Here is a 115343-nt window from a genome sequence, read left to right as displayed (position 1 = left end):
GTCGTTCACGCAGCGCGCCGGAGCGTGCGAAGGGGCGGGACAGAGCCACGAGTGCCGGGGCGTCCTCCGCTCGGGCGCAGCGCACCGAGGGAGCCTGTACGGAACCGGAAGGCGTCGGCGCGTACTCGAAGGGGGATGGCGCCGACGCTTCCGACGCGGCGGACGGTGTCCGCACGATGAGTGCGTGGGGCAGCTGGGCAGGGCGCGGCGTGGCCGTGATCAAGGCTGTACCTTTCTCGGTTCCGCGGTCGGAGGGTGGCTCGCCGCCGAGGCACAGCCCCGACGAACCGAACTCGATAAGGCTAGCCTTACCTAACTTACGAGTCCAACCGACACAGGACCACCAGGACACCCAAGGACCTCAGGAACACCAGGAAGCCACCGCCGAGAAGCCGGGGGAGACGAAGCTCGACCACCGGGCCGCGGGACCGCGAACACCAGCCGCACGCAACCAGCGCAAAACAAAAGGCAAGAGGGACTACCCACCTCTTGCCACTCTCAACTTATAGCGCACCGGGGGGCTTGCGGCAAGGCCCCCGTCCTGCCGCACAATCACTGGCCTCGGATCGGAGTGACGACGTGAATCCCCTGGCCACCAGTGCTTTCAACCTTCCCGACAACCTCTCGGCCAAGGCCGACCCGGCGTTGATCGCCTCGGACGACCGGCACTTCGCGGCCATCGCGGAGAGCCTCGACCAGACCGTCACCGAACTCTCCGGACGGCTCGACGACTTGCGCCGGGCGCCCGGCGGCATCGGCCGGGAGGCGCTGGAGCGGGACTCGGAGATCCACCGGCTCAGCAGCCGGCTGCGCGCCCTGCGCCGGTTCGGTCTCGACCTGTGCCTCGGGCACGTCGTCGGCGCCGACGACGCCGAGCCCCTCTACATCGGACGCCTCGGCCTCACCGACAGCGAGGGCCGCCGGCTGCTCGTGGACTGGCGCTCCCCCGCCGCCGAGCCGTTCTTCGCGGCGACCCACGCCCAGCCCATGGGGCTGGCGAGCCGCCGCAGGTACCGCTGGTCCGGCGGGCGGATCAGTGACTACTGGGACGAGGTGTTCACCGCCGACGGGCTCGAACGCCATGCCGCGCTCGACGACCAGTCGGCGTTCATCGCGAGCCTGGGCAGCAACCGTTCGGCCCGGATGCGCGACGTGCTCGGCACCATCCAGGCCGACCAGGACGCCATCATCCGCGCGGGCTCGCGCGGCGCCCTCGTGGTGGACGGCGGTCCGGGCACCGGCAAGACCGTGGTGGCCCTGCACCGTTCCGCCTACCTGCTCTACTCCGACCCCCACCTCGGGCACCGGCGCGGCGGGGTGCTCTTCGTCGGCCCGCACGAGCCCTACCTGGGATATGTGGCGGACGTCCTGCCCAGCCTCGGTGAGGAGGGCGTCCAGACCTGCACGCTGCGGGATCTCGTCGCCGAGGGTGCCTCCGCCGCGCCCGAGACGGACCCGGGGGTGGCCCGCCTCAAGTCGTCGGCGGACATGGTGCGGGCGATCGAGAAGGCCGTCGCCTTCTACGAGGAGCCGCCCTCCGAGAGGATGACGGTGACGACGCCGTGGTGCGAGGTCCGGGTGAGCGCCGACGACTGGGCCGAGGCGTTCCGGGCGCCGGGCCCGGGGGCCCCGCACAACGAGGCGCGTGAGCAGATCTGGGAGGAGCTCGCCACGATCCTGATGGACAAGCAGGGCATGGACGAGGACGAGGACGGCGTCGCACCGGAGCAGTTCCTGCGGGCGCTGCGTCAGGACAGGGAGCTCGTCACCACCCTCCACCGCGCGTGGCCGCTGCTGGAGGCGGCCGATCTCGTGTCCGACCTGTGGACGGTCCCCGCGTATCTGCGGCTGTGCGCGCCCTGTCTCGACCGCGACGAGGTGGCGAAGCTGCAGCGCAAGGACGCGCCGCAGGCCTGGACCGTCTCCGATCTGCCGCTTCTCGACGCGGCGCGGCAGCGGCTCGGCGACCCGGAGGCGGCGCGACTCAAGCGCCGCCAGGACGCCGCCGTCGCCGCCGAACGTGCGCGCATGGCCCTGGTCATCGACGACATCATCGCGGCAGCCGACTTCAACTCCGCGGGCGACGACAGCGAGGGCGCGGTGCGGATGCTGCGCGGCAAGGACCTCCAGGACAGCCTGGTCGACGAGAGCGCGCTGCCCACCGCCGCGCCGGACCGGCTCGCCGGGCCGTTCGCGCACGTCGTCGTGGACGAGGCGCAGGAACTGACCGACGCGGAGTGGCAGATGCTGCTGCTGCGGTGTCCGTCCCGGAGCTTCACCATCGTCGGGGACCGGGCGCAGGCCCGGCACGGCTTCGCCGAGTCGTGGGAGGAGCGGCTGAAGCGGGTCGGGCTCGACCGGATCGGCATGACCTCGCTCGGTGTCAACTACCGCACGCCGGCAGAGGTCATGGCGGAGGCCGAGCCGGTCATCCGGGCCGCGCTGCCCGACGCGAACGTGCCGACGTCGATCCGCAGCAGCGGTGTTCCCGTACTCCACGGGCCGGCGGAGGACCGGGACGCGATCCTCGCGGCGTGGCTCGACGAGCACACCGAAGGGGTCGCCTGCGTCATCGGCGACCCCACGTTCCGGGCCACGTCCCGGGTGCGGTCGCTGACTCCGGAGCTGTCGAAGGGGCTCGAGTTCGACCTGGTGGTCCTCGTCGACCCGGAGACGTTCGGTGACGGGATCGAGGGGGCCGTCGACCGCTATGTCGCGATGACGCGGGCGACCCAGCGGCTCGTCGTGCTCACGCGCTCCTGAGGTCGGCCTCCGCCGCGGAAGGCCGGGCCCTCCCCTGCGCCCCCTCTCCTCCCTCACCGCCGTTCAGGCCGCCGTCTTCGCCGTCTCGCGCCCGTCCACGTACGTCGTCACCACCTCGATGTCACCGATCCGCGACACGTCGACGCGGTACGGGTCGTCGGCGAGCACCGTCAGGTCGGCGAGCTTGCCCGGGGTGAGGGTGCCCAGGGTGTCCTCCCAGTGGCAGGCCCTTGCGGCGGCGACCGTGTAGGCGTGCAGGGCCTCGTCGACGGTGATGCCCTCGTCGGGGCCGACGGTCCGGCCGGACGCGGTGGCGCGCTCGACCATGAACTGGACGGCGCGCAGCGGGGATCCGTCCGCGACCGGGCGGTCGGAGCTGCCGACGAGAGGGATGCCGTGGTCCAGGAACGCCCGGCCGCGGTAGAGCCAGGGGGCGCGCTCCCCACCCATGATCGTGGCGTAGTCGTCGCCGAAGTACCGCAGGAAGTTGGGCTGGACGACCGCGGCGACGCCGAGCCGTGCCATGCGTGGCAGCTGGTCGGGGCGGATCAGGCCGGCGTGTTCGATGCGGTGCCGGGCGCCCGGCCGCGGGCGGCGGCGCCGGGCCTCTTCCAGGGCGTCCAGCGCCAGGTCGGCCGCGCGGTCGCCGATCGCGTGGACGGCGAGCTGCCAGCCCGCGAGGTGGCCCGCCACGATGGTGTCCTTGAGCGCCTGCGGATCGTCCTGCAACTGGCCCGCGTGGCCGAGGCCTTCGTACGGGCTGCTGAGCGCGGCGGTGCGGGCCATCATCCCGCCGTCCGTGTAGACCTTCAGCGCGCCCACCGAGAGCCGGTCGTCGCCGAACCCGGTGCGCAGGCCCAGGTCGAGGGCGCGGGGGATGCCGTCGGCCCGGTGCGCGGCGACCGGGCGCAGCCGGTCGGCGGAGACCATGAGCTGCACGCGCAGCGGCAACAGGCCCTCCGTGCAGGCGAGTTGGTAGGCGCCCAGTTCGACCGGACTGTGGCCGAAGAGGGTGCCGCCGATGCCCGCCTCGGCGCAGGCGGTGACGCCCTCGGCCAGACAGGTCCGGGCGGCCCGGCCGATGGCCTCGGCCAGTTCGCGCTGGGAGTACGGCAGGCGCAGCGCGCGGGCGGCGCCCATGGCAGCCTCGGCGAGGAAGCCGTTCTCGTGCGGGAGGTCGCCGGGCAGCAGCGCGAGGACGGCGGAGTTGACGACGCAGCCGTGCCCGGAGTCGTGCAGCAGGTACACCTTGCGCCCCTGGCCGACCCGGTCCAGGTCGGCGGCGGTCAGATGGCGGCCCAGGGCCCGCTGGTCGTATCCGGCGATGTTCACCCAGGCACCGGGCGGGCTCTCCGCGACGGCCTCGGCCACGACGGCGAGCACGTCGTCGATCCGGGTGCGGCCCGCGATGCTCGCGGTCCGCTGCTTGAACCCCGTCCAGGCCAGGTGCACATGGGCGTCGATGAACCCGGGCAGCACGGTGGCGCCCTGGAGGTCGACCACCTCGGCCGCGGGCAACGACGTCACGGCCTCGTCCAGGCCGACGATCCGGCCCCGCCAGATGCCCAGGTCGCGGGCGACGGGGTGGCCCGGATCCATGGTCAGGAAGCGCGCGTTGGTCAGTCTGGTGCAGAGCATCGACGGTGCCCCTCCACGTTTCTCCGCGTTTCTCCGCGTCTCTCCGCTTCTCTGCGTTTATCTCCGCGTTTCTCCGCGATGTCGGATTGGGCCCCGGGCTCGGGGCGCGGCAGCCTCGGGCGGGCCCGGCGCGGTGAGGTCAGCTGTCCATCGAGGCGATGAGGGACTTGGGGCGCAGGTCGGTCCAGTTGGTCTCGATGTACTCGATGCAGGCCTCCCGCGAGTTCTCCGGGAAGGCGGTCGTCCACCCGCCGGGCACCTCGGCGAAGGACGGCCAGAGCGAGTGCTGGCCCTCGTCGTTCACGAGGACGAGGAAGCGGCCGTCGGGGTCGTCGAAGGGGTTGGTGCTCATGGGTGAGTGCCTCCTTGGGCGCGGGGGCGCGCCGGGCAGGGAACGGGGGCGGTTCTACGCCCGTTCCACCGGTGGACCAGGGATGGAAGGGAAGGCCTTGATTAGGTTAGGCTCCCCTAAATTAGTGCGAGCTTAGCCTCTCCCCCTTCCCTCTCACAAGGAGACGTTCATGCGCCCGGTGGCCGACACGGAGAACGCTTCCCACGCCTTCACCGCGTACGGACTACCCGGTGAACCCGGCACCGACGCGTTCTGGGCCGCGGTCGGCGCGCCCGTCTCCGTCCCCGCCGACGGCGGCGGTTGGACGACGCTGTTCCTGTGGCGCGGGTCGCCGGCGACCCTCTCCTTCGAGAGCTGGTCGGGCCCCGTCCCGCTGCGGCGCTGGCGGGATTCGGACTGCTGGTACGCCGAGGTGCCGATGCCCGAGCGGTTGCGCGTGACCTATCAATTCCTCGCGGGTGCGGGTGCGGGTGCGGGTGCGGACGGGAGCGGGGACGGGGCCGTGGGGCTGGACATGGAGGGCGCCGCGTACGCCGATCCCTTCAACCCGGCCGGCGCGGGCGGCGACCGGTCCATCGCCGCCACGCCCGACGCCCCGGCCGATCCGTACTGGCCGCTCGTCGGCGCCGATGACGTCCTGCCCGTGCCGCGCGCCCGGATCCGCTGGGCCAGCGAGCGGCTCGGCGGGCGACGGACGGTACGGGTCCATCCGGTGGGCGGTGGCGGGCCGTTGGTCCTGCTGCTCGACGGTGACGACTGGTTGTATCTGCACCCGGCGATGACCGCGTTCGACGCGGCCGTGGCCGCGGGCCAGATGCCTCCCGTCACCCTCGTCTTCCTGCCGGCCAAGGACCGGGCCGCCGAGTTCGGCTGTGACCCCGCGCTGTGGGAGGCGGTCCGCGACGAACTGCTGCCGCTGGTCGCGGAGAGCGGCGTGCCGGGCGACCCGGGGCGGCTCGTGGTCGCGGGGCAGAGCCTGGGCGGGCTGAGCGCGATGTACGCGGCGCTGGAGTTCCCCGAGTTGGTCTCCCGGGTCGCCTGTCAGTCGCCGTCTTTCTGGTGGACGCCGGACGCGTTGGGGCGGACGGACCTGATGGCGGGTCCGCTCGGCGGCGCCGTCGCCCAGCGGTTGCGGGAGCGCCGCCCCGATCTGTCGGGGCTGCGGATCGCCTTCGACGTCGGCGAGCACGAGACGGGGATGCTGCCGCACTGTGAGGTGGTCGAGGGTCTGGTCCGGGAGGCCGGGGCGCGGGTGCGGGTCTCCCGGGCGGGCTCCGGGCACGATCGGGCCGGGTGGCGGGGTGCGGTGCTCCGGGATGTGGCCTGGGCGCTCGGGCCTCTCCCTCTCGGGTAGCGTCGTCCGTCCGCCTGCCCGGCCGGGACCTTTCTTACGTCGGCCGTCCGCCGCGACCCCGCAACGGGGTGAGTCTGTCGTCCGCCTGCCCGGCGGGGGCTGGGTGCGCAGTTCCCCGCGCCCCTGCCCGTGCCTTCGTCACGTCGTCCGTATGTGACCCCACGACGGGGGTGAGTCCGTCGTCCGTCCGGTGGGGGCTGGGCGCGCAGTTCCCCGCGCCCCTGACTCTGCCTTCGTCACGTCGGCCGTCCGCGACCCCGCGACGGGGTGAGTTCGTCGCCCCTCCGGCGGGGGCTTAGCGCGCAGTTCCCCGCGCCCCTGACCATGCCTTCGTCACCTCGGCCGTCCGCGACCCCGCGACGGGGTGCGCCGGGGCGGTGTCAGCGGGCCACTGCCGAGCAGTACTCCTCGTCCTGGGCGAGGAGGTTCCGGTGGCTGTCCTCCGCGGTGATGGCGCCGTCGGCCAGGACGAGGACGCGGTCCGCCGCGTCCAGCAGCGCCGGGCTGCTGGTGATCACGAGCGTGGTCCGGCCCCGCCGCAGCTTCGCCACGTTGCGGGCGATGAGCTGTTCGGTGACCGCGTCGACCGCCGTCGTCGGGTTGTGCAGCACGAGCACGTCCGTGTCGGCGGCCAGGGCGCGCGCCAGGGACAGCCGTTGGCGCTGGCCGCCGGAGAGGTTCGCGCCGCGGTCGCGGACCGCGTAGTCGAGTCCCTCGCGGTGCAGGGCGACCACGTCGGTCAGCATGGACGCCTCGACCGCCTCGGGGACCGAGCCGCTCGTGCCGGACGGATCGATGTTGCTGCGGAGCGTGCCCGCGAAGATCTCGCCGTCGTACGGGTTCACCAGCAGGTGCTCGCGGACCGACTCCACCGACAGGTCGGCGATCTCCTGCCCGCTGACCCGCACCACACCCTCGTACGCCTCGGGCGGCACGTTCACCGCCAGGATCGAGGCGAGGTCGGCGACCTCGCGCGGCCGGTAGCCGGCGACGGCCACGAACTCGCCCGGCGCCACCGAGAACTTCAGCTCCCGCAGCGACCCGTACCGGACGCAGTCGACCTCCAGGCCGCCGCCCGGGGCCGGGCGCCCCGTCCCCGGGTCCGTGACCGGCGGCGCGGCGAGGACCAGCGCCATCCGCTCCGCCGACGCCCGCGCGATCATCACGTACTTGGGCATCTCCGAGAACATCTTGAGCGGCTCCATGATGAACTGCGCGAGGCCCACGGCCATCACGAGCTCACCGATGGTGATCCGGCCCTCGAACGCCAGCCAGCCCGCCGTCAGGGTCACCGCGGCGGCCAGGACGGCGTTCAGGGCCTGCGCGGTGCCCGCGTACACGCCGTTCACCCGGGCCACGGTGACCGACTGGTGCATCGCCTCCGCGCTGACCTCGCGGTACGAGCGGAACGCCGCGTGGTTGCCGCCGAAGCCGTGCAGCGGGCGCAGACCGGTGATCAGGTCGGCGACCTTGGCGCCGGCCCGCGCCACCCGGGCCTGCTGCTCCCGGGTGCTGGAGCCGATCCGCTTGGACATCACACTGAGGACCGACAGGATCGCGACCGTTCCCACGATCACCAGCAGTCCGAGCCGCAGGTCGGCCAGGCCCAGGGCGACCGCCGCGACCACCACCGCGACCAGCGAGCTGACCAGCAGCGGCACCACCTCGATGATGTCCGCGGTCTGGTCGGCGTCCTCGGTGGCGATGGTCAGCACCTCGCCGGACTTGAGGTCGACGTCCCGGGCCACCGGCTGCAGCCCGCAGCCCGCGACCCGCACCCGCCAGCGGTGCGCCTCGGTCGTGTTGGCCTTCTGCAGGACGCGCATCCCGAACCGCCACGACAGCGAGACGGTCGTGATGATCACGGCGAGCGCGGCGATCGACAGGCCGAGGGCGCCGAGGGTCCGGTCGTCCTTCATCGTGTGCTCGACGATCATGCCGAGCGCGATGGGGAAGGCCGTCTCGCCCGCCTGGTACAGGCCCATGAGCAGGGTGCCCAGGGCCATGGCGCCGATGTTGCGGCGCAGGGCGGTCTTGAGGATGTCGGATCCCCGGCGGGGCCGCCGCGGGTCGGGGGTCGTGTCAGGAGTTGTCATCGAGATGGCGGGCAATCGCTTCCGGGGTTCGCAGGGTGAACAGGTCACGGATGGTGACCACGGGGCCGTACTCGCGGCGGAGCAGCCCGATGAGGCGCACCGCCAGCATGGAGTGTCCGCCGAGGGACACGAAATCGCTCACCGCGCTCACCTCGTCGTCGTCGAGGTCCAGGGCTTCGGCGAAGAACTCGCAGACCACGCTCTCCGTCCCGGTCTCCGGGCCGCGCTCCCCCGCCGTGGTCAGCGCGCCGAGGGGCTTGGCCTCCGGCAGCGCCTTGGTGTCAGCCTTCCCGTTCACGGTGAGCGGGATGCCGTCGACCTCGGCGTAGTGGGTCGGGCGCAGGAAGTCCGGGAGCGCGGCGCCCACCTCGGCGGCGACGGCGGCCAGGTCGGCGCCCGCCAGGACGAGGTACGCGGCGAGCCGGTACGCGCCGTCGACCTGCGGGTCGGGCTGGGCCACCGCCGCGGCGAACCGCACCGCCGGGTGGGCCGCGAACGCCGCCTCGACCTCGCCCAGTTCGACCCGGTGGCCGCGGATCTTGACCTGCTGGTCGGTGCGGCCCAGGTACGACAGGTTGCCGTCGGGCCTGCGGACCACCAGGTCGCCGGTGCGGTACATGCGCTCGCCGGGCGCGCCGAACGGGCACGCGACGAAGCGGTGCGCGCTCTGGCCGGGCTGTCCGAGGTAGCCGCGGGCGATGCCGACGCCCGCCACATACAGCTCGCCGGGCACGCCGTCCGGCAGGGGCCGCAGCCACGGGTCGAGGACGTACACGTCGGTGTTGTCGATGGCGACGCCCACCACCGGGTCCTGGCACTCGAAGGTGCCGACGCCCAGGGTGTTGATCGTGTACTCGGTCGGCCCGTAGAGGTTGTAGCCGACCGTGCCGTCGGTGTCCGCGAGGCGCTGCCACAGCGACGGGGTGACGGCCTCGCCGCCGAGCAGGACCAGCGCGGGGCGCCGCTCGGGGCGGTCGAGGAGGCCCTCGGCCACCAGCTGCTGGGCGTACGTCGGCGTCACGTTGATGACGTCGATGCCGTGTTCGGCGCAGTAGGCGACCAGGCCGGGCGCGTCACGCCGCAGCTCCTCGTCGCAGATGTGCACCTCGTGTCCGTCGGCGAGCCACAGGAGCTCCTCCCACGACATGTCGAACGCGAACGACACGGTGTGCGCGATCCTGAAGCGCCGGTGGCCGTGTTCCGCGAGGACCGGCTCGAAGATCCGCCGCTGGTGGTTGATCAGCATGTTGGTGAGACCGGCGTACTCGGTCACCACGCCCTTGGGCTTCCCGGTCGAGCCGGAGGTGTAGATCGTGTACGCGGGGTGGCGCAGCCGGTCCGGGTCGTCGGGCGCGAACGTCACGAAGGGTTCGGCCGCGGGCAACGGCCGGTCCAGCTCGATCAGTTCGCAGGCGCCGGCCAGCCGCGGGGACACCGGGCTCACCGTGAGGATCACGTCCGGCCGGGCGTCCGCGACGATCGCCGCGATCCGCTCGTCCGGATGGTCGAGCTCCAGCGGTACGTACGCCGCGCCGACGCGCAGCACCGCGAAGAGCGCCACGATCGAGTCGAGGGAGCGCGGGAGCGCGAGGCCCACATTGGTCTCGGGGCCGATGCCGCGTGCGGCGAGGACACCCGCCACCTCGCGGCTGCGGTCCCGCAGGCCGGCGAAGGTGAGGGTCGCGCCGTGCGCGACGAGGGCGACCCGGTCCGGGTCGCGGTCGGCGGCGCGGTCGAACCGGTCGACGACGGTGTCCGTGCCGACGTCCGTGCGCCCGGCGGGTTCGGGGCGCTCGCCGAGGCCCGGCAGCGCGCCGACCGGTCCGCTCGCGCGGGCCAGGTCCTCCAGAACGCGCACGTAGTCGTCGAGGAGGCGCCGGGCGTCCGCGGAGTCGCCGTGGCGGTGCTCCAGCTTGATCGTGAGCTGCTCGCCGGGCGTGACGACCCAGGTGAACGGATAGTGCGTGGAGTCGTCGGCCTTCACCGAGGTGATGCCGTGCCGGGAGTTCATCTCGGCGAACGCGTCCATGTCCAGAAAGTTCTGGAGCACGAACAGGTTGTCGAAGAGGGTGTCGTGCCCGCTGGCACGCTGGATCTCGCCGAGTCCGAGGTGCTCGTGGTCCATCGCGTCGACCCGGGAGGCCTGCACGGCCGACAGATAGGCGCCGACGGTGTCGTCGGGCCGGGCCCTCGTCCACATGGGCACGGTGTTGAGCAGTACGCCGACGATGTCGGACAGGCCCTCACCGTCGCGCCCGGAGACGGTCACGCCGAACACCGCGTCGCCGCGGCCGGTGTGCGCGCCGAGCAGCAGGCCGAAGGCGCCGGTCAGCACCGAGTTCAGCGTGACGCCGTGTTCCTTGGCCGCGTCCCGCAGGAGCGTCGACTGTTCGGCGGAGAGCGTGTGCACGAGCGCGGGCGGCAGCTCCTCGGAGAGGGCGGGCGCCGGTCCCGCGAGCAGGGTCGGGCCGGGCAGTTCCGCCAGGTGCTCCGCCCAGAAGCGGGTCGACACCTCGGGGTCCTTGGCGGCGAGCTCCCGCGCGTACTCCTCGAAGCCGGGCACGGCCGGGCTCGCGTCGAGCGGCTCGCCCGCGAGGACGGCCTCGTAGGCGTCGAAGAGGTCGCGCAGCACGATCTCGCGGGACCAGCCGTCCCACAGCAGCAGGTGGTAGCTGAGCAGCAGGCCGTCGCGGCCGTCCGGCAGGCGCACCACGGTCAGCCGGATCAGCGGCGGCTCGCCCGGGTCGAAGCCCGTGTCGCGGTCGCGGGTGCGCAGCGCGTCGACCTCGGCCTCGGTGGTGAGCTCGACCGTGCGGACGGCGACGCGGCGGCCCGCCTTGAGGACCTGGACGGGGTTGCCGTCGTCGTCGGTGGTGAAGCCGGCGCCGACGACCGGGTGGCGTGCGATGACGTGCGCCATCGCGTCGGCGAGCGCGTCGGTGTCGAGCCGCCGGTCGAAGGTGAACCAGCTCTGCGCGACGTAGTGGCCCGCGGCGCCCGCCAGCTGCGCCTGGAAGAACAGGCCGCGCTGCAGCGGGGTGACCGGCGCGGTGCGCTCGGCGGTCGCGGCGGCGTCCGCGAGGTGCTCCAGGGCGCCCGTCCAGTGCGCCGTGATCTCGTCGGGGACGCCGTCGGCGAGGGTGAAGGCGGCGTGCAGGCCGCCGGTCGCCTCGTCGGTCCAGGCGTTGACCTCGACGGCGTACGGGCTCGGCTGGTCGCCGCCGGTGACGTGCACCGCCTGCGATTCGCCGCCCCGGCCCAGGTAGTTGAACAGGACCTGCGGGCGGGCGGTCAGCAGGGGCGCCGTCTGCGGGTTGAGGTAGCGGAGCCTGCCGTACGCGGTGTGGCCCTCCTCGTCCGGCTGGCGCGCGGCGACCTCGTGGGCGGCGGCGACGGGGTCGGTGTGCGCCGTGAGGCGCACCGGCGCGATGGAGGTGAACCAGCCGACCGTACGGGTGTAGTCGTGGTGGGCGAGCGCCGGGACCCGGCCGTGCCGCTCCAGCTCGACGGCGAGGTCGGTGGGGTCCTCCTGGACGTGCGTCAGCGCGGTGCGCAGCGCGCCGCAGAGCAGCTCGGTGAGGCCGACGCCGAGGGCGGCGGGCGCGGTGCGGGTGACGCGGTCGCTCACCTCGGGCGACAGGACGACGGTCCTCTCGCGCAACGCGCCGACGGCGGCCAGCAGTTCGGGTGCCCGGAGCGTGTCGATCCAGTGGCCGAGGGAGTCGGCCGGCTCGGTGGCCCGCAGCGTCAGCGCCTCGGCGTACTCCGCGTAGGACGTGGTCGGCGGCGCGAGCTCGGCGCCGCGCAGGGCGGCGGTCAGGTCGTCGAGGAGGACCAGCCAGGAGACCGCGTCGACGGCGAGGTGGTGCACGGTGACGACCAGCGTGCGGCTCGACTCCAGCCAGTCGAACGCGACGACGTCACCGGACTCGGGGTCGAGCCGGCCGGCGGCCTCGTGCGCCGCCGCCGTCGCGTCGGCCGCGGTGCTGCGGACGACGGTGATCTCGCGGTCGGGTTCGGTGCGCAGCGCCCACACGCCGTGCTCGACGCGCAGCCGCAACCGCAGCGCCGGGTGCGCGGCGACGACGGCGCGCGCGGCCCGCTCGGCCTCGGCGAAGCCGGTGCCCTCCGGTGCCGTGACCGTCCTGGCCTGGACGAACCGGTCGAGGGAACCGCCCAGTTCGCGCTGGCGCAGGATGATCGGCGTCGGCGGCAGCGGCCCGTCGGCGCGCCGGTCGGGTGCGGGCGCGGGAGTCTGCGGCGTGCTCGTCCCCAGGTGCGCGGCGAGGGCTCGCGGCGTCCTGAGCAGGAACACGTCCCGGGGCGCGATCGGCAGGCCGAGGGCGCGGGCGCGGTTGATGACGGTGATGGCGACGATGCTGTCGCCGCCGGCCATGAAGAAGTCGGTGTCGGCGTCCACGTCGGCGCCGGACAGGGCGCCCTCGAAGATGCCCACCAGGGAGGCGAGTACGGAGTCGGTACCGGGCCCCGTCAGGGGCGCGGGGAACTGCGCGGCCGACCACGAACCACCCGCAGCCGTGACCGCGGCCGCGTCGGTACCAGCCGTGGACTGCCTCGCCCGCTCGGCCAGAGCCCCGCGGTCCAGCTTGCCGTTGACCGTCAGCGGCAGCGCGTCGACCGGCAGCATCCGGCCCGGCACCATGTGCACGGGCAGCTTCGCGGCGAGCCGTGCGGCGAAGTCGCCGGGGGCGCTGCCCACGACGTGTGCGACCAGGTGGTCGCCGCTCTCCGCGACGGTGACCGCCACGTCGACGACGCCGTCGAGCTCGCGGACCGCGGACTCCACCTCGCCGAGCTCGATGCGGAACCCCTTGAGCTGCACCTGGTCGTCGGCGCGCCCGGCGAACTCCAGCTCGCCGTCGAGGGTCCGGCGGGCGAGGTCGCCCGTGTGGTACATCCGGGAGCCGTCGCCGGCGAACGGGTTCGCCACGAAGCGGCCGGCGGTCAGCCCCGGCCGGCCCAGGTAGCCGAGGGCCACCTGGTCGCCCGCGACGTAGATGGCGCCCACCTTGCCCGGCGGCACCGGCCGCAGCCGGTCGTCGAGGAGGTGCACGACCAGGCCCGGGATGGGTCCGCCGATCGGGCTGACGTCGTCCGCGCCGACGAAGTCCGCGTCGGTCAGCACCCGGTGCGTGACGTGGACCGTGGTCTCGGTGATGCCGTACATGTTGACCAGCTCGGGCGAGCCGGTGCCGTGCCGGTCGACCCAGCCGCGCAGCCGCCCGAGGTCCAGCGCCTCGCCGCCGAAGATGATCCGGCGCAGCGCACCGGCCGGCTCGTCGGCGTGCCGGTCGGCCTCGATGAACTGGTAGAAGGCCGACGGCGTCTGGTTGAGCACGGTCACCCCGCGATCGCGGACGAGGCGGTGGAAGTCGACGGGTGAGCGGGTCAGGCCGTAGTCGGGCACCAGCAGCTCGCCGCCGTGCGCCAACGCGCCCCACAGCTCCCAGACCGCGAAGTCGAACGAGAAGGAGTGGAACTGCACCCATACATCGTCGGGCCCGAAGCCCATGTCGGGCCGGGTGCCGGCGAGCAGCGTCACGACGCTGGAGTGCGGGACGACGACGCCCTTGGGGCGGCCGGTCGAGCCCGAGGTGTAGATGACGTACGCGGGGTCGTGCCAGCCGGCCTCCGGGGCGGGCCCGTCCGTCGCGTCGTGCGGCGCCTCCTCGCCCTGGACGAGGACGCGGGCGCGCACCCCGGTCCGGTCGAGGAGCGCGGTGAAGCGCTCCCGCTGCTCGCGGTCGACGAGGACGACCTGCGGGGCGGCGTCGGTGAGGATGTACTCCAGGCGTTCGTCCGGGTAGGCGAGGTCCAGCGGTACGTACGCGCCACCCGCCGTGACGATCGCGACCAGCGCGGTGACCTGCTCGACGGAGCGCGGCACGGCGACGGCGACCCGTCGTCCGGGGCCGACCCCGGCGGCGCGCAGGGTGGCGGCCAACTCGTCCTTAGCGTGCGCCAGTTCGCCGTACGTGAGGGAGCGGGTTTGGCCGTCGAGGGCGCACTGGGTGACGGCGGTGGCCGCCGGGTCGCGGTGGGCGGCGGCGTCGAACAGGCCGCCCAGGGTGACCGGTTCGACGCGGGCGGGCAGCCGGGTGTCGCCGGGCACGAGGTCGTGGACCAGGGCGTCGGGGCGGGTGAGCAGGCTCGTCAGGGTCTCGCCGAACGTCCGCAGGATCTCCTGGGCGCTCTCCTCGCGCAGCAGTTCACCGTCGTAGATGAGGTTGAAGCGCGGCCGGCCGTCGAGGGCGCGCTCGACGACGAGCGTGAGGGGGTAGTGCGGGGCGCCCTCGTTCACCAGGTCGGTGATGACGAGTTCGGCGCCGGGGGCCCGCAGGCTGTCCAGGTCGGTCGCGACGTCGAAGACGACCAGCGTGTCGAAGAGCGATCCGGCGCCAGCCTGGCGGCCGATCCGCGCCAGCGAGACGTGCTGGTGCGGCAGGACGGCGCCTTGGTGCTCGCGCACGGAGGCGAGCAGGTCGCGTGCGGTGGTGGCCCCGGACCAGCGGGCGCGGACAGGGATCGTGTTGATGAACAGCCCCACCATGTCGCCGATGCCGGGCACGTCGGCGTCGCGTCCGGAGACCGTGGAGCCGAAGACCACGTCGTCGCCGCGCAGGATGCCGCCCAATGTCACCGCCCAGGCGCTGTGCACGGCGACGCTGAGCGGGACACCGGCGTCCCGGACCGCCGCGTCGACGTCGGCCTGCGCCTCGGCGGCGGTGTCGGCGAACCGGTCGGAGGGCGTGTGCCCCTCGGCGACCAGCGAGGCGCCGGGCAGCCCGGCGAGCTCCGCGCGCCACACCCGGTCGCTCTCGTCGTCGTCGCGTCCGGCGAGCCAGTGCACGTAGTCGGCGAAGCCGCCGACGGGGTACACGGTGCCCGGCGCGTGGTACTCGGCGAGCAGCGCGCGCAGCATCGGCGGCACCGACCAGCCGTCGGCGATGATGTGGTGGACGGTCTGCACCAGGACGGTGCGGCCTTCCCCCGCGCGGATGAGGGTGTACCGCATCAGCGGGCCGGTGGCGAGGTCGAAGCCGGCGCGGCGGTCGCGCTCGGCGAGCTCGCGTATCCCGGCGTCGGTGATGCCGGGGCGGTCCAGCGTGGTGAAGGGCGCCTCGACGCCGTGCTCCAGGACGGAGACGACGCGTCCGTCGGCGAGGGCCGTGAAGCGTGCCGCGAGGTTCGGGTGTAGGGCGAGGAGCCGGGTGGCGGCGGCCGCGAGCCGGTCGGCGTCCACCTCGCCGTCCGGCGTCTCGAGGGTGAGGAGCTGCTGTTCGACGTACGCGCCCGCGGAGTCGTCGTCGAACACCGAGTGGAAGTACAGGCCTTCCTGGAGCGGGGTCAGCGGCAGGATGTCGCGCAGCGGCGCGCCGTCCAGGGCGTCCACGTCGGCCTGGGTGAGCGGCACCAGCGGGAAGTCGCTGGGCGAGTGGCCGCCCTCGTCGAGCGCGGCGAGAGTGGCGAGGGCGGCCCGGAAGTAGCCGCCGAGGGTCTCGACGTCCTCGTCGGTGAACAGGCCGTCGGGCCAGGAGATGGTGGTGACGAGCTCGTAGTCGCCGCCGTCCGCGGCCGGTTCGGCGATCGCGTTGAACTCCAGGGCGCGCGGCAGCCGCATGGCGGGGTCGCGCTTCTCGCCGAGCTGGCCGGTGGCGCCCGCGAGGTTCCAGTCGCCGGAGGCGCCCGCGTCGAAGCGCCCCAGGTAGTTGAAGAGCACCTGCGGTGCGGGCGCGTCGAAGGCGGTGTCGGCGAGGTAGCGCAGCGCGCCGTACGAGATGCCGTTGCTCGGCACCCGCGCGAGGTCCTCCTTGACCGCCTTGAGGGCGGCGGCGAGGTACTCGGGCGAGGTGAGGTCGGGGGCGGTGCCGGGGTCGACGGTCACCGGGAAGAGGGTGGTGAACCAGCCGACGGTGCGCGAGAGTTCGGGCTCGAACCCGGCGGCGTCCGCCACGTGACGCCCCTCGCGGCCGTGGCCCTCCAGCTCGATGTGGGCGAACGTCTGGTCCTGGCCGAGGTCGCGGCGCCACCGGGCGAGGGTGACGGCGAGCGCGGTGAGCAGCACGTCGTTGACGCCCGCGTGGAACTTGGCGGGGATCTCGCCGAGCAGGGCGGCGGTGACCTCGGGGCCGACGGAGACGGTGCGCAGCCGCTCCCGGGCGACGGTGTCGGCCGCGGACAGCGCGCGCCGGCCCACCGGCCGGTCCTCGCCCGGCAGGGGGCGCCGGAAGTACGCCAGGTCGGCGTCGAAGCCGGGGCGGCCGAGCAGCTGGGTCCAGCGGCGGAACGAGGTGCCCTCCGGCGGCAGTTCGACCGGGGTGCCGGCGGCGCACTGGCGCCAGGCCGTGGCCAGGTCCTCCATCAGGACCCGCCAGGAGACGCCGTCGATGACCACGTGGTGGACGACGACGACCAGCTGGCGCTCCGCGCGGCGCCAGACGGCGCGCAGCATCGCGCCGCCGTCGGGGTCGAGCCCGTCGGTGGCGAGCGTGACGCACGCGTCCAGCGGCAGGTCGCTCTCCCGCCACACCGGGGCGGCCGGGGCGGCCTCCGGGATGTCGAAGCTCCAGCGCTCGCCGCGCACCAGGCGGGCGCGGAGCATGGGGTGCCGGTCGAGGAGCGCGGAGAGGATCTCGTCGAGCGCTTCGGGGGTCAGGCCGGCGGGGGTGTTGAGCACCACGGACTGCACGAAGCCGTCGACGGCGTCGGTGGTCTCGCCGAGCCACCGCACGATCGGTGAGCCCTCGACGGGCCCGGTCGCGACGTCGCCGTGGTCGACGGTGGAGACGTCCTCGCGGCTCGCCACCGCCGCCAGGGCGCCGAGGACGCCGTGGTCGAAGATCTGGCGCGCGGTGACGTAGAGGCCCGCCTCGCGCAGCGCGCTCAGCAGCGAGATGGTCAGGATGCTGTCGCCGCCGAGCTGGAAGAAGTCCTGGTCGACGCCGACTTCGTCGAGTTGGAGCACGGCCGCGACCGCCGCGCAGACCGCGCGTTCGTTCTCGGTGGCGGGCGGGACGACGGCGCCGGTGCCGGTGGTGGGCTCGGGCAGTGCCTTGCGGTCGAGCTTGCCGTTGGCGGTGAGCGGGAACTCCGTCATCACGACGATGTGGGCGGGCACCATGTACTCGACCATGTGCGCGGTGGCCCAGGCCTTGACGTCGTCGGCGCGCAGCGCGTCGTGGCCCGCGGCCGGGATGACGTAGCCGACGAGGTAGGTGCCGCCCGCCGTGTTCTTCTTGGCGACGACGCAGGTGTGCCGGACGCCGGGGTGCTCGGCGAGGCCGACCTCGACGTCCTCGATCTCCAGGCGCATGCCGCGGATCTTGATCTGGTTGTCGGCGCGGCCGAGGAAGTCCAGGGAGCCGTCCGGCTGGAACCGGGCGAGGTCACCGGTGCGGTAGAGCCGGGAGCCGTCCGTGGCGAAGGGGTTCGCGACGAAACGGGAGGCGGTCAGGCCGGGGGCGTTGACGTAGCCGCGGCCGAGCAGGAAGCCGCCCGCGTACAGCTCGCCGCCGACGCCGACCGGCACCGGGCGCAGCTCGTCGTCCAGGACGTACAGCTGGGTGTTGGGGTTGGCCTTGCCGATGGAGGTCGACAGGCGTTCCGCGGCGCCCCGGTAGATGACGTGCGAGACGCCGATGGTCGTCTCGGCCGGGCCGTAGCCGTGGTACATCGGGATGTCGAGCCGGGTGCGGAACCGCTCGTAGAGCTCGGGGGTGAGCACCTCGCCGCCGCACCAGACGTGCCGCAGGCTGTCCAGGCGCCCGGAATCGCCGGCTATCTCCAGGAGCACGTCCAGCATGGACGAGACCAAGTACGTGAAGGTGACGCGCTGTTCGGCGATCACGCCGAGCAAGTGGTGCGGGTCGCGTTCGCCGCCGGGGCGCAGGACGACCAGTCGGCCGCCGCTGACCAGCGGCAGGAAGATCTCGTTGATGGAGATGTCGAAGGACAGCGGCGCCTTGAAGAGCGAGGCGTCGTCGTGGCCGAAGTGCAGGATCTCGTCGACCTGCCAGAGCAGCCGCTCGGCGATGGCCTCGTGGCGGATCATCGCGCCCTTGGGCCGCCCGGTGGAGCCGGAGGTGAAGATGACGTACGCGAGGGCGTCACCCCGCACGGGGACGGCGGGCGCCTCGGTCGGTTCGGCGCCGAACCGCCAGTCGCCGAGGTCCACTTGGACGGCCTCGGGCTCGTCCGGGCCGCCGGCGCCGGAGGCGTCGAGCTGGAGCACGACGCGGGCGTCCTCGATGACGACGGCGCGGCGCGCGGCGGGCCACTGCCGGTCGAGCGGTACGAAGGCGCAGCCCGCCTGCAGCACACCGAGCAGACCGATCACCATGTCCGCGGAGCGGCCGAGCGAGATGCCGACGACCTGCTCGGCGGTGAGCCCGCGACCGCGCAGGTGGTGGGCCAGCTGGGCGGAGCGTTCGGCCGCCTCGCGGTAGGTGAGCGACCGGTGCTCGTCGACGATCGCGACGGCGTCGGGACGGCTGCGCGCCTGCTCGCGGAACATCTCGACGACGGTCGGGCGGACCCGGTCGGCGTCGGTGTCGTTCCACGCGAGGAGGGTCCGCAGCCGCTCCTCGGCGCCGGTCGCCCCGATGGTGCCCAGCGGCCGGTCCGGGAAGTCGGCCAGGTCGTCCAGGGCGAGCTGTGCGTCGGCCTGCGTGACGCCGTCCGGGACGGCGATGCTCCAGCCGTCCTCGCCGGCGTCCCGACTGCCGGGCCCGGTGCCGCCGTTGGCGGCCCAGCCGAGCACGTCGGCGAAGAGCGTGGCGTCGGTGAGCTCGATGCCTTCGGGACTCCGCCCGGTCGCCCAGTACGTCAGGGCGACGGCACACGCGTCGGCGAGGGTCCGGTCGCGGTGGTCACCGGCCCGCCGACGCAGATCGGCCAGGCGCGGGGGAGAAAGCAGTACGAGGCGAGCGCTCGGTTCCATCATCGAAGACAGCGTCCCTTCCAGGTCATCGCAGTTAGGCTAACCTAAATAAGGGTTGCCTAACTACCCTCTCGCCAGGCCCGCCACAGACGCGCGTACCGGCCGCCCAGGGCCACCAACTCGTCGTGGGTGCCCTGCTCCACCACCCGGCCCGCGTCAAGCACGGCGATCCGGTCCGCCGCCATCGCCTGCGTCAGCCGGTGCGCCACGAACAGCGTGGTCCGGCCCGCGCACGCGGCCAGCACGGCACGCTCCAGCTCCGCGGCGCCCTCACTGCCCGCCTCGGCGGTCGACTCGTCGAGCACGACCACCGGGGCGCGGCCCAGCACCAGCCGGGCCAGGGCGATGTGGGCGATCTTCGTGCCGTCGAGGCGCTCCCCGCCCTCCCCGACGAGGGTGTCGAGGCCCTCGGGCAGCGCGTCGACCCAGTCGGCGGCGCCGACCGTGCGCAACGCGTCCATCAGTTCGGCGTCGGTCGCCGCCGGCGCGGCGAGCCTCAGGTCCTCGGCGAGCGGGCCGGAGAACACGTGCGTCTCCTGCGTCAGAATGCTCACCAGGGCCCGGGCCCCCGCCTCGTCCAGCTCACCGAGGTCCTGCGAGCCGACCCGCACCGACCCGGTCTGCGGCGTCCCGATGCCTGCGATCAGCGCGGCCAGCGTGGACTTGCCCGCACCCGTCGCGCCCACCAGGGCCAGCGAACCGCCCGCCGGAATCGTCAGGTCGACGTCCCGCAGCACCGGTTCGTCGGTGCCGGGATAACTGAACGTCAGCCCCCGCACCGTGACCGGACGGGGTCCGGCGCCCGCCGCCTCGACCGAGGCGTCACCCACGAGCCGCTCCTGCGCGGACTCCCCCAGCACCCCGACGAGACGGGTCAGGCTCGCGCCCGACTTCTGCGCCTCGTCGAAGGTGAACATGATGGCGCCGAGCGGCGTGAACAGCCGGTGGAACATCAGCGGGGCCGCCGACACCTCGCCCAGGCTGGCGGCGTCCGCCTCCAGCAGGGCGTATCCCACGACGAGGATCAGGACGAGCCCGATGAACTCGGCGCGGTTCTCCCGGCCGACGAACCGGCCGAAGAACCGGAACACCTCGACCCCGAGGTCGCGCACCCGCCAGGACTCCTGGGTGACCTTCTCGCGGACACCGTCCTCCAGGCGGTACGCCCGGACGGTGTCGATCCCGTCCAGACCGCTGATCAGCGCCTGCGCGCGGTCGGCCTGGGCCACCCGCTGCTTGCGGTAGAGCGGGGCGGACCGCGGCAGGTACCAGCGCAGGGCCAGCGCGTACGCGGGCAGCGCGCCGGCGCCCGCGAGGCCGAGCCGCCAGTCGAGACCGAACATGCCGACGGTGGCGATGAGGACCAGCACCCCGGCGGAGAACACCGTGGGGATGGCCGTGCGGATGCCCTTGGACAGCACGGCCACGTCGTCACCGACCCGGGAGAGCACGTCTCCCCGGCCGACCTGCTCTATCCGCGCGCTCGGCATCCCGAGCACCGCGCGGACGGCGCCTTCGCGCAGCCGGGCGAGCAGATCCGCGCCAAGCCGGCCGATCAGATAGGTCGACAGGGCGGTGGCCACCGCGCCGAGCAGCGCGGCGGCCCCCATCAGCACCCCGACCGTGGTGAGGACCGAGCGCGACTCACCCCCGACCACGCCGTCGACCACCCGGCCGAGCAGAAGGACCGGGAGGACTTGGAGCGCGGCCCCCGCCACCGTGCTGAGCACGGTGGCGGCCGACAGCCAGGGCACCTCGCGGCAGTGGCTCGAGACCCACCGGGTGGCCTCGCGTCCGGTCGCCGTGCGCAGCGTCGCGGGGGCGGCGGGGGTCTCGGTGGTCGATGTCTCGATGATGCTCACACGCTGGCCAAGTCGGGGTGGGGACGGGACGGGTCGAACGGCATCTCTACGCGACCGACTTGACGAGCTCGTCGATCGCGTACGGCAGGGAGAGCGCGGTGCCCTGGGACATCGCGGCGCCGACGGCGGGGCCCTCGCTGTCCAGGAGGTAGGACACGTGGCCCTTCTTCACGGCCTTCAGGTTCTTGAAGAGCTCGAACTTCTTCAACGCGGCCGTGTCCGCCTTGTCGTTGATGACGACGACGCGGTCCACGTCGACCAGATCCGTGCGCTCGGGCGAGAGTTCGGTGGAGAACTTGCCGCCCGCGATCTTGTCGATCTCGGTCTGGTACGTGAAGCCCATGCCCGTCAGGAGCCGGCCGCGGACGTCCTTGGAGGTGAAGGGGTTGATGGAGTCCTTGTACCAGGACAGCGCGACCGCCTTCTGGTCCGCGAACTCGGGGTGCGCCTTCTTGGCCGCGGCGAGCTTGTCCTCGATGCCGCTGACGAGCTTCTTGCCCTCGTCCTCCTTGCCCAGCGCCTTGGCGATGTGCACCGTGTTGTCCTGCCACGGGGCGCTGAAGAGCTCCTTCTCGCCCTTGGTGCGGCCCACGGTCGGGGCGATCTTGGAGAGCTTGTCGTAGCCGGCCTTGTCGATCTCCGAGTACACGGCGATGATCAGGTCGGGGCGCAGGGCGGCGATCTTCTCGTAGTTGGGGCCGGAGTCGCCGTTCTTCATGACGACCTCGGGCTTGGTGTCGCCCCACTTGTCCTTCACCCAGGGCCACTGGGTGTTGATGTCGGGGGACTTGCCCGAGGGGTTCGGGTACTGGTCCACCATGCCCACCGGCTTGGTGCCGAGCGCCAGGGCGGCCTGGTCGTCGGTGTAGCCGACGGTGACGACCCGCTGGGGCGCCTTGGTGATCTTGGTGGATCCGAACGCGTGCTCCACGGTGACCGGGAACGTGCCGCCACCGGCGGCCGCCGGGGTGTCGCTCGCCTTGTCCTCCGAGTCGGAGCCGCATCCGGCGAGGAGGCCGACGCCGAGCGTCGCGGCGGTGAGCACCGCCGCGAGCCGCCGCCAGGGCTTCGTGAGCGTCGTTCGATGGAGGAGCATCCGGATTCCCTTGCTTTAGCGCGTTCCGCTGCGCCCCTGATTCAGGGCAGCCAAACCTTAACCTGTACAGGTGAGGTTAGCCTAGCCTTACCGGTGCATTCCTTCGCGGGGTCAGTCGAGTTGCACATGCGTACGGCCGATCGGCACGATCAGCGGCCGGTCGCTGGCCGGGTCGTCGACCACCCGGGCGCGCAGCCCGAAGGCCTCGTACAGCAGATCCGCGGTGATCACCTCGCGCGGGTGCCCCTGAGCGAGGATCGAACCCGCCTTCATCACCACGAGGTTGTCGCTGTAGCGGGTGGCGAGGTTGAGGTCGTGCAGGACCATCACCACGGTGTTGCCCGACTCGTGCAGGTCGTCCACCAGGTCGAGCACGTCGATGGCGTGCGCGAGGTCGAGGTACGTGGTGGGCTCGTCAAGGAGGAGCAGGTCGGTGCCCTGGGCCAGGGTCATGGAGATCCAGACCCGCTGACGCTGCCCGCCGGAGAGCGAGTCGACGGGGCGGTCGGCCAGGTCGGACACCCCGGTCATGGCCAGGGCCTGCGCCACGACGTCGGCGTCGTCGGACGACCACTGCCGCAGCCAGCTCTGGTGCGGGTGGCGGCCACGGGCGACCAGGTCGGCCACCGTGAGCCCCTCGGGGGCGACCGGCGCCTGCGGGAGCAGGCCCATCTTCTTCGCCACGTCACGGGTCTTGAGCTTGTCGATGTCCTCGCCGTCCAGGACGACCGAGCCCTTGGCGGGCTTGAGCAGCCGCGTCAGGGTGCGCAACAGGGTGGACTTCCCGCAGCCGTTGGGGCCGATGATCGTGGTGATCACCCCGGGTGGGATGGCCACGTCGAGGTCGTCGATGACCGTACGGCTGCCGTACCCGACGGAGATGCCGCGGGCCGCGAGCCGTGCGGCGTCCTCGACCTCGGACTCGATCTCGGTGATGAACTGCGTGGCCACAAGCCCCCCTAATATTAGGTTTGCCTCACCTTTGTACCAGCTATCGGTGCCGTACCGGCTATTTGAGGTTCGCCCGGACCAGCAGATAGACGAGGAAGGGACCGCCGATCGCGGCGGTGACCACGCCGACCGGGAGGCTGACCGGCAGGGCGGCGCGTGCGGTGAGGTCCGCGCCGATCAGCAGCAGCGCGCCCACCAGACCGGAGGCCACCATCGGCGGCGTCGGGCGGCGCGCGAGCCGCATCGCCACCTGCGGCGCCACCAGTGCGACGAACGGAACGGGCCCCGCCGCGCTCACCGCCACGGCCGCCAGCAGCACCGCGCACAGCAACAGGACCGCCCGTACCCGGGAGTGGCGCACGCCGAGCCCCGCAGCCACGTCGTCGCCCAGGTGCAGCGGCTTGAACTGGAAGGACGCGGCGGCCACCACGACCAGCAGGGCGAGCGAGCACCAGAGCGCCACCCGGACCTCGTCCCACGACCGGTTGTCCAGCGAACCGACCAGCCACGCCTGGGCCCTGGCCACGTCCCGGATGTCGGCGGAGACCAGCAGCCAGGTCGTGACCGCCTCCATCACGGCGCTCACCGAGATGCCGATGAGGATGAGGCGGAAGCCGTCGACGCCGCGCCGCCAGGCCAGGAAGTACACGAGCAGGCCGGTGGCGAGACCGCCGCCGAGCGCCGCCGCCGACAGGCCCACCGAGTCGACGGCCGCGGCGGCGGCGCCGCCCGACACCGTGACGGAGAACACCGCGACCGCGCCGGCGCCTCCGGTGATGCCCAGGATGTCGGGGCTGGCCAGCGGGTTGCGGGCGATCGACTGCGTGATGGCCCCGGACACGCCGAGGGCGACGCCGACGACGAGCCCGGCCAGGGCCCGCGGCATCCGCAGGTCCATGATGACGAACTCGTCGACCTGCTCGCCCCGTCCGACGATCGTCGCCATCACGCGCGACAGGCCGATGGGGAAGTCCCCGACGCTGATGGAGAGGCAGAACACCAGGAAGGTGGCGGTCGCGAGCAGCAGCGTGACGAGCACGAGCCACGGCCGCCACACGAACGACATCCGGCCGAGCCGTACGCCCGACGCCACCGAGGCCCGCACGTCCGTCCCGCTCATCCGCTCCCGCATCCCGCCTGTGCGCTCATCCGTCCCGCTCATGCGTTCTTGAACTTTCCTCGCCACACCAGGACCGCGAAGAAGGGGGCCCCGAGCAGGGCCACCACCACCCCGGCCTCCAACTCGCCCGGCCGCACCACCAGTCGGCCCACGATGTCGCAGACCAGCAGGACGACGGCGCCGAGCAGTCCCGCGTACGGGACGAGCCAGCGGTAGTCCGGGCCGGTCAGATGGCGGGCCACGTGGGCCACCATCAGCCCGAGGAACGCGATGGGGCCGCACGCCGCCGTGGCCGCGCCGGCGAGGAGGGTGATCGCGAGGATGCCGATGGTCCGGCTCAGCGCGATGTTCACGCCGAGCCCGCGCGCCACGTCCTCACCGAGGTTGAGCAGGTTGAGCGCGGGCAGCCGGGTCAGCGCGAGCAGGAGGCCGACGCCGACGAAGAGCGTCACCGGCCAGATGACGTCGAAGCCGACACCCGCGACGGAACCGGCGTTCCAGAACCGCAGGGCGTTCAGCGACTTCTGGTCGGAGAGCGCGACCGCCGTGGTCATCGCGGCGAGGAACACGGTGATCCCCTGCCCGGCGAGCGCGAGCGTCAGCGGATTGCCGGCCCCGCGGCCGATGCTGGCGAGGCCGAACACCACGACCCCGGCGACCGCCGCGCCGGCGAACGCGAACCAGACGTACTGGAACGGGTTGGAGAGCCCGAACACGGCGACGACCGTCACCACGGCGAACGAGGCGCCGGCGTTCACCCCCAGCAGACCGGTGTCCGCGATCGGGTTGCAGGTGTACCCCTGGATCAGGGCGCCCCCGACGCCCAGGGCGATGCCCGCCACGATCGCGAGCACCGTCCGGGGCAGCCGCACGGTCTGCACGATGAGCCGGATCTCGGTGAGCCGCTGGTCGGACTCCGGCGCCGCGAACAGCCCGTGCCAGACCTCGGTGGGGCTCAGCGAGCGGGCGCCGACGGCCAGCGAGAGCGCGGCCGCGACCACCAGGGCCGCGGCGAGCGCCGCGAGCCCCACAAGCCGCTTCCGGCGGGCCTCCGTTGCGCCTCTCGCCAGGGGGCGCTCCACTGCAGTCGTGCTCATTCGACGTACGTTATCCCTTTGATCGGACCGGGACGCACGGCCGGTGGGCCGCCCCGGGGCCGCGGGCGGCTACCGTGCGGCGCTGCCGGTCTCGTCGGCCACCGGGCGGGCGCCGTCGGGGGCGAACTCGGCGGTGCGGGCGCGCACCGAGTCGAGGATCTCGCCGACCCGTATCGCGATGTTGGACAGCAGCGACGACGTGATGCCGTGCGTGTGCTCCGTACCGCCCTGGAGGTAGATGCCGCAGCGCAGTTCGGGGTCGGTCGCGATGCGGTAGTCGCGCTCGACGCGGACGCGGCCCTCCTCGTCGCGCAGGCAGTGGTCGGCGACCTCACCGAGGATGCCGACCGGGTCGGCGGGACTGTAGCCGGTGGCGAAGACCACGACGTCGGCGTCGAGGGAGGTCTCCTCGCCCGTGACGAGGGAGGTGACGGTGGCGCGGGCACCCTCGTCCGTCTCCTTGACGCCGGTGAGCCGCGAGACGTTGATGAAGCGCAGCCGCTCGGTGCCGAGGACCTTCTCGCGGTACATCTCCCGGTACAGGTCGTCGATCAGGTCGATGTCCACCACGGAGTAGTTGGTGTTGCCGTGGTAGTCCATCAGCCGGCGCTTGACGCCCTCGGGCGCGGCGAAGTACTCGTCGACCGCGTCGGGGTCGAAGATCCGGTTGGCGAAGCTGCTGTCGTCGGCGGGGCTGTAGCCGTAGCGGGAGAAGACCGCGCAGACCTCGGCCTCGGGGAAGCGGCGGTGCAGGTACGCGACGTTCTCCGCGGCGCTCTGTCCGGCGCCCACGACGACGAAGCGGGAGGGGGCGGTGCCCTCCAGCGAGTCGACCTTCGTCAGCAGGTCGGAGTTGTGCCAGACGCGCTCGCCGCGCTCCACGCCCTCCGGCATGAGGGGGCGCAGGCCGGTGCCGACGACGAGATTGCGCGCGCGGTGGACGGCGAGGCCCTCGGCCGAACGGACCGTCACGTCGAGGTACTCCACGACGCCGTCGCGGACATGCGGCGTGACGCCGACGACCTCGTGGCCGTAGGAGACCTGGTCGTCGACCTTGGCCGCGGCCCACTCCAGGTAGTCGTGGAACTCCACGCGCAGCGGGAAGAGGTTCTTGTGGTTGATGAAGTCGGTCAGGCGCCCCTTGCTCTTCAGGTAGCAGAGGAAGCTGAACTCACTGGTCGGGTTCCGCTGGGTCACCAGGTCCTTGAGGAAGGACACCTGCATGGTCGCGTCGTCGATCAGCATGCCGCGGTGCCAGCCGAAGCGCGGCTGCTGCTCGAAGAAGTGAGCGGTGACCGTCTCCTCCCTGCCGACGCTTGCGTTGTGCTCGCTGAGCGCGATCGCCATGGCCACATTGGACGGGCCGAAGCCGATGCCAATGAGGTCGTGGACCAGTGGTGCGTCGCCAGGAAGAACCTGTGACATGTCACTCCCATCGTGCGGGGAAGCCGCCTGTCAGGCGTGGGGAAGGTACAGATGGTGGGCACGTCGACACCGCAGCCCGCCGGAACTTAGGTGAGCCTAAGCTAATCCGGCGGAGCTGTCGACCCGCCGGAGGGGAGCCACCTTCCAACTCGGGCATAAAGCCACTGCGTTGCCTAATAAGGTAAGGCTTGCTTTACTTGTCGTCGGCTATTCCCTGCTCTGAGGAGGAACCCCATGCGGGTCGTCATGTTCGGTTACCAGACCTGGGGGCACCGCACCCTGCAAGCCCTCCTGGACTCCGAGCACGACGTGGTGATGGTCGTGACGCACCCCAAGAGCGAGCACGCGTACGAGAAGATCTGGAGCGACTCCGTCGCGGACCTCGCCGAGGAGCACGGCGTGCCCGTGGTGATCCGCAACCGCCCCGACGACGAGGAGCTGTTCCAGCGCCTCAAGGAGGCCGACGCGGACATCATCGTCGCCAACAACTGGCGTACGTGGATTCCGCCGCGCATCTTCAACCTGCCGCGGCACGGCACGCTGAACGTGCACGACTCGCTGCTGCCGAAGTACGCCGGCTTCTCCCCCATCATCTGGGCCCTCATCAACGGCGAGCCCGAAGTGGGCGTCACCGCGCACATGATGGACGACGAGCTCGACGCCGGTGACATCGTCCGGCAGGAGGCGGTCGCCGTCGGCCCGAAGGACACGGCCACCGACCTCTTCCACAAGACCGTCGACCTCATCGCCCCGGTCACCATCGGCGCGCTCGACCTCATCGCCGCCGGCCGGACGGAGTTCACCAAGCAGGACCGCTCGCAGGCGACCTTCTTCCACAAGCGCTCCGTCGAGGACATCCGCGTCGACTGGACCTGGCCTGCCGCGGATCTGGAGCGACTCGTCCGCGCCCAGTCCGCGCCGTACCCGAGCGCCTTCTGCTTCCACCAGGGCAAGCGGCTGGAGATCGTCTCCGCCGTGGTCTCCGAGGGCCGGTACGGCGGCACGCCGGGCCGCATCTTCTACCGCGAGGGCGAGGGCGTGGTGATCGTCGCCGGCGCCGACGCCCGCACCGGCCGCAACCACGGCCTGGCCATCACGCGCGTGCGCACCGAGGACGGCCAGGAGCTGCCCGCCGCCGAGTACTTCACCTCCATGGGCGGCTACCTGACCAGCCGCCCCTGAGGAACCCCCGTCCGCGCCCGGCGGGTCAGCCCGCCGCGGCGAGGACCAGGGGCAGCACCTGCTCGGCGCCCGCCCGCCGCACCAGGCGGGCGGCGACCGCCAGCGTCCACCCGGAGTCGGTGAGGTCGTCCACGAGCAGGACGGGACCCGGCGTCGCGGCCAGGGCCGCGGCCAGCTCGTCCGGGACCACGAAGGCGTCCGACAACGCCCGCAGCCGCTGGGCGGAGTTGCTGCGGCGCGCCGCGTGGGCACCGTCCGGGCCGGCGTACGCCAGGGTGCCGAGGAGGGGGAGGCGGCCGACGGTCGCGATCCCCTCGGCGAGCGATCCGACGAGCTGCGGGCGCGTCTGCGAGGGCACGGCCACGACGCCCACCGGGCGGGGCGAGGCGTCCGGGACGCCGGGCGCCCAACCCCCCGGTGAGCGCGCCCAGTCGGCGATGACCGCCACCGCGGCCCGCAGCACGTCGTCGGGCACCGGGCCGTCCGGCGCGCTCTCCGCGAGGAGCGGACGCAGCCGGTTGCCCCAGCCGATGTCCGAGAGACGCCCGAGCGCGCGGCCGGTGGAGCACTGCTCCTTGGCCGGGATGCGCCCCTTGAGGTCCACGCCCAGCGCGGCCATGCCGGTCGGCCACATGCGGCGCGGCTCGATCTCCACGCCGGGACGGTCCAGTTCCTTCGTCGCTCCCGTGAGCGCCTCCGTGGAGACGGACGCGTCGGTCCAGGGGCCCGCGCAGTTGTCGCAGCGGCCGCAGGGGACCGCCCCCTCGTCGTCCAGCTGCCGGCGCAGGAACTCCATCCGGCACCGGTCCGTGCTCACGTAGTCCCGCATGGCCTGCTGTTCGGTCCGCCGCTGCCCGGCCACCCACGCGTACCGCTCGGCGTCGTACACCCACGGCTCGCCGGTGGAGATCCAGCCGCCCTTGACCCGCTTGACCGCGCCGTCCACGTCGAGCACCTTCAGCATGGTCTCGAGCCGGGTGCGCCGGAGCTCGACCTGGGCCTCCAGCGCCGGCACGGAGAGCGGCCGCCCCGCGGCGGCGAGCGCCGACAGGGTCTGGCGGACCTGCTCCTCGGGCGGGAAGGCGGTGTCGGCGAAGTAGCGCCAGATGGCCTCGTCCTCCTTGCCGGGCAGGAGCAGCACGTCGGCGTGCTCCACACCGCGGCCCGCACGGCCCACCTGCTGGTAGTACGCGATCGGCGAGGACGGCGACCCGAGGTGGACGACGAAGCCCAGGTCCGGCTTGTCGAAGCCCATGCCGAGCGCGGAGGTGGCGACCAGCGCCTTGACCCGGTTCTCCTGCAGGTCGATCTCGGCCTGGAGCCGGTCGGCGTTCTCCGTGCGCCCCGTGTAGGACGCCACCGTGAAGCCGCGCTGCCGCAGGAAGGCGGTGGCCTCCTCGGCCGCGGCGACGGTCAGGGCGTAGATGATGCCGGAACCCTGCAGCTCATCCAGGTGTTCGGCGAGCCAGGCCAGCCGGTGCGCGGCGTCCGGCAGCTCGACGACGCCGAGGCGCAGACTCTCCCGGTCCAGCGGACCGCGCAGCACCAGCGCCTCGCCCGCGCCGGTGCCCAGCTGCTCGGCCACGTCGGCGGTCACGCGCGCGTTGGCCGTCGCGGTGGTGGCGAGCACCGGGACGCCGGCCGGCAGCTCGGTGAGCATGGACCGCAGCCGCCGGTAGTCCGGCCGGAAGTCGTGCCCCCAGTCCGAGATGCAGTGCGCCTCGTCGACGACGAGGAGCCCGGTCGTGGCCGCGAGCTTGGGCAGCACCTGGTCGCGGAAGTCCACCGAGTTGAGCCGCTCCGGGCTGACGAGCAGGACGTCGGTCTCGCCGCGCTCGACCTCGCCGTAGATGGCCTCCCACTCCTCCGGGTTCGCCGAGTTGATGGTGCGCGCCTGGATGCCGGCGCGGGCGGCCGACTCGACCTGGTTGCGCATCAGCGCGAGGAGCGGCGAGATGATCACCGTGGGTCCGGCGCCGCGCCGCCGCAGCAGGGCCGTGGCCACGAAGTACACGGCCGACTTGCCCCAGCCCGTGCGCTGCACCACCAGGGCCCGGCGCCGCTCCTCGACCAGGGCCGCCACCGCCTGCCACTGGTCCTCGCGGAGCCGGGCCGGACCGCCCGGGTCGCCGACGAGCTCGGCGAGGATGGCGTCGGCTTCGGTGCGGAGCTCCAGGTTGTCCATGCCCCCATGCAACCCGATGCCACTGACAATCGACGAATCTGCCACGGGTCCGCGGCGGGTTGCCGAGGTGTCCGCACCGGGTCCGGGCGGCCGGCGAGGAAGGGGCGCGTCGAAGGGGGAGGTGCTGGGCAGGAATAGAGCAGCAGGTGATCAGACCGGACGAGGGGGCGCGGTCAGGCACCGGACCTGTACGCAGGCACCGTGCGAGGTCAGGCGTCGCGGCCGCACGTCCTGCCCGTGATCCGCCCGCATGATCCATCGCCCTCCGCTCATTCCGCTCATTGCCGCGAACGACCGCGGCGGGAACAATTGGAACCGCTCCCGTACGGCTCCTGCCATCGGCAGGGCCCTGCCGTGGTGCGCTCCCGCAGTCCGACCCCGCCCGTCAGGGGCGCGTAGCCGAAGGGAGGACCGTGACCTTCGGATTCGCCTCGTCCGGTGCGGCACCGGTGCCGGAGCCGTCGGGTTCCGCCGAGCTGTCCGCCGACTCCGACCACCGTCTGGGCCGGATGCTGGAGCCCGCCGAGTGGTCGGCCGCGGGAATTCCCTTGCTGCGCAACCCCCGTGAGGTCGTGGCCGGTCTGCACACCCGCCACCGGCCGTCCCCGTCGACGGCCGTCGTGGCCGTCCTCGACCCGGACGAACGGCTGCGGGCCAGCGCCTCGTTCCGCCGCCAGACCACCCCGACCGACGGCTGGGTCTTCCGCAACGCACTGCTCGCCCAGTTGCGCCGGATCATCCCGCACGACCTGCGCCGCCGCACCCCGGTGCGTACCGCCGTCCTGCTCTACTGCCGTGACGGGGACGCCCGTTGGACTCACGAGGACGGCGCCTGGATGTGGGGCCTGCGGGACGCCTGCACCCTGCACGGGCTGCGGTGCGGCGCGTACATCACGCTGACGCGCGACGGGTGGCAGGTGCTCGGCGAGGGGCGCGGCGGTCGCCGGCCGAGCGCCGGTTCACGGCCCGAGGCCTTCGCCGGGACGGATCCGCCGGCGCCACGTACCGGAGGCGCCGCCTCCGACGTCCTGCGGCGCGCGGCGGCACGCTGAGCGCCACGGATACGGGGTCACTTGTACATGGCCCGGGAGGCCTGTCTCGTGTACATGGCCCGGGGGCCTGTCCCGACCTGCGCATACCTGGCCCGACATACGAAGACGCGCGTACGAAATCGTACGCGCGAACTCATGACCGCGAACTCAAGCCCGCGAAACCGCCCGCGGACGGCGAACCGCTCCGGTTAGCGCCGAACCGGACCGAACCGGGCACACGCCGACCGTCGCTCCGTGCTCCCGTGCGGCCGACGCCGCACGAAACCCACGACCGGCCCTGGCACCGACCGACGTACGCGGACGTACGTCTGCAGCCGCGTCGGTGTCAGACGCCCGCGCCGAGCACCGAGTTGATGCGCTGCGGGTCGCCGCAGACGATCAACAGGGTGCTCGCGCGGGAGAGCGCCGTCGGCAGCGCCGCGACCGCGGTCTCTTCGCTGCCGCCGTTGACGGCGACGACGACCACGGGCCGGGCGGCGGCACGGGTCAGCGCGGCGGCGTCGGCGTAGAAGACGTCGTCGCCCGCGTCGTGCTGCGCCCAGTAGGCGCTCTCACCGAACGACAACTCGTGCGCGGCCCACGGGTGGGGGTCGCCGGTGGTGATCACCAGGACCTCCCCCGGGGCACGCCCGGCGTCGAGCAGCAGGTCGACGGCTTCCTCGGCCGCGTCCAGCGCGCCCTCGGCCGAGGCCGGGATGAGCTGGATCTGCGGAACCGAGGCCGCTGCCGGAGCAGCGGGGCCGGAGGCAGCCGGGGCGGACGGCCCGGGCTTGACGGCCGTGTCGCGCGGCGTCCGCTGCGCGGGCGGCATCGGCCGGGCAGGACCCGGACGGCCGGGACGCGGCGGAGCCGCGGGACGCGGACCGGGTACGGGGCGGGGGGTCGGGGCGACGCGGCCGCTGGCCTGCGTGGCGCTGGGACCCTGGGCACTCTCGTGAATCTGAGGCTCCTCGGGAATGAGAGGCATGAAGTGTTGTCTATCAAACGCCGACGCGACTCGCGTCGGCGGGTGGCACATGAGTGCGACCGGACGTGCCGGAAAAGCGTCAGAACTCAAAGCCGAGCTGACCCTCGATTTCCGGAACGTTTCCGTCCGCCCAGCTGCGGGCCTTCTTGAGGTGCCGCCACTGGGGCAGCGCATCAAGATACGCCCACGTGAGCCGGTGGTACGGGGTGGGCCCCCGCTCCGCCAGCGCGGCCTTGTGCACCGGCGACGGATAGCCGGCGTTGGCCGCAAAACCGAAGTCTGCATGTTCGATGCCCAGTTCGGCCATCATTTTGTCGCGTCGGACTTTCGCTATCACGGAAGCCGCGGCGACGGCCACGCAGGACTGGTCCCCCTTGATCACCGTACGAACCTGCCAGGGAGCACCGAGGTAGTTGTGCTTTCCGTCGAGGATGACCGCGTCCGGGCGGACCGGCAGCCCCTCCAGAGCACGCACCGCGGCGAGCCGCAGCGCGGCCGTCATCCCCAGGTCGTCGATCTCCTCGTGCGAGGCGTGACCGAGGGCGTGGGCCGTGACCCAGGTCTCCAGCTCCACCGCGAGCGCGGTGCGCCGCTTGGGGGTGATCAGCTTGGAGTCGGTGAGTCCTTCGGGCGGCCTGCGCAGTCCGGTGATCGCCGCACAGACGGTGACCGGTCCGGCCCACGCGCCGCGCCCGACCTCGTCGACACCGGCGACGATCTTCGCTCCGGTGGTGGCGCGCAGGGAGCGCTCGACGGTGTGGGTGGGTGCTTCGTACGGCATGGCGTCATCAGCCTACGCCGCCGGGAACCGCCCGCGACACCCAGGCCCGGCAGAGCCGCGCCGACGGCTCCCGCACCCATGCCCCTCCGGACATCCTCACGGCCGCAACGGGACCCCTCACGGCCGCAGCAGCGGGACCATCACCTGGTCGATCAGCGCCTCGAACTCCTCGTCCCGCCATTCGCTCCCGCACACCTTCGTGCGGTACATGAACATCGCCGGGATGACGTCGCACACGTACGCGTCCGTCCCACCGGAACGCACCTCTCCGCGCTCGACACCTCGGCGCAGCACCTCCTTGATCAGCTTCACGCTCGGCTCGATGACGCCTTCGAAGATCACGTCATGGAAGAGCTCGGCCGTCGCCGTGTCGCATTCGTGAAGCACCGCGCGCAGCGCGAACCCGGGGCGCGAGAACATCGTGACCCGCATCTGCTTGCACAGCGCCAGCAGGTCCTCCCGGACGCCGCCGAGGTCCGGAACGCTGTCCAGCCGGGGCAGCCCGGCCCGCAGGGCGTGCACGACGAGCTCCTCCTTGGACGGCCACCGGCGGTACACGGCCGCCTTGCCGGTCTGCGCCTCCGCGGCCACGCCCTCCATCGTCAGGCCACTCCAGCCGACCGTGCTGAGCTGCTCAAGGGCGGCATCGAGGATCGCGCGCTCCAGGACGGGCCCCCGCCGACGCGGGGACACCGTCCGAGCGGGAACGGCCGTCCAGCGCGAAGTAGCCATCTATTTCTCTCCGTTGAGCGAGCAGACGCGTCGAGAATCTGCGGACGCATCGAGAACCAGGTGTCGAGAACAAAGGTGAGTGAACGCTTGCGTTCACTCAAGAGGAGTCACTACCGTCGTAGTGAACAGTGAACGGGTCCGTTCACTAAGGAACTTGCGGGGGATCATGACGACGACCTCTCAGCTGACAGACGATCACAAGCCCGGAGCCGCCCGCCGGGAGGGACACCCCGGCCTCGCCCTCACCGTCATCGCGGCCTGCCAGCTCATGGTGGTCCTGGACGCGACGATTGTGAACATCGCGCTCCCCCACATCCAGGGAGCGCTCAACTTCTCGACGACCGACCTCACTTGGGTCGTCAGCGCGTACACCCTCACCTTCGGCGGTCTGCTGCTGCTCGGCGGCCGCGCCGGTGACATCCTCGGACGCCGTCGCGTCTTCATGTCCGGCATCCTCCTCTTCACGCTCGCCTCGCTCCTCGGCGGATTCGCCCAGGAACCCTGGCAGTTGCTGGCCGCGCGCGCCCTGCAGGGCGTCGGTGGCGCGATAGCCTCGCCCACCTCGCTGGCCCTCATCACGACGACCTTCCCCGAAGGGCCCGAACGGAACCGCGCGTTCGGCGTTTTCGCCGCCGTCTCCGCAGGTGGCGGCGCGATCGGCCTGCTGGCGGGCGGCATGCTCACCGAGTGGCTCGACTGGCGCTGGGTCCTGTTCGTGAACGTGCCCATCGGTGTCCTGATCGCGGTCCTCACCCCGCTCTACATCAACGAATCCGAGCGTCACCCCGGCCGCTTCGACCTCACGGGCGCGCTGACCTCCACGCTCGGCATGGTCTCCCTGGTCTACGGATTCATCCGTTCCGCCGAGGAGGGCTGGCGCGACGGCATCACGCTGGGCTCGTTCGGCGCGGCGGTCGTCCTGCTCGCGGCCTTCGTCCTCGTCGAGAAGCGGGCGAAGGAACCGATCACCCCGCTGCGGATGTTCGCCGACCGCAACCGCTCGGGCACGTATGTGATCATGCTCAGCCTGGCCGCCGCGATGTTCGGCATCTTCTTCTTCATCGTGCTCTTCGTGCAGAACATCCTGGGCTACACCCCGATCGAGGCGGGCCTGGCCTTCCTGCCGGTCACGGTGGTCATCGCGGTCGGTGCGGGCCTGTCGCAGAAGTTCCTCCCGGTGCTCGGCCCGAAGCCGTTCATGGTGTCGGGTTCGGTCATCGTCGCGCTGGGGCTCGGCTGGCTGACGCTGCTCGGGCCGGACAGCTCCTACCTCGGCGGCGTGCTCGGCCCGATGCTGCTCTTCGGCTTCGGCATGGGCCTGAACTTCGTGACGCTGACGCTGACGGCGGTCTCCGGCGTGGCCCTCCACGAGGCGGGCGCGGCCTCCGGTCTCCTCAACACCACCCAGCAGGTGGGTGGTTCGCTCGGTCTGTCCATCCTCACCACGGTCTTCGGCACGGCGAGCCGCAACGAGGGCAAGGACCAGATGGCGGACTTCATGGCCCACGCCTCCCCGGAGCAGAAGGCCCAGTTCGCCAAGACCCACGAGCTCCCGGCGCCCTGGGGCCACGAGGTGCTCTCCGAGGGCATCTCGACCGCCTTCATCCCCGCGGTCGGCATGGCCGTGCTCGCCCTGCTCACCGCCGCCCTGGTGATCCGCGTCCGCAAGAGCGACCTGGACGCGCTGGCCGGCACCGCGAGCGCCGCGGGCCCGGCCGCCGGCTGACGGCACGTGCCACACGCGCGGGTGCCGGGTCGACCACCACACCGTGGCCGACCCGGCACCCGCTCTTGCGTGCAGCGGAGCGGCGGAAACGGGCGGCGCAGGCGCGGCGCATGGGGCAGACACTTCGGGCGACATGAGGGGTGCGTACGTCCAGGCCTTGTCGTTCAGTAAGAAGTGGCGTCCGTATGGGGTGGCGTCAGTACGGGGTGGCGTCCGTACGGGGTGATGTCAGTACGGGGTGATGTCAGTACAAGGTGGTGGAGGAACCGGGGCCGCGTCCGGCGCCACTCCGGCCGCACAGGATGGGATCCACCGGAACCACCGGTCGCTTCTCGATGATCCGCCGGGCCCTGGCCTCCCCCACGCTGGTCGCGTACCACGGTCCACGCTCGTCATCGAGCTCGTCCGCCATGTCCATCAGCGCGCAGGAACGCTGCGGCTCCGGAAGCCCGTCCAGCGCCGGCACCGCGTCGGCCGACAGCTGACGCGCGTAGTCGAAGTCGAACTTCCCGGTCTCCTCGTAGCGCTGCACATTGCGCTCGGCTATCAGCGCGTCGGGCGACAGCAACCCGAACGCCAGCACACCCGCCGCCGCACTGGCCGCCACGGCACGCGGCAGCCACCGGGCGCCCCAGACACCCGCGGCCATGATCAACAGGAGGATCACACCGAGCCAGAGCTCCATGGCGACCACCGAGATCCGCAGCCTGGTCAGCCCGTACGCCTCCACGTACATGTCCATGCGGCGCACCGCCGACGCCACCACGACCAGTGTCATCACGCAGAGCGTGCCGAGCACCCCACGCACCAGAGTGCCGTCCCGCGCCCCGCCACGCGGCGCCCAGCGCAACGCGAACACGATCACCAGCAACGTGAGCAAGGTGGCGAGGAGCAACTGCCAGAACCCCTGGCGCGCATAGGAGGAGTACGAGAGTCCGGTCTTGTCGAGAACGGCCTCGTACCCCCCGAAGAGCACGGCCAGTTGCACCGCGTTGAACGCCGCGAACAGCGCGGTGAGCACGACCAGCGGCACCGCCCACTCGAGCCGGCCCCGCGCCCGTCCGGGACCCACCACGAGCCGGTCCCAGCGCACGGGCGACGCGGCGGTACGTGCCACGGCGAGCGCCCCGACCACCCCCGCGGCCAGGAGCAGGACACGCCCCGGGCTCTCGGCGACCGACGCATCGGGTATCAGCTCCCCGAGCAGGTCCGCGAAGGCCGCGTCCGCCCCGGCGAACAACGCGCCGAACACGACCAACAGCACCACGGTCACCCCGACCGCCCGCAGCACGGGCGCGGCGCCGCGCACCTCACCCGCCCGCTCCCGCACCCCGGACCAGCCCCACCGCAACCCCGGGACGACCGCCTCGAAGACACCGAGCGGACTCAGCACGACACCCGTCCACGTCCGGGAACCGTGCAACGCCAGCGACCCGAGCGTGAACGCGGCGACGATCGCGAGGAACGACGGCCACACCGCGTCCCGCAACGCCGGAACGACCAGCAGCGCGAACCCTCCCCCGGCCCACACCCACGACCACGGACGAGGCCACCGCCCGCGCCGGCCGCCCCGCCGCGCGGAGAACCAGGCGGCGACCCCGACCGGAACGGCGATGATCAACAGGTTCCACGCCAGCCCGTCCCCGAGCAACACCATGCTCAACAACCCGGCGACGAGCGCGGCGCCCAGCGTCACCGCCCCCACAGCCTCCGGAGGTTCCCCCCGCAAGTCCGCGAGGAGCGGCGGCTCCTGATGTGCCGCCACCTTCACGTCCCGCGGCCTCACCCGCTCCGCCGCGCTCTTCCTCGGCGGCGCATGACCACGCGCGGCACCGTACGATCCCGCCCTCACGGCACGACCACGCGCTCCGGCACCCGCGCCCCCACCGGGCACCCCGGCTGGTTCGGCTGGTTCGGCTGGTTCGGCTGGTTCGGCTGCCGCAAGGATGTCGTCGGCCTCGGGCTCGCCCCCTGGCGACCGGGAATCACCCGGCGCGTCACGTCCGTCAGGCGCATGACGTCCCTCCGGCGCGTCACGTCCGTCCGCAGCTTCACGTCCAGCTGATGTGTCTGACACGGGACCCCTCCCCCAATCGGCCCTCACCCAGCACGCGACCCACAACGGGTGGGCCGGGCCCGCGGAACCGGCATCTCGTTCCCCGCACGCGAGACCACGTCATGATCAACTGGCGGCCCGCCTCAGCGTAGCCGGGCGCCCCACTCCCGGCCTCGGGCCGATTCACGCCTGTGGCATGACCGTGACAGTGGCGACGCGCCCGCTTCGGCGCCGTCGCGACGCCCCGGCACGCGTACGGGTACGGGTACGGGTACGCAGTATCGGCTGACGTTTCGGTACGCCCTGCCGTTACCGGGCCTCGAACCGCCCGGTGGTCAGACCCCGACTCCGGGAACCCACCCGGGCAGATCCTCGGTCCGCTCCAGCCACTCCCCGGGCGGCGCTCCACCCTCGCCGGCCGCGACCACACCAGCCACGATGGCGCAGGTCGTGTCCATGTCCCCACCCACTTGCGCGGTGTCCCAGACGGCGCGCTCGAACGACCCGAGCCCGCGCGCGGCGGACCACAGCGCGAACGGCACCGTGTCATGGGCCGTCGTACGCCGGCCGCACCCCAGAACCGCCGCGACCGTCCCCGCATCGCCGTAGTCGAGCATGTCCCGCGCCCTGCGCAGTCCCGCCCCCACCGCGCTGCGCGGCACCAGGTCGATCACACCGTCGAGGAGCTGCTGCGGCGTGGGCGTCCCGGTGGGAGCTGCCGTCAGCGCCGCGGCCGCGGCCACCGCCATGGCCCCGACGACCGCCTCACGGTGCTGGTGCGTGGGGTACGCCGAGATCTCCGCCTGGTGCGTCGCCTGTTCCGGGTCGTCCGCGTACCAGGCGCCGAGGGGAGCGATCCGCATCGCGGCCCCGTTCCCCCAGGACCCCTGCCCCTTGAACAGCGCGGAGGCCAGCTCGCGCCAGTCCCCGCCCTCCCGGACCTGACCCAGCAATCGGTTCACCGCGGGCCCGTACCCACGGTCGACGTCATGGTGCTCGGCGAACGACCGGGCCAGCGCATCCTGGTCGATCCGGCGGTGTTCCACCAGAACGGCCAGCACTGAGCAAGCCATCTCGGTGTCGTCGGTCCACTGCCAGGGGGCGTCGGGCAGCTGTCGGCGCTTGAGCAGTGGGTAGTGCGCGGGCACGAAGAACTGTGAGCCCAGCGCATCCCCCACCGCCAGTCCGCGCAGGCTGGCCAGAGCGCGCTCGAGGCGCAGGTCGGGAGAGGAGTCAGCGGTCATCGCCCTGCCACTCTATCCGGTGAGGCCGTATCGGTTCGGTGAGGCCATGTCTAGCCGGTGACGCCGTACGACTCGGGCTCCCGCCACTGTTGGAACGGGCGGTCCAGCGTGTACTTGCCGTCCTCGCCGAGCACCAGCACCCTCATCTCTCCGTTCCCCGGGTTGGACAACGACTCGAACTCCGCGACCGACCAGTGGAACCACCGCATGCAGAACAACCGCATGGTCAGTCCGTGCGTGACCAGCAGGACGTTCGGCGGATGGTCCGGGGCCTCGAAACTCCGGTAGAGACTCTCCAGGAAAGCCCCCACCCGGTCGTAGACGTCGGCCCCCGACTCTCCTTGCGCGAACCGGTAGAAGAAGTGCCCGTACGCGTCGCGGTAGGCCTTCTGCAGGCGCACGTCGTCCCTGTCCTGCCAGTTGCCCCAGTCCTGCTCCCGCAGCCTCGGCTCCTCGCGCACCCGCACCAGCTCGGGGTCGAGCCGCAGCGCCTGGAAGGTCTCGTGGGTGCGGCGGTACGGCGAGACGTACACGCTCACCCGCTCGCGCCCGACCAGTTCCCGCAGGTGCTTGCCGGTGTCCTCGGCCTGGGACCACCCCGTCTCGGTGAGGGCGAGTGCGTGGTCGGGCTCGCGCTCGTACACGGTGTCGTCGGCGTTTCCGGCCGACTCGCCGTGCCGGACGAGGAAGATGCGCCGCGGGCGTGCCATACGGAAACCCTAGATCGGGTCACCGGCGGGCTGCTCAGTCGGGTAGGCGCCCGGACTCCATCCGGCGTATTCGGCCCGTGAATCGCCGGCGCAGCGATCGGTCGTGCGAGACGACCACCAGGGCCCCCGTCCACTGGTCGAGGGCGCTCTCCAGCTCCTCGACCAGGCCGAGCGCCAGGTGGTTGGCGGGCTCGTCGAGCAGGAGCAGGTCGGCGGGTCTGGCGAGCAGCCGCGCGAGGGCCAGCCTCCGCCGCTGCCCCGCGGACAAGGACCCCACCGGGACGTGCAGGTCACGAGGGCGGAACAGGCCGAACGAGAGGAGCAGTTCCCGCTGCTCGTCCACGGTGCGTCCCAGCCCTCTGCCGAACACATCGAGCACACGGTCCGTGGGCCGCCGGACCGGTATTTCCTGGGCGAGATAGCCGATCCGGCCTCTGCGAACGACGGTGCCCGCATCGGGTTCGAGCACGCCCGCCATGGTGCGCAGCAGAGTGGACTTGCCCGCGCCGTTCCCCCCGTGGATCAGCAGTCGTTCGCCGGCCGAGACGGTGAGCGAGTCCACGCTGAGACGCTCGCCCACGCGCACGTCCCGCAGGGTCACCAGGGCCCCCTCGGCCGCGCCTGCCATGGGTCGCGCCACGAACCGCAGCGGTTCCGGCGGTTTGGGCACCTCCTGTTCCCGCAGTCTGCGGAGCCGCTCCTGGGCGTTCCGCACGCGCCCGGAAACCGACGCCTGAACCCGCCCTCCGGCCCGGTCGTAGGCCATCTTGTTGTTGTCCTTCATGCCCCGGCCACCGGCGACGGTGTGTGCCGTCGTCGCCATGAACTCCTGCAGCCGACTCGTCTCCTCGCACCACTGCGCGTACTCCTGCTCCCAGCGCTGGCGGGCGGCCGCCCGCTCCGCGACGAGTCCTCGATAGCCACCGCCGTGCCGTACGACGGAGCGGCGGTCCGCGTCCACTTCGAGGATCGCGGTCGCGACACGCTCCAGGAACGTGCGGTCGTGGGAGACGGCGACCACCGTCCCGCGGTGCGCGGACAGGGCATCCTCCAGCCAGTCCAGCGCGCCCTCGTCCAGGTGGTTGGTCGGTTCGTCCAGGAGCATGAGCTCGGGTGACGCGGCCAGGAGGCAGGCGAGGCCCAGCCGGGCCTGCTCGCCGCCGGACAGGCTGCCCAGGGTTCTGTCCCGGTCGATGTGAGCGAGGCCCAGTCCGTGCATCGCCTTGTCCACGCGCGCGTCCGCCTCGTAGCCACCCCGCAGTTCGAAGGCCGTCAGGAGGTCGCCGTACTCTCCCAACTCCCGCTCGGTCGCGGCACCGAGTCCGGATTCGAGATCGCGCAACCGCGCTTCCATCGACCGCAGTTCGGCCAGCGCCGCGTCGATCGCGTCCGCGACACGGCGGTCCGGCGGGAGCCGCGGAGTCTGCGCGAGAAGTCCGGCTCCTCCCTCTGCGACGGTCACCACTTCTCCCTCGTCGGGACGCTCGTCGCCGGACATCAGATGCAGCAGCGTCGACTTTCCCGCGCCGTTCTCCCCCACGACTCCTATGCGCTCGCCCGGGCGGATCGCGAGAGACACCCCGTCGAAGAGCAGTCGCTCCCCACGCGTCTTGGTCACACCATGCAGAGAGATCTGAGTAGGCATGGGCAAAGCACCCCCGGTTCCCCATCCAACAAGCAAACGCAACAGCTGTCGCATTACGACGAGTGTGACACACTGCCGGGGCTAATGCAACGCGAGTAGCGATAAATTCGTGGAGCGGGGTGTCGAGGGAGCCGCGTGCCGCGCCACGCCGCGGGAGCCGAGGGAGAGGAACGAAGCGATGAGCGAGCGGGGAGCCCCGGCCGGCGGGACCGGGCCGGCGGAGCAGGGCAGGCGGGCCGGGCCGTCCGGACAACGGGACGGAGCTGGGCGAGCCGATGGGACCGGACCGGACGAGCGGACCGGCCAGAACGACCGGGTCGACCGGGCCGACCGGAAAGACCGGGCCGCGCAGCCCGAAAACCGCACGAACCAGCCCACGCAGCCCGGACATGAGGAGCCGGCGAACCCCGCCCCCGGCACCCGCCGCCCCGGTGGCCGAACGGCCCGCACCCGCGCAGCCGTCCGCGACGCCGTGCTGAGCGGCCTCGCCGACCACGGCTACCCGGGCCTCACCGTCGAATACGTGGCCGATCACTCCGGGGTGCACAAGACCACGCTCTACCGGCGCTGGGGCGGCCTCGAGGGCATGGTCGCGGATGCCCTGGACATGGCGGGTGAGGACAACTGGACCCCGCCGGACACGGGAAGTCTGGAGGGCGACCTGCGTGAGCTGGCCCGCGAGGTGGTCGGCTCCTTCTCCGACGAGGCGGCCGCCTCCGCACCGACGGCCTTCGTCGCGGCGGCGTTCCAGTCGAAGAGGGCCGCCGATGCCCTGCACGCCTTCTACGCCGAGCGCTTCGGACGCTGCGAGGCGGTCGTCGCTCGCGCCGTGGCCCGCGGCGAAGCGCCCCCGGACACGGACGCGGCGGCGCTCGTCCGCGCCGTTTCGGCCCCCCTGCTGCTCCGCGTGTTCATCACGCGGGAACCGATCGACGCGGCACTGGCCGACCAGTCGGCGGCGGCGGCCGTCGCGGCGACCCGCGAGGGCGCGTTCGCTCGGAGGTGAGGGGGCCCGCGCCATGGCCGGCCCAGCGACGGCCCCTCGGACCCGGCCGCTACTGGATCAGGCAGTTACGGAGCCCGTGAGTCACACCGTCCACGACGGCTCCAACTCCACGATGTCTCCCGCGAGCGCGGAGACATCGGCGTCCGTCTGCGCCCGCAGCGACAGGCGTTCCACCCGCTCGGCGCGGTACTTGCCGTGTTCGGCTGCCGACTGCCACATGGAGAGCACCAGGAACTCGTGGCCCGGCGCCTCTCCGAAGAGTCCGCGCACCATCCCCGGGGAGCCGGCCATCGCCGGATTCCAGACCTTCTCCTGCATCAGCGCGAAGTGCTCGACCCGCGCCTCGCGGACCCTGCAGTGCGCGACACGCACCACGTCGGCGTCCGTGAAGCGCGGCTCGAACCCGGTCTTCACGTCGAAACGGTGGTCGAAGAGCTTGGCCTGGAGGTTCTTGTGCGTACCGGCCTGCGCGGCCGCGAGGCGGTCGTGCGAGCGCGCCATGAAGGAGTCGTAGAAGGCACGGCTCTCCCAGAACGTGAAGACGTGGGCGACGCCCTGCCGTCCCCGACTCCACCCCCCGCCCTGTCCCCGAAATCCCGGCTCTCCCAACAGCCCCGCCCACTTTCGCTGACCTCGTTCGAACCCCCGACGGTCCACCACGGTGCAGCGAATCCACTTGACCAGCACCGCGCCATCGTACGGCGCGGAGACCGGCCCGGGTCACGCTCCGGCGTAGTGCGCCCTGATCAGCTCGGCGGAGTCATCCGCATGGAGTTCGATACCGAACTCTCGGTCGAGAACGGACATCAATTCGCCCACAGGAACGCTTCGTTCGTCCACCGCGCCATCCGCGCGCGTGAGCGTCAGCTGATCGCCCACCAGCCGTCGGCGGACCTCCGGACCGGCCTTCTGCAGTACCGGGCGGCGGATGAACGCCGACCGGGGATGGGTCGACGTGTAGTGGTTCATCACCACGTAGTCGACGGGAAGGCGGCGCTCCTGGGTGTACGCGTAGAGGTCGAACCAGCCGTCGGAGCCCTGCGTCTGCAACACCAGGACACCCTCGTCCTCCTGCTCGACGCGGTATCGCCACTCTCCTTGTCGCCGTTCCACGCCGGCGCGCAGCGGAATGGGATCGAGCAGTCCGTCGGCGCCGAAGCCGACGTCGCAATGGAACGCCTCGCCGTCCACCTCGACCTTCAGGAGCATGTGCGTCACCGCGCGCGTGACGGAGGCCCCGGCCCTGACACGGGCCGCGAGCCCGGTGACGTCGAAGCCGAGGCGCTCCAGGGCGGCGGCGAAGAGCAGGTTCTGCTCGTAGCAGTAGCCGCCCCTGCGGCCGTGGAGCAGCTTGTCCTGCAGTGCGGGCAGGTCCAGCGGGACCGGCCGGCCAAGCATCATCTCGAGGTTCTCGAAGGGGATGGCCGCCACGTGCTCCCTGTGGAGCAGGTACAGCGTGTCCAGATCCGGCTTCGTCCCGCCCGTGTGCCCGAGTCTCGCCAAGTAGGCCTCGATATCGAGCTCTTCCCCGTTCCATGTCATGGATCCATGATCCCCCAGGCCGTGTCAACTGCCGAGCCGCGTCGCCCGCGGCTTGTTGTCACCGCTCCTGACCAGGGATGCCTCGGCGTTGTCAGGGGTACGCCGTAGCGTGGGTGTCGGACATGCCTGGTGGATCCGCAGCGGCCAGGTCACGAGGAGGGGGATATCCGGTGAGCAGTGTCAGCAAGGGAATCAAGAAGGTCGAAGTCGGGCTCAAGTGGGACCCGAGCCCGGCCGGTGCGCCGCCCAACGACCTCGACATCATCGCCGCGACCTACGCGGCGGACGCCCCGTACGGCAGCCCGGTCTACCTGGTGCACTTCGACAGCAGGTCCCCCGACGGCACGATCACGCTCAACCGGGACAGCAGGACGGGCCAGGGTTTCGGCTTCGACGAGGTCATGACCCTGGAACTGGACCGGCTGGCGGGCTCGTTCGTCCGGGTCGTCGTCGGAGTGGCCATACAGCAGCAGGAGGAGGAAAGGGTCTTCGGCGAGATCGCGAACACCGCGGTCCGCATCCGCGAGGGGTACACGGACCTGGCGCAGCTCGACCTGTCCGAGGTCTCCGGGTACCCGGCCGCGACCGTCGCCGAGTTCACCCGGGACGAGTCCGGGGCCTGGTCGTTCCGCCAGGACGTCCACGGCTTCGACACCGACCCGACGACGTTCGCCTCGGTCATGGGCTCCGAGCGCTGAGTCCCCGAACTCTTCTCGGTCGAGGATTTCGCGACAGGTCGCCCGCAACGCCTCCAGCTGTGCCGCGGTACACGTACCGACACGGAAGGGAGGGGCCCGGCCCATGGCCGGCGCCCCTCCCTCACAGAGAACGCCCTCGGGGTTCAGCTACGTCGGATGGTGCGTCCGACGCCCTGCCACCCGGTTCAGCTGCAGCCGCTGGTCGAGCCGCAGCCCTCGCAGATGTAGCAGGAGCCCGCACGCTGCATCTTCGTGCCGCAGGAGAAGCACAGCGGCGCGTCGGCCTGGATGCCCAGCTGCATCTCCACCAGCTCGGCGCTGGTGTGCGCCTGCTGCGGGGCGGCCTTGGCCGCCTCGGACTCGGCCTGCGGCGTGGCGACGGCCTTCAGGGAATCGGTCTGCAGGGGGGCTGACTGCGCCAGGCCCTCGACGTCGACCTCGTCCTCGCTGGGCTCGTACGACCCGGTCTCCAGGTGGCGCTGACGCTCCTCGGCGGAGTGGATGCCGAGCGCGGAGCGCGTCTCGAAGGGCAGGAAGTCGAGCGCCAGGCGGCGGAAGATGTAGTCGACGATCGACTGCGCCATCCGGACGTCCGGGTCGTCCGTCATGCCGGCCGGCTCGAACCGCATGTTCGTGAACTTGGAGACGTACGTCTCCAGGGGCACGCCGTACTGCAGACCGACCGAGACGGCGATGGAGAAGGCGTCCATCATGCCCGCGAGGGTCGAGCCCTGCTTGGACATCTTCAGGAAGACCTCGCCGAGACCGTCGTCCGGGTAGGAGTTGGCGGTCATGTAGCCCTCGGCGCCACCCACCGTGAAGGACGTGGTGATGCCGGGACGCCCCTTCGGCAGACGCTTGCGGACCGGGCGGTACTCGATCACCTTCTCGACCGCGGCACGGATCGTGTCCTCGGTCTTCTCGGTGATCTCGGCCTTCGCCTCCTCCTTCTTCTTGGCGGAGAGGGGCTGGCCGACCTTGCAGTTGTCGCGGTAGATGGCGAGCGCCTTGACGCCCATCTTCCACGCCTCGAAGTAGACCTCTTCGACGTCCTCGACGGTGGCGGTCTCCGGGAGGTTGACCGTCTTGGAGAGGGCGCCAGAGATCCACGGCTGGATGGCCGCCATCATGCGGACGTGGCCCATCGCGGAGATGGAACGCTCGCCCATGGCGCAGTCGAAGACCTCGTAGTGCTCGGGCTTGAGGCCCGGGGCGTCGATCACATTGCCGTTCTCGGCGATGTGGGCGACGACCGCCTCGATCTGCTCCTCCTGGTAGCCCAGGCGACGCAGGGCCTGCGGCACGGTGCCGTTGACGATCTGCATCGAGCCGCCGCCGACGAGCTTCTTGAACTTCACCAGGGCGAGGTCGGGCTCCAGGCCCGTGGTGTCGCAGGACATCGCGAGACCGATGGTGCCGGTCGGGGCGATGACCGACGCCTGAGAGTTACGGAAACCGTTCTTCTCACCGAGGCGGACCACGTCCTGCCAGGCCTCCGTGGCGGCGGCCCAGATCGGCGAGTCCAGGTCGTCCACGCGGATGGCCGAGGCGTTGGCGTCGGCGTGCTGCTTCATGACGCGCTGGTGCGGCGTGGCGTTCTTGGCGTAGCCGTCGTAGGGACCGACGACCGCGGCGAGCTCGGCGGAGCGCTTGTACGAGGTACCCGTCATCAGCGACGTGATGGCGCCGGCGAGGGCACGGCCGCCGTCGGAGTCGTACGCGTGACCGGTGGCCATCAGCAGGGCGCCGAGGTTGGCGTAGCCGATGCCCAGCTGCCGGAAGGCGCGGGTGTTCTCGCCGATCTTCTGGGTCGGGAAGTCCGCGAAGCAGATGGAGATGTCCATCGCGGTGATGACCAGCTCGACGACCTTGGAGAAGCGCTCGGCGTCGAAGGACTGGTTGCCCTTGCCGTCGTCCTTCAGGAACTTCATCAGGTTCAGCGAGGCGAGGTTGCAGGACGTGTTGTCCAGGTGCATGTACTCGCTGCACGGGTTCGAGCCGTTGATGCGGCCGGACTCCGGGCAGGTGTGCCAGGCGTTGATGGTGTCGTCGTACTGGATGCCGGGGTCGGCGCACGCCCACGCGGCCTCGGCCATCTTGCGGAAGAGCGACTTGGCGTCGACCTCCTCGATGACGTCACCGGTCATCCGGCCCCGCAGACCGAACTTGGAGCCGGACTCCACGGCCTTCATGAACTCGTCGTTCACGCGGACCGAGTTGTTGGCGTTCTGGTACTGGACGGAGGTGATGTCGTCGCCACCCAGGTCCATGTCGAAGCCCGCGTCGCGGAGCGCGCGGATCTTCTCCTCTTCCTTCACCTTGGTCTCGATGAAGCCCTCGATGTCGGGGTGGTCGACGTCGAGGATGACCATCTTGGCCGCGCGGCGCGTGGCGCCACCGGACTTGATCGTTCCTGCGGAGGCGTCGGCACCGCGCATGAAGGAGACGGGACCCGAGGCATTGCCTCCGGAGGACAGCAGTTCCTTGGAGGAACGGATGCGGGAGAGGTTCAGGCCGGCGCCGGAGCCGCCCTTGAAGATCATGCCCTCTTCCTTGTACCAGTCGAGGATCGACTCCATGGAGTCGTCGACGGCCAGGATGAAGCAGGCGGACACCTGCTGCGGCTGGGGCGTGCCCACGTTGAACCAGACCGGCGAGTTGAAGCTGAAGATCTGGTGCAGGAGGGCGTACGCCAGCTCGTGCTCGAAGATCTCGGCGTCCGCGGGCGAGGCGAAGTAGCTGTAGTCCTCGCCGGCCTTGCGGTACGTCTTCACGATGCGGTCGATCAGCTGCTTGAGGCCGGTCTCGCGCTGCGGGGTACCGACGGCCCCGCGGAAGTACTTGCTGGTGACGATGTTGACCGCGTTCACCGACCAGAAGTCGGGGAACTCGACGCCACGCTGCTCGAAGTTGACCGAGCCGTCGCGCCAATTGGTCATGACGACGTCCCGGCGCTCCCAGGCCACCTCGTCGTACGGATGCACGCCGGGGGTCGTGTGGATGCGCTCGATACGCAGACCCTTGCTGGCCTTGGACCCCTTGGCGCGGGAACCTCGTGCCGGGCCGCTCGTCGTCTCGGTCATGCCGCCTCCCTGTATCAGGCTAAAACGCCCTGAAGTGCCACGTTCTTCCCTGTGGCACGGATGTGTGTCTGGTGTTGCGGACGTCGCAGAGGACGCCCTCAACAGGTCTGGTTCGCCGCCGGCCGGTCGGTCAGCCGGTCAGTCGGCGGCAGTGGCGGGCACCGGGACTTCGGCAGTCCCTCCGGGCCCGCAGTCATTCACGACGCGCTCTCCGCCCGCGTCGCGCGGCTCCGCGTACAGCCGCTGTTCCCTCAGCTCACCGATGGCAGCCTCGAAGTCCTCGAGCGAGTCGAAGGCCCGGTACACGGACGCGAAGCGCAGGTAGGCGACGAGGTCGAGCTCCTGCAACGGGCCCAGTATGGCAAGACCCACGTCGTGCGTGGTGAGCTCCGCGCTCCCGGTGGCGCGCACGGCCTCCTCGACCCGCTGGCCGAGCAGCGCGAGCGCGTCCTCGGTCACCGGACGGCCCTGGCACGCCTTGCGGACGCCGTTGATCACCTTCGTACGACTGAAGGGCTCGGTCACGCCGCTGCGCTTGACCACCATCAGTGAGCACGTCTCCACCGTCGTGAAACGGCGGGAGCAGTCGGGGCACTGACGGCGCCTGCGGATCGACGTGCCGTCGTCGGTGGTGCGGCTGTCGACGACGCGGCTGTCGGGGTGCCTGCAGAAGGGGCAGTGCATGGAACTCCCAACCCTCCTTCACGGCACGACTCATAGGCCTCAACGGGCCCTGGAGACCCTCGAAGCAGCCCCAAGCATAGGCGATCCATGAGCCCCCGGAAGACCAGGGACCACAACTTCTGGGCTGCTGCCGCAATCCAACCACTAGATCTGGGGTTGGGCCGCTTTTTCGGTACCTCGCGTGTCGCGTCGCCTCAGCGGGCGCCGGGCGGGCACGGCCGTCACTCACGCCGCTCGCGGCGGGGGCCGGTGCGGGGCCGGCGGGGCGCCGGGTGGCACTATGGGAGCCCCACGGAGGGGCTCAAGGTCCCGGCGGTGAAGCGTACCGTAATGAACCGAATTGCCGTTCGGCCCGAGCGTCGGTCATACACCCAAACACATGATCACGGTAGGTAATCTCCACTTTTTCACTCGAACGTGTGTTTGGCGCAACCTTTCGAAAGCAACTACCGTTGGCTAGCTAGGGAGAGAACATCTCGAGAGGGGCCGACCGACGTGACCACCACCGCAGACAGCGCCACCATCACTGCCCAGGACCGTTCCCAGAGCCGACTCGAGCCGGTGCATGCCATGAATGACGCAGCCACGAACCAGGAGGGGCCCGCGCCCACCCGCTCCCTGCCGGGCCGACCTCCAGGCATCCGCGCCGACAGCTCGGGACTGACCGACCGGCAGCGCCGGGTGATCGAGGTCATCAGGGACTCCGTGCAGCGGCGCGGCTACCCGCCGTCGATGCGGGAGATCGGTCAGGCCGTCGGCCTCTCCAGCACCTCCTCCGTCGCCCATCAGCTGATGGCCCTGGAGCGCAAGGGCTTCCTGCGCCGCGACCCGCACCGCCCGCGGGCGTACGAGGTGCGGGGCTCGGACCAGCCCAGCAGCCAGCCCACCGACACCACCGGCAAGCCCGCCGCTTCGTACGTCCCGCTCGTCGGCCGTATCGCGGCCGGTGGGCCGATCCTCGCCGAGGAGTCGGTGGAGGATGTCTTCCCTCTCCCCCGGCAGCTCGTGGGCGACGGCGAGCTCTTCGTCCTGAAGGTCGTCGGCGACTCCATGATCGAGGCCGCCATCTGTGACGGCGACTGGGTGACGGTCCGCCGCCAGCCCGTGGCGGAGAACGGCGACATCGTGGCCGCCATGCTGGACGGCGAAGCGACGGTCAAGCGCTTCAAGCGCGAGGACGGCCACGTCTGGCTGCTCCCGCACAACTCCGCGTACCAGCCCATCCCCGGCGACGAGGCGACGATCCTCGGCAAGGTGGTGGCGGTGCTGCGGCGAGTCTGAGGACTCCGCCCCTGACCGGGCCCCGGGACCAACTGCGCCGGTTCCGGGGCCCTGCTGCGTCCGCAGCGGCGGCCGGGTAGGCCGGCCCGTGGCCTTACCCGCCCTGCCGCCGCGCCCTACGCGTCCTCGACGGCCTTGGCCGCGGCGTCGATGGCGGCCAGCGAGCGGCGCGCCTGGTTACGGTCCGTCGTGTACCAGAAATCGGGCAGCGAGGCCTTCAGATAGCTGCCGTAGCGGGCGGTGGCCAGGCGGGGGTCCAGTACGGCGACCACGCCGCGGTCCCCGGACGCCCGGACCAGACGCCCCGCCCCCTGCGCCATCAGCAACGCCGCATGGGTCGCCGCGACGGCCATGAAGCCATTGCCACCGGCGTCGTCCACCGCCTTCTGGCGGGCGCTCATCAGCGGATCGTCGGGGCGCGGGAACGGGATCTTGTCCATGATCACCAGCTGACAGCTGGGGCCCGGCACATCGACGCCCTGCCACAGCGAGAGCGTCCCGAACAGACACGTCCTGGGGTCCGCCGCGAAGCCCTTGATCAGCTCGCCCAGGGTCTCCTCGCCCTGCAGCAGGATGGGCACGTCCAGCCGCTCCCGCAGTTCCTCCGCGGCCCCCTGGGCGGCGCGCATGGAGGAGAACAGGCCGAGGGTCCGGCCACCGGCCGCCTCGATCAGCTCTGCCAGCTCGTCCAGCATGTCGCTGCGGGTGCCCTCGCGCCCCGGGCGGGCCAGGTGCTTGGCGACGTACAGGATGCCCTGCTTGCCGTAGTCGAACGGCGAACCGACGTCGAGGCCCTTCCAGACGGGGGCGTCCTCGGATTCCGTCCCCTCCGGGGAGAGGCCGAGCGACGCGCCCACTCCGTTGAAGTCGCCGCCGAGCTTCAGCGTGGCGGAGGTCAGGACCACCGATCGGTCGGCGAAGAGCTTCTCCCGGAGCAGCCCCGACACCGACATGGGGGCCACCCGCAGCGAGGCACCGAAGCGCTCATGCCGCTCGTACCAGACGACGTCCCACTCGGAGCCGTTCGTGATGCGCTCCGAGACGTCGTGGATCGACTCCACGGAGGCGAGCGCCTGCTTGCGGACCGCGTCCTCGTCCTGGACCGACTTGTCGCGGGTCGAGCCGAGCGCGGAGATCACCGTGCGAGCGGCATCGCGCAGGGCCATCAGCGCATACCCGAGGTCTTCGGGGATCTCTTCCAGCCGGCCCGGCAGCGCCAGCTCCATCAGCCGCTCGAAGCCCTCCGAAGCGGTCTGGAGCTGGTCCGCCGCCTTTTCGTTGACCAGCTTGGCCACACGGCGCACGGCACGGTTCACCTGCCCCGGCGTGAGCTCGCCCGTGGCCACGCCGGTGACCCGGGAGACCAGCTCGTGTGCCTCGTCCACGATCAGCACCTCGTGCTGGGGCAGGACGGGGGCGCCCTCGATGGCGTCGATGGCGAGCAGCGCGTGGTTCGTGACGACGACGTCGGAGAGCTTGGCGCGCTCGCGGGACGCCTCGGCGAAGCACTCCGCCCCATAGGCACACTTCGAGGCGCCCAGGCACTCCCTGGAGGAGACGGACACCTGGGACCAGGCGCGGTCGGACACACCCGGGGTGAGGTCGTCGCGGTCGCCGGTCTCGGTCTCGTCCGCCCAGTCCCGCATCCGCAGCAGGTCCTGGCCCAGCTTGCTGGTGGGAGCGGCCGCCTCGAACTGGTCGAAGAGCCCTTCCTCCTCGTCCTGCGGCATGCCCTCGTGGAGGCGGTGCAGGCAGAGGTAGTTCGAACGCCCCTTGAGCATCGCGAACTGCGGGCGGCGGCGCAGCAGCGGATGCAGCGCGTCCACCGTCCGCGGCAGGTCCCGCTCCACGAGCTGGCGCTGCAGGGCGAGGGTGGCCGTGGCGATCACCACGCGCTCGCCGTGCGCCAGGGCGGGCACCAGGTAGCCGAGGGACTTGCCCGTGCCGGTGCCGGCCTGGACCAGCAGGTGGGAGCCGTCGTCGATCGCCTCGGCGACGGTCTCGGCCATGGACACCTGGCCAGGGCGTTCCGTGCCGCCGACGGCGGTGACGGCGGCGTGCAGGAGCTCGGGGAGGGAGGGCTTCGTCATAGCGCGACCACCCTACGGTGCCCCACTGACATCCCGCCGATCAAGGCTGGTGGAGGGGGTTGGCCACGGTCCCGTGCACGGCGGCGTGCGGGCGCTGCGCCCGGTCGCGGTAGCCGTCGAGGTGGAGGCGGTTCCGGTTGAGACACAGCCGCTCGATACGGGGTGTGAGCAGGTCGAACATCTCGTACCGCTCCTTGAGCTCCGGGGCGCGGGCCTGGTACCTGAGGATCTCCGCACGCACATACCCCCAGAAGTCCCCTTCCGCGATCCCCAGTTGTTCCTCGCACAGCGGCGCGAGGTAGCGGAAGACACCGACGAAGAGACCCGAGTGGATGAACTGTGTGAGGAAGCCGGGCGGCTCGGTGAGGAGTACGTCGCGGACGGCGGCCGGCATCGAGTCCTGTTCGGGCAGCGGTACGGCGCTGACGTTGACGTCGTCCACGAAGTCCTTCACCGCCAAGCGGACGGGCACGTCCTTGCCGTCGAAGACCACGATCGTGTTCTCCCCGTGGGGGGAGAACACCGTGCCGTAGCGGTACAGGAAGTGCAGAAGGGGAGGCAGCAGCGCGACGAGGAGCCGGCGCAGCCAGGCCGCCGGGGCCAGCCCCGAGCGTTCCACGAGTTCCGCGACGAAGGCGCGCCCCGTGGGGTCGGTGTGGGTGAGTGAGGCGAGGGTGCGGGCGCGCTCACCCGGCGCGAGATGGCGGCCGACCGGCTCCCGCCAGATCGCTCCGAGGAGTTCCCGGTACTGGTAGGGGACCTCGGGCAGCCCGTCGTAGACCGGGTGTTCGACGGCCACCGAGGCCACCTCGCCGAGCAGGATCACCCCGCACTCGTCCCGGAGGAAGGGGTCCCCGTCGCGGAGTGCGTGCATCCATGCCGTCACGGCGGGGGCGGCGACCGTGCGGCCCGTCGGCAGCCCGCGCCACACCAGGGTGTTGAGGACCGACAGGGGCAGCTTCACGGTGTGCCGGTCGGGGCGGGACATGTTGAGGAACGTGCGGATGGACTGTTGGGGGAGGCGCAGGTCGCCGTCGCTGCAGAGCGGCACGATGGCGTCCGCGGCGATGGACGGGGCGAAGAGCGGCAGCACGATCTCGTCCCACTGCCAGGGGTGCACGGGGAGGTACAGGTACTGCCGCGGGTCCAGTCCCCGTGCCCGGAGTAAGTCGGCGAAGGCCTGCCTGGTGTCCGCGGTGAGTTCGCCGTCGTAGAGCTGCTGGGCGGTTTCCAGCCCCGCGACGCCGCGGTACACGGCGAGGTCGGTGTGGACGGCGATCCACGGGAGCGGTGTCGGGCGGCGGGCCTCGGGTGCCCACCGGTCGGTGTCGGCCGCGGAGAATCCGATGCGGCCCTTGTTGAGCACGATCCAGGGGTGGCCGGTCTGGTGCCCTTCGAGCTCCGCGTAGCCGAGGTCCGCGAGCTGGGCCGCGCTCAGCGCCGTGTGGTCGAGCCGGGCGTCGGCGCCGAGCGTGACCGTGAGCTCGCGGATGAGGTGACCGAGTGTGGCGCCGTCCAGGCCGAGGGTCCGGCGGGCCAGGACGAGGAAGCGCACCGGGTCGTCGACGGCGACGGCCGGCCCGTCCCCCTCGGCGAGGGTCAGGCCGGCCGTGTCCACATACCAGCTGCCGTACGAGCCGCGGCGGGCCCGGAAGGTGAGGCAGGCGTCCTGCCCTCCGCCGGACGCGGAGGCTCCGTCCCGCCCGGCCGGTTCGAGAGGGAGCCGGTAGGTGTCCGCTTCCGCGCCCCCCGCCGGTACGGGGTGGATGACCTCCTCGTACGCGAACTCGCCGATCATCTTGGCCAGCAGGCGGCGGCCTGCCTGCCGCCACCTGTCCGGGGTCAGCTCGGGCGGGTCGTGCAGCTCGGCGCCAGGGCGGGGGATCTGGCCGGCGGACGGATTCGGCACGGGGACTCCTCAGGGAGGGAACCGGATCGGGTCGAGCGGAGTTACTAAGAGTGACGGGGTCAGAGCACGGCGCGCAGGGCCCGGTCACGGATCATGAGCGCCGCGCGTTTGTCGGGCAGGTCCACCTCGGCGGAGAAGCGGAAGCCGGCGCTCAGGAACGCGGAGACGGAGGGGGTGTTGCGAAGGTCGGGTTCTGCCACGACGCGTGTGCACGCGGGGCGATGGTCGAGTACGTGGTCGGCCACGGCCCTGAGCAGCGAAGTGCCGAGTCCACGGCCCCGGTTGGCGACGCCGCCGATCAGGAGGTGGATGCCGGTGTCGTGCGGGCGCGAGGGATAGTGACGGGCCAGGGGGTCGAGATCCGCGCGGTAGATCTCCCAGTAGCTCATCGGCATTCCCTCCAGCACGCCGAGACAGGGGACGCTGCGTCCGTCGCCGTCGAGCTGGGAGCGCAGGTGGGATTCGGTGACGGCCTCGGGTCCCGACAGCTCCCAGAACGCGGCCACGGTCGGATCGTTCATCCAGCGGCTGATGAGCGGGAGGTCGCGTTCGAGACGCACGGGTACGAGGTGGAAGGCGCCGGCGTCGGTGGGGGTGCGCCCCCAACTCCCGACGCCGTCCAGGAGATCGTCCCGCGCCGTGGCATCCCGCCCGTCCCCCTCGGCCAGCAGGGCGACGAGCTCCTCGGGCAGGCGCAGGTCCAGGGTGTCCGCGCAGTCGGCGCCCGCCGGGGCCGGTCCGGTCCCGGCGTCGGTGCTCGCGTCGGTGGGAGTCACGGAGTCGCTCCTGTCAGAAGGGGTGGGGCTCAGGAGAGGTGGGGCAGGTCCTCAGCACTGGAGGGGGTTGGCGATGGTGACGTAGACGGACTGGGTGTCGACCGGGCCGACGAGCTCGTCGAGGCCGTGCAGCCGGGTCAGCAGGTTGGCCTTGCAGCGGAGGAGGGGTGAGTCGAGCAGCATCGCGGGCAGCGGGGTGCGCAGCCGGTCGGGTCCCGTCGCGACATCGCCGAGGAAGCGGCGGAAGGCGGCGAGCAACAGCCGCTCGTCCGCGAGGCGTTCGGCGCCGAGGGCTCCGATGAGGCCGAAGACGTTGTTGATGCCGAGGTAGTAGGCGAACCGCTCGTCCGTCACCTCGTCGGAGACGAAGGTGTCGCTGTCGCGGCCGATGCCGGGAAGCCGTCGTTCGAGGTCGGCGCGCCGGGACTCACGGAAGTAGTAGCCCTGGTTGTCGCGGTACCGGCCGCCCACGGGCCAGCCCTCGGGGTCGAGCAGCAACAGGGTGTTCTGCTGGTGCGCCTCCAGGGCGACGCCCGCCTCGCCGTCCAGCCAGAGGAGGGGACGTACGACCGATTCGAGGTAGCGCAGGAACCACTCGGCGGCAACCGCGCCTCGCGGGCGGCCTGTTCGGCCTGCGAGGCGGGTGACGGTCTCACCGAGCCGGGAGCGCATCACCTGGCGTTCCTGGCCGGCGGGCAGTGTCGACGGCCGGGGTGAGACGAGTCCGGCGAGGCAGGTGGCGTTGTCACCGAGTCCGAAGGGGTTGTGCCGGATCATGACGTCGAGGCCGGGGACGGGCGCGCCGTCCGGGCCGGTGACGCCGAGCCAGGCGGGGTCGCGGACCACGTCGAAGCAGGGGTGGACCGACTGCCACTGCTCGGCGAGGCCGCTGCGGAGCAGCCGGTGGACCTCGACGCCGCGGTGGAGTTCCTTGCGGAGGTTCTCACGACGGGAGTTGGTGATGCGCAGGCCGAGCGAGAGCTTCAGCATGGCGGCCGCGCCGGAGCGGTAGAGGGTACGGACGGAGGACGTGGGGTGCCAGGGGGTGCCGTGAGCACCGAGGTCCTGGAGCAGTCCGGCGTCGAGCAGGGCGGCGGCGGTGGGGCGGTGCCGGAGCTCGCGCATCTGCCAGGGGTGTACGGGCAGGGCGACGCGGTCGTCCGGGAGCGGCAGGTCCGGGCCCGCGAGGCGGGCGGTCAGCCGGCCGGCGGGGACGGTGCGTCCGCGTTCGGTCCAGGCCGAGTCGCAGGCGAGCACGGAGCGGTCGACGGCCAGCCAGTGCAGGGCGAACGCGCCGCGCAACTCCGGTGAGTACAGGTGGGATTCGGTGTCGGAGAGACCCTCACGGCTCTTGGGGGTCGGATGCAGGGGGTGCCCGAGGAGCAGGGACTGTTCGGCGGCGAGGAAGAGATCGGGCTCGTCGTCCGGCCGCTCGCGGCGGTCGGCGATGAACTCGGCCGTGCGCCGGACCGAGTCGGCGACCCGGCCGACGAGGTCGGCGCCGTCGACGGACTCGGCGGGTTCGGCCGTGCCAAAGGCCTCGGCGGCTGCGGGTGCCTCGGCCGGCTCGGTGGCGCTGTCGGGGCCGGCCGGCCCCGCCGGGGGTTGTGCCGCGTGGCGGGCGGTCTCCCGGCTGAGCAGGGCGGCGACGGTGACGGCGTCCACGGCCGGGGCGCTCGTGGGCCCGTCTTCGAGGTAGGGAAGGCTGAAGCGGTGCCATCCGGTGGCCGACCAGTACTGCACGGGGACGAGCAGTGCCGTTCCGCTGGCGTCGAGGGGAATGCGCAGGACGCCGCGGTCCGGGGCGGGGAGGTTGTTCTCCCTGACCCAGCAGCGCAGGAGGTTCTCGACGGCCGCCGCCTGGGCCGCGGTGTACGGGTCGGGGTGCTCGAGGAGGTCGGTGGACGCACCGCGCAGGCGCTCGGCCTCCTGGCCGCCGCCCTTCTGCCGCGGGACCGTCTCGGACTCCGCCACCACTGAGGTGCACGCGCCGCACGTGTCTGGGGTGTGCGGCTGGGGGCGGCCTTCGGATGCGGGGGTGGCGTTCAAGAGGGCTTCCTTGTGAGGTTGTCCGGGGCTCCGTGTGGCGACGGGTCCGGTGCGCTTCGGCGGTTCAGTGCCTCCGCGCCGAAGGGCCGGGATCCGTCTCGGTCATCCGTGGTGGGTACGCGCCGCGGTCGCCAGCGCGTCGGCCAGGCGGTCGAGGACCGCGGCGGCCTGTTCGTCGGTGATGGTCAGCGGAGGGAGGAGTCGTACGACGCTGGAGTGCCGTCCGCCGAGTTCGACGATCAACCCCCGGATCAGGCACTCGCGCTGGACCGCCGCGGCGAGTTCGGGCGCCGGCGGATGAGGCCGGGCGGTGCCGGTCAGGTCACCCAGAGCCGTGGCGAAGGGGTCGGCCGTGGTGCCCGCGGTGCCCTGCTCCGCCTCGCTCGGTCCTGCCCCCGCCAGTACTGCTCCCGACCTGCCAGGTCCCCACTCACCGGGCCCTGACTCCTCCCCTGCGGGATTCACCAGTTCCACTCCGATCATCAGCCCTCGGCCGCGGACTTCGCCGACGCACGGGTGCTCCGTGGCCAGGGAGCGCAGTTCGGCGAGCATACGGGCGCCGAGGGTGGCGGCGCGTTCGGCGAGGCCGTTCTCACGGACGTAGGCGAGGGTGGCCGCCCCGGCGGCCATGGCGAGCTGGTTGCCGCGGAAGGTGCCCGCGTGGGCGCCGGGCGGCCAGACGTCGAGGTCGTCGCGGTAGACCACGACGGCCAGGGGGAGGCTGCCGCCGATCGCCTTCGACAGCACCATGACGTCGGGAACGACGCCGCTGTGCTCGACGGCCCAGAAGGCGCCGGTGCGGCCGACGCCCGTCTGCACCTCGTCCGCGATGAGCGGGATGCCGCGCGCGGCGGTGATCTCGCGCATCCGGCGCAGCCAGGCGTCCGGGGCGGGGAAGACCCCGCCCTCGCCCTGGACCGGTTCGAGGATCATGCCGGCGGGTGCCGGGACGCCCGACTTGGTGTCGTCGAGGAGGTTCTCGGTCCAGCGCGCGGACAGCTCCGCGCCACGTGCGCCGCCGAGCCCGAAGGGGCAGCGGTAGTCCTGCGGGTAGGGCAGGCGCGCGACCCGCGGGGCCCGGGCGCCGCCGGAGACTTCGAGCGCGCCGGCCGTCATGCCGTGGTAGGCGCCGGTGAAGGCGAGCATGCCGTCGCGGCCGGTGGCCGTGCGGACCAGTTTCAGTGCCGCCTCCACCGCGTCCGTCCCCGCGGGGCCGCAGAACTGGATCCGTGCGCGCTCCGCGAGACCACGCGGCAGCGTATGGAAGAGCTCGGTGGTGAAGGCGTCCTTGACCGGCGTCGCCAGATCGAGGACGTGGAGCGGGGCCCCGGAGTCGAGGACCTTCCGGATCGCTTCCAGCACCACGGGGTGGTTGTGCCCGAGGGCGAGGGTCCCGGCGCCCGAGAGGCAGTCGAGGTAGCGGCTTCCGTCGGCGCCCTCGATCGTCAGACCGCGCGCCCGGACCGGCACGATCGGCAGGGCGCGCGCGTAGGTGCGCGCCGCGGACTCGCGTGCCGACTGGCGCCGCAGGATCGCCTCTTGCGCGTGTACGGCGCCAGGCTGGACTTCCCTGGTCCCGGGTGGTTGAACCCGCGGGGCCGGCGAGGTCTCCGGAACGCTCTCCGGCGCCGCTTGCGTCGCCGGCTGAGGTGCCGGGCGCGGCACGGAGTGCGGTGCGGTCTGTGTCACGGGACGTCCTGCGGACACCGCCGCGGGCGCAGGCTCGGTCACGGCCACGACTGTTGGTCCTCCCGCTGTGGACGGGGCGCGTCCGTCCGGCGCGGCTCCGGGGGGAGCTTCATGTGGGCGGTCGCGCGGGCGAGTTGGCAGGGGGATGAACGCAGGCCGCGGCTCCCCCGTACGTACCAACGACGAGGGGGCCGGAGGATCACGGGTCAACAGAAGATCCTTGCCGTGACGGAACCGTTGCCCTTCCGTCGGCCGTCCCCAACGGCACCGGCATAGTGTGGGGGCCGTTCATCGGCGACAGGTGCACCGCTCCCCCGAGCAAACCGGAGCAAATCCAGCGAAGGGGTGCCGCACCGGTGGCAACGGGTGCCGCTCACCCGGATGTCCAGCACTTTGGAACGATTTCGAGGCCCAGGGGGATTCTCACCATGCGACCCATACGTCCGCTCTTCACCGTTCGCAATAGGAGGAGCGCACGCACCAGAACGTCCCCCGTGGCGGCCGCCGTGGCGCTCGGCGCCACCCTCGCGCTGACCGCCACCGCCTGCGGCCCGAGCGACGACAACGCCGGTGGCGACTCGTCCGCTTCGCAGCCCGGCGACAACAACGGCGACGAACCACTGAAGATCCCGGACGACCTCAAGGACAAGCTCAAGGACCACGGGTTCGACCTGGACAAGTGGAAGAACGGCGCCTGGAAGAACTGGGACAGGGACGACTGGCTGCGCGAGGCGGGCGACTTCGTCAACCCGATCATCAAGGGCCTGTGGGACTCCGACCGGATGCGGGACGCCGACAAGAACCCGGACCGGGAAGTCGACGAGAACGACATCTCCGGTGACCAGGGCGTCACCGACCCCACCCCGAGGCCCGTCAGGGCCACGGCCGTGCAGTCGCCGTACCACGGGCAGGAGCCCGCATCGGGCAAGCTGTTCTTCGACAGCCCCAAGGGTTCGATGGTCTGCTCCGCCACGGTCGTGCAGGACCCGGCCCACCCCGGCAAGTCCAACATGGTGTGGACCGCCGGTCACTGCGTGCACGACGGCGCCAAGGGCGGCTGGTACCGCAACATGGTCTTCGTGCCCTCGTACAACGACAGCGGCAAGTCGGCCGAGGAGCTGCGCAACGCCCCCAAGGAAGAGGTCGCTCCGTACGGCGTCTGGTGGGGCGACTGGGCGCAGACCTCCGACCAGTGGATCGAGCAGGGCGGGCCGACGGGCGGCAAGGGCGCGCCGTACGACTTCGCGGTCATGCACGTGAAGCCCGAGAAGGGCAGCGAGGGCAAGTCCCTGGAGGAGACCGTCGGTTCGGCGCTCCCGGTGGACTTCAACGCCCCGGCCGTACCGGAGATCAAGGACATGACGGCGACCGGCTACCCGGCCGCTCCGCCGTTCGACGGGCAGAAGATGTTCCAGTGCTCCGACAAGCCGGGACGCCTCTCGCTCAGCAAGCCCGACCCGACGATGTACCGCATCGGCTGCACCATGACGGGCGGTTCGTCCGGCGGCGGCTGGGTCGCGCGGGGGCAGGACGGCAAGCCCGCCCTCGTCTCCAACACCTCCATCGGCCCGGTGACGGCCGGGTGGCTGGCGGGCCCGCGCCTCGGCAAGGAAGCCAAGGGCATCTACCACGCGGTCAGCAAGAAGTTCGCCGGTCAGTAGGGCGGTAGTGCCGCGGGGCAGCAGCGCGGTAGAGCTGCCGGGACCGGCAGGACACCACGGCGGCGGGGCACCGGAAACCTTCACGACCCCGCCGCCGTTCGTCCCCAACCCCACAGGCATAGTGGGGTGTTGTGTCGGCGCGGGCCCGCACGGAACTCCGCGCGCACGCATGACACGTACATGGCAAATCTTTTCCAACGGGGGTAACAGCACCATGCGTTCCACTCGTGCGCCCTTCGCGCGCAGTCGCGGACGGCGGGCAGCGCTCGCCGCCACCGGCCTCGCGGCGACCCTGGCGCTCACCGCGACGGCCTGCGGCCCGAGCGACGACAAGGCGAGCGACAAGCCCGAATCCACCGCGTCCCAGGGACCCGACGGCTCCAGTTCCGGTACCGACTCCGACTCCAAGCTGCCTGCCGGCCTCGCCGACAAGCTCAAGGAGAAGGGCGTCGATCTGGACGACTGGAAGAAGGGTGCCTGGAAGAACTGGGACAAGGACGACTGGGTCCGTGAGGCGAAGGACTTCGCCAACCCGGTCATCGAAGGGCTCTGGAAGCCCGAGCGGATGAAGAAGGCCAAGGACCCGAACAAGACGATCGCCTCGAAGGACGCGGCCGCCGACCAGGGCGCGACCGATCCCGAGCCGACGCCGGTCCAGGCCAAGCCCGAGAAGACGCCGTACCACGAGCACGCGGCCCCCGTCGGCAAGATCTTCTTCGACTCCCCCGAGGGTTCGATGGTCTGCTCCGGCACCGTCGTGAAGGACCCGCGCAACCCCGGCAAGTCCAACCTCGTGTGGACCGCGGGCCACTGCGTGCACGCCGGCAAGAACGGCGGCTGGTACCGCAACATCGCCTTCGTGCCCGCGTACAACGACCTCGGCAAGTCCGAGGCCCAGCTGCGCAACGCGGCCCCGCAGGAGATCGCCCCCTACGGCCAGTACTGGGCGGACTGGATCTCGACCTCCCACGAGTGGATCAACGGCGGCGGTCCGACGGGCGGTTCGGGCGCGACGTACGACTACGCGGTGCTGCACGTGAAGCCCGAGCAGGGCGGCAAGTCGCTGGAGGAGACCGTCGGCAACGCGCTCGACGTCGACTTCTCGACCCCGGCCACGCAGAGCGTGAACTCGATGGGTGCCTGGGGCTACCCCGCCGCCCCGCCGTACAACGGCCTGATGATGCACAAGTGCGTCGACAAGCCGGGCCGTCTCTCGCTGTCGCCGTCCCTGCCGACGATGTACCGCATCGGCTGCACCATGACCGGTGGTTCGTCCGGCGGTGGCTGGTTCCGCGTGGTGGGCGGCAAGACGAAGCTCGTGTCGAACACCTCGATCGGCCCGGCCGAGAACACCTGGCTGGCCGGACCGCAGCTGGGCCGGGGCGCCGAGCAGGTCTACGACATGATGAGCAAGAAGTACGGCTCGCAGTAGCCGCTCACGAGCACTGATGCCACGGCGAAGGCCCGCCCCCCGCGAGAGGGGGCGGGCCTTCGCCGCGTGTACTGACGGCCGGAGCCCGCGGTCAGTGCGCGGCCGGCACGTACGGAGCGAGCTCCGCGGCGAGCTCCTCGTGCACCTGCGCCTTGAGCAGGGTGCCCTCGGGGGTGTGCTCCTCGGAGAGCACCTCGCCCTCGGCGTGCGCGCGGGAGACGAGCTGGCCGTGCGTGTACGGCACCAGGGCCTCGATGTCGACCTCGGGCCGGGGCAGCTCGCTGTCGATCAGCGCGAGCAGCTCGGCGATGCCGGCGCCGGTGCGCGCCGAGACCGCGATCGCGTGCTTCTCGTTGCGCAGCAGGCGCTGGAGGACCAGGGGGTCCGCCGCGTCCGCCTTGTTGACGATCACGATCTCGGGCACGTCGGTCGCGCCCACGTCGCGGATCACCTCGCGCACGGCGGCGAGCTGCTCCTCCGGCACCGGGTGCGAGCCGTCCACCACGTGCAGGATCAGGTCGGAGTCGCCGACCTCTTCCATCGTGGAACGGAACGCCTCGACGAGGTGGTGCGGCAGATGCCGCACGAACCCGACGGTGTCGGCCAGGGTGTAGACACGGCCGCTCGGCGTCTCGGCCCGGCGCACGGTCGGGTCGAGGGTGGCGAAGAGGGCGTTCTCCACGAGGACGCCCGCGCCCGTGAGGCGGTTGAGCAGGGAGGACTTGCCGGCGTTCGTGTACCCGGCGATCGCGACCGACGGCACCTTGTTCCGCCGGCGCTCCTGCCGCTTGATGTCGCGGCCCGTCTTCATCTCCGCGATCTCCCGGCGCATCTTCGCCATCTTCTCGCGGATCCGTCGCCGGTCCGTCTCGATCTTGGTCTCACCGGGACCACGGGTGGCCATGCCGCCACCGCCGCCGCCACCCATCTGACGGGAGAGCGACTGGCCCCAGCCGCGGAGCCTCGGCAGCATGTACTGCATCTGCGCGAGGGCGACCTGCGCCTTGCCCTCTCGGGACTTGGCGTGCTGGGCGAAGATGTCGAGGATCAGGGCGGTCCGGTCGACCACCTTGACCTTGACGACGTCTTCCAGATGGATCAGCTGGCCTGGGCTGAGCTCACCGTCGCACACGACGGTGTCGGCTCCGGTCTCGAGCACGATGTCGCGCAGCTCCAGGGCCTTGCCCGAGCCGATGTACGTCGCGGGGTCGGGCTTGTCGCGGCGCTGGACGACGCCGTCGAGCACGAGCGCGCCCGCCGTCTCGGCGAGGGCGGCCAGCTCGGCGAGGGAGTTCTCCGCGTCCTGCACCGTCCCCGAGGTCCATACGCCGACGAGCACCACCCGCTCCAGACGGAGCTGTCGGTACTCGACTTCGGTGACGTCCTCGAGCTCGGTGGAGAGGCCCGCGACGCGGCGCAGGGCCGCACGCTCGGAGCGGTCGAACTGGTCGCCGTCCCGGTCTCCGTCGATCTCGTGGCTCCAGGCGACGTCCTCTTCCATCAGGGCATCGGCCCGAAGACCTTCGGGGTAGTTCTGCGCGAAGCTCTGTGCGTCCTGGGAAGGGGAAGAAGAGGAGGTCATTGGGTCCTTACGTCGATCCGTCGAGGGGAAGGGCGACGGATGCGGGATCCGTCACAGTCGACAACGCCCGAGGGGGTCCGGAGATTCCCGGAGCCGTCCCGGCCCTGCCCTGAGATGTCCCCGAGGGGATGTCCCGGACGGACCGCGCCGTCGACCTGAAGATGGTTGCACGACACGGCCCGTCTCGTCATCCGGGTTATGCGCCGGACTTCCAGTCCGGGTGCCCCGGCATCGGCGGCGTCTTCTTCCCGTACAGCCAGGCGTCGAAGAATCCGCCCAGGTCACGCCCGGAGGCCAGGGAGGCGAGCCGCACGAAGTCCGCGGTCGAGGCGTTGCCGTCGCGGTGGATGCGGACCCACTCCCGCTCCACCCGCTCGAAGGCCCGCCGCCCGATCTCCTGGCGCAGGGCGTAGAGCACCAGCGCGCTGCCGTCGTAGACGACGGGACGGAAGATGCTGATCTTCTTCCCCGGGGCGGGCGCCTTGGGCCTGGCGGGCGGGCCACCGGCGGTGCGCCAGCCGTCCGACAGGCGGTAGGCGTTCCGCATCCTGGCGGTCAGGGCCTTCTTCGCGCGGTCCTCGGGGTTCTCCGCGTTCTCCTCGGTGTAGAGGGCCTCGTACCAGGTCGCGTGGCCTTCGTTGAGCCACAGGTCCGACCAGTTCCGGGGGCTGACGCTGTCGCCGAACCACTGGTGGGCGAGCTCGTGCACCATGATCGATTCGATGTACCAGGCCGGGTACTCGGGGCGCGTGAAGATCTCCCTCTCGAAGAGGGAGAGCGTCTGCGTCTCCAGCTCGAAGCCGGTCTGTGCGTGGGCGATCAGCACGCCGTAGGTCTCGAAGGGGTAGCGGCCGACCTTCCGCTGCATCCAGTCGATCTGGTCGGGCGTCTTCTTCAGCCAGCGCTCCACGACCTTGCGGTCCTTGGTGGGCACCACATCGCGTACCGGAAGGCCGTTCGGACCCTCGCGGTGCACCACGGTGGAGCGGCCGATCGAGACCTGGGCCAGTTCGGTCGCCATCGGGTGCTGGGTGCGGTACACGCTGGTGGTGGTGGCGCCCTGCCGGGTCTTGCCGACCGGCAGCCCGTTGGCGACGGCCGTGAGCCCCTTGGGCGCGGTGATCCGGAAGGTGAATTCCGCCTTGTCCGCGGGGTGGTCGTTGCACGGGAAGACCAGGTGGGCGGCGTCGGCCTGGTTGGCCATGGCGAGTCCGTCGGACGTGCGCAGCCAGCCGCCCCCGGCGTCCTTGGTCGGGAGGGGGTCGCTCGTGTGCCGCACGGTGATCCGCAGCCGGTCACCGCGCCCGATCGGTGCGGCCGGGGTGACGACCAGGTCCTCACCGCTGCGTTCGAAGCGCGCACGCTCGCCGTTCACCTCGACGGAACGGGCCTTGCCGTGCGCGAAGTCGAGGTTCACGTGCTCCAGGGGCTCGGACGCCCAGGCCTCGATCTTGGTGACGGTGTCCAGTGGCTTGCGGTTGTCACCGCCGTAGGTGAAGGCGATGTCGTACGACGCCACGTCGTAGCCGGGGTTGCCCAGGTGCGGGAAGAGCGGGTCGCCGATGCCGAGCGGGGCGACGGGGGCCGGGGCGCTCGCCGCGACGAGGGCGGCGGACGCGGTCGCCGCGAGCACGGCGACGGCGATGCGGTGGGTGCGAGGGGCCTTCGGCCGACGGGCCGAGGTCCGAGGGGTGAGCAGCATGAACTACCGCTATCAGCGTGCGTCTTCCCGCCGTGTGAGGGCGCGCTCCGTGCCACCCGAACGAGTCGCCGCCGGACTGCCGGGCTCGTCTCCACGGCTCGCGGATGCGGACCGAGGGGAGGTGCGGGCGGTATGGGGCTCGGGGCCCGGCGAGCCGGAGGGCGCTGTTCAGTGGGCGGCGGCAGCCGGGTGCTGGGCGCGGTTCACGTCGTACACCCCGGGGACCGCGCGCATGGCGCGCATCAGGCCCGGCAGGTGCGCCGCGTCGGGGAGTTGCAGGGTGTACGTGTGGCGCACGCGCTGCTGGGTCGGCGGCTCCACGGTGGCGGAGATGATCGCGACGCCTTCGAGGGCGATGGCCTCGGTGAGGTCGGCGAGCAGATGGGCCCGGCCGAACGATTCGGCGATCAAGGTGACCCGGCACTCGGCGGTGTCCCCCCAGCGCACGCCGACCTCCGGGCGCCCCACCTCCTTCATCCGCTCCACGGCCGGACAGCCGGTCCGGTGGACGGTCACCACGCCCCCGCGGACGGCGAAGGCGGTGACGTCGTCCGGCGGCACCGGCGTACAGCAGCCGGCCAGGCGCACGGTGGCGCCCTCGCGGTCCACGACGGCGTTCGCGGAGGCGGGCCGTCCGGCTCCGGGAGCCTCCGCCCTGGAGACGCCCGCGGGCGCCTGCTGGGGCGGCCGCTGCACGGACGGGTCGGGCGCGGTCGGCGCGGTCGGCGCGGGCGCGGGGTGGGTGGTCAGCCAGCGCCGGATCGCGATCCGCGCGGCGGGCGTGCGGGCGTGGTCCAGCCACTCGCGCGAGGGGCCCGATGCGAGGTCCTGGCCCATGAGCAGCTGGACCGTGTCACCGTCGCGCAGGACCGTGCTGAGCGTCGCGAGGCGGCCGTTGACGCGCGCGCCGATGCAGGCGTGCGCGTCCTCGCCGTACTGGGCGTACGCGGCGTCCACGCAGCTGGCGCCTGCGGGCAGGCCGAGCGTGCCGCCGTCGGGCCGGAAGACGGCGATCTCGCGGTCCTGGGCGAGGTCCTCCCGGAGCGTGGACCAGAACGTGTCGGGATCGGGGGCGGCTTCCTGCCAGTCGAGGAGGCGGGAGAGCCAGCCGGGCCGTGTCGGGTCGATCCGCTCGTCGTCGACGCTGTCGGCGGGCTCCTCCGCGGGCGGGGCGTAGGGATTGCGCAGCGCGACCACGCCCGCCTCGGCGACCTGGTGCATCTGATGCGTGCGGATGAGGACTTCGGCGACCTCGCCGTCGGAGCGGGTGACGGCGGTGTGCAGCGATTGGTAGAGGTTGAACTTCGGTACGGCGATGAAGTCCTTGAACTCCGAGACGACCGGCGTGAAGCAGGTGTGCAGCTCGCCCAGGACGCCGTAGCAGTCCGCGTCCTCGTTGACGAGCACCAGGAGGCGGCCGAAGTCGGAGGCGCGCAGCTCACCGCGTTTGCGGTGCACGCGGTGGACGGAGACGGAGTGCCGCGGCCTGATGAGGACCTCGGCGGTGATGCCCGCGTCGCGCAGCACACCGCGGACCTCGCCCGCGATGTCCCCGAGCGGGTCGCCCTCGCTCGCGTCGTTGGCGGCGATCATGGCCTTGACCCGCGCGCACTCCTCCGGATGGAGGATCGCGAAGACGAGGTCCTCCAGCTCGGTCTTGAGCGCCTGCACACCGAGGCGCTCGGCGAGCGGAATGAGCACGTCCCGGGTCACCTTGGCGATGCGGGCCTGCTTCTCGGGGCGCATCACACCGAGGGTGCGCATGTTGTGCAGCCGGTCGGCGAGCTTGATCGACATGACGCGGACGTCGTTGCCGGTGGCGACGAGCATCTTCCGGAAGGTCTCGGGCTCCGCCGCCGCCCCGTAGTCGACCTTCTCCAGCTTGGTGACGCCGTCGACGAGATAGCAGACGTCGTCCCCGAACTCGGTGCGCACCTGGTCGAGCGTGACGTCGGTGTCCTCGACGGTGTCGTGCAGCAGCGACGCGGTCAGGGTGGTGGTCTCCGCGCCGAGCTGGGCGAGGATCAGGGTCACGGCGAGCGGGTGGGTGATGTACGGCTCGCCGCTCTTGCGCATCTGACCGCGGTGCGAGGACTCGGCGAGGACGTAGGCGCGACGCAGGGGCTCCAGGTCCGCGTCCGGGTAGTGGGCCCGGTGGGCCTCCGCCACATGGCCGATCGCGTCCGGAAGGCGGTCCCGGGTGCCGGGGCCCAGCAGGGCCGCGCGGCCGAGCCTGCGCAGGTCGAGACGGGCGCGGCCGCGCCTGCGCTGGGCCCCGGGCATCACGGGGCCGGGCGTGGCCGGGTTCGTGGCCTCCGCACTCATGAGCACCTCCGGCTGCTTCGACCGGCGGTGAACGGACGGCGACATGCTCCGTCCGGGCCGGTGCTTGATGCTACCGAGCCCATCACGCGGGGCTGACCGCCTCTCGCCGAGCGTGAAACGGATCACCCATTCGAGCGACACTTCATGGGAGTACCGTTTCGAGCCATTCGGACGCGATCTCGCCTTCCGCGACGATCACCGCGCCACCGGTCATCTCGATTTCGCCGTCGGGCCGCTCGGTGATCACCAGGCGTCCGCCGGGCAGGTCGACGGTGTACGTGGCGGGGGTCCCGGTCACGGCCGGGTCCACGCCGTCCTTGCGGGCCGCGGCCACGGCGACGGCGCACGCGCCGGTGCCGCAGGAGCGGGTCTCGCCGGAGCCGCGCTCGTGCACGCGCATGGCGACGTGCTGCGGGCCGCGCGGGGCGACGAACTCGACGTTCACCCCGTCCGGGTAGGCGGAAGCGGGGCTGAAGGGCGGCGGGTCGTAGAGGTGGCCCGCTTCGGAGAGGTCGTCGACGAAGGCGACGGCGTGCGGGTTGCCCATGTTGACGTTCCGCGCCGGCCAGCGGTGGTCTCCGACCGAGACGGTGACGTCCCCTTCGGGGAAGACGGCCTTGCCCATCCCCACCGTGATGTCGCCGCCGGACTCCTCCTTGGCGATGTGCACCGTCTTCACGCCGCCGCGGGTGGCCACCGCCAGATCGCCCTCACCGGTGTGGCCCGCGCGCTGGAGGTAGCGGGCGAAGACGCGCACTCCGTTGCCGCACATCTCGGCGATCGAGCCGTCGGCGTTGCGGTAGTCCATGAACCACTCGGCGCGGTCCGCGAGGTGGCGCGCTTCGGGGTGGGCGGCGGACCGGACGACGTGCAGAAGGCCGTCGCCACCGATGCCCGCACGGCGGTCGCACAGGGCGGCCACCGCGGCCGGGGGCAGCTCGACGGCGTTGTCGGGGTCGGGGATGATCACGAAGTCGTTCTCGGTCCCGTGCCCCTTGAGGAAGGCGATCCGCGTGCTCATTCCTCGATCGTACGGGGTGGCTACGACAGACGGCTCAGGCGGTGCGGCGGTTGCGGGCCGCCCAGGGCTCCCGCCCCGGTCCGCGGCCTCCCGCGGCTCCTCAGCGGAGCCGGGCCACGCGCCACACGGCGAGGACCACGGCGCCCAGGAACAGCAGCGCGTACGCGGAGACGACCCGCCAGTCCGGACGGCGGCCCGAGCCGCGCTCGGGCAGGCCGGGCCAGGTGTGACCGACGCGACGGGCGGCCATCATGCCCCAGCCGGCGGCACAGCAGCTGATCAGCAGCCCGAGCATGGCGACCACGGCGCCGCCGTCGCCGAACTCGAAGGCGAGCGGGAACGCGAACATCAGGGAGCCGACCGCGGCCAGCACCACGATGGGCGCGAGCTGCCAGATGCGCAGGCGGCGCTGCGGGCGCAGCTCTACCACCTCGACCTCGGCCTCGGCCGACATCTCGTCGACGCCGGGACCGTCGTCCGTCACGCCGCCCGGGGTCTCGTCGGGACCGTCGGGACTGAGCTGCTCTTCGCCGTCATGTGCGGTGTCACGAGGGCCGGCCTCCATCGCCACGCGCCCTCCTACTTCGGACTCCACCGGTCGATCGATGGTCGATGATGGCACGGTGTCAGGTGCCGGGATGACCGCCGGAGCGTCCCGATGCCATCACGTGATCAGGCTGTGACCGGTCGTTCGACCAACGCCAGTGCGCGTGCCGGGAGTTCCGCCCGGTCGGCCGCGGCGCCGCTGAGCCAGTTCACCCGGGGATCGCGGCGGAACCACGAGTCCTGACGGCGTGCGAAGCGTTTGGTGGCGCGCACGGTCTCCACGCGCGCCTCCTCCAGCGTGCACTCCCCCGCGAGCGCGGCCAGCACCTGCTGGTAGCCGAGGGCGCGGGACGCGGTCCGTCCCTCGCGCAGCCCCCGCGCCTCCAGCTCGCGCACCTCGTCGACCAGGCCGCCCTCCCACATGCGGTCCACGCGCGTGGCGATGCGTTCGTCGAGTTCGGGGCGGGCCACGTCGACGCCGATCTGCAGGGTGTCGTACACCGAGTCGTGGCCGGGGAGGTTGGCCGTGAAGGGCTTGCCGGTGATCTCGATGACCTCCAGGGCGCGGACGATCCGGCGGCCGTTGCTGGGCAGGATGGCCTGGGCCGCCCCGGGGTCGGCGGCGGCGAGACGGGCGTGCAGCGCCCCGGAGCCGTCACGGGCGAGCTCGTCCTCCAGGCGGGCCCGGACGGCGGGGTCGGTGCCGGGGAACTCCAGGTGGTCCACGGCCCCCCGCACGTACAGCCCGGAGCCGCCGACCAGGATCGGCCAGCGCCCCTCGGCGAGGAGGCGGTCGATCTCGGCGCGCGCCAGCTTCTGGTACTCGGCGACGCTGGCGGCCTCCGTGACGTCCCAGATGTCGAGGAGGTGGTGCGGGACGCCGCCCCGCTCCTCGGGCGTCAGCTTGGCGGTGCCGATGTCCATCCCCCGGTAGAGCTGCATGGAGTCGGCGTTGACGACTTCGCCGCCGAGACGCTGGGCGAGGAAAACGCCCAGATCGGACTTTCCTGCCGCGGTCGGACCGACGACGGCGATGACCCGCGGGGCGGGGGTTGCACTACTCACCGCCCCAGTCTCGCAAACCCGGCCTCCACTTCCCGAACGAGCTACGTGACGGTACGGCTCCGGGGTCGTTGCCTGTTGCGAGGTTCCGGCCGTCGGTTTCGAGGACCGATCACCCGGGCGCCGCAATGAGACGCACCGGGCGGGGCGGGATTTCGCCCACACGAGTAACGTATGGAGTAGATATGGGCGTTTTTGCACGGTTCCGTCGGAAGGTCAAGGACAGCGGAGAGGCGTCGGCCACGGAGGCGACGACTGCCGATGCACAGGCGGCCGAGAAGGCGGCGGAGGACTCCCCCGCGGCCGACGCCGATGCGGATGCCAAGACCCCTGCCGAGGCCGGGACGGACGCCGAGGGCACGGCCGACACGGAGTCCAGGGAGCCCGCCGCGGCGGACGCCACGGCCGTGGCCGAGCCGACCGGCTCGGCCGGCACCGACGCCGCAGCCGACCCGGAGGACCCGGCCGACGCGGATGGTGTGGAGATCCCGAAGCAGCAGTCCGCGGAGGCGGCTGCCGACAACGAGGCCGGTGAGAGCGCCCGCAAGTAGCTCCCCGGCGAGGGAAGGTGTACCGATGGGCTTTCTGGACCAGTTGAAGGCCAAGCTCGCCCCGGCCAAGGGCAAGGTCTCGGACCTCGCACAGCAGCACGGGGACAAGATCGACCAGGGTCTGGAGAAGGCCGCGAAGGTCGTCGACGAGAAGACCAAGGGCAAGTACAGCGACAAGATCCAGGCGGGTACGGGGAAGGCGAAGGACGCCGTCGACCGTCTCGCCGGGGCGGACGAGGGCAAGAACACGGGTGGCGGCACCACCCCTCCGTCACCCCCGCCGCCCCCTCCGGCTTCCTGAACCGCAGCGGCGGACGGCCGCGGAGCACCTCGCTCCGCGGCCGCCACCGTCCGCCGCCGGGCTAGGACCAGGCGGCCACCACGTACCCCACGCCGTACGGCGCGTCCTCGTAGAGGAGCTCGCCGCTCAGGCCCGCGCCGTCCGCCGCCCCCGCGAGCACCTGCCAGGGAGCGCGGCCCGCGACCTTCAGCTCGTACGCGAGCTCCTCGTCCAGCGCCTTCAGCGCCGCCACGTCGGCCGCGCCGAGAGCCCGCCCCGCCTCCGCGTCGAAAGCGGCCGCCCGCTCGTCCAGATATCCCGGCGCCTTGAGCGTGCGGCACGCGCTGGAGTCGCCCATCACCAGCAGTGCCACCCGGTCGGCCCGGGTCCCGATCTCCCCTCCGACGTGGATACACCGCTCGGGGGCAAGGGGCTCCCCCACGCCGAGCCCCTCCACCGGAGCGGTCGACCAGCGCGCGTGCTGGAGCAGCCAGCCGGCCACGGCGAGCGACGGCGGCAGCGGACGCCCGGCGGCCCCCTCCGACGTGTCACCGGGGGCGGCCCCCGGCGTCGGAACGGGCGGCGCGGGACCGAGGCGTACGTCGAGGTCCACCCCGAACCCCCGGAACGAACCGTGCGCACCCTGGGGGTGCGGTCCGCGGCCGCTCTGCTCGGCGGGACCGATCACCACGAGCAGGTCGGGCCGCGCGGCGGCGAGCACCGCGACGGCGTCGGAACAGGCCGCGCGGGCGGCGTCCAGTTCGGGAGCGGCACCCGCGGCGACTTCGGGGACGAGCAGCGGCGGGCAAGGGCAGACGGCTGCGGCGACAAGCATGGTCCGCAGGGTAACGCGCGCCGCCGCAACGGCCGTTGCCCCTGCCCTGTCGGAACGATTCAGTCGCAGCCGCAGCCGCTGCCCGTGGCCACCGGGAGCGGCTCCGGGACGCCGATCCTCGGCAGGCCCAGCATGACACCGGCGGGCTTCGCGGCCGCCTCGGCGTTCCGCTTCTCCCAGGCGTCGCCCGCGCGCGTGGGACGCACGTTCAGCACGGCGCCCTCGGCGAGCAGGTGGTGCGGCGCCGCGTAGGTGATCTCGACGGTCACCACGTCGCCGGGGCGCACCTCGGTGTCCGGCTTGGTGAAGTGGACCAGACGGTTGTCGGGGGCGCGGCCGGAGAGACGGTGCGTGGCGCCGTCCTTGCGGCCCTCGCCCTCGGCGACCATCAGGTCCAGGGTGCGGCCGACCTGCTTCTTGTTCTCCTCCCAGGAGATCTCCTCCTGGAGGGCCACCAGCCGCTCGTAACGCGACTGGACGACCTCCTTGGGGATCTGGCCCTCCATGGTCGCCGCCGGGGTGCCGGGGCGCTTGGAGTACTGGAAGGTGAACGCGTTGGCGAAGCGGGCCTCGCGGACCACGTGCATCGTCTGCTCGAAGTCCTCCTCGGTCTCGCCGGGGAAGCCCACGATGATGTCGGTGGAGATCGCCGCGTCCGGCATGGCGGCACGGACCTTCTCGATGATCCCCAGGAAACGATCCTGCCGGTACGAGCGGCGCATGGCCTTGAGGACCGGATCGGAGCCGGACTGCAGCGGCATGTGGAGCTGCGGCATCACGTTGGGCGTCTCGGCCATGGCGGCGATCACGTCGTCGGTGAAGTCGCGCGGGTGCGGCGAGGTGAAGCGCACGCGCTCCAGGCCGTCGATCGTCCCGCAGGCGCGCAGCAGCTTGCTGAAGGCCTCGCGGTCGCCGATGTCGGAGCCGTACGCGTTCACGTTCTGCCCGAGCAGGGTGATCTCGCTGACGCCCTCGCCGACCAGCGCCTCGATCTCCGCGAGGATGTCGCCGGTCCTGCGGTCCTTCTCCTTGCCGCGCAGCGCGGGCACGATGCAGAAGGTGCAGGTGTTGTTGCAGCCGACGGAGATCGAGACCCACGCCGCGTACGCGCTCTCGCGGCGGGTCGGCAGTGTCGACGGGAAGGCCTCGAGCGATTCGGCGATCTCGACCTGCGCCTCCTCCTGGACGCGGGCGCGCTCCAGGAGGACCGGCAGCTTGCCGATGTTGTGCGTGCCGAAGACGACGTCCACCCAGGGCGCCTTCTTGACGATGGTGTCGCGGTCCTTCTGGGCCAGACAGCCGCCGACGGCGATCTGCATCCCCGGACGCTTGGTCTTCATCGGCGCCAGGCGGCCGAGATTGCCGTACAGACGGTTGTCGGCGTTCTCGCGCACGGCGCACGTGTTGAAGACGACGACGTCGGCATCGCCGTCCGCCCCTTCGGGCGCACGCTCGTAACCGGCGTCCTCCAGCAGGCCGGAGAGCCGCTCGGAGTCATGGACGTTCATCTGGCACCCGTAGGTGCGCACCTCGTAAGTCTTCGCGCTCATCTCGCCCCCCAGGGTACGGGGTCGCCACGCGCGCGTGGCGGCGGATTGCGACCGGGCTGCCGGGGGGACGCCTCCAGGGGCCCGCGTCCTGTGCTGCCACCCCTGGTCAGCACGGTGAGGGGCTGGCAGGATCGCGCGCATGCTCAAGGCACTCCCCCCCATCGGCAGACGCCGCGTCCTGCAGGGTTCGGCCGCGGCGCTCGTGGTCCTGGGGCTGCTGCTGTGGCGGCTGCTGCCGGTGGGCGAGGACTCACCGAGCGGCCGGATGACGTTCAGCACGGGCGTGCAGAAGGGTGTGTACGAGCGGTACGGCGAGCTGCTGCGGACGGCGATCTCCGAGGACATGCCGGAGGTCGACGTGAAGCTCCTCAACAGCGAGGGGTCGCAGCAGAACGTCGCGCGGGTGGCCACCGGGAAGTCCGACTTCACCATCGCGGCCGCCGACGCCGTGGAGACGTACCGCCTGGACGGCGCCCCGGGCTGGCACCGGCTGCGGGGCTGTACGCGGCTGTACGACGACTACGTCCAGCTGGTGGTGCCGCGGTCCGCGCACATCGACTCCGTGGAGGACCTGCGGAACAAGCGGGTGGCGGTGGGGCAGAAGCACTCGGGGGTGCGGCTGATAGCCGACCGGGTGCTCAACGCGGCGGGCCTCGATCCGGTCGCGGACATCGAGCCGGTGGCCGCCGGCATCGACACCATGCCCGCCCTCCTGAAGAGCGGCTCCATCGACGCCTTCTTCTGGTCGGGCGGACTGCCGACCACGTCCGTGCGGGAGCTCTCCGAGGAGATGGACATCTCGCTCGTGAAGCTCGGGTACCTGGTCGACGCGCTGCACAAACAAGGGGGCGGCTCGCGCTACTACCGGGCCGCGACGATGCCGGCCGACGCCTACCCCGAGGCGCAGCAGGGCTCCGCCGTGCCCACGCTGGCGGTGGCGAACCTCCTGGTCACCACGGACCGGGCCGATCCCCGGCTGACCGAGGGGCTGACCCGTACCGTCATCGACAGCCGGGACCACATCGGTGACCAGGTGCACGCGGCGCAGCTGGTAGATCTGCGCACGGCGCTGTTCACCGATCCGCTCCCGCTGCACGAGGGCGCCCGCCGCTACTACCGCTCGGTCAAGCCCTGAGAGGCCCCTCAGCCGCCGTGAGGCCGACTCAGCCTCCCCGTGGGGCTCCCGGTCGCCCTGTGAGCCTCCTGAGCGGCCTCGGCCGCCTCACAGACCGCCTCACAGAGACGACGGCTCGCTGCGCGGAACGCTGACCGTCACCTTCAGCCCGTGCGGTGTGTGCCGGGCGTACGCGATGGAGCCGCCGCCCGCGGCGAGCAGGGCCCGCGAGATGGACAGGCCGAGCCCCGAACCCTTCACGTTCTGATGGCGGTTGCTGCGCCAGAAGCGGTCGCCGACGCGGGCCAGCTCGTCCTCAGTGAGGCCGGGGCCGCCGTCGGTGACCACGACGGTCGTCGTCGCCTCGCTGGAGGAGACCGACACGTGGACCGGGCCGCCCTCCGGGGTGAACTTCAGGGCGTTGTCGATCACCGCGTCCAGCGCGCTGGAGAGGGCGACCGGGTCGGCCCAGCCGGTGGTGGCCGGGCAGTCACCCGTCAGGCGCACGCCCCGCTCGTCGGCGAGCGGCCGCCAGGAGGCGACGCGTTCGGCGGCCAGCTCGCCGATGTCGGTGAGGCTCAGGTCGGCGGCCGCGTGCTCGGCGAGGGCCAGGTCGAGCAGGTCGTCGAGGACCTGTGTCAGGCGCTTGCCCTCGGTGCGCACGGAAGCGATCTCCTCGTTGCCCTCGGGCAGTTCGAGGGCGAGGAGCTCGATGCGCAGCAGCAGCGCCGAGAGGGGGTTGCGCAGCTGGTGCGAGGCGTCGGCGACGAAGGCGCGCTGCTGCTCCAGGACGTCCTCGACGTGGTCGGCCATCTCGTTGAACGACCGGGCCAGGCGTCTGAGTTCCGGCGGGCCGCCCGCCGCCGCGACCCGGGACTTGAGGCGTCCGGTCGCTATGTCGTGCGTGGTCGCGTCCAGCACGCGCACCGGCCGCAGCACCCAGCCGGTGAGCCGCAGGGCCGCGCCGACGGCCAGCAGCATCGCGGCGAACTCACCGGCGACGATCAGCAGCCAGCCGCGCAGGGTCTGCGACCGCATGCGGCCGGTCGGCGAGTCCGTGACCACGACGGCGATGACGTCGCCGTCCTTGATCACCGGGGACGCGACGGCCAGCCGCCCCCGCTGCCACGGCCACACCTGTTCGGGATCGTGGCTGCCGCGCGACCGGAGCGCCTCTTCGAAGGCGTCCCGCACGTCCCCGCGCCGGGGCAGGAACCAGTCGCTCGGCGCGTTCGCCATGGGCCCGTCGTCGCGGTAGAAGACGCCCGCGCGGATGCCGTACACGTCGTAGTAGTCGTCGAGTTCCTTCTGCAGCGTGTCGCGGCGCTCGTCCTTGCTCCCCACGACCCGCGACCCCGTGGGACGTTTGGTGACGAACTGGGCGAGCGACGCGAAGCGCGCCGTGTCGTCGATCCGGTCGACGACCACCTTCTGCTGCTGGGCGGCCGCGACGCTGACGGCGAGCGGGAAGCCGAGGGCGAGCAGGACGCCCGCCATCAGGATGATCAGCAGCGGGAGGAGCCGAGAGCGCACCTGTCCTCGCCGGGACTACGCGGCCGGAGCGACGAGCCGGTAGCCCACGCCGCGCACGGTCTCGATCAGGGCCGGCATGTGCAGCTTGGACCGCAGGGACGCGACATGCACTTCCAGGGTGCGGCCGGTCCCCTCCCAACTGGTCCGCCACACCTCGCTGATGATCTGTTCCCGGCGGAACACCACGCCGGGGCGCTGCGCGAGAAGGGCGAGCAGGTCGAACTCCTTGCGGGTCAGTTGCACGACCGAACCGTCCACGCTGACCTGGCGCGTGGGCAGTTCGATCCGCACGGAGCCGAGCCGCACGTCGCCTTCGCCGCCCGCCGGCGCGCCGTCCGCCGTCGGGCGCCGGATGACCGCGTGGATACGGGCGATGAGCTCGCCGGTGTCGTACGGCTTCACCACGTAGTCGTCGGCCCCGAGGTTCAGACCGTGGATGCGGGAGCGTACGTCCGAGCGGGCCGTCACCATGATCACCGGCGTCGAGCCGCGCTTGCGGATCTTTCCGCACACCTCGTAGCCGTCCTGGTCGGGCAGGCCGAGGTCGAGCAGCACCACTCCGAAGGGGGGCGCCTGCGCGGGCAGCAGCGCCTGCAGGGCTTCCTCGCCACTGCGCGCGTGCACGACGTCGAAACCGTGCCGGGCCAGGACCGCGGACAGGGCGGCCGCCACATGATCGTCGTCCTCGACGAGAAGCAGTCGCACAGGGGCCCCCTCCAGTTCATCGGTCGTTCTGTCGTCGCAGGTAGTGGCGGCCCTCGCTCGCGGGCGCACAAGGCATCCACGCCGATGGATAAGGACCGCGTCAAGAGGGTTCAGGGCACCTGTACGTTCCGTTACCCACCCGGTACGAGCACCGTGCGCCCTCTTCACACGGTGTGTCCGGTTGCGGCCGGATCGTTATGCTCAATTTCCCCTCAGATGTAATGACGCTGGTCGCACTGGGTTATTACTGTCCTCCCAACCGAGGAGGATGGAGCAACAAGCCGTGACCGAAGCATCGGTGACCAAGGACGCCATACCGTCTGGGGCCGACGACCTGGTCGTGCTGAAGAACGTCAACAAGCACTTCGGCGCTCTGCACGTCCTCCAGGACATCGACCTGACCATCGCCCGCGGCGAGGTCGTCGTCGTGATCGGCCCCTCCGGGTCCGGCAAGTCGACCCTGTGCCGCGCCATCAACCGCCTGGAGACGGTCGAGTCGGGAGACATCTCGATCGACGGCAAGCCGCTGCCCCAGGAGGGCAAGGAGCTCGCCAGGCTCCGGGCCGACGTGGGCATGGTCTTCCAGTCGTTCAACCTCTTCGCGCACAAGACCGTGCTCGAGAACGTGACGCTGGGCCAGATCAAGGTACGCAGGACCGGCAAGGCGGAGGCCGAGAAGAAGGCACGCGAGCTGCTGGACCGCGTGGGCGTCGCCGCGCAGGCCGACAAGTACCCCGCGCAGCTCTCCGGCGGACAGCAGCAACGCGTGGCCATCGCCCGCGCGTTGGCGATGGACCCCAAGGTGATGCTCTTCGACGAGCCCACGTCGGCGCTCGACCCGGAGATGATCAACGAGGTCCTCGAGGTGATGCAGCAGCTGGCCAGGGAGGGGATGACCATGGTCGTCGTCACCCACGAGATGGGCTTCGCCCGCTCGGCGGCCAACCGCGTCGTCTTCATGGCGGACGGCCGGATCGTCGAAGAGGCCGTGCCGGACCAGTTCTTCAACAACCCGCGCAGCGACCGGGCCAAGGACTTCCTGTCGAAGATCCTCAAGCACTGAGGCTCCCACGCCGTCTCCACAGCAGTCGAACCAAAGGATGTTCACCATGAAGCTCCGCAAGTCCGCAGCTGCCGCCGCGGTCGTCGCCGCCCTCGCCCTCACCGCCACCGCGTGTGGCGGCGAGGAGGGTACGGCCGGCGACAAGCCGAAGGACCCGACCGGCGGCAAGAACGCGCCCAAGCTGCCCACGTACGCCGTGAAGTCGGACGTGAAGGTCGACTCGGCGGTCCTGAAGAAGGCCCAGAAGGCCGGCAAGATCGTCATCGGCGCCAAGGACGACCAGCCGTACCTGGGGTTCAAGGACAGCGCCGGCAAGCGCTCCGGCTTCGACATCGAGATCGCCAAGATGGTCGCGGCCGACCTCGGCTTCAAGCCCGACCAGATCGAGTTCAAGACGATCGACTCCGGTGTGCGGGAGACCACCATCTCCAAGGGCGACGTCGACCTCTACGTAGGCACGTACACCATCAACGACGAGCGCAAGAAGCAGGTCGGTTTCGCCGGCCCGTACTTCATGGCCGGCGCCGACCTCCTCGTCCGCCACGACGAGAAGAGCATCACCGGTCCGGACTCCGTGAAGGGCAAGAAGGTCTGCTCCATCGTCGGCTCCACTCCGCTCCAGGAGATCAAGAAGCCGAAGTACGGGGCCAAGACCGTCGAGCTGGCCAAGTACTCGGAGTGCGTGCAGCAGCTCATCAACAAGGAGGTCGACGCCGTCACCACCGACGACGCCATCCTCAAGGGCTACGCGGCCCAGCAGCCGAAGGCGCTCAAGGTGGTCGGCAAGCCGTTCACCAAGGAGCCCTACGGCATCGGCATGAACAAGAACGACAAGGCGCTGCGCGACGCGGTGGCGGACGCCATCGAGGCGCACCAGAAGAACGGCGACTACAAGAAGGCCTACGACGCGACGCTCGGCCTCTCGAACTCCAAGTTCACCGAGCCGCCGGCCCTCGAGCGCTACTGACTCCACCGCTCGTCCGCACCACTCCCCGGCAGTGAGCTGACCGGGCCCCCGTACGCACCGAGAACGGTGCGTACGGGGCCGGCTCCCCCTGCCCGACCACTGCCGCCCACGAGGACATCCCCGTGAATGTACTGCTCGACCATTTGGCGGAATTCCGCGAGGGATTCATAGGCACCGTCTGGCTGACCGTCGCCAGTGGCGCGCTCGCGCTGCTCCTCGGCATCGTGCTCGCCGGTTTCCGGGTCTCGCCGGTACCACCGCTGCGGTTCTTCGGCACCGCCTGGGTCACCCTGTTCCGGAACACGCCGCTGACGCTGCTCTTCCTCACCATCTGGTTCGCGGTGCCGCAGGTCTTCGACTTCGGCTTCGACCCGTGGACCAAGGCGCTGATCGTGCTCAGCGTCTACACCTCGTCGTTCGTCTGCGAGGCCGTCAGGTCCGGCATCAACACGGTGCCCCTGGGCCAGGCGGAGGCCGCCCGATCGCTCGGCATGACCTTCTTCCAGACCCTCGGCACGATCGTCCTGCCCCAGGCCGTGCGCACCGTGCTGCCGCCGCTGAGCAGCATCTTCATCGCGCTGACGAAGAACTCCGCCATCGCGGGCGCGTTCAGCGTCACGGAGCTGTTCGGCTGGCAGAAGTTCCTCAGTGACCAGGGCTTCGCCATCGCCTGGCTCTTCCTCTGGGTGGCGCTCGGCTACCTCGTGATCACATTCACCATCAGCGGTCTGTTCCGGCTGCTGGAGCGGAGCATGGAGGTCGCACGATGAGCTCCAGCGTCCTGTACGACGCTCCGGGCCCCAAGGCCCGGATGCGCAACCGCATCTACTCCGTCGTCGGCACGGCCGCCATCATCGGTCTCATCGCCTTCGTGATCATGCGCCTCGCGGACCGCGGTCACTTCGCGTCCGAGGTCTGGAACACCTTCAATTACTCCAACGTGCGGACCACCATCCGCGACGGCATCGTCACCACCCTGAAGGTCTTCGCGCTCGCCGGCGTGCTCTCCCTGGTGCTCGGCGCGCTGCTCGCGGTGGCCCGCGCGTCGGACCACCGCCCGGTCCGCTGGGTGGCCACCGGATTCATCGAGCTGTTCCGTGCCATCCCGCTGCTGATCACGATCTACGCGCTGTGGGTGCTCTTCCTCACCTACAAGGGCGACCTGGGTCCCATCGGGACGAACAACGGCTTCTGGGCCCTCGTCATCGGCCTGGCCATCTACAACGGCGCGGTGCAGGCGGAGGTGCTGCGAGCCGGCTTCAACGCCGTCCCGCGCGGTCAGGTGGAGGCGGCCTACGCGCTGGGGCTGCGCAAGTCCCAGGTCATGACGATGCTGCTGATCCCGCAGGCGATCAGGTCCATGCTGCCGACGATCATCAGCCAGCTGGTGGTCACGCTCAAGGACACCTCGCTCGGCTACATCATCACGTACGCGGAGCTGCTGTACGCGGGGCGCCAGCTGGCCAACACCACGCTCGTCAACGGCCAGTACATCTACGTTCCGGTGATCATGGTCGTCGGCACGATCTACGTGGCGATGTGCATGGCCCTCTCCGCGCTCGCCACCTGGGTCGAGAAGCGCGGGCGGCGCACCCGGACGGGCATCGCCGTGGCGGCGGCAGCCGAACCGGCCGAGGCCCCCGGGGTGCTCGACCCGTCCGAAGCGGCCGGCCCGACGACGGACGCCGCGCAGTCGACCGGCACGCTCCTGGCGGAGCCCAAGGCCGACACGGCACGTGGCGACGATCCCGGCCACGAACCGCCGTCCAAGGGGAACTGAGTACGCATCAGGAGCTGTCCTGCGGTGACAGGGGAGGCGGCGGCCACCGGGCCGCCGCCTCCCCTGTTCTTCGCCCGTCGGGCGCGTACTCCTCTCCGTAGACGCGGCCGACGGGGCCGCCCGCACGGCGAACACGCGATCGATGAGACGATCGGGCAAGGCCGTGACGTCCGCCGTCGTGTCACCGCCGCCGTCGCTTGACGCAAGCACCGGCAGTGGGTTGCATACGTTCTGTGATCGTGCACCGGGCTCCAACTGCCAGTTCTCGTACGTACGTCCAGCGCTTCCGGGCAGCCCGGACCCTCGGAGCCCAGCGGGCCGGAGGGTGTGCGCCGTGGACCCGGTGATCGTCGTCGGCGCGGGCCCGGTCGGACTCGCGCTCGCCCTCGCCCTCGCCCGTCAGGCGGTGCCCACCGTCGTCCTCGACGAGGGTCCGGGCAAGGACGAGCCGCGGCCGGCGCGGACCGTCGTGCTCCGCGAGGACACCGCGGCGTTCGTGGAGCGACTCGCAGGCCATTCGTTCGGAGACACGGAATCGGGCGCGCGGTGGGCGGGCTGGCGTTCCGTACGGCGCAAACAGCTGATGCGCGAGCTCGACTTCGACGACGAGACCCCCTCCCCGCTCCATCTGCCGCAGCACACACTGACCGGCGCACTGCGCGACGCCATCGCCGACGAACGGCTCGTCAAGATCGCGGTCGACAGCAAACTCGACTCCCTGGAACAGGACCCCGCCGGGCTGACCGCCCACACGCGCGGCCCCAAGGGAACCTGGTGGCGCGGCAGTTACCTGGTGGGCTGCGACGGCGCCCGTTCCACGGTGCGCAAACTCCTCGACGTCCGCTTCCCCGGCCGCACGGCCGTCGAACGACACGCCGTGGCCACGCTGCGCACGGAACTTCCCTGGCCGGGTCAGGCGTTGTTGCATCGGATGCCCCCGTGGCGCGGCGGAGGCGCCGAAGTGACGGGCCGCCCGCTCGCCGACGGGGCGTGGCGGCTCGACTGGCTGCTCCCGCCCCGCGGCGAGCTGGTGACGCCCGACGCCCTCGTCACCCGCATCCGCGAGACCCTGGCCGGTTGGTGCGGCGGCTCCACACCGCCGTACGAACTGCTCGACACGGGCGTGCACACGGTCCACCACCGGCTCGCCCGACGGTGGCGGGTCGGCCGCGCCTTCCTCGCCGGGGACGCCGCGCACCTCCTCGGCGCGCTCGGCACCCAGGGGCTCGACGAGGGACTGCGGGACGCCGACAACTTGGCCTGGAAGCTGGCGCTCACCTGGCACCACGGCGGGCACGAAGCGCTGCTCGACAGCTATCAGGTCGAGCGGCGGGCCGGCGTGGCCGCACGCCTGCGCGCCGCCGACCAGGCGCTGCCGGTGCTGCGCGGCGGCAAGGGCCTGCGTGCGTACGTGCCGGGGAGCGCGCGCGGGCACGACACGCTCCTCACGGACGGTCACGTGGGGCGCGGGACGCTCGGCGCGCCCTCGTCGTACGCCGAGTCACCACTGGCACCCGCCCCCTCGGAGTCCGTCCTCGCGGTGGACACGGAGCCGGGTGCGCCGGTCGCGGACGTACGGGTCACGGCGCCCGACGGGTCCTTCGTCCCACTGCGCGACCGGCTCGGGGGCGGGCATCTGATCGTCCTGCTGGTCGCGCCGGGGACCGGGGTGTGGGAGCGGCGGCACTGGGTGACGGCCGGGATCATGCCGCGGCTCGCCGCCGCCGTGACGGCGCTGCCGCACCCGGCCGAGCTGCTCGTCGCGGAGAGCTATCCCGGGGCCGCCGCCCACGCGGTCCTCCTCATCCGCCCGGACGGCCACCTGGTCACCGCGTTCTCCGGGGTGCGCCCGGCAGAGCTGTACGCGGCGGCCGAGGCGGCACTGGGCGGCCCGGCACCGGCGAGGCGGAAGGCCAGGTCAGGGGCGGAGACGGACGCCGCCCGTTCTGACCGGGAGGGCGAGGCGGAGAGTACGGCGGGGGCGGCGGGGGGCGTACGGCCGAGGGCGTAGGCGGGGAGGAGCGGAGGCGCGAGATCCGGGGCCGCGGGAATCCCGGACCGCGAGGGTGTGAGGCTGCGGGCCTGCGGGAGCCGGGACTGTGGCCAGCCGAGGCCGGAGCTGTGGGGCTGCCAGTCCAGCGCCGTGGTCGGCTCCGGCGGGGACCGCTCGCCGGTATCGCGAGCGAAACCCACATCTCGGTTCAGGGCACCGCCTGCTGCCCCCCGACGGCTGACCGACCGCATGCTGAGTCAGGGTTGACCGGTTTCCACCCCCGTGGTCTACTCCGGATCGTGACCGACACCGATGTTCGCCTGTGGCGGAGGGTCCACATGGACCTCGTCCGCTACGCAGGCTGCGTGTGTCACCCGTCCTGCTGAATTCGCCTGATCTCCTCGCGCGCTGAGCGCCCCCTGAGGGCCGTCTCGCGCGCTTTTCCGCGAACCTCCAGGACGGTACCCGTGTCTGTCGCCCCTTCCTCCGCCGTACCCGCCGCCACCGCTGCCACGCCTTCGTCGGCGCCCACCGCGGCCGAACTCCTCGCCTTCGTCCGCCGCACGGCGGCCGACGCCGAACTCATCGCCTCCCTGCCGCTCGACCCCGAAGGCCGCACCTGGGTGCGGCTGCAGGGCCCCGGCGGCAGCGAGGCCTGGCTGATCGGCTGGCCGCCCGGGACCGGCACCGGCTGGCACGACCACGCGGAGTCGGTCGGCGCCTTCCTCACCGCGGCGGGCACCCTCAAGGAGAACTCGCTCGCCGCCCGCCTGCCCACCGACGGCTGGAAGACCCTCGAACTCTCCGACGACGTCGACCGCGAACGGCAGCTGACGGCCGGCGAGGGCCGCGCCTTCGGCACCAACCACGTGCACGAAGTGCTGAACGAGTCCGCGACCGAGCACGCCGTCTCCGTGCACGCCTACTACCCGCCCCTCCCCCGGATCCGCCGCTACAGCCGCACCGGTGACGTGCTCCGCCTGGAGTCCGTGGAGCGCCCGGAGGACTGGCAGTGACCCAAGGACGACCAGTGAGTGGAGGACCGGCGGCGAGCGGCAACGACCACCTCGGTGAACAGCCGCTCGGCATCGACGAGTTGCTCGACCGCGTCCGGCTAGAGCTCGACCGGCTCACCCCTCAGGAGGCGTACGAGACCGCCGAAGGCGGCGGCCTGCTGGTCGACATCCGCTATGCGGCGCTGCGCGAACGCGACGGCCTGATCCCCGGCGCGCTCGTCGTCGAGCGCAACGAGCTGGAGTGGCGCCTCGATCCGCGGGGCAGCCATCGCGCGCCGGAGGCCACCGGTCACGACCTGCGCGTCGTGGTCGTCTGCAACGAGGGGTACGCGTCCAGCCTCGCGGCCGTCTCCTTGCGGCAGTTGGGCCTACGGCACGCCACCGACCTGGTCGGCGGCTTCCAGGCATGGCGGGCGGCGGGGCTGCCGGTGGTCGACGCCGAAGCGTGAGCACGCACGCGTGGGTGCCGCTTACCGAGACCCTTGTGATCTGTGGCTCGGTAAGGGGCACCCACCCGCACGCTCACGTCGGACCGACATACGCCCCGGCACCCTCGATGCGAGAGTCGTTCCGGCTGCCGCCCCACCCCCGTGGGAGCGGCCCGCTCAGAACGCCCCGTACCCCAAGTCGTCCGTGTCCTCGCCCTCTTCCTCCAGGGCCTGGCGGACCACTCTGAGCGCCATGCCCTCCCCATAACCCTTGCGGGCGAGCATGCCCGCGAGGCGGCGCAAGCGCTTGTCCCGGTCGAGGCCACGCGTGGATCGGAGCTTGCGGGCGACCAGCTCGCGCGCGGTGGCCTCCTCCTGCTCCGGGTCGAGCTGTCCCACGGCTTCGTCGATCAGCGTGGAGTCCACACCCTTGGTGCGCAGTTCCCGCGCGAGCGCGCGGCGGGCCAGGCCCCGGCCGTGGTGCCGGGACTCCACCCACGCGTCCGCGAAGGCACTGTCGTTGATCAGGCCGACCTCTTCGAAGCGGGAGAGCACTTCCTCCGTCACCTCGTCGGGGATCTCCCGCTTGCGCAACGCGTCCGCGAGCTGCTTGCGCGTCCGCGCCGTGCCGGTGAGCAGGCGCAGACAGATCGCCCGCGCCCGCTCGGCCGGATCCTGCGGCTCCCCCTTCTCGGCCCTCGACGAGGTGGGGGCGCCGCTGTCCTGGTGGCCGTCGGAGCCACCGCGCCGCCGACGGCGTCCGCGCCCCCGGGCGTCACCGAAGCCGTCACCACCGAGGCCGTCACCCTCGATGGCCTCCGAACCGCCGCGCCGGCTGCCGGCCCGGCCCGTGCCGTCCTGATCCGCACCGTCCCCGTGGCCCCGCCCGGCGGGGCCGGGGCGGTTTTCGGGGGCGGTGTGGTCCGCCCAGTCCGTTCGTCGCGTCACGGCCTAGCTCTTGGCCGCCGCGGCCTTCTTGGTGGCCTTGGCCGCCGGCGCGGGCACCGTCTTGGCGTCGTCGGCCACGGCCGCGGGCGCCGCCGCGTCCACCACCGGCTCCTCGGCCGGGGCCTCGGGCTTCACGCCGACGCCCAGCTTCTCCTTGATCTTCCTCTCGATCTCGTTGGCGAGGTCGGGGTTGTCCTTGAGGAAGTTGCGGGCGTTCTCCTTGCCCTGGCCGAGCTGGTCGCCCTCGTACGTGTACCAGGCGCCGGCCTTGCGGACGAAGCCGTGCTCCACGCCCATGTCGATCAGGCCGCCCTCGCGGCTGATGCCCTGGCCGTAGAGGATGTCGAACTCGGCCTGCTTGAAGGGCGGCGCGACCTTGTTCTTGACGACCTTGACGCGGGTGCGGTTGCCGACCGCGTCCGTGCCGTCCTTGAGGGTCTCGATGCGGCGGATGTCCATGCGCACCGAGGCGTAGAACTTCAGCGCGCGGCCACCGGTCGTGGTCTCCGGCGAGCCGAACATCACGCCGATCTTCTCGCGGAGCTGGTTGATGAAGATCGCGGTGGTCTTGGACTGGTTGAGCGCGCTGGTGATCTTCCGGAGCGCCTGGCTCATCAGACGGGCCTGGAGACCCACGTGCGAGTCGCCCATCTCGCCCTCGATCTCCGCGCGCGGCACCAGGGCGGCGACGGAGTCGATGACGATCAGGTCGAGGGCGCCGGAGCGGACCAGCATGTCGACGATCTCGAGGGCCTGCTCGCCGTTGTCCGGCTGGGACAGGATGAGGTTGTCGATGTCGACGCCGAGCTTCTTCGCGTACTCGGGGTCGAGGGCGTGCTCCGCGTCCACGAAGGCCACGGCGCCGCCCGCCCGCTGGGCGTTGGCCACGGCGTGCAGCGTGAGGGTCGTCTTACCGGAGGACTCCGGTCCGTACACCTCCACCACACGGCCGCGCGGGATGCCGCCGACGCCGAGCGCGACGTCGAGCGCGGTCGACCCGGTGGGGATGACCTCGATGGGCTCGTTCGGCCGCTCGCCCATGCGCATCACTGCGCCCTTGCCGAATTGCCGTTCAATCTGTGCGAGCGCGGCGTCGAGCGCCTTCTCGCGGTCGGTTCCTGCCATGGGTTCCACCCGATTTGCTTGAGTCGATCGCTTCACGTCAAAGACGCTAACGCCTGCCACTGACAATCCGCCCCGACGCCCGTCCAGCCTGTGGATAACTCGAGGCCCCGACCCCTGGCCGATCCCTCGTCGCCTCCTCTGGAGCGTCCCGGGAATCCTCCGCTCAGCCCCGGAAAATCGCCGCCGGACACCCCATAAGAATGGATGTTCGATTTCAGTGTCAAGCGTGGCACGCCGCAGCCGGCGGCGTTGTCAGGGGCGGTACTCCTCCGAGCGTACGACCGGTGCCTTCGGCCGGAGGACGACCTCGGCGGCGGCTCCGGCCAGGCTTCTCCTCATGGACATCCGCAGCACGGAGCTCCCCGGTCGGCCACGGGAGCACGGCCGCCGCCCCGACGACGGCCCGCACCTCGCGCCGTCCGTGCGCCCGGCCGAGCTCCTCTGTCACGGGATCGCGGCCGCCCTCGTCGTCTCGGGCCTGGCACACCTCGTGGTCTTCGCGGTCGACGGCGGCCCGTGGGAGGGGCCCGTCTCCTGGCGCAAGCCCGTGACGTTCGGTCTCTCCTTCGGTGTGACCCTGTCGGCGCTCGCCTGGGTCACCTCGTATCTGCGGATGGGCGACCGCGTCCGGACCGTCCTGCTCGTCGTGTTCGCCGCCGACTGCGTGCTGGAGGTCGGCGGGATCACCCTGCAGGCGTGGCGTGGCGTGCCCTCGCATCTCGACATGGAGACCCGCTTCGACTCCGCGGTGTCCATGGCCCTCGCGGTGGGCGGAGCGGCCCTCGTCGTCCTGCTCACGACGTTCGCGGTCATCTCGTTCAGGCGGCGGCCCGGCGGCCCTGCGGGGATGCCACTGGCGGTCCGGGCGGGTTTCGGGGTCCTGCTCGTCGCGCCGGCGTCGGGCGCCGCGATGATCGCCCGCGGCGTGTACCTCACCCGGACCGGACACCAGGAGGAGGCGTACGCCTCCACGGCTCCGCTCAAGGCGCTGCACGGAGTGAGCCTGCACGCCGTGCTCGTCCTGCCCGCCCTCGCCTGGCTGCTGTCCCGCACGCCCTGGGGCGAGGGCGCGCGGATCCGGATGGTGGGCACGGCGGTCGGCCTCTACGGAGTGGCCGTTCTCGCCGCCGGAGCCTGGGGCGTCTTCTCCTACTGACCTTGGGTCCGGCTCTCTGCTGCCCCAGGCCGGCCCCGGTCCGTCCTCCTACTCCTCCCGGTCCGGCTTCGGCCGTTCCTCGGCGGAGGCGGGGGGCGCCTCCGGGTGGTTCGGCCCGCGCAGTCCGCGCCGCACGCGCGCGAGGAGCGGCGCTCCGACCTGGCGCCGGTGACCGTGCACCCGGGGGTCGTCCGTGACGTCGTACCTCTTCACGTACGCCCCCAGGAAGGCCTGCAGCGTGGCGACCGCGGGGATGGCGATGAGCGCGCCGACCGCGCCGAGGAGCGCGGTGCCGGCGATGACCGAGCCGAAGGCGACCGCGGGGTGGATGTCCACGCTCTTGGCGGTCAGCTTGGGCTGCAGCACGTAGTTCTCGAACTGCTGGTAGACGACCACGAAGACCAGCACCCAGAGCGCGTACCAGGGGTCGACCGTGAAGGCGATCAGCATCGGCAGTGCGCCCGCCAGGTAGGTGCCGATGGTGGGGATGAACTGGGACACGAGGCCCACCCACACGCCGAGCACGGGCGCGTAGGGGACGCTGAGCACCTGCAGCAGGATGTAGTGCGCGATCCCGGAGATCAGCGCCATCAGGCCGCGTGAGTAGAGGTAGCCGCCGGTCTTGTCGACCGCGATCTCCCAGGCGCGCAGCACCTCGGCCTGCCGCGCGGGCGGCAGCACCGAGCACAGCGCGCGCCGCAGCCGCGGGCCGTCGGCCGCGAAGTAGAACGAGAACAACAGGATCGTCAGGAGCTGGAACAGCCCGCCGAGGACCTGCGCGGAGACGTCCAGGACGCCGCTGGCGCTGTTCTGCACGTACTTCTGGAGCCAGTCGGAGTGGACCAGGCTGTCCTGCACCTCGACGCGGGAGAGGTCCGTGTGGAAGGTCTGGTTGATCCAGCTGATGACCTTGTCGAGGTAGTCCGGGAAGTCCTCCACCATGTCGACGATCTGGCCCGCGAGCATGGACCCCATCAGCGTGACGAACCCCGCGCCGGCGATCACGACGCTCAAGAAGACCAGGAAGGTGGCGAATCCCCTGCGCAGCCCGCGCGCGGCCATCCAGCTCACCGCGGGCTCGACCGCCAGCGCGAGGAAGAAGGCGATCAGGATGTTGATCAGCAGCCCGGTCAGCTGATGGAACGCCCAACTGCCCAGCTGGAAACAGGCGATGAGCGCGAGGGCGAGCACCATGGCCCGCGGCAGCCACCGCGGCATGCGGGCGCCCGGCCCTGCCTCGGCCCCGGCGGGGGGCTGTGCGGGCGGCGTCGTGCCGAGGGGAGCGGTGTCCTTGGTGACCTGCGCGGTCTCATCTGTCGGTGCCACGGAGCCAGTCTCGCCCACGCCGCCGGCAATCGACCGCCGCCCCCGCATCTTGGGACACCTCCGTGAACGAGCGCACATGTCCGGGGACACCGGCAGGGCAGGCGCCGGGATGCCGACCAGGGCAGGCGCAGAGATCTCGGGCACACCCTGGGCGGACGGACTGTACGCGCGCGTGCAGTCCGCCGGCGCTCCGGCCGGCCCAGGTCAGCGCCTGTCGTCCGGCACGCCCATCGCCGTGCACACCGCGCGCCAGACGTCCTTGGCCTCCCAGCCCGCGTCCAGCGCCTCGTTGACCGTGCGGCCGCCCAGCTCCGACATCACGTGGTCGCGCGCGAAGGAGTCGGCGTACCCCGCACCGAAGTGAGCCGCCATCCGCTGCCAGAAGACCGTCAACCGCATGACTCCAGTATCGCGCCCCTGAGAGTGCAGCCGGGCACAGGGGGCTTGCCGAGAACGCTTTCCGCCCTACCTTCGGAACATGGCCGAAACCGGAGCATCCCCCGACGCAGTGCCCTCCCCCGACGCGGCGCCCTCCCCGGTCGCCCGCGCCGAGCGCTTCGTCTGGCTCACCGCGCGCGTCCTCGAGCAGCGGCGGTTCGCGTACCACTTCCTCCACGGCGCGGGCGGCGCCCCGGCCGCGGACGCGGTCGAGACCGCTCTGACCTCGTACGCCACCGCTGACGGCGGGTACGGCTACGCGCTCGAACCCGATCTGCGCGGCCCCGTCGGCCAGCCCCTGCACGTCGGGCACGCGCTGCGCGTACTGGACTCGATCCACCGCTGCGGCGGGCAGCGGGTGGAGCGCGTGTGCCGGTATCTCACGTCGGTGTCGACGGCCGCGGGGGCCCTGCCCGCGATCCATCCCAGCCAGCGCGGCTACCCCTCGGCGCCCTTCGTCCCGGTCGTGGAGGACCCGCCCGGCGAACTGCTCGCCACCGGCCCGGTGGTGGGTCTGCTGCACCGCAACGACGTGTGGCACGCCTGGCTCTTCCGGGCCACGGACTTCTGCTGGGCGGCCGTCGAGTCGCTGGAGAAGTCACACCCGTACGAGGTCCAGGCGGCGGTCGCTTTCCTGGACGGCGTGCCCGACCGCTCCCGCGCGCGGGCCGCCGCCGACCGGCTGGGCCGCCTCGTGCGGCGGCAGCGGCTCGCGGCGCTGGACCCGGACGACCTGGACACCTGTCCGGTGGCTCCCGGTTACGCGCCGGGAGAGCACCACTTCCCGCACGACTTCGCGAAGACCCCGGAATCGCTCGCCCGCTCGTGGTTCACCGACGCGGAGATGGAACGGTCGCTCGACTTCCTCGCCCGGGAGCAGCAGGAGGACGGCGGCTGGCCCGTGCGCTGGCGCCAGTGGGCGCCGGGCACGGCCCTGGAGTCGCGCCCGATCGTCACCATCGAGGCGCTGCGCACGCTCCGGGCGTACGGGCGGCCCATCGGCTGACGGATTCGGCTCTCGCGCACGACCGGTTCGGGCACCCCGTCGGCCCGTCCCGTTCCGCGACCGGCGCGACGTGCTCGACGCTCTGATCCGCAGGTCGGCGCCGTTGTCAGTGGCGGGGTGCACGATGGGGGCATGGTCAGCTCCGCGTCCCGTGCCGACGGCGCCCGCAGCGCCCTTGACGGATTCTCCCCCGCGACCCGCGGCTGGTTCACGGGGGCCTTCTCCGCGCCCACCGCTGCCCAGGCCGGGGCGTGGCAGGCCATCGCGGAGGGATCGGACGTGCTGGTCGTCGCGCCCACCGGTTCCGGCAAGACCCTGGCCGCCTTCCTCGCCGCCCTCGACCAACTGGCGTCGACGCCCCCGCCCGCCGACCCGAAGAAGCGCTGCCGGGTGCTGTACGTGTCCCCGCTGAAGGCCCTCGCGGTCGACGTGGAGCGCAACCTGCGCAGCCCCCTGACCGGCATCCGCCAGGAATCGGTGCGCCTCGGCCTGCCCGAGCCGGAGGTGCGGGTCGGCATCCGGTCGGGTGACACACCGGCCGCCGAGCGCCGGGCCCTGTCGACCCGGCCGCCGGACATCCTGATCACCACCCCCGAGTCGCTGTTCCTGATGCTCACCTCCGCCACCCGGGACGCGCTCACCGGCATCGAGACGGTGATCCTCGACGAGGTGCACGCCGTCGCGAGCACCAAGCGCGGCGCCCATCTCGCCCTCTCCCTGGAGCGCCTCGACGAACTGCTGCCGAAGCCCGCCCGCCGCATCGGCCTGTCGGCGACGGTCCGGCCGGTGGACGAGGTAGCGCGCTACCTCTCCCCCAAGCGCAAGGTCGAGATCGTCCAGCCACCGTCCGGCAAGGAGTTCGACCTGTCCGTGGTCGTTCCGGTGGAGGACCTCGGGGAGCTGGGCGGGTCTCCGGCCACCGACGCGGCCGACGGCCCGGGCGCCGAAGCGGAGCGCCCGTCGATCTGGCCGCACGTCGAGGAGCGCATCACCGACCTCGTCCAGGCGCACCGCTCCACCATCGTGTTCGCCAACTCACGCCGTCTGGCCGAGCGCCTGTGCAACCGCCTCAACGAGATCGCGTACGAGAGAGCGACCGGTGAGCCCCTCCCCGAGGACCACTCCCCGGCGGAGCTGATGGCCGAGTCGGGCGCCGCCAAGGGGGCCCCGCCGGTGCTGGCGCGCGCCCACCACGGCTCGGTCTCCAAGGAGCAGCGCGCGCAGGTCGAGGAGGACCTCAAGGCGGGCCGGCTGCCGGCGGTCGTCGCCACCTCCAGCCTCGAGCTGGGCATCGACATGGGCGCGGTCGACCTGGTGGTGCAGGTGGAGTCGCCGCCGTCGGTGGCCTCCGGGCTGCAGCGCGTGGGCCGCGCGGGCCATCAGGTGGGCGCCGTCTCCACGGGTGTCGTGTTCCCGAAGTACCGGGGCGACCTGGTGCAGGCCGCCGTCGTCACGGAGCGGATGCAGACCGGCTCCATCGAGTCGTTGCGCATCCCGGCCAATCCCCTGGACGTGCTGGCCCAGCAGCTGGTGGCGATGGTCGCCCTCGACACCTGGCAGGTCGACGACCTCCTGACGGTGGTCCGCCGGGCGGCCTCCTTCGCCTCCCTCCCGGAGTCGGCGTTCACGGCCGTCCTGGACATGCTCGCCGGCCGCTATCCCTCCGACGCCTTCGCGGAGCTGCGCCCGCGCGTGGTCTGGGACCGCGTCGCGGGCACGGTCACGGGCCGTCCGGGCGCCCAGCGGCTGGCCGTCACTTCGGGGGGCACGATTCCCGACCGCGGCCTCTTCGGGGTCTTCCTCGCGGGCGCCGACCCCAAGAAGGGCGGCGGCCGCGTCGGGGAGCTCGACGAGGAGATGGTGTACGAGTCCCGGGTGGGTGACGTCTTCACGCTGGGCACCAGTTCCTGGCGCATCGAGGACATCACACGCGACCGCGTCCTCGTCTCCCCCGCCCCCGGCGTCCCGGGCCGCCTGCCCTTCTGGAAGGGCGACCAGCTGGGCCGGCCGCTCGAACTGGGCCGTGCGCTCGGCGCGTTCCTCCGGGAGGTCGGCGCGCTCTCGCCGGAGGACGCGCGCGGGCGCCTGCTCGCCACCGGCCTGGACGCCTGGGCCGCCGACAACGTCCTGTCCTACCTCGCCGAACAGCGCGAGGCCTGCGGGCACATCCCGGACGACCGCACGATCGTGGTCGAGCGGTTCCGCGACGAGCTGGGCGACTGGCGGGTCGTCGTGCACTCCCCCTTCGGAGCGCAGGTGCACGCCCCCTGGGCCCTCGCCCTCGGCGCCCGCCTCACCGAGCGGTACGGCATGGACGCCCAGGTCATGCATGCCGACGACGGCCTGGTGCTGCGGCTGCCCGACGCCGATCTGATGAGCCTCGACCTGCTGGACCAGGAGCCCACCGCTCCCCCCGTGGAGTACGACTCCGAGAAGGCCCCGATCGGCGCCGGCGACGTGCTCTTCGACAAGGGCGAGGTCAACCAGATCGTCACCGACGAGGTGGGCGGCTCGGCGCTGTTCGCCTCGCGGTTCCGCGAATGCGCCGCCCGCGCGCTGCTGCTGCCGCGCCGCAGCCCCGGCAAGCGCACCCCGCTGTGGCAGCAGCGTCAGCGCGCCTCCCAACTGCTGCAGGTGGCCAGCGAGTTCGGATCCTTCCCGATCGTCCTGGAGGCGATCAGGGAATGCCTCCAGGACGTCTTCGACGTGCCGGGGCTCACCGAGCTGATGGGCGACATCGAGTCCCGCCGCGTCCGCCTCGTCGAGGTCACGACGAACGAACCCTCCCCGTTCGCCCGCTCCCTCCTGTTCGGATACGTCGCCCAGTTCCTGTACGAGGGCGACTCCCCCCTCGCCGAGCGCCGCGCGGCGGCCCTCTCCCTGGACTCGCGGCTGCTCGCCGAGCTCCTCGGCCAGGCGGAGCTGCGCGAGCTCCTCGACGCCGACGTCCTGACGGAGCTGGAGCAGGAGCTCCAGTGGCGTACGGAGGACCGTCGCGTCAAGGACTCCGAAGGCGTCGCCGACCTGCTGCGGCTCCTCGGGCCGCTCACCACGGCCGAGCTGGTGGAGCGCGGCGCCGAGCCGCAGTGGCCCGAGGAGCTGGCGTCCGCCCGCCGCGCGATCCGGGTCCGCATCGCGGGCGCCGAGCACTGGGCGGCGATCGAGGACGCGGGCCGGCTGCGCGACGCCCTCGGCACGGCCCTGCCGGTCGGCGTTCCCGAGGCCTTCATGGAGCCGGTCAAGGACCCGCTCGGCGACCTCCTGGCCCGCTTCGCGCGTACGCACGGCCCCTTCACGTCCGCCACCGCCGCCGCCCGCTTCGGCCTCGGAGCGGCGGTCACCGAAGGGGCGCTGCAACGCCTCGCGGCGAACGGCCGCGTGGTGCAGGGAGAGTTCCATCCGGCCGGCATCGGCCAGGAGTGGTGCGACGCCGCGGTCCTGCGGCGCCTGCGCCGCCGCTCCCTCGCGGCCCTGCGGCACGAATTGGAGCCGGTGCCCCCGGCCGCGCTCGCCCAGTTCCTGCCCCAGTGGCAGAACCTCAGCGGGCACGGCCTGCGGGGCATCGACGGCCTGGTGCGCGCCGTCGAGCAGCTGCAGGGCGCCACCGTCCCCGCCTCCGCCCTCGAGAAGCTCGTCCTGCCCTCACGCGTCACGGGCTACCACCCCGCCATGCTCGACGAACTGACCGCGGCCGGCGAGGTGGTCTGGGCCGGTGCCGGATCCCTGCCGGGCAAGGACGGCTGGGTCTCCCTCTACCTCGCCGACACCGCGCCCCTGCTCCTGCCTCCCCCGCACCCACTGGAGCTCACCGCCCTGCACGAGGCGGTCCTGAACACCCTCTCCGGGGGGTACGGCCTCTTCTTCCGCCAGATCGCCGACCAGGTCCGCGCCACCACCCACCCCGGGGTACTGGATCCCCAACTGGCCGACGCCATCTGGGAGCTGGCCTGGTCGGGCCGGCTGACCAACGACACTCTCGGCCCGATGCGCTCGCTCCTCGGTTCGGGCCGCACCGCGGGAGCCACCGCCCACCGCGCGAAGCGCAGCGTCCCGCGCGGGCGCTACGGCAGCCTGACCGGGGCCGCCCGCCCCACCTCTCGTACCGGCCCGCCGACGGTCGCGGGCCGCTGGTCGCTGCTCCCCGACCGCGAGACGGACCCGACCCTGCGCGCGCACGCCCTGACCCGCGCCCTGCTGGACCGGCACGGCGTGGTGACCCGCGGCGCGGTGGCGGCCGAGGGGGTCGAGGGCGGCTTCTCCGCCACGTACCGCGTCCTGTCGGCGTTCGAGGACAGCGGGCAGGCGCGCCGTGGCTACGTGGTCGAGGGGCTGGGCGCGGCGCAGTTCGCGATGGACGGGGCGGTGGACCGGCTGCGCGCCACGGCGAACGCCCGCGAGCGTACGGAGGGTGCGCGCCCGTCCGACGCCCAGGCCGCCGTGGTGCTCGCCGCGGCCGACCCCGCCAACGCGTACGGGGCCGCGCTCCCCTGGCCCGAGCCGCCGAAGGACACCACCCACAAGCCGGGCCGCAAGGCGGGCTCCCTCGTCGTCCTGGTCGACGGCGAGCTGACGCTCTACATGGAGCGCGGCGGCAAGACGCTGTTGGCCTGGCCCGCCTCTGCGGAGGACGCGCTCGGCGAGGACCCGCGCCTGCACGCCGCCGCCGAAGCGCTCGCCGGGGCGGCCAGGGCGGGGTCCCTCGGCACCGTCACCGTGGAGCGGGTCAACGGCGTGGCCGCCCTGACCTCTCCGTTCGCCCCTCTCCTGGAAGGAGCCGGTTTCCACGCCACCCCGCGCGGGCTGCGCCTGCGAGCGTGACGGCACGCGGCCTTGGGGGCGGCGCGCCCGTAGGCGAAGACCAAGACAAGAGACCTAGGCGATGGCAGCCCCAAAACTCCCACTCCACCAACCGCCCCCACCCATGCAGACGGGGTCCCGCACATACGTGACCCCACCCCTTCGTACGCCAAGCGCGCGTCCGGCCCGCCCCGCCCCGCCTCCGTCATGCCACCCTTGATCTCATGCCCGAAGGTGACACCGTCCTGCAAGCGGCCCGGCGCCTGCACACCGCCCTGGCCGGGCACAGCCTCACGCGCTCCGACCTGCGCGTGCCCAAACTCGCGACCGTCGACCTCACCGGCCGCACCGTCCTGGACGTCACCCCGCGCGGAAAGCACCTCCTCACCCGCATCGAGGGCGGCCTCACCCTCCACTCCCACCTGCGGATGGACGGGTCCTGGCGGGTGTACGCACCGGACGAGCGCTGGCGCGGCGGCCCCGGCCACCAGATCCGGGCGATCCTCGGCAACACCGAACGGACAGCCGTCGGCTACCGCCTGCCCGTCCTCGAACTGCTCCGCACCACCGACGAGTACAAGGCCGTCGGCCACCTGGGCCCCGACCTTCTCGGCCCCGACTGGGACCCGGAGCGCGCGCTGAGCAACCTCCTCGCCGCGCCCGACCGCCCTCTCGGCGAGGCTCTCCTGGACCAGCGCAATCTCGCGGGTATCGGCAACGTCTTCAAGAGCGAGATCTGCTTCATCCTGGGCGTCACCCCCTGGCTCCCCATCGGCGAACTCCCCAAGGAGAAGACCGCCCGCCTCCCCGCCCTCTGCAAGAAGCTCCTGGAAGCCAACCGCGACCGGTCCTCCCGCACCACCACGGGCCGTGACCGCGACGGCCAGCGCCTCTTCGTCTACGGACGCGCGCCGCGCCCCTGCATGCGCTGCCGCACCCCGATCCGCGTCGGCGAACAGGGCGACGGTTCCCGCAACCGCCCCACCTACTGGTGCCCGACCTGCCAGTCGGGGCCGACACCGTAGTCCCTGACCAGCCGATCGCCGGATCCGCGCCCCGAGGCCGTAACCAGCGACCCGCACCCACTAGTTGACGCCCCGTCAGGTACAGCCGTACCGTCCCGTCATGCCCGTCACGGCGTACGACCTCACCGGACGCACCGCATTCGTCACCGGCGCCGCCAGCGGCATCGGCCGCGCCACCGCGCTGCTCCTCGCGGAGGCGGGCGCCACCGTCCACTGCGCCGACCGCGACGAACAGGGACTCCACCAAACCGCCGCCCTCATCGAGGCGGCCGGGGGCACCCCGTACACCTATGTCCTCGACGTCGCGGACAGAGCCCAGGTCGAGCAGGCCGTGACGACGGCCGCGACCACACCGGCGACCCCGGCCAGAGCCGCAAACCCGGCCGAAGCCGCCCCCACGACCGCACTCGCAGCCACCCCCGCGCCCACCCCAGAAGCCGCGGCCACGGCCCCCCTCACCCCCGGCGACACCCCCCGCCTCGACATCATGGCCGCCATCGCCGGCGTCATGCACAGCAGCTCGGTCCTGGAGACCCGGGACGAGGACCTGGACCGGGTCCTGAACATCAACTTCAAGGGCGTCCTGTACGCGTGCCGAGCAGCGGCCCGCACAATGATCGACACGGGTTCCGGCGGCAGCATCATCACGATGGCCTCGGGAGCCGTCGACACCGGCGGCCCCGGGCTCCTCTGCTACGGCGCGGCCAAGGCGGCCGTCGTCCAGCTCACCAAGACCCTGGCCACGGAGGTCGGCCCGCACGGCATCCGCGTCAACGCGGTCGCGCCGGGCTGGATCCGCACCCCCATGACGACGCGGCACGCCACCGAAACCCCGGCCCGAGCCGATACCCGGCCCCAATCCGAGGACCGGTCCCAGGCCCAGCCTCAGGCACAGGCCCAGCTCCACACCGAGAAGATCATGGTCCGCATGTCACCCCTGGGCCGCGTGGGAGAACCGGAGGACATCGCGCACGCCGTACTGCACCTGGCCTCCGATGCCGCGTCCTTCACGACGGGCCAGATCCTCCGCCCGAACGGCGGCGTTGCCATGCCTTGGTGACCCCGGCCCGCGCCTCCGCCCCCACCTTTGCCCCCATCCCCAGGGCCCGCCCCCTCAGCCGCGCCAGGAGGCCGCCAGCACGCCGAACAGGGCTCTGGGCCTCACCCTTCCCCGCGCCCCCGGCCCCGCCCGCCACACCAGCCGCCCGCGCCTTGGACACACAGTGCACGGGCAGCACGCTCAGTCCCCACCCGCCGGCCGCGACAGCCCCTTCGAGCACCCCGGCATCGGGCACGAAAGCGACCCTCAGCACGCCCCACCACCACAGCGCGCCGAACGCGAGGGCAACCACCCACCGCGCGGCGCGCCGGGATATCGCCGCTCCGTCACCGCTCACCGCCGCCACAGAAGCCACCTCCCAGGAGAGGGCGCGTCGTCGTCACCGGACGAACCACGGTGCAACCGATGATGGCACCGACCCCGTGACAGCGCCCCACGATCAGGGGCGCTCGCCCGCCCGCACCCCGGCGCACGAGCCGGAGCCGCCCGGAGCACCGGCCGAGACCGACGGCACAAAAACGCCGGGGTGGCCCGGCCCCGCGGAAACGCCAGGGCGGCCCGGCCCCAGAGGGACCGGACCGCCCAAATCCATCAGCCACCGCCCATGGGAGGCCGCCCAACCGTTACAGCAGCCCTCCACCCAGGCCGCCGCACCCGCTCTCGGCCGCTCCCGGCGATCTCAGCCGTTCTCGGCAATGTCAGCCGCTGCCGGCGACTGTCAGCCGTTCTCCGCCTGGAACATCCAGTGGTGCTTCTCGAGGTCGGCCGTGATCCCGATGAAGATGTCCTGGCTGACCGGGTCGGCCTCACCCGTCGCCTGGACACGCTCCCGCATTCGGGTGATGACCGCGCCGAGCGCGTCGACGAGCGTACCGACGGCGTCCACGTCCTTGACCCAGCCCTCGGGCGTCTTGCCGATCCCGCTGCTCTGCGCCACCGTCGCCGCGCGCCCGTCGGGCGAGACGCCGAGCGTCGAGGCGCGCTCCGCCACCGTGTCGGAGTGCTGCCGAGCCGTGTCCACGACCTCGTCCAGCTGCAGATGCACGGAGCGGAAGCGCGGGCCGACCACATTCCAGTGGATCTGCTTGGCCACCAGAGACAGGTCGACCAGGTCCACCAGCGCGCCCTGCAGGGCATCCGAGACCGTCTTCAGATCCGCGTCGGACAGCGGGCTCTTCACGACGTACATCTCTCTCCTCCAACTCACGATCGAATGAGGTAAATCCCCACCAACCATGTCATAGAACCGCCAAATAGGTCGATTCATGAATCCCAGGTCACGTGGGGTGCACCCGGACAAACAGAAGCCCCGACCGGGTACCCGGCCGGGGCTTCCACACACGTGTCGGGAACGTCACGCCGCGACGACGTCGACCGCCTCCGCAGGCGCCTTGATCGTGACCCGTTCCGGTGGCACGCCGGCCACGGAGACGGAATTGAGCATCGAACGAACCGGTGCACGCACCGGCTCCGGGACTGCTGCAGACTCAGCCAGCTCGGCGAGCGACAGCTCGTCGCTCACTTCACGCATGAGCTCGGACATCCGTACGTCAAGCGCGTCGCAGATCGCGGAAAGCAGCTCGGAGGATGCCTCCTTCTGCCCCCGCTCCACCTCGGAGAGATAGCCGAGCGAGACTCGGGCGGACGAGGAGACTTCGCGCAGAGTACGGCCCTGGCGCTGGCGCTGCCGACGCAGCACGTCACCCAGCAGGCGACGGAGCAGAATCATCGGTGGCTCCCTCCTCGGACCGCGTAGCCGCATCCTTCACGCCCCACCGTACCGCCTCGCGCGGCGGCCGTGCGGGGAGCGATGTCGTGTTCACTCAGGGCTGCAAACATCAATTCCCCCCGTTCTGTTCCGTATCCTGTGCCCGCCCATTCCCCGGACGTTCGCCGGACAGCTGCTCGATGAGCAGCGTGAGGACGCTCCGTACGCTTTCCCTACGGATTTCCGCACGCCCACCGTTCAACCGCAGGGCGGCCACTTTCCCATGGGCTCCGCCATCGGCGTAACCGCGCATGTTTTCGGGTTTCGTGCCGGAAGCCGCTCCCCGGCCCGCGTCCACCCCGGGTCCGGAGACCGCCACGTACACGGTCCCGACCGGCTGTCCGTCCTGCGTTTCCGGGCCCGCGACCCCGGTGGTGGCGATCCCCCAGTCCGCGCCGAGGGCCGTCCGCACGCCCGCCGCCATCTGCCGCGCGACCTCCGGATCCACCGCCCCGCGCTGGTCCAGCAGAGTGCCGTCGACGCCGAGCACGTCCCGTTTCAGCTCCGTGGCGTACGCCGTCACGGAGCCGCGGAAGACCTGCGAGGCCCCGGGCGTCGCCGTGATCTCGGCGGCCACCAGGCCCCCGGTCAGCGACTCGGCGACGGCGAGCGTCTCGCCGCGTGCGGCGAGGAGCCGCAGCAGCGTGCGTGCCGGCGCCTCGGCCGCCGAGTCCCCGGGGGAGGTCACTTCGCCGCCTCCCGGGCGGACTCGTCCGCCGCCGCACGCGCCTCGGCCCTGCCCTGCCTGCGCAGCACGACGGCCTGCTTCACATAGTCGAGTGCGGTCACCACGGTCAGCACCACGGCGAGCCCCATCACCCAGAACCGCAGCGTGGCGAGCGGTCCGGTCAGGGCGAGAACGTACATCCCGACCGCCGTGCCCTGCGCGAGCGTCTTCAGCTTGCCGCCGCGGCTGGCCGGAATGACGCCGTAGCGGATCACCCAGAAGCGCAGCAGCGTGATCCCGAGCTCGCGCCCGAGGATCACCCCGGTCACCCACCAGGGCAGGTCGCCGAGCCAGGAGAGACAGATCAGCGCCGCGCCCATGATCGCCTTGTCGGCGATCGGATCGGCGATCTTGCCGAAGTCCGTGACCAGGTTGTACGTACGGGCGAGGTGGCCGTCGAAGAGGTCGGTGATCATGGCGACGGCGAAGGCGGCCCAGGCGAACGAGCGCCAGGCCGGGTCGTACCCGCCGTTGCCGAGCAGCAGCATCACGAAGCCGGGCACGAGCAGCAGCCGGACCATGGTCAGCAGGTTCGCGACGTTCCACAGACTGGCCTGATTGACCGCCGCGGCGCCCAGCTTCCCGCCCCGCACCGGCTTGGCGCCCGGGGCGCCCTGCGCGCCGGAACCGCTCGCGGGTGCCGGGACTCCGGTCATCTGCCGGCCTCCTGTAGACACTCAGCCACCAAGTCCACGCCCTCCGTGCCGACGACCTTTGCCACGACCATACGGCCGACCTGCGGGCCGCCCGCACCGGTGGTACCCGTCAGCCGGATCTGGCCGTCCGTCTCGGGGGCCTGGTGCGCGGCGCGGCCGAGCGGGCCCTCGTCCTCGTCCAGAGACTCCACGAGGACCTCCACGGTCTCGCCGAGCCGCTCGTCGGCGCGCTGGGAGGTGAGCTCCTCGGCGAGCCGCGCGATGCGGGCGAGCCGCTCGTCGACGACGTCCTGGTCGAGCTTCTCGTCGTACGTGGCCGCCTCGGTGCCCTCCTCGTCGGAGTATCCGAAGACGCCGATGGCGTCCAGACGGGCGCCGGTCAGGAACCGCTCCAGCTCCGCGACGTCCGCCTCGCTCTCGCCGGGGAAGCCCACGATGAAGTTGGACCGCACGCCGGCCTGCGGCGCCTTGGAGCGGATGGTGTCCAGGAGCTCCAGGAAGCGGTCGGTGTCGCCGAAGCGGCGCATGGCGCGCAGCACGCCGGGCGCGGAGTGCTGGAAGGACAGGTCGAAGTAGGGGGCGACCTTCTCCGTCGACGTGAGGACGTCGATGAGGCCGGGGCGCATCTCGGCGGGCTGGAGGTAGCTGACGCGCACCCGCTCGATGCCGTCGACGGCGGCGAGCTCCGGGAGCAGCGTCTCCAGGAGACGGATGTCACCGAGGTCCTTGCCGTACGAGGTGTTGTTCTCGGAGACGAGCATGACCTCCTTGACGCCCTGCTCGGCGAGCCAGCGGGTCTCGCCGAGGACGTCGGAGGGGCGGCGCGAGATGAACGAGCCGCGGAAGGAGGGGATGGCGCAGAACGAGCAGCGCCGGTCGCAGCCGGAGGCCAGCTTCACGGAGGCGACGGGGTTGGAGCCGAGGCGGCGGCGGAGCGGGGCGCGCGGGCCGGACGCGGGCGCGACGCCCTCGGGCAGGTCCTGCGGGATCGGCGCGGGCTCGACGGGCGCGTGGCCCGGCAGCGCGACGGCCCCCTGGGCGCCCTGCCGCTCGGCGGGGCTGATCGGCAGGAGCTGGCGCCGGTCGCGCGGGGTGTGGGCCTCGACGCTGCCGCCGCTGAGGATGGTCTGCAGGCGGCCGGAGATGTCGGCGTAGTCGTCGAAACCGAGCACGCCGTCGGCCTCGGGCAGCGCCTCGGCGAGCTCCTTGCCGTACCGCTCGGCCATGCAGCCGACCGCGACGACGGCCTGGGTCCTGCCGTGACCCTTCAGGTCATTGGCTTCGAGGAGGGCGTCGACGGAGTCCTTCTTGGCGGCTTCGACGAAGCCGCAGGTGTTGACGACGGCGACGTCCGCTTCCTCGGCGTCCTCGACGAGCTGCCAGCCGTCCGCCTCCAAGCGGCCTGCGAGCTCCTCCGAGTCCACCTCGTTACGGGCGCAGCCAAGAGTGACAAGGGCGACGGTGCGGCGTTCGGGCATGGTCTCAAGACTACTTCGTCCCCGCCCCGGCACCTCCCGCCAGGGTTACCCGCCGGTCGGCCCCAGGTCGGCGGCGCGTCACCCGGACGTCCCCGCGCCCCGCGGAGCGTCGCTGGTCAGACGCCCGCGCGGGCCGCGGTCAGCCTGCCTGCGGGTCGCCCTTCGTGTACGTGAGGCGCTCGACCTGGCCGGGCTCGAATTCGTTGTCGACCTGCTTGCCGTTCACGTACAGCTGGATCGCGCCCGCGTCGCCGAGGACGAGATCGATCTTCTGCTTGTCCTGGAAGGTCTTGTCCTGACCCTGCTCAAGGACGCCGTCGAAGAGGGTGCGGCCACTGTGGTCCTTGGCCGAGATCCAGCTGCGGCCTTCGGGGGCGACGACCTTGACGGTGACCTTGTCGCGCGGGACGCCGGCGATGGCGCTGTCCGACGGGTCGGGCTTGGGATCGGCGGGCTTGGACGGCTTCGGCTTGTGCGCCGGCTTGGAGGCGGCGGGCGTGGAGCCCTCGGCGACGGACTTCGAGCTGTCCTCGTCGTCGCCGCCGTTGAACGCGGTGAAGCCGACGAAGGCGACCACCGCGACGATCGCGGCGACCATGGCGGCGGTCCAGTTCGGCCGGCGCGGTTCGGAGCGGATGCGTTCGGCCTCGAAGAGGGGCGCCGCCGGAGTGGGCGCGGGCGGATGGCCGCCGTGGCCCTCGTCGTACTGGGCGAGCAGCGGGGCCGGGTCGACCCCTACGGCGCGCGCCAGCGTTCTGATGTGGCCGCGGGCGTACACGTCGCCGCCGCAGCGGGAGAAGTCGTCCTGTTCGATCGCGTGCACGATCGGGATGCGCACACGGGTGGAGGTGCTGATCTCGTCGACGGTCAGACCCGCGTCGATGCGGGCCTGCCGCAGGACACGGCCGATCGGGAGCCGGTCGTCGGCCTGGCGGTCGGCGGCCTGCGTCCCGTCTGCCGCGCTCTCGTCTGCGGCGCGGTCGGGGCGGTCGTCTGAAGGACGGTCGTCTTCAGGGGAGTTGCCGATGGACACGGGGGCGCCTTTCGAGCGTGTAGCCACCTGCCGGAGGTTCAGTTTAGGCGGGTCCTGAAAGGGTGGGGCAACCGGACGGACGGACTTTGTACGCCATCAGAATGGCCGGACATCCTGATGGTGGGACATCGTGCCCTTGTCTCCCTCAACTTGACGTGTGCCGAAGGGAAACGGTTGCCTGCTGATCCCTTACGGGTGAGCCTTGCCCGGCCTTATGGGCTAGCCTCCCCGCGGATCACCGCGAGCACGCCGTCCAGCTCATCAGGTTTCACAAGAACGTCACGTGCCTTGGATCCCTCGCTGGGCCCGACGATGGAGCGCGACTCCATCAGGTCCATCAGCCGGCCGGCCTTGGCGAAGCCGACGCGCAGCTTGCGCTGCAGCATGGACGTGGACCCGAACTGGGTGGAAACCACCAGCTCAGCGGCCTGGCAGAGCAGATCCAGGTCGTCGCCGATGTCCTCGTCGATCTCCTTCTTCTGCTTGGTGCCGACGGTGACGTCGTCCCGGAAGACCGGCGCCATCTGGTCCTTGCAGTGCTGGACGACCGCGTGGATCTCGTCCTCGGTGACGAAGGCGCCCTGCATACGGGTGGGCTTGTTGGCGCCCATCGGCAGGAACAGACCGTCACCCTTGCCGATGAGCTTCTCCGCGCCGGGCTGGTCGAGGATGACGCGGCTGTCGGCGAGCGAGGAGGTCGCGAAGGCGAGGCGGGAGGGCACGTTCGCCTTGATCAGGCCGGTCACGACGTCCACGGAGGGCCGCTGGGTGGCGAGCACCAAGTGGATGCCGGCCGCGCGCGCGAGCTGGGTGATGCGCACGATCGAGTCCTCGACGTCGCGCGGGGCGACCATCATCAGGTCGGCGAGCTCGTCGACGATCACCAGCAGGTACGGGTACGCCTGGAGCTCCCGCTCGCTGCCCTCGGGCGTCTTGAGCTTGCCCTCGCGCACGGCCTGGTTGAAGTCGTCGATGTGCCGGTAGCCGAAGGCGGCGAGGTCGTCGTAGCGCAGGTCCATCTCGCGCACGACCCACTGGAGCGCCTCGGCGGCCCGCTTGGGGTTGGTGATGATCGGCGTGATCAGGTGCGGGATGCCCTCGTAGGCGGTGAGCTCGACCCGCTTGGGGTCGACGAGGACCATCCGGACGTCCTCGGGCGTCGCTCTTATCATGATCGAAGTGATCAGGCAGTTGATGCACGACGACTTGCCGGACCCGGTGGCACCGGCCACCAGGATGTGCGGCATCTTCGCCATGTTGGCCATCACGTAGCCGCCCTCGACGTCCTTGCCGAGCGCGACGAGCATCGGGTGGTCGTCCTCGGCCGCGTCGGCGAGGCGCAGCACGTCGCCGACGTTGACCATCTCGCGGTCGGTGTTCGGGATCTCGATGCCGACCGCGGACTTGCCGGGGATCGGCGAGATGATCCGGACGTCGGGCGAGGCCACCGCGTACGCGATGTTCTTGGCCAGCGCCGTGATCTTCTCGACCTTCACGGCGGGGCCGAGCTCGATCTCGTACCGCGTGACCGTCGGCCCGCGCGTGAAGCCGGTGACGCGCGCGTCGACCTTGAACTCGGTGAAGACGTTCGTCAGCGAGTCCACGACCGCGTCGTTGGCGGCGCTGCGGGTCTTGCCGGGGCCGCCGCGCTCCAGGAGGTCGAGTGAGGGCAGCGCGTAGGTGATGTCGCCGGCGAGCTGGAGCTGCTCGGCGCGGGGCGGCAGCTCGCGCGGGGGCTCGGGCGCGGGCTTGGTGAGGTCCTGCACGGCGCTCTGTGCGGGCGCCTGCGGCTTCTTCTTGAGCTTGCCGGGCACCGGGGCGTCCGTGGCGCGCGCGGTCGGTACGGGCGCCGAGGGCTCCCGCTCCTCGCTCTGTTCGCGCTCCTCCCCGCGCTCCCCGGAGACGCCCTGGGTCAGATCGGCGACCAGCGGCGACGGCGGCATGCCGTGCAGCACGGCGCCGTCCAGCGCGGCGGCAGCGGCGGCCGCCACGTCCACGGCGTCCATCGGCCGGTCCATGTCCGGCTGTACGGGGGTCCTGCGGGGCCTGCGCCGCTTGGAGAGGGCGTCCTCCTCGGCCCGGTCGGGACCGTAGGGGTCGGGGCCGTACCCGTCGGGGGCGGGGGTGCGCCGGCGCGAGGGGCGGGCGGGCAGCGCCTCGCGCCACTGCTCCTCGTACCGCTCGTCGTCGTCGAAGTAGGCCTCGTCCTCCGGCTCGGGCTGGATCACGCCGAGCTTGGTGCCGAGCAGCCGAAGCCGCTGCGGGATGGCGTTGACGGGCGTCGCCGTCACGACGAGCAGCCCGAAGACGGTGAGGAGCACCAGGAGCGGCACCGCGAGGATCTCGCCCATGGTGAAGATCAGCGGCGTGGAGGACCCCCAGCCGATCAGCCCGCCGGCGTCCCTTATCGCCTGCATCCCGGAGCTGCGGGCGGGCGAGCCGCACGCGATGTGGACCTGTCCGAGGATGCCGATGACCAGGGCGGACAGGCCGATCACGATGCGGCCGTTGGCCTCGGGCTTCTCCGGGTGACGGATGAGGCGTACGGCGATGGTGCCGAGGAGCAGCGGCACCAGGAGGTCGAGGCGGCCGAACGCCCCGGTCACCAGGACCTCCACGAGGTCGCCGACCGGACCGCGCAGGTTCGACCAGGTGCCCGCGGCGACGATCAGCGCGAGCCCCAGCAGCAGCAGCGCGACGCCGTCCTTGCGGTGCGCCGGGTCGAGGCCCTTGGCGCCCCGCCCTATGCCGCGGAACATGGCGCCGACTCCGTGCGCGATGCCCAGCCAGACAGCGCGCGCGAGGCGGTACACGCCCCCGGTGGGGCTGGGCACCGGCTTGGGCGCGGGCTTCTTCGCCGCGACCCTCTTGACCGGTGCCTTCCTGACGGGCGCCTTCTTTGCCGCGATCTTCTTCGCGGGCGGTCGGGCAGCGGCCTTCTTCGCCGGAGCCTTCGTCGGCGCGACCGCCTTCTTCGCGGGCGTCTTCTTGGCTGCGGACTGACGTGAGGCCATGGGTGTGAGGTTACCGGTGTCGACCACTGCGGACACGTGTGCCCACTGCTTCACCCGTTTGTGTCGCCCTTGCGGTGGCGGAGAACTGACGGCGGTTCAGCGCGCTGGCGCGGCGCGGAACCTCGTCGGGGAGGTTCCGCGCCGCGTCAGTTCTGCGAGGGGACCGAGGGCGCCCCGCTGTCGGTGCCCGGCTCCAGGGCGTCGAGCGCCCGGCGCAGGCCGGTGAGTTTGCGTTCGAGATGGGCGGCGGTGGCGACCGCCGCGGCATCCGCCGACTCGTCGTCCAGCTGTTTCGACAGCGCCTCGGCCTGCTCCTCGACCGCCGCGAGCCGCGCCGACAGCTCGGCCAGCAGCCCGGCGGGCTCCTTGGCGTCGCCGATCGCGGCCTTGCCGCCGCCTTCCAGCTGGAGCCGCAGCAGCGCCGCCTGCTCCCGCAGTTGGCAGTTCTTCATGTACAGCTCGACGAAGACCGAGACCTTCGCGCGCAGCACCCACGGGTCGAACGGCTTGGAGATGTAGTCCACCGCGCCCGCCGCATAGCCACGGAAGGTGTGATGCGGTCCGTGGTTGATGGCGGTGAGGAAGATGATCGGGATGTCCCGCGTCCGCTCCCGCCGCTTGATGTGCGCGGCGGTTTCGAAGCCGTCCATGCCCGGCATCTGGACGTCCAGCAAAATGACCGCGAAGTCGTCCGTGAGTAGTGCTTTGAGCGCTTCCTCCCCGGACGATGCCCGCACCAGTGTCTGATCGAGCGCAGAGAGGATGGCCTCCAGCGCCAGCAGATTCTCCGGCCGGTCATCGACCAGGAGGATCTTGGCCTTCTGCACCATGGCCCGCCCTCCTCGCCCCGGCGGTACACCGGGCGCCGCCCCAGAGGACGACTCCCTTGCGCCGCCCGTCCTTGTGCCGGTCATGGTAGCCGCACCCCGCCTGTCGCCACACCCTGTCACCGCGATGTCACTGTGCACGTAGCAGAAACGCGGTGGGAGACCAGAAGGTTCCCCGCACACCGCGGTTCTACACGACCTTCACCACACTCTGTCAGCAACTGCGGGTGACGAAGCCGGTTCTCGGTCACTCAGCGCGCATCCACTGCTCCATCACCGACAACAGGTGATCCGGGTCGACCGGCTTCGTGACGTAATCGGAAGCCCCGGAGTCGATGGCCTTCTCCCGGTCGCCCTTCATCGCCTTGGCGGTGAGCGCGATGATCGGCAGCCCGGCGAACTGCGGCATCCTGCGGATCGCCGTCGTCGTCGCGTACCCGTCCATCTCAGGCATCATGATGTCCATCAGAACCACCGTCACATCGTCGTGCTGCTCCAGCACTTCGATGCCCTCGCGGCCGTTCTCCGCGTACAGCACCGCCAGGCCGTGCTGCTCCAGGACGCTGGTGAGCGCGAAGACGTTGCGGATGTCGTCGTCGACGATGAGGACCTTCTCGCCGCCGAAGTGGATGCCCGTCCGGGACGGGGCGGGGCTCTCCTGCGCCGCCGGCCACTGCTCCTGCGGACGCTGCTCCTGGGGCCGCTGCTCCTGCGCGCCCGGAGCCGACTGCCCCGGCAGCGTCGAGGGCTCCTGCGCGGGCGCGGGACGGCGCCGCCTGCGGAAGAGCGCCGCGGGGCCCGTGGACGTCTCCTGGCGCGCCGGAGCGGCCTCCGGCCGGGCCGTGTCCTCGGCCGGCGGCACCTCCTCGCGGGCGGTCAGTTCCCGCGGCTGGGGCGCGGGCGCCAGCTGCGTGTAGCCCTGGGGCGGCAGTTCGCTCGGGTGCAGCGGCAAATAGAGCGTGAAGGTCGAGCCGCGGCCCGGTTCGCTCTGCGCGTGGATCTCGCCGCCCAGCAGCCGCGCGATCTCCCGGCTGATGGAGAGGCCGAGGCCGGTGCCGCCGTACTTCCTGCTCGTCGTGCCGTCGGCCTGCTTGAACGCCTCGAAGATGACCCGCATCTTGCTGGCCGCGATACCGATGCCGGTGTCCGTCACCGAGAAGGCGATCAGGTCGGCGTCCGCGTCGCGCAGCGAACCGGCCTCCAGGAGCTGCTCGCGGATGGCGTTGGGCACGTCGTTGTTGGCGTGCCGGATCACCAGCTCGACCGCTCCGGAGTCGGTGAACTTCACCGCGTTGGACAGCAGGTTGCGCAGCACCTGGAGGAGGCGCTGTTCGTCCGTGTGCAGCGTGGCGGGCAGTTCCGGGGAGACCCGTACGGAGAAGTCGAGTCCCTTCTCCGCGGTCAGCGGCCGGAAAGTGGCCTCTACGTAGTCGACGAGCTGGACCAGCGCGATGCGCGTCGGGGAGACGTCCATCTTGCCGGCCTCGACCTTCGACAGGTCGAGGATGTCGTTGATCAGCTGCAGCAGGTCCGATCCCGCGCCGTGGATCGTCTCGGCGAACTCCACCTGCTTCGGAGTGAGGTTCGCGTCGGCGTTGTCGGCGAGCAACTTGGCGAGGATCAGCAGCGAGTTGAGCGGCGTGCGCAGCTCGTGCGACATGTTCGCGAGGAACTCGGACTTGTAGCGCATCGAGACCGCGAGCTGTTCGGCCCGCTCCTCCAGGACTTGCCTGGCCTCTTCGATCTCGGTGTTCTTGACCTCGATGTCGCGGTTCTGCTGGGCGAGCAGCTCGGCCTTCTCCTCCAGCTCCGCGTTGGAGTCCTGGAGCGCCTTCTGCCGGTTCTCCAACTCGGCCGACCGCTCCCGCAGTTGCTCGGTCAGCTCCTGCGACTGCTTCAGCAGCACCTCGGTCTTGGTGTTGACGCTGATGGTGTTGACGCTCGTCGCGATCATCTCGGCGATCTGGCTGAGGAAGTCCTTCTGGATCTGTGTGAAGGGCTGGAAGGAGGCCAGCTCGATCACGCCGAGGACCGTTCCCTCGAAGAGCACCGGGAGCACGATGACCTGCGCGGGCGGCGCCTCACCGAGCCCGGACGCGATCCGCAGGTAACCCGACGGCGCGTTCTCCACGAGGATCGTGCGCCGCTCCTTGGCGGCCGTCCCGATCAGCGTCTCGCCGGGCCGGAAGGACGTCGGCATGGACCCCATGGAGTACCCGTAGCTGCCGAGCATCCGCAGCTCGTACGCGTCCTCGTGATCGCCCCCGAGGTCCTGGGCGTCGTCCGTCGGCATCGCCAGGAAGAACGCGCCGTGCTGCGCCGAGACCACCGGCGTCAGCTCGCTCATGATCAGCGAGGCGACGTCGTCCAGGTCGCGGCGGCCCTGCATCAGGCCGGAGATCCGCGCCAGGTTGCCCTTGAGCCAGTCCTGCTCCTTGTTGGCGAGGGTGGTGTCGCGCAGGTTGGCGATCATCGTGTTGATGTTGTCCTGGAGGACCTGGATCTCGCCGGCGGCGTCCACCTCGATCTTGAGGTTGAGGTCGCCCCGGGTCACCGCGGTGGCGACCTTGGCGATGGCGCGCACCTGACGGGTGAGGTTTCCGGCCATCTCGTTCACGGACTCGGTGAGGTCCCGCCACGTGCCGTCGACGTCACGCACGCGTGCCTGACCGCCCAACTGGCCCTCGGTACCCACCTCGCGGGCGACCCGGGTGACCTGCTCGGCGAAGGACGACAGCTGGTCGACCATCGTGTTGATGGTGGTCTTCAGCTCCAGGATCTCGCCCCGGGCGTCGATGTCGATCTTCTTGGTCAGGTCACCCTTGGCGATCGCGGTGGTGACCATCGCGATGTTGCGGACCTGCCCCGTCAGGTTGGACGCCATCGAGTTCACGGACTCGGTGAGGTCCTTCCACGTACCGGAGACGCCCGGCACCCGGGCCTGGCCGCCCAGGATGCCGTCGGTGCCCACCTCGCGGGCCACGCGCGTGACCTCGTCGGCGAACGAACTCAGCGTCGTCACCATGGTGTTGACCGTGTCGGCGAGCTGCGCGACCTCGCCGCGCGCCTCCACCGTCACCTTCTTGGTGAGGTCGCCGTTGGCGACCGCCGCCGAGACCTGGGAGATGTTGCGCACCTGGCTGGTCAGGTTGTTGGCCATCAGGTTGACGTTGTCGCTCAGGTCCTTCCAGATGCCGGTGACGCCCGGCACCCGCGCCTGACCGCCCAACTGGCCCTCCGTGCCCACCTCGCGGGCGACCCGGGTCACCTGCTCGGCGAACGACGACAGCTGGTCGACCATCGTGTTGACGGTCGTGACGAGTTCGAGGATCTCGCCCTTCGCGTCGACGGTGATCTTCTTCGACAGGTCGCCCATGGCGACGGCGGTGGTGACCTCGGCGATGTTCCGCACCTGCAGGGTGAGGTTGTTCGCCATGCCGTTCACGGACTGCGTGAGGTCCTTCCAGGTGCCGGAGACACCCTGCACCTCGGCCTGGCCGCCCAGGATGCCGTCCGTGCCCACCTCGCGGGAGACCCGCGTGACCTGCTCCGCGAAGGCGGACAGCTGGTCCACCATCGTGTTCAGGGTGTTCTTGAGCTCCAGGATCTCGCCGCGCGCGTCCACGTCGATCTTCTGTGACAGGTCACCGCGCGCCACCGCCGTCGCCACCTGCGCGATGTTGCGCACCTGCGCGGTGAGGTTGCCGGCCATGCCGTTCACGGAGTCCGTCAGATCCCGCCACACCCCGGCCACGCCGGGCACCTGCGCCTGACCGCCCAGGCGGCCCTCGGTGCCCACCTCGCGGGCCACCCGGGTCACCTGGTCCGCGAAGGCGGACAGCTGGTCGACCATCGTGTTGATGGTGTTCTTGAGTTCGAGGATCTCGCCCCGCGCGTCGACCTCGATCTTCTGCGACAGGTCACCGCGCGCCACCGCCGTGGTGACCTGTGCGATCTGCCGCACCTGCGACGTCAGGTTGCCCGCCATGAAGTTGACGGAGTCGGTGAGGTCCTTCCACGTACCGCTCACGCCGTCCACGCGCGCCTGGCCGCCGAGCCGGCCCTCGGTGCCCACGTCCCGCGCCATCCGCGTGACCTGGTCGGCGAAGGACGACAGCTGGTCCACCATCGTGTTCACGGTGTTCTTCAGCTGGAGCATCTCGCCGGAGACGTCCACGGTGACCTTCTGCGACAGGTCACCGTTGGCGACCGCCGTCGTCACCTGCGCGATGTTGCGGACCTGCCCCGTGAGGTTGCGGAACGCGGTGTTCACCGAGTCGGTGAGGTCCTTCCACGTACCGGCCGCGCCCTGCACCTGCGCCTGACCGCCGAGTTCACCCTCGACACCGATCTCACGCGCCACCCGCGTCACTTCGGAGCCGAAGGCGGAGAGCTGGTCGACCATCGTGTTCGTGGTGTTCTTCAGCTCGAGCATCTCGCCCGCGACGTCCACGGTGACCTTCTGCGACAGGTCACCGTTGGCGACCGCCGTCGTCACCTGCGCGATGTCGCGCACCTGCGTCGTGAGGTTCCTGAAGACCGTGTTGACCGAGTCGGTCAGGTCCTTCCACGTACCGGCCGCGCCCGGCACGTTGGCCTGCCCGCCGAGCTGCCCCTCCGCGCCGACCTCGTTGGCCACGCGGGTGACCTCGTCCGCGAACGTCCGCAGCGTCTCGGTCATCTGGTTGATCGTCTCGGCGAGCTGGGCGACCTCGCCGCGCGCGCTCACCGTCACCTTCTGGGACAGATCGCCGTTGGCGACCGCCGTCGTGACCTGGGCGATCCCCCGCACCTGGGCGGTGAGGTTGCCGGCCATCAGGTTCACCGAATCGGTGAGGTCCTTCCACACACCCGCCACACCCGGCACCTGCGCCTGGCCGCCGAGCTCACCCTCCGTACCGACCTCGCGGGCCACCCGCGTCACCTCGGAGGAGAACGACGAGAGCTGGTCCACCATCGTGTTGACGGTGTTCTTCAACTCCAGCATCTCGCCCGCGACATGAACCGTGACCTTGCGGGACAGATCACCCTTCGCCACGGCCGTCGTCACCAGCGCGATGTCCCGCACCTGGGCGGTCAGCCGGTACGCCATGGTGTTCACGGAGTCCGTGAGGTCCTTCCACGAACCGGACATCCCGCGCACCCTGGCCTGCCCACCGAGCTTGCCCTCGGTGCCGACCTCGCTGGCCACGCGCGTGACCTCGTCCGTGAAGGTGGAGAGCTGGTCGACGAGGTTGTTGACCGTCCGCCCGACCTTCAGGAACTCGCCGCGCAACGGATGGGCGTTCCCGTCGACCCCCTGGGCCCGCAGCTCCATGCGCTGCTCCAGATCGCCCTCCGCGACCGCGGAGAGCACCCGGCCGACCTCGGAGACGGGACGTACGAGATCGTCGACGAGCGCGTTCGAGGCGTCGATCGCGGCCGCCCAGGAGCCCTCACTCGCCCCGGCCTCAAGTCGTTCCGTGAGTTTTCCCTCACGCCCGACCATGCGCCGCACCCGCGAAAGCTCACCGGTGAGGTGCAGATTCCGGTCGGCCACCTCGTTGAAGACGGCGGCGATCTCGGACATCACGTCGTCACCGGAGACCGTGAGCCGCTTACGGAAGTTGCCGTCCCGCATCGCCACCAGGGCTGCGAGCAGCCTGTTCAGAGCCGCGGCGTCCACGGAAGCCGTCGTCCCGTTGCGCGGTTTGCGCTGTTTATTCAGGGACTGTCCGTCTTTCGCGCGCGTTTTAGAACCCCGCGTCGCTGCGCCAGACTCCACTGTGTCCCTCCCGCAAGGGTCGACCGGTACTGCTCGGGTATTTCTGGGCTGTCTCCATGAAGCTTGCCCAGTGTTTCACCATGGCTGAACCAGGCCATAACAGTTCGGCAGCTTCGCACACCGTCCGCACACCCTCCGGGCGGAAACACTGACGACCGGCATCAGCATGGACGGCGAAGGTAAGTAACCTTGCATCCGGCTGTCCAACCACCCCGGTCCTGCCCGGCCAGGGCGGTGGTACACGAACAAGCGGGCATCGGAGGGGCGGCCGTCACCATGGGTTCGGGAGAACTGGGCGTCGATACAGTCGACACTGTCGACGCCGTCGATACTCGTACGAGGAGTGCTGTGATCACCGCGCGCGCGGCTGCCACCTTCGACCCCGTCGGACGTTCCGTCGCGACGGCCCGCTCCTTCGTGCGCGACACCCTCCAGGGGTGGGGGTTCTCGGACATCGTCGACGACGCCGTCGTCCTCACCAGCGAACTGGTCACCAACGCCGTGGTGCACGCAGGGACGGCCGCCGACGTCGAGTGCCTGCGCAGCGAGGACGCCGTACGCATCGAGGTCTCCGACCGCTATCCGGAGCGCGAGATCCCGCTCCAGCAGTCCTCGGTCAACATGGGCAGCCCCGACCGCGAGGGCGGCCGCGGCCTCCAGCTCTGCGCGGCGCTCGCGTCCCGCTGGGGCGTCGACTACACACCCACCCACAAGCAGGTCTGGTTCCAGCTCGACCTGCCCCACCGCCCCGTCGGCACCCGCACCGCGGGCCCCTCGCTGCCGGCCGCGCTGCTGCCCATCGCCGACGGCAGGGTCCGCGTCGCCGTCATCCAGATCGACCGCCTGGGCGCCATCTCCGCCTGGAACGAAGACGCCGGGGAGCTCTTCGGCTACGCCGCCGAGCAGGTCATGGGCAAGCCGCTCAACGACCTCGCGGCCTGGCCGCACACCCCCGGCACCAGCACCGGCATCGCCGAGGCCCTGCAACTCTCCCGCTGGGAGGGCAGCTACGGCGTCCGCGGCGCCGACGGCTGCGTGATCCCGGTCTACGCCTCGCACCTGCGCGTCCGCGACGCCGACGGCGAACCCTCCACGGTCTGCCTGCTCGTACGCGACGACGAGCGCGCCGTGCTGCAGACCCCACTGCGCGGCGCGCCCCCCGAGCCGGGCTCGCGCACCGAGCCGCACGCCACGGACCCCTTCGAGGTGTTCATCGGCTCCCCCGCCCCCGACGACCTCGACGGCCTGCTCCAGCGCACCGTCGAACGCGCCCGCGACATGCTCGACGGCGACGCGGCCTTCCTGCTCCTCGCCACCGACGACGAGACGGAGCTGGAGGTCCGCGCCTCCACGGGCCTGCCGTCCGCCCGCCAGCGCTTCGCCCGCGTCCAGGTCGAGTCGGCCCCCGGACGCTACGGCTCCGCCCGCATGCCGGCCGTCCACGAGGACCTGACGGTCGTACCGGGCGCGGTCCCGCTGCTCGCCGGCACGGGCATGCGCTCCGTCGTCACCGTCCCGCTGAAGGTGGAGGGCCGCCTCACCGGCTCCCTGGGCGTCGCCGCCGAGGCCTCCGGGCGGTACTCGAACGAGGAGGCCCTGCGCCTGCAGTTCGCCGCCGACCGCATCGCCCTGGCCGTGGAGTCGGCGCGCCTCGGCGAGCTGGAACGGCTCCGCCGCGGCTCGCTCTCCTTCCTCGTCGAGGCGTCCGACCTCCTCGCGGGCACCCTGGACCGCGACCAGACCCTGGCCCTCATGGCCCAGATGACGGTCCCGACCCTGGCCACCTGGTGCGCCGTGTACACGATCGCCGACCAGTCCGCCGAGCCCTATCTCTCGTACGTCCTGCACGAGGACGAGGAGCGCATCGACGGCCTCAAGGCCCTTCTGTCCAAGATCTCGCCGCCGGACCCGGTGCCCACCCCCGGCGCCCGCATCTGGGCGGCCCCTTCCGAGGCGGCGCACCAGGCGGCCCTGCGCACCTCGATGCGCAGCCTCGGCCTCGGCGAACCCATGACCCTCGGTTCGGGCATCGGCACGACGCTCTCCACCGCCTCGGCGGTGGGCGGCGAGACGGTGGTGCTGCCCCTGGTCGCCCGCAACCGCGTCATCGGCATGCTCACCCTCGGTAAGCCCGCCGACGAACACTTCCGCCAAGAGATCCTGGAATTGGCCGAAGATCTCTCCCGCCGAGCGGCGCTCGCCCTCGACAACGCCCGTCTCTACTCCGAGCGCATGGCCATCAGCCAGTCCCTGCAGCGCAGCCTGCTGCCGCCCGGCCTCCCGCAGATCCCCGGCGTCGAGGTCGAGGTCATCTACCGCGCGGCCGGCGAGGGCAACGAAGTCGGCGGCGACTTCTACGACCTCTTCCCGATCCGCGACGGCGCGTACGGCTTCGCGATCGGCGACGTCTGCGGCACGGGCCCGGAGGCGGCGGCCGTCACGGGCCTCGCCCGGCACGCCCTGCGCCTGCTCGCCCGCGAGGGCTTCGGCGGCCCGGCCGTCCTGGAGCGCCTCAACGCCGCGATCCTCGACGAGGGCGCCCGCAGCCGCTTCCTGACGCTCCTGTACGGCGAGTTGTGGCCCCAGGAGGACGGCTCGGCGGTCCTGAAGGTCGTCTGCGCCGGTCACCCGCTGCCGCTCCGCCTGCGCCAGGACGGCACGGTCGAGTCGTACGCGGAACCGCAGCCGCTGCTCGGCGTCATGGACGACCTCGAACTGTACGAGCAGACGATGACCCTCGACCCGGGCGACGTCCTGCTCTGCGTGACCGACGGCGTCACCGAGCGCCGCGAGGGCACCCGCATGCTGGGCGACGACGGCCTGGCGGACGTCCTGACGACCTGCACGGGCCTGACGGCGGGAGCGGTCGCGGCGCGCATCATGCGCGCGGTGGAGCGCTTCGCCACGGACGCGCCCTCGGACGACATGGCGATCCTCGCGATGCGGGTGCCCGGCCTCCAGAAGGACTGAGCACCCCGGATACGGATACGACAAAGGCCCCCGCCCAACTGGGCGGAGGCCTTTCCTATGTGAGCCCCCAAGCGGAATCGAACCGCTGACCTTCTCCTTACCATGGAGACGCTCTACCGACTGAGCTATAGGGGCCTGCTGCTTGTGGGGGTTTTCCCCGCGGCAACGGAATAGATCATACCTGAAATCGAAGGTGCCTCGAACCGCCTTCCGACGTCTCAGAACGCGGGCTGCAGCAACCCGCCGAGCGCGTTGCAGGCGGAGACCACACGGTGCAGTTCGCGCCGCGACAGGGACGCGCCGGCCGGCAGCGCCAGCGTCTCGTCGGCGGCCCGCTCGGTCTCGGGCAGATGCACGTCCCGCCAGAACCGCGGCATGCGGTGCACGGGCGTCTTCACCGGTACCCGGCAGTCAACTCCCTTGGCCCGTACGGCGCGTGCGAAGGCATCCCGGTCGGGCCGCCCGTTCCCTGGCACCCGGACGACGTACTGCTGGTAGTCGTGGCCCGCGCCGCCGTCGGGCGTCACGACGCCGCGCAGGCGCCCGCTGAGATACGCGGCATGCGCCCGCCGCCGCTCGAGCATGTCGTACGAGGTCTCCACGGCCGCGGCCTCCGGCTCCCTGCGCTCCAGTAAGAGGAGCCCCTGCCGGTTCCCGACCTCCCGCAGCCGCTGCACGGCGGCCTGGTTGCCGAAGCGGTGCACCACGACCACGGCGGCCGTCCGCGGTGTCACCACGGCCTTCACGGCGTCCGGGTCGAGGCAGTACGTGGCCGGGTCTATGTCCGCGAAGACGGGCACCGCGCCGGCGAGGACCACGTCCTCGGCGACCTCGGCGTTCCCGTAGGCCGGCACCACGACCTCATCGCCGGTGCCGACACCGGCGGCGCGCAACAATCCAACTGTCCCCATGCCTGCCGATGTTGGTCGCACGACGTGAACGGAAGGTGACGCACAACAAAAAAGAGCTGGTCCCCGAACCGAAGTTCAGGGACCAGCTCTTATCATTCAAAATTAGTTCGGCGGCGTCCTACTCTCCCACAGGGTCCCCCCTGCAGTACCATCGGCGCTATGAGGCTTAGCTTCCGGGTTCGGAATGTAACCGGGCGTTTCCCTCACGCTATGACCACCGAAACACTATGAAACTGACAACCGCACCGCAGTCGTGGCCCGACATACGGGGTTGTTCGTGGTTTCAGAACCAACACAGTGGACGCGAGCAACTGAGGACAAGCCCTCGGCCTATTAGTACCAGTCACCTCCACCCGTTACCGGGCTT

Annotated in this window: 79 protein-coding genes, 1 tRNA gene, 1 rRNA gene and 1 pseudogene (1 of these 82 running past the window's edge); 28 read left to right on the top strand and 54 right to left on the bottom strand. The window is 71.6% G+C overall.

Features of this window, described 5'->3' with window-relative positions; all coding sequences use genetic code 11:
* On the bottom strand, positions 1–85 hold the 5' end (the start) of the coding sequence (locus ACZ6B8_RS06860; protein WP_471606522.1) for a GNAT family N-acetyltransferase. The gene continues 464 nt to the left of window position 1, outside the view; the window shows 85 of its 549 coding nt (coding positions 1–85); it begins with the start codon at positions 83–85; its stop codon lies beyond the left edge, outside the window.
* A gap of 494 nt (positions 86–579) precedes the next feature.
* Between ACZ6B8_RS06860 and helR the strand changes: the two genes are divergently transcribed.
* Complete coding sequence (gene helR / locus ACZ6B8_RS06855; protein ID WP_471606521.1) at positions 580–2763, top strand: RNA polymerase recycling motor ATPase HelR; 2184 nt, start codon at positions 580–582, stop codon at positions 2761–2763.
* Between the two features lie 63 nt (positions 2764–2826).
* Here helR and ACZ6B8_RS06850 read toward each other — a convergent pair whose 3' ends face one another.
* Together ACZ6B8_RS06850 and ACZ6B8_RS06845 are read right to left on the bottom strand one after the other, a co-directional pair.
* Entirely contained in the window at positions 2827–4401 is a 1575-nt protein-coding gene (locus ACZ6B8_RS06850; protein WP_471606520.1) for an amidohydrolase, read from the bottom strand.
* Positions 4402–4540: 139 nt separating this feature from the next.
* On the bottom strand, positions 4541–4753 hold the full coding sequence (locus ACZ6B8_RS06845; RefSeq protein WP_471076750.1) for an MbtH family protein: 213 nt from the start codon (positions 4751–4753) through the stop codon (positions 4541–4543).
* Positions 4754–4922: 169 nt separating this feature from the next.
* Between ACZ6B8_RS06845 and ACZ6B8_RS06840 the strand changes: the two genes are divergently transcribed.
* Positions 4923–6107 (top strand): alpha/beta hydrolase-fold protein, encoded by a 1185-nt coding sequence (locus tag ACZ6B8_RS06840; protein ID WP_471606519.1) that lies wholly within the window; start codon positions 4923–4925, stop codon positions 6105–6107.
* 380 nt (positions 6108–6487) lie between these two features.
* Here the strand turns inward: ACZ6B8_RS06840 and ACZ6B8_RS06835 are convergent, their stop codons facing one another.
* The 8 genes from ACZ6B8_RS06835 to ACZ6B8_RS06800 form a co-directional block, all read right to left on the bottom strand.
* Entirely contained in the window at positions 6488–8203 is a 1716-nt protein-coding gene (locus tag ACZ6B8_RS06835) for an ABC transporter ATP-binding protein (RefSeq protein WP_471076744.1), read from the bottom strand.
* Positions 8190–19166 (bottom strand): amino acid adenylation domain-containing protein, encoded by a 10977-nt coding sequence (locus ACZ6B8_RS06830; RefSeq protein ID WP_471606518.1) that lies wholly within the window; start codon positions 19164–19166, stop codon positions 8190–8192. Before ACZ6B8_RS06830 ends, ACZ6B8_RS06835 begins: the two co-directional genes overlap by 14 nt.
* Positions 19167–19222: 56 nt before the next feature.
* Entirely contained in the window at positions 19223–21025 is a 1803-nt protein-coding gene (locus tag ACZ6B8_RS06825; protein ID WP_471076738.1) for an ABC transporter ATP-binding protein, read from the bottom strand.
* A 46-nt stretch (positions 21026–21071) separates the two neighbouring features.
* A complete protein-coding gene (locus tag ACZ6B8_RS06820) occupies positions 21072–22121 on the bottom strand; it encodes an iron-siderophore ABC transporter substrate-binding protein (RefSeq protein ID WP_471606517.1) in 1050 nt (349 codons plus the stop codon).
* A 111-nt stretch (positions 22122–22232) separates the two neighbouring features.
* Entirely contained in the window at positions 22233–23072 is an 840-nt protein-coding gene (locus ACZ6B8_RS06815) for an ABC transporter ATP-binding protein (protein WP_471076732.1), read from the bottom strand.
* Positions 23073–23130: 58 nt separating this feature from the next.
* The gene (locus ACZ6B8_RS06810) at positions 23131–24192 is read right to left on the bottom strand and encodes a FecCD family ABC transporter permease (protein WP_471078410.1); all 1062 of its coding nucleotides are present in this window, start codon (positions 24190–24192) and stop codon (positions 23131–23133) included.
* A gap of 38 nt (positions 24193–24230) precedes the next feature.
* Positions 24231–25289 carry a FecCD family ABC transporter permease gene (locus ACZ6B8_RS06805; RefSeq protein ID WP_471606516.1) on the bottom strand — a complete coding sequence of 353 codons (1059 nt, stop codon included), beginning with the start codon at positions 25287–25289 and terminating at the stop codon, positions 24231–24233.
* A gap of 69 nt (positions 25290–25358) precedes the next feature.
* Positions 25359–26714, bottom strand: coding sequence for a lysine N(6)-hydroxylase/L-ornithine N(5)-oxygenase family protein (locus tag ACZ6B8_RS06800; RefSeq protein ID WP_471076726.1), 1356 nt, complete (start codon positions 26712–26714; stop codon positions 25359–25361).
* 234 nt (positions 26715–26948) lie between these two features.
* On the opposite strand from ACZ6B8_RS06800, the gene ACZ6B8_RS06795 reads away from it, so the two are divergent.
* Positions 26949–27896 carry a methionyl-tRNA formyltransferase gene (locus ACZ6B8_RS06795; protein WP_471076723.1) on the top strand — a complete coding sequence of 316 codons (948 nt, stop codon included), beginning with the start codon at positions 26949–26951 and terminating at the stop codon, positions 27894–27896.
* Positions 27897–27921: 25 nt separating this feature from the next.
* On the opposite strand, the gene ACZ6B8_RS06790 is transcribed toward ACZ6B8_RS06795, so the two are convergent.
* Positions 27922–30081 carry a RecQ family ATP-dependent DNA helicase gene (locus ACZ6B8_RS06790; RefSeq protein WP_471076720.1) on the bottom strand — a complete coding sequence of 720 codons (2160 nt, stop codon included), beginning with the start codon at positions 30079–30081 and terminating at the stop codon, positions 27922–27924.
* A gap of 413 nt (positions 30082–30494) precedes the next feature.
* Between ACZ6B8_RS06790 and ACZ6B8_RS06785 the strand changes: the two genes are divergently transcribed.
* Positions 30495–31133, top strand: a complete 639-nt coding sequence (locus ACZ6B8_RS06785; RefSeq protein ID WP_471076717.1) for a hypothetical protein — start codon at positions 30495–30497, stop codon at positions 31131–31133.
* Positions 31134–31458: 325 nt separating this feature from the next.
* Here the strand turns inward: ACZ6B8_RS06785 and ACZ6B8_RS06780 are convergent, their stop codons facing one another.
* From ACZ6B8_RS06780 to ACZ6B8_RS06770, 3 genes are all read right to left on the bottom strand, one after another.
* The gene (locus ACZ6B8_RS06780) at positions 31459–32100 is read right to left on the bottom strand and encodes a hypothetical protein (protein ID WP_471606515.1); all 642 of its coding nucleotides are present in this window, start codon (positions 32098–32100) and stop codon (positions 31459–31461) included.
* A gap of 79 nt (positions 32101–32179) precedes the next feature.
* Positions 32180–32881: a ribonuclease HII gene (locus ACZ6B8_RS06775; RefSeq protein ID WP_471076711.1), complete on the bottom strand. Its 702-nt coding sequence runs from the start codon at positions 32879–32881 to the stop codon at positions 32180–32182.
* Between the two features lie 117 nt (positions 32882–32998).
* Complete coding sequence (locus ACZ6B8_RS06770; RefSeq protein WP_471076708.1) at positions 32999–33613, bottom strand: TetR/AcrR family transcriptional regulator; 615 nt, start codon at positions 33611–33613, stop codon at positions 32999–33001.
* 166 nt (positions 33614–33779) lie between these two features.
* Between ACZ6B8_RS06770 and ACZ6B8_RS06765 the strand changes: the two genes are divergently transcribed.
* On the top strand, positions 33780–35339 hold the full coding sequence (locus tag ACZ6B8_RS06765; RefSeq protein ID WP_471076705.1) for an MFS transporter: 1560 nt from the start codon (positions 33780–33782) through the stop codon (positions 35337–35339).
* Between the two features lie 244 nt (positions 35340–35583).
* Here the strand turns inward: ACZ6B8_RS06765 and ACZ6B8_RS06760 are convergent, their stop codons facing one another.
* Positions 35584–37035, bottom strand: coding sequence for a DUF4153 domain-containing protein (locus tag ACZ6B8_RS06760; protein WP_471606514.1), 1452 nt, complete (start codon positions 37033–37035; stop codon positions 35584–35586).
* Between the two features lie 120 nt (positions 37036–37155).
* On the opposite strand from ACZ6B8_RS06760, the gene ACZ6B8_RS06755 reads away from it, so the two are divergent.
* Positions 37156–37404: a hypothetical protein gene (locus ACZ6B8_RS06755; protein ID WP_471606513.1), complete on the top strand. Its 249-nt coding sequence runs from the start codon at positions 37156–37158 to the stop codon at positions 37402–37404.
* A 326-nt stretch (positions 37405–37730) separates the two neighbouring features.
* Here the strand turns inward: ACZ6B8_RS06755 and ACZ6B8_RS06750 are convergent, their stop codons facing one another.
* From ACZ6B8_RS06750 to abc-f, 3 genes are read right to left on the bottom strand one after another with little or no spacing between them, the layout of a single operon-like run.
* A complete protein-coding gene (locus ACZ6B8_RS06750; RefSeq protein ID WP_471606512.1) occupies positions 37731–38639 on the bottom strand; it encodes an ADP-ribosylglycohydrolase family protein in 909 nt (302 codons plus the stop codon).
* Positions 38640–38689: 50 nt separating this feature from the next.
* Entirely contained in the window at positions 38690–39349 is a 660-nt protein-coding gene (locus tag ACZ6B8_RS06745; RefSeq protein WP_471606511.1) for a histidine phosphatase family protein, read from the bottom strand.
* A 34-nt stretch (positions 39350–39383) separates the two neighbouring features.
* Positions 39384–40994, bottom strand: coding sequence for a ribosomal protection-like ABC-F family protein (abc-f, locus tag ACZ6B8_RS06740; protein WP_471606510.1), 1611 nt, complete (start codon positions 40992–40994; stop codon positions 39384–39386).
* A gap of 403 nt (positions 40995–41397) precedes the next feature.
* Between abc-f and ACZ6B8_RS06735 the strand changes: the two are divergent.
* Positions 41398–42000, top strand: a pseudogene (locus tag ACZ6B8_RS06735) (TetR-like C-terminal domain-containing protein); the annotation flags it as partial.
* Positions 42001–42081: 81 nt separating this feature from the next.
* On the opposite strand, the gene ACZ6B8_RS06730 reads toward ACZ6B8_RS06735, so the two are convergent.
* Both ACZ6B8_RS06730 and ACZ6B8_RS06725 read right to left on the bottom strand, forming a co-directional pair.
* Complete coding sequence (locus tag ACZ6B8_RS06730; RefSeq protein ID WP_471076688.1) at positions 42082–42687, bottom strand: YdbC family protein; 606 nt, start codon at positions 42685–42687, stop codon at positions 42082–42084.
* A gap of 33 nt (positions 42688–42720) precedes the next feature.
* A complete protein-coding gene (locus tag ACZ6B8_RS06725) occupies positions 42721–43542 on the bottom strand; it encodes an arylamine N-acetyltransferase family protein (RefSeq protein ID WP_471606509.1) in 822 nt (273 codons plus the stop codon).
* A 122-nt stretch (positions 43543–43664) separates the two neighbouring features.
* Here ACZ6B8_RS06725 and ACZ6B8_RS06720 point away from each other — a divergent pair, with 122 nt between their 5' ends.
* Positions 43665–44240: a TerD family protein gene (locus tag ACZ6B8_RS06720; protein ID WP_471076682.1), complete on the top strand. Its 576-nt coding sequence runs from the start codon at positions 43665–43667 to the stop codon at positions 44238–44240.
* Between the two features lie 185 nt (positions 44241–44425).
* Here the strand turns inward: ACZ6B8_RS06720 and ACZ6B8_RS06715 are convergent, their stop codons facing one another.
* A complete protein-coding gene (locus ACZ6B8_RS06715; RefSeq protein WP_471076679.1) occupies positions 44426–47323 on the bottom strand; it encodes a vitamin B12-dependent ribonucleotide reductase in 2898 nt (965 codons plus the stop codon).
* 138 nt (positions 47324–47461) lie between these two features.
* Positions 47462–48007 carry a transcriptional regulator NrdR gene (nrdR, locus tag ACZ6B8_RS06710; protein WP_471076676.1) on the bottom strand — a complete coding sequence of 182 codons (546 nt, stop codon included), beginning with the start codon at positions 48005–48007 and terminating at the stop codon, positions 47462–47464.
* Positions 48008–48502: 495 nt separating this feature from the next.
* Here nrdR and lexA point away from each other — a divergent pair, with 495 nt between their 5' ends.
* Positions 48503–49288, top strand: a complete 786-nt coding sequence (gene lexA, locus ACZ6B8_RS06705) for a transcriptional repressor LexA (RefSeq protein WP_355804345.1) — start codon at positions 48503–48505, stop codon at positions 49286–49288.
* 116 nt (positions 49289–49404) lie between these two features.
* Here lexA and ACZ6B8_RS06700 read toward each other — a convergent pair whose 3' ends face one another.
* The 5 genes from ACZ6B8_RS06700 to ACZ6B8_RS06680 all read right to left on the bottom strand — a co-directional run bounded on the left by ACZ6B8_RS06700 (position 49405) and on the right by ACZ6B8_RS06680 (position 57645).
* Positions 49405–51378: an ATP-dependent DNA helicase gene (locus tag ACZ6B8_RS06700; RefSeq protein ID WP_471076673.1), complete on the bottom strand. Its 1974-nt coding sequence runs from the start codon at positions 51376–51378 to the stop codon at positions 49405–49407.
* A gap of 40 nt (positions 51379–51418) precedes the next feature.
* Positions 51419–53287 carry an IucA/IucC family protein gene (locus ACZ6B8_RS06695; RefSeq protein WP_471606508.1) on the bottom strand — a complete coding sequence of 623 codons (1869 nt, stop codon included), beginning with the start codon at positions 53285–53287 and terminating at the stop codon, positions 51419–51421.
* Between the two features lie 59 nt (positions 53288–53346).
* Positions 53347–54063 carry a GNAT family N-acetyltransferase gene (locus tag ACZ6B8_RS06690; RefSeq protein ID WP_471076667.1) on the bottom strand — a complete coding sequence of 239 codons (717 nt, stop codon included), beginning with the start codon at positions 54061–54063 and terminating at the stop codon, positions 53347–53349.
* 51 nt (positions 54064–54114) lie between these two features.
* On the bottom strand, positions 54115–56112 hold the full coding sequence (locus ACZ6B8_RS06685) for an IucA/IucC family protein (RefSeq protein WP_471606507.1): 1998 nt from the start codon (positions 56110–56112) through the stop codon (positions 54115–54117).
* Positions 56113–56214: 102 nt separating this feature from the next.
* Positions 56215–57645: a diaminobutyrate--2-oxoglutarate transaminase family protein gene (locus tag ACZ6B8_RS06680; protein WP_471607158.1), complete on the bottom strand. Its 1431-nt coding sequence runs from the start codon at positions 57643–57645 to the stop codon at positions 56215–56217.
* Between the two features lie 584 nt (positions 57646–58229).
* On the opposite strand from ACZ6B8_RS06680, the gene ACZ6B8_RS06675 reads away from it, so the two are divergent.
* Complete coding sequence (locus tag ACZ6B8_RS06675; protein WP_471606506.1) at positions 58230–59462, top strand: trypsin-like serine peptidase; 1233 nt, start codon at positions 58230–58232, stop codon at positions 59460–59462.
* Positions 59463–59676: 214 nt separating this feature from the next.
* Positions 59677–60894, top strand: coding sequence for a trypsin-like serine peptidase (locus ACZ6B8_RS06670; protein WP_471606505.1), 1218 nt, complete (start codon positions 59677–59679; stop codon positions 60892–60894).
* 91 nt (positions 60895–60985) lie between these two features.
* On the opposite strand, the gene hflX is transcribed toward ACZ6B8_RS06670, so the two are convergent.
* The 6 genes from hflX to miaA form a co-directional block, all read right to left on the bottom strand.
* Complete coding sequence (hflX, locus tag ACZ6B8_RS06665; RefSeq protein WP_471076655.1) at positions 60986–62476, bottom strand: GTPase HflX; 1491 nt, start codon at positions 62474–62476, stop codon at positions 60986–60988.
* A gap of 196 nt (positions 62477–62672) precedes the next feature.
* Positions 62673–64178 (bottom strand): M1 family metallopeptidase, encoded by a 1506-nt coding sequence (locus ACZ6B8_RS06660; protein WP_471606504.1) that lies wholly within the window; start codon positions 64176–64178, stop codon positions 62673–62675.
* Positions 64179–64346: 168 nt separating this feature from the next.
* A complete protein-coding gene (locus ACZ6B8_RS06655) occupies positions 64347–66503 on the bottom strand; it encodes a RelA/SpoT family protein (protein WP_471606503.1) in 2157 nt (718 codons plus the stop codon).
* Between the two features lie 142 nt (positions 66504–66645).
* On the bottom strand, positions 66646–67524 hold the full coding sequence (gene dapF, locus ACZ6B8_RS06650; RefSeq protein ID WP_471076646.1) for a diaminopimelate epimerase: 879 nt from the start codon (positions 67522–67524) through the stop codon (positions 66646–66648).
* A 100-nt stretch (positions 67525–67624) separates the two neighbouring features.
* Positions 67625–68089, bottom strand: coding sequence for a hypothetical protein (locus tag ACZ6B8_RS06645; protein WP_471078404.1), 465 nt, complete (start codon positions 68087–68089; stop codon positions 67625–67627).
* A 107-nt stretch (positions 68090–68196) separates the two neighbouring features.
* Positions 68197–69135 (bottom strand): tRNA (adenosine(37)-N6)-dimethylallyltransferase MiaA, encoded by a 939-nt coding sequence (gene miaA / locus ACZ6B8_RS06640; RefSeq protein ID WP_471076643.1) that lies wholly within the window; start codon positions 69133–69135, stop codon positions 68197–68199.
* A 182-nt stretch (positions 69136–69317) separates the two neighbouring features.
* Here miaA and ACZ6B8_RS06635 point away from each other — a divergent pair, with 182 nt between their 5' ends.
* Together ACZ6B8_RS06635 and ACZ6B8_RS06630 are read left to right on the top strand one after the other, a co-directional pair.
* Complete coding sequence (locus ACZ6B8_RS06635) at positions 69318–69683, top strand: hypothetical protein (protein WP_471606502.1); 366 nt, start codon at positions 69318–69320, stop codon at positions 69681–69683.
* Between the two features lie 25 nt (positions 69684–69708).
* Complete coding sequence (locus tag ACZ6B8_RS06630) at positions 69709–69984, top strand: antitoxin (protein ID WP_471076637.1); 276 nt, start codon at positions 69709–69711, stop codon at positions 69982–69984.
* Positions 69985–70045: 61 nt separating this feature from the next.
* On the opposite strand, the gene ACZ6B8_RS06625 is transcribed toward ACZ6B8_RS06630, so the two are convergent.
* Positions 70046–70798 carry a class III extradiol dioxygenase subunit B-like domain-containing protein gene (locus ACZ6B8_RS06625; RefSeq protein ID WP_471606501.1) on the bottom strand — a complete coding sequence of 251 codons (753 nt, stop codon included), beginning with the start codon at positions 70796–70798 and terminating at the stop codon, positions 70046–70048.
* A 59-nt stretch (positions 70799–70857) separates the two neighbouring features.
* Positions 70858–72348 (bottom strand): tRNA (N6-isopentenyl adenosine(37)-C2)-methylthiotransferase MiaB, encoded by a 1491-nt coding sequence (gene miaB / locus ACZ6B8_RS06620; protein WP_471076631.1) that lies wholly within the window; start codon positions 72346–72348, stop codon positions 70858–70860.
* A gap of 139 nt (positions 72349–72487) precedes the next feature.
* Here miaB and ACZ6B8_RS06615 point away from each other — a divergent pair, with 139 nt between their 5' ends.
* Entirely contained in the window at positions 72488–73483 is a 996-nt protein-coding gene (locus ACZ6B8_RS06615; protein ID WP_471606500.1) for a TAXI family TRAP transporter solute-binding subunit, read from the top strand.
* Between the two features lie 99 nt (positions 73484–73582).
* Here the strand turns inward: ACZ6B8_RS06615 and ACZ6B8_RS06610 are convergent, their stop codons facing one another.
* Together ACZ6B8_RS06610 and ACZ6B8_RS06605 are read right to left on the bottom strand one after the other, a co-directional pair.
* A complete protein-coding gene (locus ACZ6B8_RS06610) occupies positions 73583–74995 on the bottom strand; it encodes a sensor histidine kinase (RefSeq protein WP_471606499.1) in 1413 nt (470 codons plus the stop codon).
* A gap of 15 nt (positions 74996–75010) precedes the next feature.
* Entirely contained in the window at positions 75011–75700 is a 690-nt protein-coding gene (locus tag ACZ6B8_RS06605; protein WP_471076624.1) for a response regulator transcription factor, read from the bottom strand.
* Between the two features lie 283 nt (positions 75701–75983).
* Here ACZ6B8_RS06605 and ACZ6B8_RS06600 point away from each other — a divergent pair, with 283 nt between their 5' ends.
* From ACZ6B8_RS06600 to ACZ6B8_RS06565, 8 genes are all read left to right on the top strand, one after another.
* Positions 75984–76763, top strand: a complete 780-nt coding sequence (locus tag ACZ6B8_RS06600) for an amino acid ABC transporter ATP-binding protein (RefSeq protein WP_471606498.1) — start codon at positions 75984–75986, stop codon at positions 76761–76763.
* Positions 76764–76809: 46 nt separating this feature from the next.
* Positions 76810–77730, top strand: coding sequence for a glutamate ABC transporter substrate-binding protein (locus ACZ6B8_RS06595; RefSeq protein ID WP_471076619.1), 921 nt, complete (start codon positions 76810–76812; stop codon positions 77728–77730).
* A 122-nt stretch (positions 77731–77852) separates the two neighbouring features.
* Positions 77853–78500, top strand: coding sequence for an amino acid ABC transporter permease (locus ACZ6B8_RS06590; protein WP_355804303.1), 648 nt, complete (start codon positions 77853–77855; stop codon positions 78498–78500).
* Positions 78497–79510 (top strand): amino acid ABC transporter permease, encoded by a 1014-nt coding sequence (locus ACZ6B8_RS06585; protein WP_471606497.1) that lies wholly within the window; start codon positions 78497–78499, stop codon positions 79508–79510. The genes ACZ6B8_RS06590 and ACZ6B8_RS06585 overlap by 4 nt, the downstream gene beginning before the upstream one ends.
* A gap of 334 nt (positions 79511–79844) precedes the next feature.
* The gene (locus tag ACZ6B8_RS06580; RefSeq protein WP_471606496.1) at positions 79845–81521 is read left to right on the top strand and encodes an FAD-dependent monooxygenase; all 1677 of its coding nucleotides are present in this window, start codon (positions 79845–79847) and stop codon (positions 81519–81521) included.
* Positions 81522–81631: 110 nt separating this feature from the next.
* Positions 81632–81889: a putative leader peptide gene (locus ACZ6B8_RS06575; protein WP_471606495.1), complete on the top strand. Its 258-nt coding sequence runs from the start codon at positions 81632–81634 to the stop codon at positions 81887–81889.
* A gap of 81 nt (positions 81890–81970) precedes the next feature.
* On the top strand, positions 81971–82519 hold the full coding sequence (locus tag ACZ6B8_RS06570; RefSeq protein ID WP_471606494.1) for a cupin domain-containing protein: 549 nt from the start codon (positions 81971–81973) through the stop codon (positions 82517–82519).
* Between the two features lie 14 nt (positions 82520–82533).
* Positions 82534–82968 (top strand): rhodanese-like domain-containing protein, encoded by a 435-nt coding sequence (locus tag ACZ6B8_RS06565; RefSeq protein ID WP_471606493.1) that lies wholly within the window; start codon positions 82534–82536, stop codon positions 82966–82968.
* 156 nt (positions 82969–83124) lie between these two features.
* Here ACZ6B8_RS06565 and recX read toward each other — a convergent pair whose 3' ends face one another.
* Positions 83125–83895 carry a recombination regulator RecX gene (gene recX, locus ACZ6B8_RS06560; protein WP_471606492.1) on the bottom strand — a complete coding sequence of 257 codons (771 nt, stop codon included), beginning with the start codon at positions 83893–83895 and terminating at the stop codon, positions 83125–83127.
* Between the two features lie 3 nt (positions 83896–83898).
* Positions 83899–85020 carry a recombinase RecA gene (gene recA, locus ACZ6B8_RS06555; protein WP_471076599.1) on the bottom strand — a complete coding sequence of 374 codons (1122 nt, stop codon included), beginning with the start codon at positions 85018–85020 and terminating at the stop codon, positions 83899–83901.
* Between the two features lie 337 nt (positions 85021–85357).
* Here recA and ACZ6B8_RS06550 point away from each other — a divergent pair, with 337 nt between their 5' ends.
* Entirely contained in the window at positions 85358–86176 is an 819-nt protein-coding gene (locus tag ACZ6B8_RS06550) for a hypothetical protein (RefSeq protein WP_471606491.1), read from the top strand.
* Between the two features lie 48 nt (positions 86177–86224).
* On the opposite strand, the gene ACZ6B8_RS06545 is transcribed toward ACZ6B8_RS06550, so the two are convergent.
* Positions 86225–87502 (bottom strand): AI-2E family transporter, encoded by a 1278-nt coding sequence (locus ACZ6B8_RS06545; RefSeq protein ID WP_471076593.1) that lies wholly within the window; start codon positions 87500–87502, stop codon positions 86225–86227.
* Between the two features lie 204 nt (positions 87503–87706).
* Positions 87707–87901 carry a DUF3046 domain-containing protein gene (locus ACZ6B8_RS06540; protein WP_355804287.1) on the bottom strand — a complete coding sequence of 65 codons (195 nt, stop codon included), beginning with the start codon at positions 87899–87901 and terminating at the stop codon, positions 87707–87709.
* A 79-nt stretch (positions 87902–87980) separates the two neighbouring features.
* Between ACZ6B8_RS06540 and ACZ6B8_RS06535 the strand changes: the two genes are divergently transcribed.
* From ACZ6B8_RS06535 to ACZ6B8_RS06520, 4 genes are all read left to right on the top strand, one after another.
* Positions 87981–88946, top strand: coding sequence for a hypothetical protein (locus ACZ6B8_RS06535; RefSeq protein WP_471606490.1), 966 nt, complete (start codon positions 87981–87983; stop codon positions 88944–88946).
* 132 nt (positions 88947–89078) lie between these two features.
* Positions 89079–93764 (top strand): ATP-dependent helicase, encoded by a 4686-nt coding sequence (locus ACZ6B8_RS06530; RefSeq protein ID WP_471606489.1) that lies wholly within the window; start codon positions 89079–89081, stop codon positions 93762–93764.
* Positions 93765–93967: 203 nt separating this feature from the next.
* On the top strand, positions 93968–94768 hold the full coding sequence (locus ACZ6B8_RS06525; RefSeq protein WP_471606488.1) for an Fpg/Nei family DNA glycosylase: 801 nt from the start codon (positions 93968–93970) through the stop codon (positions 94766–94768).
* Between the two features lie 100 nt (positions 94769–94868).
* Complete coding sequence (locus tag ACZ6B8_RS06520) at positions 94869–95828, top strand: SDR family NAD(P)-dependent oxidoreductase (protein ID WP_471606487.1); 960 nt, start codon at positions 94869–94871, stop codon at positions 95826–95828.
* 718 nt (positions 95829–96546) lie between these two features.
* On the opposite strand, the gene ACZ6B8_RS06515 is transcribed toward ACZ6B8_RS06520, so the two are convergent.
* The 9 genes from ACZ6B8_RS06515 to ACZ6B8_RS06475 all read right to left on the bottom strand — a co-directional run bounded on the left by ACZ6B8_RS06515 (position 96547) and on the right by ACZ6B8_RS06475 (position 111095).
* The gene (locus tag ACZ6B8_RS06515; RefSeq protein WP_471076577.1) at positions 96547–97017 is read right to left on the bottom strand and encodes a Dps family protein; all 471 of its coding nucleotides are present in this window, start codon (positions 97015–97017) and stop codon (positions 96547–96549) included.
* Positions 97018–97182: 165 nt separating this feature from the next.
* Positions 97183–97557, bottom strand: coding sequence for a helix-turn-helix domain-containing protein (locus ACZ6B8_RS06510; protein WP_055564110.1), 375 nt, complete (start codon positions 97555–97557; stop codon positions 97183–97185).
* Between the two features lie 109 nt (positions 97558–97666).
* A complete protein-coding gene (locus tag ACZ6B8_RS06505) occupies positions 97667–98284 on the bottom strand; it encodes a CinA family protein (RefSeq protein ID WP_471606486.1) in 618 nt (205 codons plus the stop codon).
* Positions 98281–98979: a CDP-diacylglycerol--glycerol-3-phosphate 3-phosphatidyltransferase gene (gene pgsA / locus ACZ6B8_RS06500; protein ID WP_471076572.1), complete on the bottom strand. Its 699-nt coding sequence runs from the start codon at positions 98977–98979 to the stop codon at positions 98281–98283. Before pgsA ends, ACZ6B8_RS06505 begins: the two co-directional genes overlap by 4 nt.
* Positions 98976–100457: a 30S ribosomal protein S12 methylthiotransferase RimO gene (gene rimO / locus ACZ6B8_RS06495; RefSeq protein ID WP_471076569.1), complete on the bottom strand. Its 1482-nt coding sequence runs from the start codon at positions 100455–100457 to the stop codon at positions 98976–98978. Before rimO ends, pgsA begins: the two co-directional genes overlap by 4 nt.
* 139 nt (positions 100458–100596) lie before the next feature.
* Complete coding sequence (locus ACZ6B8_RS06490; RefSeq protein WP_471606485.1) at positions 100597–101490, bottom strand: helix-turn-helix domain-containing protein; 894 nt, start codon at positions 101488–101490, stop codon at positions 100597–100599.
* A gap of 212 nt (positions 101491–101702) precedes the next feature.
* On the bottom strand, positions 101703–104504 hold the full coding sequence (locus tag ACZ6B8_RS06485) for a DNA translocase FtsK (RefSeq protein WP_471076563.1): 2802 nt from the start codon (positions 104502–104504) through the stop codon (positions 101703–101705).
* 146 nt (positions 104505–104650) lie between these two features.
* The gene (locus ACZ6B8_RS06480; RefSeq protein ID WP_471076560.1) at positions 104651–105334 is read right to left on the bottom strand and encodes a response regulator; all 684 of its coding nucleotides are present in this window, start codon (positions 105332–105334) and stop codon (positions 104651–104653) included.
* Positions 105335–105578: 244 nt separating this feature from the next.
* Complete coding sequence (locus ACZ6B8_RS06475) at positions 105579–111095, bottom strand: HAMP domain-containing protein (RefSeq protein ID WP_471076556.1); 5517 nt, start codon at positions 111093–111095, stop codon at positions 105579–105581.
* A 348-nt stretch (positions 111096–111443) separates the two neighbouring features.
* On the opposite strand from ACZ6B8_RS06475, the gene ACZ6B8_RS06470 reads away from it, so the two are divergent.
* Positions 111444–114065, top strand: coding sequence for a SpoIIE family protein phosphatase (locus ACZ6B8_RS06470; protein ID WP_471076553.1), 2622 nt, complete (start codon positions 111444–111446; stop codon positions 114063–114065).
* Positions 114066–114127: 62 nt separating this feature from the next.
* On the opposite strand, the gene ACZ6B8_RS06465 is transcribed toward ACZ6B8_RS06470, so the two are convergent.
* The 3 genes from ACZ6B8_RS06465 to rrf all read right to left on the bottom strand — a co-directional run bounded on the left by ACZ6B8_RS06465 (position 114128) and on the right by rrf (position 115198).
* Positions 114128–114200 (bottom strand) — tRNA-Thr (locus ACZ6B8_RS06465).
* Between the two features lie 83 nt (positions 114201–114283).
* Entirely contained in the window at positions 114284–114997 is a 714-nt protein-coding gene (locus ACZ6B8_RS06460) for a DegT/DnrJ/EryC1/StrS family aminotransferase (RefSeq protein ID WP_471606484.1), read from the bottom strand.
* 84 nt (positions 114998–115081) lie between these two features.
* Positions 115082–115198 (bottom strand): 5S ribosomal RNA (gene rrf / locus ACZ6B8_RS06455).
* Positions 115199–115343: the final 145 nt, after the last annotated feature.

The organism is Streptomyces sp. NPDC041122, from assembly GCF_055592445.1.
This window is presented reverse-complemented; position numbering and strand designations above follow the sequence as displayed.

Excerpts from the sequence above, each read along its gene's own strand:
- ACZ6B8_RS06595 (WP_471076619.1), top strand. The coding sequence starts at position 76,810 with ATGAAGCTCCGCAAGTCCGCAGCTGCCGCCGCGGTCGTCGCCGCCCTC.
- recA (WP_471076599.1), bottom strand. The coding sequence starts at position 85,020 with ATGGCAGGAACCGACCGCGAGAAGGCGCTCGACGCCGCGCTCGCACAG.
- ACZ6B8_RS06810 (WP_471078410.1), bottom strand. The coding sequence starts at position 24,192 with ATGAGCGGGACGGACGTGCGGGCCTCGGTGGCGTCGGGCGTACGGCTC.
- ACZ6B8_RS06830 (WP_471606518.1), bottom strand. The coding sequence starts at position 19,166 with ATGATGGAACCGAGCGCTCGCCTCGTACTGCTTTCTCCCCCGCGCCTG.
- ACZ6B8_RS06625 (WP_471606501.1), bottom strand. The coding sequence starts at position 70,798 with ATGCTTGTCGCCGCAGCCGTCTGCCCTTGCCCGCCGCTGCTCGTCCCC.
- ACZ6B8_RS06630 (WP_471076637.1), top strand. The coding sequence starts at position 69,709 with ATGGGCTTTCTGGACCAGTTGAAGGCCAAGCTCGCCCCGGCCAAGGGC.
- ACZ6B8_RS06795 (WP_471076723.1), top strand. The coding sequence starts at position 26,949 with ATGCGGGTCGTCATGTTCGGTTACCAGACCTGGGGGCACCGCACCCTG.
- ACZ6B8_RS06480 (WP_471076560.1), bottom strand. The coding sequence starts at position 105,334 with ATGGTGCAGAAGGCCAAGATCCTCCTGGTCGATGACCGGCCGGAGAAT.
- ACZ6B8_RS06670 (WP_471606505.1), top strand. The coding sequence starts at position 59,677 with ATGCGTTCCACTCGTGCGCCCTTCGCGCGCAGTCGCGGACGGCGGGCA.
- ACZ6B8_RS06635 (WP_471606502.1), top strand. The coding sequence starts at position 69,318 with ATGGGCGTTTTTGCACGGTTCCGTCGGAAGGTCAAGGACAGCGGAGAG.
- ACZ6B8_RS06780 (WP_471606515.1), bottom strand. The coding sequence starts at position 32,100 with ATGCCTCTCATTCCCGAGGAGCCTCAGATTCACGAGAGTGCCCAGGGT.
- ACZ6B8_RS06510 (WP_055564110.1), bottom strand. The coding sequence starts at position 97,557 with ATGATTCTGCTCCGTCGCCTGCTGGGTGACGTGCTGCGTCGGCAGCGC.
- nrdR (WP_471076676.1), bottom strand. The coding sequence starts at position 48,007 with ATGCACTGCCCCTTCTGCAGGCACCCCGACAGCCGCGTCGTCGACAGC.
- pgsA (WP_471076572.1), bottom strand. The coding sequence starts at position 98,979 with ATGACCGGAGTCCCGGCACCCGCGAGCGGTTCCGGCGCGCAGGGCGCC.
- ACZ6B8_RS06520 (WP_471606487.1), top strand. The coding sequence starts at position 94,869 with ATGCCCGTCACGGCGTACGACCTCACCGGACGCACCGCATTCGTCACC.
- ACZ6B8_RS06770 (WP_471076708.1), bottom strand. The coding sequence starts at position 33,613 with ATGGCTACTTCGCGCTGGACGGCCGTTCCCGCTCGGACGGTGTCCCCG.
- rimO (WP_471076569.1), bottom strand. The coding sequence starts at position 100,457 with ATGCCCGAACGCCGCACCGTCGCCCTTGTCACTCTTGGCTGCGCCCGT.
- ACZ6B8_RS06525 (WP_471606488.1), top strand. The coding sequence starts at position 93,968 with ATGCCCGAAGGTGACACCGTCCTGCAAGCGGCCCGGCGCCTGCACACC.
- ACZ6B8_RS06850 (WP_471606520.1), bottom strand. The coding sequence starts at position 4,401 with ATGCTCTGCACCAGACTGACCAACGCGCGCTTCCTGACCATGGATCCG.
- ACZ6B8_RS06675 (WP_471606506.1), top strand. The coding sequence starts at position 58,230 with ATGCGACCCATACGTCCGCTCTTCACCGTTCGCAATAGGAGGAGCGCA.
- ACZ6B8_RS06700 (WP_471076673.1), bottom strand. The coding sequence starts at position 51,378 with ATGACGAAGCCCTCCCTCCCCGAGCTCCTGCACGCCGCCGTCACCGCC.
- ACZ6B8_RS06535 (WP_471606490.1), top strand. The coding sequence starts at position 87,981 with ATGGCCGAAACCGGAGCATCCCCCGACGCAGTGCCCTCCCCCGACGCG.
- ACZ6B8_RS06765 (WP_471076705.1), top strand. The coding sequence starts at position 33,780 with ATGACGACGACCTCTCAGCTGACAGACGATCACAAGCCCGGAGCCGCC.
- ACZ6B8_RS06645 (WP_471078404.1), bottom strand. The coding sequence starts at position 68,089 with ATGGAGGCCGGCCCTCGTGACACCGCACATGACGGCGAAGAGCAGCTC.
- ACZ6B8_RS06660 (WP_471606504.1), bottom strand. The coding sequence starts at position 64,178 with ATGCTGCTCACCCCTCGGACCTCGGCCCGTCGGCCGAAGGCCCCTCGC.
- ACZ6B8_RS06840 (WP_471606519.1), top strand. The coding sequence starts at position 4,923 with ATGCGCCCGGTGGCCGACACGGAGAACGCTTCCCACGCCTTCACCGCG.
- ACZ6B8_RS06775 (WP_471076711.1), bottom strand. The coding sequence starts at position 32,881 with ATGCCGTACGAAGCACCCACCCACACCGTCGAGCGCTCCCTGCGCGCC.
- ACZ6B8_RS06790 (WP_471076720.1), bottom strand. The coding sequence starts at position 30,081 with ATGGACAACCTGGAGCTCCGCACCGAAGCCGACGCCATCCTCGCCGAG.
- hflX (WP_471076655.1), bottom strand. The coding sequence starts at position 62,476 with ATGACCTCCTCTTCTTCCCCTTCCCAGGACGCACAGAGCTTCGCGCAG.
- abc-f (WP_471606510.1), bottom strand. The coding sequence starts at position 40,994 with ATGCCTACTCAGATCTCTCTGCATGGTGTGACCAAGACGCGTGGGGAG.
- ACZ6B8_RS06550 (WP_471606491.1), top strand. The coding sequence starts at position 85,358 with ATGGACATCCGCAGCACGGAGCTCCCCGGTCGGCCACGGGAGCACGGC.
- ACZ6B8_RS06845 (WP_471076750.1), bottom strand. The coding sequence starts at position 4,753 with ATGAGCACCAACCCCTTCGACGACCCCGACGGCCGCTTCCTCGTCCTC.
- ACZ6B8_RS06485 (WP_471076563.1), bottom strand. The coding sequence starts at position 104,504 with ATGGCCTCACGTCAGTCCGCAGCCAAGAAGACGCCCGCGAAGAAGGCG.
- ACZ6B8_RS06820 (WP_471606517.1), bottom strand. The coding sequence starts at position 22,121 with ATGCTCCTCCATCGAACGACGCTCACGAAGCCCTGGCGGCGGCTCGCG.
- ACZ6B8_RS06750 (WP_471606512.1), bottom strand. The coding sequence starts at position 38,639 with ATGACCGCTGACTCCTCTCCCGACCTGCGCCTCGAGCGCGCTCTGGCC.
- ACZ6B8_RS06805 (WP_471606516.1), bottom strand. The coding sequence starts at position 25,289 with ATGAGCACGACTGCAGTGGAGCGCCCCCTGGCGAGAGGCGCAACGGAG.
- ACZ6B8_RS06585 (WP_471606497.1), top strand. The coding sequence starts at position 78,497 with ATGAGCTCCAGCGTCCTGTACGACGCTCCGGGCCCCAAGGCCCGGATG.
- ACZ6B8_RS06540 (WP_355804287.1), bottom strand. The coding sequence starts at position 87,901 with ATGCGGTTGACGGTCTTCTGGCAGCGGATGGCGGCTCACTTCGGTGCG.
- ACZ6B8_RS06715 (WP_471076679.1), bottom strand. The coding sequence starts at position 47,323 with ATGACCGAGACGACGAGCGGCCCGGCACGAGGTTCCCGCGCCAAGGGG.
- ACZ6B8_RS06720 (WP_471076682.1), top strand. The coding sequence starts at position 43,665 with ATGCCTGGTGGATCCGCAGCGGCCAGGTCACGAGGAGGGGGATATCCG.
- ACZ6B8_RS06515 (WP_471076577.1), bottom strand. The coding sequence starts at position 97,017 with ATGTACGTCGTGAAGAGCCCGCTGTCCGACGCGGATCTGAAGACGGTC.
- ACZ6B8_RS06800 (WP_471076726.1), bottom strand. The coding sequence starts at position 26,714 with ATGTCACAGGTTCTTCCTGGCGACGCACCACTGGTCCACGACCTCATT.
- ACZ6B8_RS06745 (WP_471606511.1), bottom strand. The coding sequence starts at position 39,349 with ATGGCACGCCCGCGGCGCATCTTCCTCGTCCGGCACGGCGAGTCGGCC.
- ACZ6B8_RS06530 (WP_471606489.1), top strand. The coding sequence starts at position 89,079 with ATGGTCAGCTCCGCGTCCCGTGCCGACGGCGCCCGCAGCGCCCTTGAC.
- ACZ6B8_RS06655 (WP_471606503.1), bottom strand. The coding sequence starts at position 66,503 with ATGAGTGCGGAGGCCACGAACCCGGCCACGCCCGGCCCCGTGATGCCC.
- ACZ6B8_RS06755 (WP_471606513.1), top strand. The coding sequence starts at position 37,156 with ATGACCACGCGCGGCACCGTACGATCCCGCCCTCACGGCACGACCACG.
- ACZ6B8_RS06615 (WP_471606500.1), top strand. The coding sequence starts at position 72,488 with ATGCTCAAGGCACTCCCCCCCATCGGCAGACGCCGCGTCCTGCAGGGT.
- ACZ6B8_RS06725 (WP_471606509.1), bottom strand. The coding sequence starts at position 43,542 with ATGACATGGAACGGGGAAGAGCTCGATATCGAGGCCTACTTGGCGAGA.
- ACZ6B8_RS06835 (WP_471076744.1), bottom strand. The coding sequence starts at position 8,203 with ATGACAACTCCTGACACGACCCCCGACCCGCGGCGGCCCCGCCGGGGA.
- dapF (WP_471076646.1), bottom strand. The coding sequence starts at position 67,524 with ATGAGCACGCGGATCGCCTTCCTCAAGGGGCACGGGACCGAGAACGAC.
- miaB (WP_471076631.1), bottom strand. The coding sequence starts at position 72,348 with ATGAGCGCGAAGACTTACGAGGTGCGCACCTACGGGTGCCAGATGAAC.